This window comes from Fontibacter flavus, assembly GCF_042432905.1.
GTDB classification, from domain to species: domain Bacteria; phylum Bacteroidota; class Bacteroidia; order Cytophagales; family Cyclobacteriaceae; genus Fontibacter; species Fontibacter flavus.
In genome coordinates this window covers 115,344-228,735 of record NZ_JBHLWI010000004.1, presented here as the reverse complement: position 1 = coordinate 228,735, position 113,392 = coordinate 115,344, and the positions used below count along the sequence as shown (strand labels likewise).

General features: G+C 40.3%; 105 protein-coding genes, 1 rRNA gene and 2 pseudogenes (1 of these 108 running past the window's edge). 46 read left to right on the top strand and 62 right to left on the bottom strand.

Annotated features, from left to right (window positions below; translation table 11 throughout):
- From ACFFIP_RS02815 to ACFFIP_RS02795, 5 genes are all read right to left on the bottom strand, one after another.
- Positions 1-311 (bottom strand): 16S ribosomal RNA (locus ACFFIP_RS02815); the annotation flags it as partial.
- A gap of 438 nt (positions 312-749) precedes the next feature.
- Positions 750-1,355 (bottom strand): 3-keto-disaccharide hydrolase, encoded by a 606-nt coding sequence (locus tag ACFFIP_RS02810; protein ID WP_382386039.1) that lies wholly within the window; start codon positions 1,353-1,355, stop codon positions 750-752.
- Complete coding sequence (locus tag ACFFIP_RS02805; protein WP_382386038.1) at positions 1,352-2,107, bottom strand: 3-keto-disaccharide hydrolase; 756 nt, start codon at positions 2,105-2,107, stop codon at positions 1,352-1,354. Before ACFFIP_RS02805 ends, ACFFIP_RS02810 begins: the two co-directional genes overlap by 4 nt.
- Positions 2,108-2,109: 2 nt before the next feature.
- A complete protein-coding gene (locus ACFFIP_RS02800) occupies positions 2,110-3,459 on the bottom strand; it encodes a Gfo/Idh/MocA family oxidoreductase (RefSeq protein WP_382386037.1) in 1,350 nt (449 codons plus the stop codon).
- A gap of 103 nt (positions 3,460-3,562) precedes the next feature.
- Positions 3,563-4,345, bottom strand: a complete 783-nt coding sequence (locus ACFFIP_RS02795; RefSeq protein ID WP_382386036.1) for an ABC transporter substrate-binding protein — start codon at positions 4,343-4,345, stop codon at positions 3,563-3,565.
- A 305-nt stretch (positions 4,346-4,650) separates the two neighbouring features.
- Between ACFFIP_RS02795 and ACFFIP_RS02790 the strand changes: the two genes are divergently transcribed.
- From ACFFIP_RS02790 to ACFFIP_RS02780, 3 genes are all read left to right on the top strand, one after another.
- Positions 4,651-4,893 (top strand): hypothetical protein, encoded by a 243-nt coding sequence (locus tag ACFFIP_RS02790; protein WP_382386035.1) that lies wholly within the window; start codon positions 4,651-4,653, stop codon positions 4,891-4,893.
- An 81-nt stretch (positions 4,894-4,974) separates the two neighbouring features.
- Positions 4,975-5,244, top strand: a complete 270-nt coding sequence (locus ACFFIP_RS02785) for a hypothetical protein (protein ID WP_382386034.1) — start codon at positions 4,975-4,977, stop codon at positions 5,242-5,244.
- Positions 5,245-5,251: 7 nt separating this feature from the next.
- Positions 5,252-6,130, top strand: a complete 879-nt coding sequence (locus ACFFIP_RS02780; RefSeq protein ID WP_382386033.1) for a DUF4934 domain-containing protein — start codon at positions 5,252-5,254, stop codon at positions 6,128-6,130.
- A gap of 771 nt (positions 6,131-6,901) precedes the next feature.
- On the opposite strand, the gene ACFFIP_RS02775 is transcribed toward ACFFIP_RS02780, so the two are convergent.
- The gene (locus ACFFIP_RS02775) at positions 6,902-7,969 is read right to left on the bottom strand and encodes a M42 family metallopeptidase (protein ID WP_382386032.1); all 1,068 of its coding nucleotides are present in this window, start codon (positions 7,967-7,969) and stop codon (positions 6,902-6,904) included.
- A gap of 48 nt (positions 7,970-8,017) precedes the next feature.
- On the bottom strand, positions 8,018-9,601 hold the full coding sequence (locus ACFFIP_RS02770) for an acyl-CoA carboxylase subunit beta (RefSeq protein ID WP_382386031.1): 1,584 nt from the start codon (positions 9,599-9,601) through the stop codon (positions 8,018-8,020).
- Positions 9,602-9,766: 165 nt separating this feature from the next.
- Between ACFFIP_RS02770 and ACFFIP_RS02765 the strand changes: the two genes are divergently transcribed.
- The 4 genes from ACFFIP_RS02765 to ACFFIP_RS02750 all read left to right on the top strand — a co-directional run bounded on the left by ACFFIP_RS02765 (position 9,767) and on the right by ACFFIP_RS02750 (position 14,169).
- Complete coding sequence (locus ACFFIP_RS02765) at positions 9,767-10,723, top strand: Ppx/GppA phosphatase family protein (RefSeq protein ID WP_382386030.1); 957 nt, start codon at positions 9,767-9,769, stop codon at positions 10,721-10,723.
- Between the two features lie 36 nt (positions 10,724-10,759).
- Positions 10,760-11,833: an Ldh family oxidoreductase gene (locus tag ACFFIP_RS02760; protein ID WP_382386029.1), complete on the top strand. Its 1,074-nt coding sequence runs from the start codon at positions 10,760-10,762 to the stop codon at positions 11,831-11,833.
- Positions 11,834-11,977: 144 nt separating this feature from the next.
- A complete protein-coding gene (locus tag ACFFIP_RS02755) occupies positions 11,978-13,345 on the top strand; it encodes a Gfo/Idh/MocA family oxidoreductase (protein ID WP_382386028.1) in 1,368 nt (455 codons plus the stop codon).
- Positions 13,346-13,446: 101 nt separating this feature from the next.
- A complete protein-coding gene (locus tag ACFFIP_RS02750; protein WP_382386027.1) occupies positions 13,447-14,169 on the top strand; it encodes a DUF4397 domain-containing protein in 723 nt (240 codons plus the stop codon).
- Between the two features lie 36 nt (positions 14,170-14,205).
- Here ACFFIP_RS02750 and cysM read toward each other — a convergent pair whose 3' ends face one another.
- Genes cysM through ACFFIP_RS02730 form a run of 4 tightly spaced genes read right to left on the bottom strand, consistent with a single transcriptional unit; the run spans position 14,206 to position 16,749 of the window.
- Positions 14,206-15,084: a cysteine synthase CysM gene (gene cysM, locus ACFFIP_RS02745; RefSeq protein ID WP_382386026.1), complete on the bottom strand. Its 879-nt coding sequence runs from the start codon at positions 15,082-15,084 to the stop codon at positions 14,206-14,208.
- Positions 15,081-15,914: a serine O-acetyltransferase gene (locus tag ACFFIP_RS02740; protein WP_382386025.1), complete on the bottom strand. Its 834-nt coding sequence runs from the start codon at positions 15,912-15,914 to the stop codon at positions 15,081-15,083. Before ACFFIP_RS02740 ends, cysM begins: the two co-directional genes overlap by 4 nt.
- Positions 15,915-15,935: 21 nt before the next feature.
- On the bottom strand, positions 15,936-16,481 hold the full coding sequence (locus ACFFIP_RS02735; RefSeq protein ID WP_382386024.1) for a hypothetical protein: 546 nt from the start codon (positions 16,479-16,481) through the stop codon (positions 15,936-15,938).
- Positions 16,462-16,749 (bottom strand): FtsB family cell division protein, encoded by a 288-nt coding sequence (locus tag ACFFIP_RS02730; RefSeq protein WP_382386023.1) that lies wholly within the window; start codon positions 16,747-16,749, stop codon positions 16,462-16,464. The genes ACFFIP_RS02735 and ACFFIP_RS02730 overlap by 20 nt, the downstream gene beginning before the upstream one ends.
- A gap of 239 nt (positions 16,750-16,988) precedes the next feature.
- Between ACFFIP_RS02730 and ACFFIP_RS02725 the strand changes: the two genes are divergently transcribed.
- Entirely contained in the window at positions 16,989-19,772 is a 2,784-nt protein-coding gene (locus tag ACFFIP_RS02725) for a WD40/YVTN/BNR-like repeat-containing protein (protein WP_382386022.1), read from the top strand.
- 205 nt (positions 19,773-19,977) lie between these two features.
- Here ACFFIP_RS02725 and ACFFIP_RS02720 read toward each other — a convergent pair whose 3' ends face one another.
- From ACFFIP_RS02720 to ACFFIP_RS02665, 12 genes and pseudogenes are all read right to left on the bottom strand, one after another.
- Complete coding sequence (locus ACFFIP_RS02720) at positions 19,978-20,565, bottom strand: porin family protein (protein WP_382386021.1); 588 nt, start codon at positions 20,563-20,565, stop codon at positions 19,978-19,980.
- An 83-nt stretch (positions 20,566-20,648) separates the two neighbouring features.
- On the bottom strand, positions 20,649-21,026 hold the full coding sequence (locus tag ACFFIP_RS02715; protein ID WP_382386020.1) for a response regulator: 378 nt from the start codon (positions 21,024-21,026) through the stop codon (positions 20,649-20,651).
- 134 nt (positions 21,027-21,160) lie between these two features.
- Positions 21,161-22,548 (bottom strand): annotated as a pseudogene (locus ACFFIP_RS02710) (sodium-dependent transporter).
- A gap of 39 nt (positions 22,549-22,587) precedes the next feature.
- Positions 22,588-23,508 carry an SDR family oxidoreductase gene (locus tag ACFFIP_RS02705; RefSeq protein WP_382386019.1) on the bottom strand — a complete coding sequence of 307 codons (921 nt, stop codon included), beginning with the start codon at positions 23,506-23,508 and terminating at the stop codon, positions 22,588-22,590.
- Positions 23,505-24,347 (bottom strand): peptidylprolyl isomerase, encoded by an 843-nt coding sequence (locus ACFFIP_RS02700; protein WP_382386018.1) that lies wholly within the window; start codon positions 24,345-24,347, stop codon positions 23,505-23,507. The genes ACFFIP_RS02705 and ACFFIP_RS02700 overlap by 4 nt, the downstream gene beginning before the upstream one ends.
- Entirely contained in the window at positions 24,344-25,285 is a 942-nt protein-coding gene (hemC, locus tag ACFFIP_RS02695) for a hydroxymethylbilane synthase (protein ID WP_382386017.1), read from the bottom strand. Before hemC ends, ACFFIP_RS02700 begins: the two co-directional genes overlap by 4 nt.
- The gene (rimK, locus tag ACFFIP_RS02690) at positions 25,275-26,189 is read right to left on the bottom strand and encodes a 30S ribosomal protein S6--L-glutamate ligase (protein ID WP_382386016.1); all 915 of its coding nucleotides are present in this window, start codon (positions 26,187-26,189) and stop codon (positions 25,275-25,277) included. Before rimK ends, hemC begins: the two co-directional genes overlap by 11 nt.
- Positions 26,186-26,617 carry an ATP-dependent zinc protease family protein gene (locus ACFFIP_RS02685; protein ID WP_382386015.1) on the bottom strand — a complete coding sequence of 144 codons (432 nt, stop codon included), beginning with the start codon at positions 26,615-26,617 and terminating at the stop codon, positions 26,186-26,188. The genes rimK and ACFFIP_RS02685 overlap by 4 nt, the downstream gene beginning before the upstream one ends.
- The gene (locus ACFFIP_RS02680; protein ID WP_382386014.1) at positions 26,617-27,765 is read right to left on the bottom strand and encodes a DNA polymerase III subunit; all 1,149 of its coding nucleotides are present in this window, start codon (positions 27,763-27,765) and stop codon (positions 26,617-26,619) included. Before ACFFIP_RS02680 ends, ACFFIP_RS02685 begins: the two co-directional genes overlap by 1 nt.
- Before the next feature lie 6 nt (positions 27,766-27,771).
- On the bottom strand, positions 27,772-28,971 hold the full coding sequence (locus tag ACFFIP_RS02675; RefSeq protein ID WP_382386013.1) for a GlmU family protein: 1,200 nt from the start codon (positions 28,969-28,971) through the stop codon (positions 27,772-27,774).
- Positions 28,972-29,289: 318 nt separating this feature from the next.
- Positions 29,290-29,535 (bottom strand): type B 50S ribosomal protein L31, encoded by a 246-nt coding sequence (locus tag ACFFIP_RS02670; RefSeq protein WP_382386012.1) that lies wholly within the window; start codon positions 29,533-29,535, stop codon positions 29,290-29,292.
- 210 nt (positions 29,536-29,745) lie between these two features.
- Entirely contained in the window at positions 29,746-30,627 is an 882-nt protein-coding gene (locus ACFFIP_RS02665; protein WP_382386011.1) for a hypothetical protein, read from the bottom strand.
- A gap of 313 nt (positions 30,628-30,940) precedes the next feature.
- Between ACFFIP_RS02665 and ACFFIP_RS02660 the strand changes: the two genes are divergently transcribed.
- From ACFFIP_RS02660 to ACFFIP_RS02625, 8 genes are all read left to right on the top strand, one after another.
- Positions 30,941-31,555 carry an MFS transporter gene (locus tag ACFFIP_RS02660; protein WP_382386010.1) on the top strand — a complete coding sequence of 205 codons (615 nt, stop codon included), beginning with the start codon at positions 30,941-30,943 and terminating at the stop codon, positions 31,553-31,555.
- Complete coding sequence (locus tag ACFFIP_RS02655; protein WP_382386009.1) at positions 31,545-31,850, top strand: winged helix-turn-helix domain-containing protein; 306 nt, start codon at positions 31,545-31,547, stop codon at positions 31,848-31,850. Before ACFFIP_RS02660 ends, ACFFIP_RS02655 begins: the two co-directional genes overlap by 11 nt.
- A gap of 56 nt (positions 31,851-31,906) precedes the next feature.
- Complete coding sequence (locus ACFFIP_RS02650; RefSeq protein ID WP_382386008.1) at positions 31,907-32,224, top strand: hypothetical protein; 318 nt, start codon at positions 31,907-31,909, stop codon at positions 32,222-32,224.
- A gap of 48 nt (positions 32,225-32,272) precedes the next feature.
- Positions 32,273-33,517 carry a hypothetical protein gene (locus tag ACFFIP_RS02645; protein WP_382386007.1) on the top strand — a complete coding sequence of 415 codons (1,245 nt, stop codon included), beginning with the start codon at positions 32,273-32,275 and terminating at the stop codon, positions 33,515-33,517.
- 252 nt (positions 33,518-33,769) lie between these two features.
- The gene (locus ACFFIP_RS02640) at positions 33,770-35,455 is read left to right on the top strand and encodes a hypothetical protein (RefSeq protein WP_382386006.1); all 1,686 of its coding nucleotides are present in this window, start codon (positions 33,770-33,772) and stop codon (positions 35,453-35,455) included.
- A gap of 196 nt (positions 35,456-35,651) precedes the next feature.
- Positions 35,652-37,484 carry an ABC transporter ATP-binding protein gene (locus tag ACFFIP_RS02635; RefSeq protein ID WP_382386005.1) on the top strand — a complete coding sequence of 611 codons (1,833 nt, stop codon included), beginning with the start codon at positions 35,652-35,654 and terminating at the stop codon, positions 37,482-37,484.
- 33 nt (positions 37,485-37,517) lie between these two features.
- Positions 37,518-37,883, top strand: coding sequence for a hypothetical protein (locus ACFFIP_RS02630; RefSeq protein WP_382386004.1), 366 nt, complete (start codon positions 37,518-37,520; stop codon positions 37,881-37,883).
- Positions 37,884-37,962: 79 nt separating this feature from the next.
- Positions 37,963-39,501, top strand: a complete 1,539-nt coding sequence (locus ACFFIP_RS02625; RefSeq protein WP_382386003.1) for a YifB family Mg chelatase-like AAA ATPase — start codon at positions 37,963-37,965, stop codon at positions 39,499-39,501.
- 220 nt (positions 39,502-39,721) lie between these two features.
- On the opposite strand, the gene ACFFIP_RS02620 is transcribed toward ACFFIP_RS02625, so the two are convergent.
- The gene (locus ACFFIP_RS02620) at positions 39,722-40,822 is read right to left on the bottom strand and encodes a trans-sulfuration enzyme family protein (protein WP_382386002.1); all 1,101 of its coding nucleotides are present in this window, start codon (positions 40,820-40,822) and stop codon (positions 39,722-39,724) included.
- Between the two features lie 77 nt (positions 40,823-40,899).
- Positions 40,900-41,379 (bottom strand): DUF4293 domain-containing protein, encoded by a 480-nt coding sequence (locus tag ACFFIP_RS02615; protein ID WP_382386001.1) that lies wholly within the window; start codon positions 41,377-41,379, stop codon positions 40,900-40,902.
- Positions 41,380-41,484: 105 nt separating this feature from the next.
- Here ACFFIP_RS02615 and truA point away from each other — a divergent pair, with 105 nt between their 5' ends.
- The 7 genes from truA (at position 41,485) to ACFFIP_RS02580 (ending at position 48,024) form a co-directional block, all read left to right on the top strand.
- Positions 41,485-42,237, top strand: coding sequence for a tRNA pseudouridine(38-40) synthase TruA (gene truA, locus ACFFIP_RS02610; RefSeq protein ID WP_382386000.1), 753 nt, complete (start codon positions 41,485-41,487; stop codon positions 42,235-42,237).
- 12 nt (positions 42,238-42,249) lie between these two features.
- Entirely contained in the window at positions 42,250-44,022 is a 1,773-nt protein-coding gene (locus ACFFIP_RS02605; protein ID WP_382385999.1) for an ABC transporter ATP-binding protein, read from the top strand.
- A gap of 142 nt (positions 44,023-44,164) precedes the next feature.
- Positions 44,165-44,749 carry a hypothetical protein gene (locus tag ACFFIP_RS02600; RefSeq protein ID WP_382385998.1) on the top strand — a complete coding sequence of 195 codons (585 nt, stop codon included), beginning with the start codon at positions 44,165-44,167 and terminating at the stop codon, positions 44,747-44,749.
- 3 nt (positions 44,750-44,752) lie between these two features.
- Positions 44,753-45,280 (top strand): hypothetical protein, encoded by a 528-nt coding sequence (locus tag ACFFIP_RS02595; RefSeq protein WP_382385997.1) that lies wholly within the window; start codon positions 44,753-44,755, stop codon positions 45,278-45,280.
- A 104-nt stretch (positions 45,281-45,384) separates the two neighbouring features.
- Positions 45,385-45,906 carry a hypothetical protein gene (locus ACFFIP_RS02590; RefSeq protein WP_382385996.1) on the top strand — a complete coding sequence of 174 codons (522 nt, stop codon included), beginning with the start codon at positions 45,385-45,387 and terminating at the stop codon, positions 45,904-45,906.
- Between the two features lie 85 nt (positions 45,907-45,991).
- Entirely contained in the window at positions 45,992-47,017 is a 1,026-nt protein-coding gene (gene hemE, locus ACFFIP_RS02585; RefSeq protein ID WP_382385995.1) for a uroporphyrinogen decarboxylase, read from the top strand.
- Positions 47,018-47,268: 251 nt separating this feature from the next.
- Positions 47,269-48,024: a DUF6733 family protein gene (locus ACFFIP_RS02580; RefSeq protein ID WP_382385994.1), complete on the top strand. Its 756-nt coding sequence runs from the start codon at positions 47,269-47,271 to the stop codon at positions 48,022-48,024.
- A gap of 38 nt (positions 48,025-48,062) precedes the next feature.
- Here ACFFIP_RS02580 and ACFFIP_RS02575 read toward each other — a convergent pair whose 3' ends face one another.
- Both ACFFIP_RS02575 and ACFFIP_RS02570 read right to left on the bottom strand, forming a co-directional pair.
- On the bottom strand, positions 48,063-48,857 hold the full coding sequence (locus tag ACFFIP_RS02575) for an MOSC domain-containing protein (RefSeq protein ID WP_382385993.1): 795 nt from the start codon (positions 48,855-48,857) through the stop codon (positions 48,063-48,065).
- Between the two features lie 2 nt (positions 48,858-48,859).
- Positions 48,860-49,096, bottom strand: coding sequence for a hypothetical protein (locus tag ACFFIP_RS02570; RefSeq protein ID WP_382385992.1), 237 nt, complete (start codon positions 49,094-49,096; stop codon positions 48,860-48,862).
- Between the two features lie 235 nt (positions 49,097-49,331).
- Here ACFFIP_RS02570 and dnaK point away from each other — a divergent pair, with 235 nt between their 5' ends.
- Complete coding sequence (gene dnaK / locus ACFFIP_RS02565) at positions 49,332-51,251, top strand: molecular chaperone DnaK (protein WP_382385991.1); 1,920 nt, start codon at positions 49,332-49,334, stop codon at positions 51,249-51,251.
- A gap of 152 nt (positions 51,252-51,403) precedes the next feature.
- Positions 51,404-51,778, top strand: coding sequence for a co-chaperone GroES (locus ACFFIP_RS02560; protein WP_382385990.1), 375 nt, complete (start codon positions 51,404-51,406; stop codon positions 51,776-51,778).
- A 55-nt stretch (positions 51,779-51,833) separates the two neighbouring features.
- Here ACFFIP_RS02560 and ACFFIP_RS02555 read toward each other — a convergent pair.
- From ACFFIP_RS02555 to hemB, 4 genes and pseudogenes are all read right to left on the bottom strand, one after another.
- Positions 51,834-51,971 (bottom strand): annotated as a pseudogene (locus tag ACFFIP_RS02555) (porphobilinogen synthase); the annotation flags it as partial.
- Between the two features lie 545 nt (positions 51,972-52,516).
- Positions 52,517-53,182, bottom strand: a complete 666-nt coding sequence (locus tag ACFFIP_RS02550; RefSeq protein WP_382385989.1) for a hypothetical protein — start codon at positions 53,180-53,182, stop codon at positions 52,517-52,519.
- A 1-nt stretch (position 53,183) separates the two neighbouring features.
- Entirely contained in the window at positions 53,184-54,413 is a 1,230-nt protein-coding gene (locus ACFFIP_RS02545; protein ID WP_382385988.1) for a hypothetical protein, read from the bottom strand.
- Between the two features lie 294 nt (positions 54,414-54,707).
- Positions 54,708-55,682 carry a porphobilinogen synthase gene (gene hemB, locus ACFFIP_RS02540; protein ID WP_382385987.1) on the bottom strand — a complete coding sequence of 325 codons (975 nt, stop codon included), beginning with the start codon at positions 55,680-55,682 and terminating at the stop codon, positions 54,708-54,710.
- 256 nt (positions 55,683-55,938) lie between these two features.
- Here hemB and ACFFIP_RS02535 point away from each other — a divergent pair, with 256 nt between their 5' ends.
- Positions 55,939-56,667 carry a DUF2490 domain-containing protein gene (locus ACFFIP_RS02535; protein ID WP_382385986.1) on the top strand — a complete coding sequence of 243 codons (729 nt, stop codon included), beginning with the start codon at positions 55,939-55,941 and terminating at the stop codon, positions 56,665-56,667.
- Positions 56,668-56,755: 88 nt separating this feature from the next.
- Here the strand turns inward: ACFFIP_RS02535 and ACFFIP_RS02530 are convergent, their stop codons facing one another.
- The 3 genes from ACFFIP_RS02530 to rocD all read right to left on the bottom strand — a co-directional run bounded on the left by ACFFIP_RS02530 (position 56,756) and on the right by rocD (position 60,525).
- The gene (locus tag ACFFIP_RS02530) at positions 56,756-57,967 is read right to left on the bottom strand and encodes a porin (RefSeq protein WP_382385985.1); all 1,212 of its coding nucleotides are present in this window, start codon (positions 57,965-57,967) and stop codon (positions 56,756-56,758) included.
- Between the two features lie 295 nt (positions 57,968-58,262).
- Complete coding sequence (locus ACFFIP_RS02525) at positions 58,263-58,913, bottom strand: HAD family hydrolase (protein ID WP_382385984.1); 651 nt, start codon at positions 58,911-58,913, stop codon at positions 58,263-58,265.
- Between the two features lie 337 nt (positions 58,914-59,250).
- The gene (gene rocD, locus ACFFIP_RS02520) at positions 59,251-60,525 is read right to left on the bottom strand and encodes an ornithine--oxo-acid transaminase (protein WP_382385983.1); all 1,275 of its coding nucleotides are present in this window, start codon (positions 60,523-60,525) and stop codon (positions 59,251-59,253) included.
- A 75-nt stretch (positions 60,526-60,600) separates the two neighbouring features.
- On the opposite strand from rocD, the gene ACFFIP_RS02515 reads away from it, so the two are divergent.
- The 5 genes from ACFFIP_RS02515 (at position 60,601) to ftsY (ending at position 62,800) form a co-directional block, all read left to right on the top strand.
- Positions 60,601-60,759 carry a C1orf53 family protein gene (locus tag ACFFIP_RS02515; protein WP_382385982.1) on the top strand — a complete coding sequence of 53 codons (159 nt, stop codon included), beginning with the start codon at positions 60,601-60,603 and terminating at the stop codon, positions 60,757-60,759.
- Between the two features lie 332 nt (positions 60,760-61,091).
- Positions 61,092-61,334: a 50S ribosomal protein L28 gene (gene rpmB / locus ACFFIP_RS02510; protein WP_382385981.1), complete on the top strand. Its 243-nt coding sequence runs from the start codon at positions 61,092-61,094 to the stop codon at positions 61,332-61,334.
- Between the two features lie 36 nt (positions 61,335-61,370).
- Positions 61,371-61,553 carry a 50S ribosomal protein L33 gene (rpmG, locus tag ACFFIP_RS02505; protein ID WP_009185441.1) on the top strand — a complete coding sequence of 61 codons (183 nt, stop codon included), beginning with the start codon at positions 61,371-61,373 and terminating at the stop codon, positions 61,551-61,553.
- A gap of 46 nt (positions 61,554-61,599) precedes the next feature.
- Complete coding sequence (locus ACFFIP_RS02500; protein WP_014770900.1) at positions 61,600-61,752, top strand: DUF4295 domain-containing protein; 153 nt, start codon at positions 61,600-61,602, stop codon at positions 61,750-61,752.
- A 91-nt stretch (positions 61,753-61,843) separates the two neighbouring features.
- Complete coding sequence (ftsY, locus tag ACFFIP_RS02495; RefSeq protein ID WP_382385980.1) at positions 61,844-62,800, top strand: signal recognition particle-docking protein FtsY; 957 nt, start codon at positions 61,844-61,846, stop codon at positions 62,798-62,800.
- 78 nt (positions 62,801-62,878) lie between these two features.
- Here ftsY and ACFFIP_RS02490 read toward each other — a convergent pair whose 3' ends face one another.
- The 4 genes from ACFFIP_RS02490 to ACFFIP_RS02475 all read right to left on the bottom strand — a co-directional run bounded on the left by ACFFIP_RS02490 (position 62,879) and on the right by ACFFIP_RS02475 (position 67,388).
- Entirely contained in the window at positions 62,879-63,991 is a 1,113-nt protein-coding gene (locus ACFFIP_RS02490) for a DUF4221 family protein (protein WP_382385979.1), read from the bottom strand.
- A gap of 541 nt (positions 63,992-64,532) precedes the next feature.
- Positions 64,533-66,167, bottom strand: coding sequence for an L-glutamate gamma-semialdehyde dehydrogenase (gene pruA / locus ACFFIP_RS02485; protein WP_382385978.1), 1,635 nt, complete (start codon positions 66,165-66,167; stop codon positions 64,533-64,535).
- 132 nt (positions 66,168-66,299) lie between these two features.
- Entirely contained in the window at positions 66,300-66,995 is a 696-nt protein-coding gene (locus ACFFIP_RS02480; RefSeq protein WP_382385977.1) for a YjjG family noncanonical pyrimidine nucleotidase, read from the bottom strand.
- Between the two features lie 9 nt (positions 66,996-67,004).
- The gene (locus tag ACFFIP_RS02475) at positions 67,005-67,388 is read right to left on the bottom strand and encodes an ArsR/SmtB family transcription factor (protein WP_382385976.1); all 384 of its coding nucleotides are present in this window, start codon (positions 67,386-67,388) and stop codon (positions 67,005-67,007) included.
- Between the two features lie 187 nt (positions 67,389-67,575).
- On the opposite strand from ACFFIP_RS02475, the gene ACFFIP_RS02470 reads away from it, so the two are divergent.
- Positions 67,576-68,169 (top strand): carboxypeptidase-like regulatory domain-containing protein, encoded by a 594-nt coding sequence (locus ACFFIP_RS02470; protein ID WP_382385975.1) that lies wholly within the window; start codon positions 67,576-67,578, stop codon positions 68,167-68,169.
- Between the two features lie 69 nt (positions 68,170-68,238).
- Here ACFFIP_RS02470 and ACFFIP_RS02465 read toward each other — a convergent pair whose 3' ends face one another.
- Positions 68,239-69,648, bottom strand: coding sequence for an aminopeptidase P N-terminal domain-containing protein (locus tag ACFFIP_RS02465; protein ID WP_382385974.1), 1,410 nt, complete (start codon positions 69,646-69,648; stop codon positions 68,239-68,241).
- A gap of 216 nt (positions 69,649-69,864) precedes the next feature.
- Here ACFFIP_RS02465 and pafA point away from each other — a divergent pair, with 216 nt between their 5' ends.
- Positions 69,865-71,442 carry an alkaline phosphatase PafA gene (gene pafA / locus ACFFIP_RS02460; protein WP_382386045.1) on the top strand — a complete coding sequence of 526 codons (1,578 nt, stop codon included), beginning with the start codon at positions 69,865-69,867 and terminating at the stop codon, positions 71,440-71,442.
- A 54-nt stretch (positions 71,443-71,496) separates the two neighbouring features.
- Here the strand turns inward: pafA and ACFFIP_RS02455 are convergent, their stop codons facing one another.
- The 9 genes from ACFFIP_RS02455 to ACFFIP_RS02415 form a co-directional block, all read right to left on the bottom strand.
- Positions 71,497-72,660 (bottom strand): homogentisate 1,2-dioxygenase, encoded by a 1,164-nt coding sequence (locus ACFFIP_RS02455; protein ID WP_382385973.1) that lies wholly within the window; start codon positions 72,658-72,660, stop codon positions 71,497-71,499.
- 93 nt (positions 72,661-72,753) lie between these two features.
- Positions 72,754-74,631 (bottom strand): alpha-amylase family glycosyl hydrolase, encoded by a 1,878-nt coding sequence (locus ACFFIP_RS02450; protein WP_382385972.1) that lies wholly within the window; start codon positions 74,629-74,631, stop codon positions 72,754-72,756.
- A gap of 175 nt (positions 74,632-74,806) precedes the next feature.
- Entirely contained in the window at positions 74,807-76,096 is a 1,290-nt protein-coding gene (locus ACFFIP_RS02445) for a M20/M25/M40 family metallo-hydrolase (protein ID WP_382385971.1), read from the bottom strand.
- 108 nt (positions 76,097-76,204) lie between these two features.
- Entirely contained in the window at positions 76,205-76,858 is a 654-nt protein-coding gene (locus ACFFIP_RS02440) for a hypothetical protein (protein ID WP_382385970.1), read from the bottom strand.
- A 99-nt stretch (positions 76,859-76,957) separates the two neighbouring features.
- A complete protein-coding gene (locus tag ACFFIP_RS02435; RefSeq protein ID WP_382385969.1) occupies positions 76,958-77,725 on the bottom strand; it encodes an SDR family NAD(P)-dependent oxidoreductase in 768 nt (255 codons plus the stop codon).
- Complete coding sequence (locus tag ACFFIP_RS02430) at positions 77,726-78,370, bottom strand: acetoacetate decarboxylase family protein (RefSeq protein WP_382385968.1); 645 nt, start codon at positions 78,368-78,370, stop codon at positions 77,726-77,728.
- A complete protein-coding gene (locus ACFFIP_RS02425) occupies positions 78,367-78,810 on the bottom strand; it encodes a DinB family protein (protein WP_382385967.1) in 444 nt (147 codons plus the stop codon). The genes ACFFIP_RS02430 and ACFFIP_RS02425 overlap by 4 nt, the downstream gene beginning before the upstream one ends.
- A 37-nt stretch (positions 78,811-78,847) precedes the next feature.
- A complete protein-coding gene (locus ACFFIP_RS02420; protein ID WP_382385966.1) occupies positions 78,848-79,609 on the bottom strand; it encodes an SDR family NAD(P)-dependent oxidoreductase in 762 nt (253 codons plus the stop codon).
- A gap of 6 nt (positions 79,610-79,615) precedes the next feature.
- Positions 79,616-81,334 carry an IlvD/Edd family dehydratase gene (locus ACFFIP_RS02415; RefSeq protein ID WP_382385965.1) on the bottom strand — a complete coding sequence of 573 codons (1,719 nt, stop codon included), beginning with the start codon at positions 81,332-81,334 and terminating at the stop codon, positions 79,616-79,618.
- A gap of 266 nt (positions 81,335-81,600) precedes the next feature.
- On the opposite strand from ACFFIP_RS02415, the gene upp reads away from it, so the two are divergent.
- The 3 genes from upp to ACFFIP_RS02400 are packed head-to-tail and all read left to right on the top strand — an operon-like array spanning position 81,601 to position 83,633.
- Positions 81,601-82,251 carry a uracil phosphoribosyltransferase gene (gene upp, locus ACFFIP_RS02410; protein WP_382385964.1) on the top strand — a complete coding sequence of 217 codons (651 nt, stop codon included), beginning with the start codon at positions 81,601-81,603 and terminating at the stop codon, positions 82,249-82,251.
- 6 nt (positions 82,252-82,257) lie between these two features.
- Positions 82,258-83,184: a calcium/sodium antiporter gene (locus ACFFIP_RS02405; RefSeq protein ID WP_382386044.1), complete on the top strand. Its 927-nt coding sequence runs from the start codon at positions 82,258-82,260 to the stop codon at positions 83,182-83,184.
- Positions 83,184-83,633, top strand: coding sequence for a hypothetical protein (locus ACFFIP_RS02400; protein ID WP_382385963.1), 450 nt, complete (start codon positions 83,184-83,186; stop codon positions 83,631-83,633). Before ACFFIP_RS02405 ends, ACFFIP_RS02400 begins: the two co-directional genes overlap by 1 nt.
- Here ACFFIP_RS02400 and sdaAA read toward each other — a convergent pair.
- The 4 genes from sdaAA to ACFFIP_RS02380 form a co-directional block, all read right to left on the bottom strand.
- The gene (gene sdaAA / locus ACFFIP_RS02395; RefSeq protein ID WP_382385962.1) at positions 83,622-84,530 is read right to left on the bottom strand and encodes an L-serine ammonia-lyase, iron-sulfur-dependent, subunit alpha; all 909 of its coding nucleotides are present in this window, start codon (positions 84,528-84,530) and stop codon (positions 83,622-83,624) included. The genes ACFFIP_RS02400 and sdaAA overlap by 12 nt on opposite strands.
- Before the next feature lie 124 nt (positions 84,531-84,654).
- Entirely contained in the window at positions 84,655-85,614 is a 960-nt protein-coding gene (locus tag ACFFIP_RS02390; RefSeq protein ID WP_382385961.1) for an FKBP-type peptidyl-prolyl cis-trans isomerase, read from the bottom strand.
- Positions 85,615-85,616: 2 nt separating this feature from the next.
- The gene (locus ACFFIP_RS02385) at positions 85,617-86,972 is read right to left on the bottom strand and encodes a porin family protein (RefSeq protein WP_382385960.1); all 1,356 of its coding nucleotides are present in this window, start codon (positions 86,970-86,972) and stop codon (positions 85,617-85,619) included.
- Positions 86,953-87,501 carry an RNA polymerase sigma factor gene (locus ACFFIP_RS02380; protein ID WP_382385959.1) on the bottom strand — a complete coding sequence of 183 codons (549 nt, stop codon included), beginning with the start codon at positions 87,499-87,501 and terminating at the stop codon, positions 86,953-86,955. The genes ACFFIP_RS02385 and ACFFIP_RS02380 overlap by 20 nt, the downstream gene beginning before the upstream one ends.
- 204 nt (positions 87,502-87,705) lie before the next feature.
- On the opposite strand from ACFFIP_RS02380, the gene ACFFIP_RS02375 reads away from it, so the two are divergent.
- Positions 87,706-88,437 (top strand): Rossmann-fold NAD(P)-binding domain-containing protein, encoded by a 732-nt coding sequence (locus ACFFIP_RS02375; protein WP_382386043.1) that lies wholly within the window; start codon positions 87,706-87,708, stop codon positions 88,435-88,437.
- A 55-nt stretch (positions 88,438-88,492) separates the two neighbouring features.
- Positions 88,493-89,371, top strand: a complete 879-nt coding sequence (gene lipA, locus ACFFIP_RS02370; RefSeq protein WP_382385958.1) for a lipoyl synthase — start codon at positions 88,493-88,495, stop codon at positions 89,369-89,371.
- A gap of 49 nt (positions 89,372-89,420) precedes the next feature.
- Here the strand turns inward: lipA and ACFFIP_RS02365 are convergent, their stop codons facing one another.
- Positions 89,421-89,891 carry a Dps family protein gene (locus tag ACFFIP_RS02365; protein ID WP_382385957.1) on the bottom strand — a complete coding sequence of 157 codons (471 nt, stop codon included), beginning with the start codon at positions 89,889-89,891 and terminating at the stop codon, positions 89,421-89,423.
- A 143-nt stretch (positions 89,892-90,034) separates the two neighbouring features.
- On the opposite strand from ACFFIP_RS02365, the gene ACFFIP_RS02360 reads away from it, so the two are divergent.
- From ACFFIP_RS02360 to ACFFIP_RS02345, 4 genes are all read left to right on the top strand, one after another.
- The gene (locus tag ACFFIP_RS02360; RefSeq protein WP_382385956.1) at positions 90,035-91,273 is read left to right on the top strand and encodes a sensor histidine kinase; all 1,239 of its coding nucleotides are present in this window, start codon (positions 90,035-90,037) and stop codon (positions 91,271-91,273) included.
- Positions 91,274-91,382: 109 nt separating this feature from the next.
- The gene (locus tag ACFFIP_RS02355; RefSeq protein ID WP_382385955.1) at positions 91,383-92,963 is read left to right on the top strand and encodes a peptide chain release factor 3; all 1,581 of its coding nucleotides are present in this window, start codon (positions 91,383-91,385) and stop codon (positions 92,961-92,963) included.
- Between the two features lie 79 nt (positions 92,964-93,042).
- A complete protein-coding gene (locus tag ACFFIP_RS02350) occupies positions 93,043-93,777 on the top strand; it encodes an RluA family pseudouridine synthase (protein ID WP_382385954.1) in 735 nt (244 codons plus the stop codon).
- Positions 93,778-93,906: 129 nt separating this feature from the next.
- Positions 93,907-94,413: a phosphoglycerate mutase family protein gene (locus ACFFIP_RS02345; RefSeq protein ID WP_382385953.1), complete on the top strand. Its 507-nt coding sequence runs from the start codon at positions 93,907-93,909 to the stop codon at positions 94,411-94,413.
- 135 nt (positions 94,414-94,548) lie between these two features.
- Here the strand turns inward: ACFFIP_RS02345 and ACFFIP_RS02340 are convergent, their stop codons facing one another.
- Positions 94,549-95,313, bottom strand: a complete 765-nt coding sequence (locus ACFFIP_RS02340; protein ID WP_382385952.1) for a DeoR/GlpR family DNA-binding transcription regulator — start codon at positions 95,311-95,313, stop codon at positions 94,549-94,551.
- Between the two features lie 136 nt (positions 95,314-95,449).
- Between ACFFIP_RS02340 and ACFFIP_RS02335 the strand changes: the two genes are divergently transcribed.
- From ACFFIP_RS02335 to ACFFIP_RS02325, 3 genes are all read left to right on the top strand, one after another.
- Positions 95,450-97,012, top strand: coding sequence for a glycerol-3-phosphate dehydrogenase/oxidase (locus ACFFIP_RS02335; RefSeq protein WP_382385951.1), 1,563 nt, complete (start codon positions 95,450-95,452; stop codon positions 97,010-97,012).
- A 129-nt stretch (positions 97,013-97,141) separates the two neighbouring features.
- The gene (gene glpK, locus ACFFIP_RS02330; RefSeq protein ID WP_382385950.1) at positions 97,142-98,632 is read left to right on the top strand and encodes a glycerol kinase GlpK; all 1,491 of its coding nucleotides are present in this window, start codon (positions 97,142-97,144) and stop codon (positions 98,630-98,632) included.
- Positions 98,632-99,378: an MIP/aquaporin family protein gene (locus ACFFIP_RS02325; RefSeq protein WP_382385949.1), complete on the top strand. Its 747-nt coding sequence runs from the start codon at positions 98,632-98,634 to the stop codon at positions 99,376-99,378. The genes glpK and ACFFIP_RS02325 overlap by 1 nt, the downstream gene beginning before the upstream one ends.
- A 384-nt stretch (positions 99,379-99,762) precedes the next feature.
- Here ACFFIP_RS02325 and ACFFIP_RS02320 read toward each other — a convergent pair whose 3' ends face one another.
- On the bottom strand, positions 99,763-100,515 hold the full coding sequence (locus ACFFIP_RS02320) for a hypothetical protein (RefSeq protein WP_496384701.1): 753 nt from the start codon (positions 100,513-100,515) through the stop codon (positions 99,763-99,765).
- 271 nt (positions 100,516-100,786) lie between these two features.
- Entirely contained in the window at positions 100,787-101,023 is a 237-nt protein-coding gene (locus ACFFIP_RS02315; protein WP_382385947.1) for a hypothetical protein, read from the bottom strand.
- 142 nt (positions 101,024-101,165) lie between these two features.
- Here ACFFIP_RS02315 and ACFFIP_RS02310 point away from each other — a divergent pair, with 142 nt between their 5' ends.
- Positions 101,166-102,368 (top strand): NHL repeat-containing protein, encoded by a 1,203-nt coding sequence (locus tag ACFFIP_RS02310; protein ID WP_382385946.1) that lies wholly within the window; start codon positions 101,166-101,168, stop codon positions 102,366-102,368.
- Between the two features lie 207 nt (positions 102,369-102,575).
- Here the strand turns inward: ACFFIP_RS02310 and rsmG are convergent, their stop codons facing one another.
- From rsmG to ACFFIP_RS02280, 6 genes are all read right to left on the bottom strand, one after another.
- A complete protein-coding gene (gene rsmG, locus ACFFIP_RS02305) occupies positions 102,576-103,208 on the bottom strand; it encodes a 16S rRNA (guanine(527)-N(7))-methyltransferase RsmG (RefSeq protein ID WP_382385945.1) in 633 nt (210 codons plus the stop codon).
- A gap of 122 nt (positions 103,209-103,330) precedes the next feature.
- Positions 103,331-104,683, bottom strand: a complete 1,353-nt coding sequence (locus tag ACFFIP_RS02300; protein ID WP_382385944.1) for a vanadium-dependent haloperoxidase — start codon at positions 104,681-104,683, stop codon at positions 103,331-103,333.
- A gap of 173 nt (positions 104,684-104,856) precedes the next feature.
- Positions 104,857-108,129 carry a VCBS repeat-containing protein gene (locus tag ACFFIP_RS02295; protein ID WP_382385943.1) on the bottom strand — a complete coding sequence of 1,091 codons (3,273 nt, stop codon included), beginning with the start codon at positions 108,127-108,129 and terminating at the stop codon, positions 104,857-104,859.
- An 86-nt stretch (positions 108,130-108,215) separates the two neighbouring features.
- Entirely contained in the window at positions 108,216-111,542 is a 3,327-nt protein-coding gene (locus tag ACFFIP_RS02290; protein WP_382385942.1) for a VCBS repeat-containing protein, read from the bottom strand.
- On the bottom strand, positions 111,529-112,140 hold the full coding sequence (locus tag ACFFIP_RS02285; protein WP_382385941.1) for a hypothetical protein: 612 nt from the start codon (positions 112,138-112,140) through the stop codon (positions 111,529-111,531). Before ACFFIP_RS02285 ends, ACFFIP_RS02290 begins: the two co-directional genes overlap by 14 nt.
- On the bottom strand, positions 112,137-113,392 hold the 3' portion of the coding sequence (locus tag ACFFIP_RS02280; protein ID WP_382385940.1) for a VCBS repeat-containing protein. 1,945 nt of this gene lie beyond the right edge of the window; 1,256 of the gene's 3,201 nt are visible here — the last part of the coding sequence; the start codon falls outside the window, past its right edge; the stop codon is at positions 112,137-112,139. Before ACFFIP_RS02280 ends, ACFFIP_RS02285 begins: the two co-directional genes overlap by 4 nt.

The following is a 113,392-nucleotide window of genomic DNA, read 5'->3' as shown; positions in this document are numbered from 1 at the left end:
GTGGGGGACCTTCCTCTCAGAACCCCTAAGGATCGTCGCCTTGGTAGGCCGTTACCCTACCAACTAGCTAATCCTACGCATGCCCATCTTATACCGATAAATCTTTAACAAAAACATGATGCCATGTCTTCGTACCATGAGGTATTAATCCGGGTTTCCCCGGGCTATCCCTCAGTATAAGGTAGGTTGCATACGCGTTACGCACCCGTGCGCCACTCTCAACAATCCCGAAAGATCGTCTACCGTACGACTTGCATGTATTAGGCCTGCCGCTAGCGTTCATCCTGAGCCAGGATCAAACTCTCCATTGTAAAGTTTTTTCTGGCCAGCCATCACTGGCTGACCTTGATTCTGTATCTACAGGTTTTTTTTATTCCCACAGGTCTTAAGACCAATGGTTTCTTGTCGTTTCGTATCCATCACTTCAAAGAACTTTTACCGCCCCTTCAGACAGTATCGCTGACCCTAAGGCCATCATCTTTTTTTTCCGTTCCTTCCGAACAGGAGTGCAAAGGTAATAAGCTTTTTGCTTTTCGCAATAAAAACTTTGAAAAATATTTTCTCAGTTCGTTATTTTCAAGTTTGTTTTCCCCGTTTGGGATTGCAAAGGTGAGAAGGTTTTTCTAATTACCAAAATACGGATAAAAATAAATTTTATAATATGACTAAAATCACTGACTGTCAGTTTGAAATTTTATAAAAAAATATCCTGGCCATTGATCGGCCAGGATAAAGTCGCATCAAATAAATTATAAAGGTCGTAAGACAATATTTCTCCAGTAAACTTTAATTCCCCCACCATCGTGGATCTGAAGTAAAATACCTCCTTCTCCTTGACCAATTTTCTCATCAGTAAAATCAACCATCTCTACGCCGTTGAGATAAGACACCACCCTGTCTCCATTTACTATAATCTTCATCTTGTTCCAATCCCCATATTTCAGGGCACTGTCCTTTTCTTTATCTGGTTTGATCAACCATCCCCTACCATATGACTCATATATACCTCCAGTATCATGTCCTGGAGGGGCCACTTCAACCTGCCAGCCGGAAACTTTTGTCCCATCTACAGTAGATCTTATAAATACACCACTGTTTCCATCTGCTTCCTGCTTAAATTCCAAATCCACTTCAAAGTTTTTGTAGTGCTTATCAGTACCCAGATAACCATAATCCTTATCCGGCCCACTTTCCGAAACCAACAGACCGTCTTCCACATACCACTTCTCCGTTCCATATATAATCCATCCACTCAGATCCTTTCCGTTAAACAGAGAAATCTCATTATTCTGCTGACAAGAGAAAAGCGCTGCTGATATGCTCAGCGCAAAAGCAATAATCCATCTTTTTTTCATAGGGGTCTTATTTTAATGTTTTTAAACCAAGCTTCGCTGCCATGATCCTGAAGTGAAATCAATCCTCTTTTGGCAATAGCATAATCAGGAAAATCATCCCATTTACCGCTATTCCTTCTAGCTGTCCAATCCTCTGAATAAGGTACAAACTCCAAGGTCTTTTTTCCATTCAACCAATAGCTGGCACCATCATTTCTGAATATAATCTTAGAAACATTCCATTCTCCTGCTGACTTCACCACTCCTTCCACATCTCCAGGATACATCGCATAATCTGATGCAATAGATTGCCAGTCTTCAAGCGGACTTTCAAAACCAAGTTGGTCTATGACCTGATATTCAGGACCTGTCTCATAAGGAGCTTTATATTTTGGATCCTCTACTACATGATAAAAGACCCCGCTATTCCCTCCGGGGGCAATCTTCCAGGTAAATTCTAGCTCGAATTGCTCAAAGTCCATAGGGGCAAAGACGATATCTCCTCCGATATCCCCGCCTGTCCCCAAGGCTTTCAATGCTCCATCTTCAACGATCCAACCTTCAGGAAAATCTGTTCCATTAAAAGCCCTCCAACCGGCAGGATCCTCTCCATCAAACAATAACATCCAGCCTAATGCCTTCTCATCTTCAGTCAAGGAATTGTCGGGTAAAACAATTTCCTCCACTATCTCCTCTTCTACTTCAGTTTTTTCAGGACTACAGGACAAGATCAAAAAAGGCAAAGCCAATGCCCATGCTATTTTGTTTTTCATCCTCATATCAATTTCATGTTTACAGGATCCCAATTGATGAATTTATTTTGGAAATAACTATCGTTACACAATAAAGCTGGAGCAGCTGCACGGAACCCAAAAACAGGATCTTCAGCTACTGTACCTCCTGTCCTAATGGCCGTGAACCAGTTACCAAAATGATCATAATGAGCCCCCTTCCAATTTCTCTGTGCTGTGAACACCAATTCTTTTGGAGGTAAGATGGTGGCCCTAGTTTCGGTTTCACCTCTCAATCTTGCCTGTTCCTGTAAAAATGGATCATCTGAAGTCATTGTCTGATTCATCTTCACTACGACTTCCTCCCATTTTACATCCATAGATCCTTTTGTCCCGACAATTCTCAAATAGGTGGTTCCACTTGTACCATCCACAAAATTACATCTTAGAGACAAGTTGAAGCCCGAGTGCTGAGGAGTTTCAGGATAATCAAAAGTTCCCAATAACACATCCGGAACCTCTCTTCCATCTTTCCAATACCTCAATCCGCCCATTGCCGATATTTTGTTTGGACCAAGGGAATCGGTAATAAAATGTAAACTTGAAAACAAATGGACAAAAAGATCACCTGACATCCCTGTTCCATAATCCAAGTAATTTCTCCAACGGAAAAATCTCAATGGATCCCAATCTTTTTTATTGGTATTGGAAATATATTTTTTCCAATCAACAGTCTGCTCATTCCCATCTTTTGGGATCGCATATTGCCAGGCACCTTCAGGTGACATCCTCGCCCAAAAACCTTCCGCATAGACAATGTCCCCAATAGCACCCTCCGCTAACAGTTCTTTTGCTTTTTCATTTCCCAATGAAGATACCCCTTGACTACCCACAACCATCACTTTTCCTGACTTCTTCCAGGCATTGATGACATCCATTCCTTCTTTTACGGAGTGGACCATAGGCTTTTCACAATACACATGTTTGCCGGCATTGAGCGCATCTATACTGATCTGCTTATGCCAATGGTCAGAAGTGGCAATAATGACGGCATCAATATCCCTTCTTTTAAGAAGTTCTGTATGATCTTGGGTAACAAAAAGATGATTGCCCCAACGTTCCTTTGCTGAATCCAACCTGCCTTTATATAAATCACATACAGCTACCAATTCAACATTAGAATGCCTAAGCGCTGTATTGGTATCCTCAATACCCATAATCCCGGCACCTATTAAAGCTAATTTAATGGTCGAATCATTTGCAGGCGAGATTGGCTGATCTCTTTCTATTATATTTTTGGCTTTTGCTTCTCCACTGAGAGCAAGAGGACTTAAGGCGGCTACTGCCCCTGTCGCTCCAAGTTTTTTCAAGAAGTTCCTTCTTTGTTGCTTCATGGTATTTGGGGTATTTATAAATTTTTGAAGGCCAAAAGTTAATTAAAATTTTTAAAAAAGTCCGCTAGGATGATGTATAATTTTACAAACGGTCAGGATTTATTTAAGAGGTTAGCCTTAAGGCCAAATCCAAAAAATAAGCTCTGGCCAAAGATAATCTACTCCCATACCATGAAAACATCTCCCCATCTACTACCAGAACTCTAGTGTTCGGCAACAAGGATGAGAACTCTTTCACATGTTTCTCCTTAAAAGGATAGGGCTCTGAACTCAAAAATAAAAAATTAGGAGATAATGTCTTCAGTTCCTCTATTGTTATTTCTGGATAACGGGGTTTGGAAATCACGTTCTCAAAACCAGCCCTTCCCAGCATGTCATGGATGAAGGTTTGCGGCCCCACTCCCATCAAGGGATCTTTCCAGATCAGATACACAGCTGTCCCATTGCGTATGTTGACCAAAGCATCCATATCCTGCCTGATCTGCTGAATCAAAATAGCTGCTTTTTCAGCAGTCCCCGTTATGGCCCCTATACCCAACATCATCCCAAATGCATCCTCTAAGGTATAGATATCACTCATCCAAACAGGGTATTTTTCCGACAAGCGTTCAATGCCCTCCTGATAATTTTCCTCTTTGTTTCCGATAATCAAGTCTGGTTGCAGCGCATCTATCTTATCAAAATGAAAGTTTTTGGTTCCTCCTATGATTATCTTTTCTTTCTTCAGCCCTTTTGGATGTACACAGAATTTGGTAACACCTTTAACCCTATCCCTCAAACCCAAATCTACTAAAAGCTCAGTCTGCGATGGTACTAGAGAGACAATCAGCTTTGGTGGGAGGGGGAGGGAAATGCTACGATTGAGTTGGTCTATGAATTGGGGCATGGTGATTTGTTCATTGAATTCATGAAATTAAAAAATAATATGGACATTAATCTTGAAAGAAACTTGCATATTTTAAAAAAAATAAATATAAAATTATATTTTTTCTGTCATTAATTACTATAAAAATAATTTCAAAAAAAAGATTTTTGTTATTTCAAAATTATATATTGTTTTTCTTCATAGTACAGGTAATATTTTTTTAGTTTTTTATATTTCTCGATATAACGAATATTTTGTATTTTAACTTTTATGCTTTAATATTAGATATGTTTAATTCTTAACTAAAATTTTATGAAAAAAATTTAATGAAACTGACAGGATTGTTAGGTGTTTTCTATCTTGGTTTGTTCGCCATGGAACTATCTAGCACAAGTAGTGAGAAAGATTTTTTCTTTAGTAATACCTTTACCAAAGGTATCTCACAACAGCAACTTCCCGATGTTTGTGGACCATTGATGGGAAATTCTTCAGGAACGAGGTATTGCTGTGCTAATCAGGATGCTTCAGCATGTTATGCGGCAGTTTGTGGTGGGGGATCACAACAGTAACTTAATCAAAAATAGAAATGGGGAGTTTGATTATTTCAATCACATTCTCCCCATTATTTTTACTAAAATAAAACTTAATTTATGAAAAGATTTATAGTCCCATCTTTATGTCTATGCTTCATTTTGGCTTGTTCTAATCCTCCAAAGGAAAAAGTTGAATTCGATATTAAGACAATTCATCAAGAAACTCCTGCTGAAGAGTCCATTTTAAATCTTTCCGAAAAATACAATCTTCTTGAAATTATAAAACTTGAGTCGTCTGATACTTCTTTGGTGGATTATGTAAATAAGGTTCTTTTAGATCGTAATAGGGATGTAATTTTTATTAAAGGGGGGAAATACAGTTTTTAAATTTGATATGAGTGGAAATTTTTTATCGAAGCTATCAAAAGGAAAAGGAGGGCCTGATGAATTTGTGAATTTAACAGACGTTGTTTTATTGCCTGAACAAGAAAGAATCTGGATTTATGATTCAAATAAATCTAGGATATTTCAGTTTACATATGATTTAAATCTAGAAATTTCTTATACAATTGGTTATCAACTACTCGGGATAGAGCGTTTTAAGGAAGGAATTATAGGTACTCCTGGTTATGTAGAAATCTTAGATAATTTTTCACTGTTCTATCTCTCTGGAGAAAGTTTTGCTACTGGATATAAATTAACAAGCAAAAAGTTAGAGTTTAATCCAGAGAAATCTAGATATCTACACGTACTTAGGCATGACTTTTTCTCCCAATCACCAGAAGGTTTTAATTTTGTCAATTCGTTTAATGATACTATTTATAATATTAATGAAAATTTTTACGTAATCCCGAAATTCTACATTGATTTTGGAGATAAGAAGATTTTGGAAGAGGATCTTGTGGGTCAAGGATATTCTTCAATAGTTGAAGTTTTCCAACATATAAATTCCACGGAAAAATCATTTAATATTGGAAATATAGTTGAATTGAAAGACAATCTTTTGTTTAGATTTTTTAATCAAGGTCGTTCTTTTGTCTCAATTTATGATAAGTCAAAGAAGGAGTTAAAGTCAGGAAGAAAAATCTCATTTGAATATCAAAATCAACAAGTGACTTTTAATTTGGATGAAGAAATAACATTTGGTTCCGTAGGTAATAATAGTGCTTATATGATTATTCCAGCTGAATCAAGCGTTTTAGGAGAGTACCAGACCCTTTTTCAGGTGAAAGACGGTGATAACCCCATAATATTGCTTTTTGATGAAAAATAGAATCATATTCATTTTGATATTTTTAACCGGATGTACTTCTTCTAAAAGAGAAGTTGATCTTAATGTTGATTCAGAGGTCAAAACTTTGCGTGAACTAGTGAATCAGGACATGAATAAGAATCGTTTTTATGAAGTATTGGAACTCCCAGGATCAACTAAAATGAAAGATGGATTGATTTTGGTCCTACCTTCCAGTTCCTGTTTCAATTGTTTTGAAGAATTGAATGAATATCTAAAAGAATATTTTTCATCGAGATCTAAAAAGGGAATGTTAATATTTAGAAACAAAAAAATCGAAGAGAGGGAAATAAGATTTTCCATACAGAGTATTCTTTCTTTTGATCGGGTTGAAATCCTTGAAACTGATCTAGCTCCCTTTTTGAATCAGCACGAATTTTTTCCAATCCTCGGATTTTTCAGAGATGGGAAAATTTGTTGTTTGGAAGTATTTGACCAAGGAAATATGGAAAAACTTGATGCATATTTTCAATTTTTAAATTTCACAGATTGATTTTTTCGAATTTCAAATTGTTTTTGTTTTCTTAAACATACTTAAGATTTTTGAAATTAGTCATAAAATATCCGAAAACAGGCAACTTATCTTTTAAGTTCAAGTCGGTTGAGATGAAAACATTCCATTTCCAAAGAATTCCGCAGTGAATGTGGAATTAAGGATTATAAATTATGTATAACAAAACGTTCAAAATAACCCATACTTAATCAAAATCAAATATTAATTTTTTTAACTTTTTACTCATTTACGGATAACCATTATTTAATATATCTAAAATCAAACCCCGGGTCAAACTCCACCAAAAACTTATACATCAATTCAATCACATTATTGATATCTTCCTTACTGGCAGTTTCTACTGTGGTATGCATGTATTTCAAAGGCAGAGAAATCAAAGCGGAAGGAACCCCTTCGTTAGAATAGGCAAAAGCATCAGTATCAGTACCTGTACTTCGAGAGGCAGCAGCTCTTTGGAAAGGGATATCATTTTTCTTGGCCGAGGCGATGATCAGGTCCAACAATTTTTTATGCACCGCAGCTCCATAGGTAAGTACCGGACCTTTTCCTGCTGTCTGATCCCCACTGCTGATTTTGCTGTACATAGGAGCGGTGGTATCGTGACATACATCGGTGATGATGGCCACATTAGGTTTGATACGGGCCGCAATCATCTCTGCTCCCCTTAAGCCGATTTCTTCCTGTACGGCATTGACCACATACAAAGCAAATGGCAATATCACTCCAGCCCCTTTAATTTTTCTGGCTACTTCTGCGATCATATAACCTCCGATACGGTTATCCAAAGCCCTTCCTGAATAAAACTTACCATTCAACTCCTGTAGTTCATCTTTGAAGGTAATCACACAACCGACGTGGATGCCCAAAGCCTCCACTTCCTCTTTGTTTCTTGCGCCAACATCAATAAAGATATTATCCAAGGTAGGGGATTCTTCTTTCCCTTCTTTTCTTACATGAATCGCCGGCCATCCAAATACCCCTGGCACAATACCCTTATCAGTATGGATATTTACCCTCATGGATGGGGCTATCATATGGTCAGAACCACCGTTTCTCCTGACATAAATGTATCCGTCAGCATTGATGTAATTTACAAACCAGGAAATTTCATCCGCATGGGCTTCTATGACTACTTTGTAGGGATGTTCTGGATTGATCACCCCAACGGCAGTTCCGTAGTGATCGGTAAAATAGGTGTGAACAAAGGGTTTTACGTAATCCAGCCAAATCTGCTGACCGGATGCCTCAAATCCAGTTGGAGAAGGGTTGTTGAGGTATTTATATAGAAAATCCGTTGATTCTGACATTTTGGTATTGAAGTTTGAATTTGGAATTTGGATCTTGGAATTTGAAGTTTAAAGAGGAATATTCCCATGCTTCTTCCTAGGCAGTTTATCTACCTTATTTTCCAGCATTTTGTAGGCACGGATCAGTTTTTCGCGGGTTTCGGAAGGCATGATGACTTCATCCACAAAACCTCTGTGGGCTGCACGGTAAGGATTGGCAAACTTAGCAGTGTACTCATCAATTTTTTCCTGCAATTTCTCCTCCGGATTTTCAGCTTCGGCAATCTCTCTCTTAAAGATGATCTCGGCAGCACCTTTGGCACCCATCACGGCAATTTCAGCTGTTGGCCAAGCAAAGTTCAGATCGGCCCCAATATGCTTGGAGTTCATCACGTCGTATGCACCACCATAAGCCTTCCTTGTAATAACAGTTACCCTTGGCACAGTAGCTTCAGAGAAGGCATACAACAATTTGGCTCCATTGACGATTATACCATTCCACTCCTGATCGGTACCAGGCAAGAAACCTGGAACATCCACCAACACCAGCAAAGGAACATTGAAAGAATCACAAAAACGTACAAATCTGGCTGCTTTGATCGAGGCATGGTTATCCAGTACTCCTGCAAGAGATTGTGGCTGATTGCCTACTATGCCAATGCTTCTTCCTGCAAGGCGCGCAAAACCTACAACGATATTGTCTGCATAGTTTTTGTGTACTTCAAAGAAAGAACCTTCATCCACAATACCGTCAATCACCTCACGCATATCGTAGGGATGATTGGGATTGTCAGGAATGATATTATTTAGAATTTCCCTGGACTCATCATCCTTCATCTCATATTCATAGACAGGCGCCTCATCCTCACAGTTTTGAGGAACATAACTGAGCAGTTTCTTGATATGATTGATACATTCGAGTTCGTTGGCACAAGCAAAATGGGTTACGCCACTTTTAGTACTATGGGTGCTGGCTCCTCCTAATTCTTCTGCAGTAACAGTCTCTTGGGTAACGGTTTTGACCACATTTGGGCCTGTAACAAACATATAGGAAGTGTTTTCCACCATCAGGATAAAATCCGTAATGGCTGGGGAATAAACAGCCCCACCCGCAGATGGTCCCATGATAGCAGAAATCTGGGGCACCACACCGGATGCTAGGGTATTTCTATAGAAAATATCCGCATAACCACCCAAAGACACCACGCCTTCCTGGATACGGGCACCTCCGGAATCGTTCAATCCTATCACCGGAGCACCGTTTTTCATGGCCAAGTCCATGATTTTACAGATTTTTTCTGCATGGGTTTCTGAAAGTGAGCCACCAAAAACTGTAAAATCTTGGGAATACACATAAACCAACCTACCATTCACTTCACCATAACCTGTTATTACGCCGTCTCCAAGGTAATATTCTTTGTCAAGACCAAAATCCTTAGCTCTATGCATGACAAATTTGTCTATTTCCTGAAAAGTACCTTCATCAATCAAAAGATGAATACGTTCTCTTGCAGTTAGCTTTCCTTTTTTATGTTGAGCAGCAATCCTGTTTTCCCCACCACCCAAAAGTGCTTCCTCATTTTTCTTCTTCAGCAGTTCGATTTTTTCCTTATTGCTGGGCAGCGTGTAAACACCTTTTATATTGCTTTTCATATCTATCTAATCTTTTGGTTCGTCCAAATATAAAGAGGGGCGGTTTAGCTAGAAAATAAAACTTGATGAAGATGCCATAAAATCAAAACTCTGAGATTAAAAACAGAGTAGTCAATGCTTTTACGATAAACTTTCTATATTCGCACAACAAAAATTTAGCTTGGCATGGCTCCGAATAAAGCAGCAATTATTGACATGGGCACCAACACTTTTCATTTGTTGTTGGTTGAATTATATGAAGATAAGTTTGAGACTTTGTATAAGGAAAAAATTCCAGTTAAAATAGGACAAGGGGGAATTAGTCATAATACCATTCATCCCGAGGCACAAAAAAGAGCATTCCATACGCTTCAACATTTCAAGAACCTTATCGACGGCGAAGGAATTACTAAAATTTTTGCTTTTGCCACAAGTGCTGTCCGCAATGCTGACATCGGACATGAATTTGTTTCCAAAATCCAAGAACAATTCCATATTTCTGTCAATGTGATTGACGGTGATCAGGAAGCGCAAATGATATATGAAGGTATACGATTCAGTGGTTCACTTAGGGATGAAATCTGCCTAATGATGGACATTGGGGGTGGTTCGGTGGAATTTATCATTGGAAACCAACATGAGGCTTTATGGAAACGTAGTTTTGAAATAGGCGGACAACGGATGCTGGATTTATTTCACTACCATGACCCTATTTTAAGGGAAGAGGTCGAAAACCTTACCAGCTACCTTGAAGATAAGCTTCTGGAATTGGCTATGGCGATCAAAACTTTCAATCCAACCTGTTTGGTCGGATCTTCGGGAACTTTTGATACCCTTACAGACATTTATTTTGAGTCACTACATCAGAAAAAATCAAGAAGTCAACAGGTATTTCAACTTCCCAGAGCAGAATTTGAGGTAATTGCAGGAAAACTATTAACCTTGAATAAAGAGCAAAGACTTCAAATACCAGGTATGATTCCAATGAGAGTGGACATGATTGTTGTAGCGTCCTGTCTGATTGAATACATTCTGAAATTAATACCTGTAGAGACCCTGATCTGCTCTAACTACGCACTCAAAGAAGGTGCTATTGCCCAATTGATGGGAAAACATTCTCTTGCGGCTTTGCAAAGCAGGTAGACGACAAATAATTCACATTACTTATTGGACCATACCATGATTTTCTCCTACAACCAATTATTCGAATTCACAAAAGGAATTTTAATGCAGATTGGATGTCCTGAGAAGGATGCCCTTCTCGCTGCGGATGTACTGCTTTCTGCGGATCTTAGAGGAGTGGATTCACATGGTGTGGCCAGACTTTCCGGATATGTAAGACTCTGGGAAAAGGGAAGGATCAACCCTATCCCTCAGATAAAAATTGTCCATGAAACTCCTAGTACCGCAGTGGTGGACGGAGACGGTGGACTTGGCCTAGTGGTGGCTCCCTATGCGATGCAAGTAGCTATCGATAAGGCAAAAAATGCCGGAACTGGATGGGTTTCGGTAAAACATTCCAACCACTATGGCATTGCCGGTTACCATGCCATGATGGCTTTGGAACATGACATGATTGGCATCTCACTCACCAATGCCAGCCCACTGGTCAGCCCAACATTTTCAAAAGAACGACTTCTAGGAACAAATCCCATTTCTGTAGCTATACCGGCAGACAAACAACCTCCATTTGTTGCTGATATGGCAACCACTACAGCGGCAAACGGAAAATTGGAAATACTACAAAGAAAAAATCTAGACGCTCCATTAGGTTGGGTACAGGATAAAGAAGGACATCCAACCGCAGATTCCAATGGAGTCAAAAAAGGTGGTGCTTTACTTCCATTAGGAGGTGACCGGGAACACGGATCCCATAAAGGATATGCCCTTGGTGCAATCGTAGACATTTTTTCTGCTGTCTTGTCTGGCGCAAACTATGGACCATGGGTTCCACCATTTGTAGCATTTCTAGATCCTGATCCAAATCCGGTAGGAGAGGGTATCGGTCATTTCTTTGGAGCCATGAGAGTTGATGCTTTTAGACCTGCAGACGAATTCAAATCACACATGGACAATTGGATAGAAAGATTCAGAAAAGCCGAGACCACACCTGGTCATGAAAAAGTTATTATTCCAGGAGATCCAGAAAGAGAGCTCGAGGCAGAAAGAAAAAAATCAGGAATCCCTCTATTAGCTCCCGTTGTTGAAGACCTAAAAAACCTCGGCGAAAGGTTTGGGGTCTCCTTTTCATGATCAATTAGGAATTAAACCATAAAATCTTTCCGGAATTTTTCAAAGGCTATTATTATACCATCCATCAAAACAGATTTGATTGATTTTGACCTTTTTGTAAATTGTGAGGGATAATATTGTCAAAACCTATTAAACCCAAAAGCTATGACTCCCCCTTCCTTAAACAGGAGACAATTTCTAAAAGGCAGTAGCGCCACCCTGGCTTTAGCCAGTATGGGCCTGATGAGTATGGATTTCATCAAAACAGAGAAACCACTTCAAGTTGCCCTTATCGGTTCTGGCTGGTACGGCAAGAGCGACTTATTTAGACTTATGCAAATAACTGAATGCAATGTAGTCGCCCTCTGTGACGTAGATAGCAAAATACTGAAAGAAGCGGGAGAACTTGTCAAAAGCAGAAGCAAATCAGGCAAGACTCCTAAATTATATAAAGATTATCGAGAACTGCTCAAAAACCACCAGCTGGATATCACTGTCATAGGTTCACCTGATCATTGGCATGCACTGCAAGCGATCGCCGCTATCAAGGCTGGATCCCATGTTTATTTGCAAAAACCAATTTCTGTAGATGTCATAGAGGGAGAAGCCGTTTTGGCGGCTGCCAGAAAATATAACAAAATGGTGCAGGTAGGTGTGCAAAGAAGAAGTACCCCTCACTTGGTTGATGCCAAAAAGCAAATCCTGGAAAGCGGGAAATTGGGCAAAATCTCGCATGTGGAAATATGTTGTTACTACCATATGAGAGCTAATGGCAACCCACCAGAGCAAGATGTGCCAGATTTTTTGGATTATGAGATGTGGACAGGCCCTGCTCCGCTTAGACCTTACGATGGACTTCCCCATACCAGATGGTGGAGAACATTCATGGAATATGGCAATGGAATAACCGGAGATATGTGCGTGCACATGCTGGATTGTGTCCGGTGGTTATTGGGCTTGGGTTGGCCAAGAAAAATCACGGCGACAGGGGGCATATATGTTCAAAAAGAGGGAAAATCAAATATTGCAGATACACAAACAGCCATTTTTGAATTCGATGAATTGAATGTGGTTTGGCAGCACAGGACGTGGGGGAATCCTGTTGACCCTGAATATCCATGGGGATTCAAAATTTTTGGTGAAAAGGGAATGTTGGCCGGCAGTACTATGAAAGCAGAATACTTTCCAAATGGCGAAGGAGATAAAATCCTTTTCGATGTTTTATATGAAAGGGAACAATATCCAGAAGACCTTAAAGAAGACAGAATTGAACTGAATGCCGCTCCAGCAACAAGGAGACAAATGAAAAATCTGATTGAGTCCATCAATTCTGGTAAACTGCCTGTAGCGGATATTGAAGAGGGGCATATTTCTACCGCTTCCTGTATCCTTGCTAATATCGCCATGGATCTGGGCAGACCAGTAATCTATGACCCCAAACAAATGATCATAAAAAACGACCCTGAAGCTACCGCAAAATTGAGAAGGCCTTATCGAGGCCCTTGGGTGCATCCTGAACCTGATCAAGTATAAACTTAAATCCTCAACAAAAAATGTTGAGGATTTTTTTTGCCTTTTGTAGCACTTACCCTGAAAGAAACGTCTTTTTAATAGAATACTAAACCAACTATTTTATGAAAATCAACAGTAATCACATGATGGGATTCAGAATCTGGATAAGCTTATTGGCGTTGATCCCTCTTTTGACATTATTCTCCTGCTTGGATAATAATGATGAAGGTCCCGTCCCCGACACTGCCTTTGTCAGCATTTACCATGGTTCCCCTAACGCTCCTGAACTGGACATTTATACGGAATCCAGAAGGATCACCAATAGTCCTTTGGCTTACAGCCAATCATTTCCCTACAGTCAGTTTTTTGCTGCTGACAGAACGCTTAAATTCAATCCACACAATGCTTCCAATACCTTATTGGAAACTGAACATACTTTTGAAAAAGATAAAATTTACACCCTGTTTATTGTAAATGAAGTGGCTGATTTGGAAGTCTTACAAATAGAGGATAGCTGGGAAGACCCCGATGGAGACCATGCAATGGTTCGATTGGCACACTTATCTCCTGATGCAGGAGAACTCGAAGTGCTGATCAATGATGAATCACTGCCTTTCGGAAACAGTAATCCTTACCTTGAGGTGACAGAGTTTTTGAAAATGGAAAAAGCAAAAGTCAAAGTTACCGTAAAATCAAAAATCAGCGGTGAAAAGCTGGTCGAAGTCAATGAAATTGATTTGAGGGGGAATAGGGTTTACACACTTATGATCAGAGGCTTTGCTGATCCAAGCAAGGGGAACAATCAGCTCAGCGTTCAATTGATCACCAATTATATCAAGTTTTAATTTTTTTTAAGGGCGCAACATCAGCGCCCTTTTTTTTTACCCAAATAAGTCTGAAGAAAGATACCTATCTCCCCTATCACAGGTAATACAGACAATTAACCCCTCCTCAATTTCCTTAGATAATTCTATAGCTGCATGCAAAGCACCTCCGCTGCTCATCCCTGCCAAGATGCCTTCTTCTTTGGCCATTCTTCTGGTCATTTGGGTGGCTTCTGCCTGACTTACATCCATTATTCTGTCCACTTGAGCAGGATCAAATATTTTGGGTAAAAATTCAGGTGTCCATCTTCGAATACCTGGTATGTTAGAACCGTCAGTAGGCTGCGTGCCGACAATCTGAACATACCGATTTTGTTCCTTTAGGTATTTGGAAACTCCCATGATCGTACCTGTGGTACCCATTGCAGAAACGAAATGTGTTACCTGCCCTTGTGTATCTTTCCAAATTTCTGGCCCTGTGCTGTAATAATGGGCCATGTAATTATCAGGATTGGAGAATTGATCCAAAATAATATACCCCTCATTCTTAGCCATTTCATCTGCCAATTCCCTGGAATATTCAATTGTCTTTTCGGCAGGAGTTAATAACACATTAGCGCCATATGCCTCCATGGACAACACCCTTTCTCTGGTCGAATTATCCGGCATAATCAAGGTCATTTCCAAACCAAGGATATTGGCTACCATGGCAAGGGCAATACCTGTATTCCCGCTTGTCGCCTCCACTAATTTATCACCTGGTTTGATCTCTCCTCTTTCAAGAGCTTTTTTGATCATGTTATAGGCTGCCCTATCTTTAACACTTCCTCCCGGATTCTGACCTTCGAGTTTACAGAAAATTTTCACATTAGGATTGGTCGGGATACTTGCAAGCTCAACCAAAGGAGTATTGCCTATCAGATCAATTAATTTCATCCTTCGTTCTTTATAATGTACGTATCAGTTTGATCGGATTCAGGATTGTACATTTTTGCCTGGTAATAAATCTTACTCTTTGGAGGAATACTTTTCGTTAACCAAACATTGCCTCCTATGGTCGAATGTTCACCTATAAAAGTTTTGCCTCCTAATATAGTTGCCCCAGCATAGATCACCACAAAGTCTCCAATGGTGGGATGACGTTTTTTATCCGCATCTGATTTTTCTACGCTGAGAGCACCTAAGGTTACGCCCTGATAGATTTTCACACAATTACCAATGGTTGTCGTTTCACCAATGACTACACCTGTTCCGTGATCAATGCAAAAGCGCTCTCCTATAGTCGCTCCGGGGTGAATATCCACTCCGGTTTTACTATGTGCATATTCTGTAATCATCCTGGGTATCAAGTTCACTCCCAAAGTATGGAGTAAATTGGCCACTCTGTAAGCCACTACCGCATAAAAACCAGGATAGCATCTAATAATCTCTGTTTTGGACTTTGCCGCAGGATCTCCATCAAACATCGCCTGCACATCTTGTTGAAGTAGGTCATAAACTCTTTCCAAACCTTCAAAAAACTGATTGGCGATTTCAGCCCCTTCACCAGAATGCAAATGTTTGTTCCTGATCAGAATCCTGCTCAATTTATGTCTGATTTCTTCTATTTTCTCCCCTATCTGATCCTCTTCTTTTAACAACTCTGAAGCAAAATCCGGAAAAAGTAGGCCTAGAATGTTTTCAAAAAAAGTATGGACAACCTTTGGGGAAGGGCATTCAGGACAATCCTTGTGGGATTTGCTCAGTTTTTTGATCAATGAATCCATTTATATTACGGGTTTGAAAGACTACAGAACAAAACCCACTCGAATGACATAAGGTTCATTATAAGGAGACCTTCTGTTATCATGGATCAGGTTATACAAGAATGTAAAATTTGCTCCCCCTCGATTCCCAAATGGTGCAAAGTATCCTGCTCCTAGAAAAAACCCTGGCACCCAAGTCCTTTCAAACCTGTCTGTGTTTTGATTATATAGGTCAAAATTCAGACTCTCCAATTCTATATGTCCAAAAAAATTGGGAAAAACATTATACCTACCGAAAACCCTGCCACCGTACAAACTGCTGTTCCCTCCTATAAATCGTCTATCGTTAAAATATTGGTATGTCGCCCCAAGGCCACCTGACAGTTTATTGGTAACCATGGCTCCCACAAGTGGGGATACATCAATATAGGTGATTGTACCGAAAGACATGGCAAAATTACCACCGTAATATAGCCTGTCCTTCAATGGAGGCCTGTTCCCTTCATCTATTACCCTTTGTCCACAAACCTCATTCGCTACTATCAAAAAAAACAATCCTACTAAAAAACTATTCTTCAACCACAACATACAAATCCTCTGTTTTCTTTTTCATCAAATATCTTTCTCTGGCAAATTTCTCGAGCAATTCAGAATTGCTCATCAATTCTTCACGATCTTCCTGGATTTTTTGTTTTCGCTCCAAATAAAATTCTTTTTGTTTTTCAAGCTCCTTTACTTTGGAGCTTAATTTAAACTGGGAAACAATATCATTGGAATCAATCAGAATCATCCAGATGATGAAAAACATCGTGAAGACAAAGTAAAAATTTTTGGTGTATTTGAGATATTTGCCCATTTTTCAAAGTGATTGACTTAAACAAAGATATAAATTGAAACCAAATAATTCCACTTATCAGGATCTTATCTAACTGAATTCAATCCAATAACAAGAAGAATTACATTGATAATTATATTGAAAACCAAGTGCCTTTAGGAAATCACGATCTGCAATTGTAGAATTCTCCCACTTTCTATCAAAAAAGGAACCGGATTTTACCCGCGAATTTTTATATTCCTCCAAAATTGAGTCATGATATGCAAAATAAAATAACAAAAATCGGGTTTTGGGCCCTGGCCTTGATGCTGGGATTTCAAATTCCTAAAGGACAGTCCCAACAAATAAAGGCAACTTCCTCAAAAGCCATGCAAGAGGCAGTCCAACAGCACCAGCAAATGCGGAACAGCTCCACATTCAGAAATTATCCTGCGAGAAATATCGGTCCAACAAATATGAGCGGCCGGATAGTGGATATCGAAGTAAGCAAAGATTATAAAACCTATTATGTGGCTGCTGCCTCCGGGGGAGTATGGAAAACAACGGACAATGGCCAATCTTTTAAGCCTGTATTTGATCATTTAGGCTCTTTGGTGATTGGAGACATGGCAATTGCCCCTTCTGATGATAACATCATTTGGGTAGGTACTGGAGAGAATAATTCAAGCCGGTCAACCTATGCGGGCTCAGGTTTATACAAATCTACAGATGGTGGAAATAGCTGGCTATTTATGGGCCTCCCCTTTTCACAGCATATCGGACAAATCCAAATTCACCCTTCCAATCCGGATATTATATGGGTTGGATCAATGGGCTCTCTTTATTCCAAAAATGAAGAAAGGGGTCTTTACAAAACCATCGACGGTGGAAAAACATGGAGAAGAACCCTTTATGTTGATGACAATACCGGTGTGATTGACATCAAGATACATCCTAAAAATCCGGATTTACTTTTGGCGGCAACTTGGGAAAGATTCAGACAATCCCATGATTTTACTGGAAATGGAAAAGGATCAGCTATTTGGAGATCCGAGGATGGTGGAGATACTTGGAATAAAATAACAAACGGATTTCCTGCTGATGAATTTGTAGGTAGAATAGGTTTTGACTTTAGCCAAAGCAATCCAGATGTCGTGTATGCTTTACTGGATAATCAAAAGCCTATTGACAGGCCAATCAGACAAAGACAAAACACATCCGAAGAGCTTAATTTGGATAGTTTCAAAAAGATGACAGCTGAAGATGTCCTCAAAATGGATGATGAAATACTTGAAAAAATCCTTAGAAATAACAGATTCGCCTCAAAATACGAAGCCGGCAGTGTCAAGAAATTAATCAAAAACGGTAAAATCACACCTGTCCAAATTGCCAATTACCATGGGGATAACCAGGATGCCAATGCTAATCTAGTCAATACATCCATCATTGGAGCCGAAGTTTACAGGTCTGATGATACGGGCAAATCCTGGAAAAAAGTCAATGAATCCAATTTGGAAAGGCTATACAATTCATATGGTTATTATTTCGGAGAGGTCAGGGTAGGTACAGCATCGGAAGATGAATTGTTTTTGTTAGGTGTTCCTTTATTGGTTTCCCGGGATGGTGGAAAAACCTTTGCCAGAACAGATACCGTTGGCAATGTGCATTCCGACCATCAGTCTATGTGGATTAACCCAAATGATTCGAAACACATCCTTTTAGGCACTGATGGTGGACTTTATGTCTCTTATGGCAGTGGAGAAAAATGGGATCATCTAAATACGCAGTTAACGATTAGCCAGTTTTACTCTGTAATGGTAGACGAAAAAACACCTTATCATGTGTATGGAGGAATGCAGGACAACGGGGTTTGGTATGGAAAATCAACCAATAAACCAGAAGAGGCTTGGACTTCCCTGATGGGAGGAGATGGTATGGTAGTAGCTGTTGACACTAGAACAAATGATATTATATACACAGGTTTCCAGTTCGGCAACTATTTCAGGATCAATACTGCCACAGGAGAAAGAAAATTGATCACCCCATCTCATGATATCGGAAGCGCATCCAACCGCTGGAACTGGAGAACACCAGCCATTCTTAGCAAGCATAACCAAGACATTGTCTATATGGGCTCCCAATACGTCTACAGAAGTCTGGACAGAGGAGACACTTGGGAAACCATCTCCCCTGATCTGACCAAAAACCAAAAAAGCGGGAATGTACCTTTTGCTACATTGACTGTAATTGAAGAGTCTCCACTTGAATTCGGAACCCTATACGCCGGATCAGATGATGGTAATATCTGGATGACCCAAGATCATGGCAATAATTGGCAGGATATCAGTAAAGGCCTACCTCAAAATAGATGGGTAAGCAGCATCACCCCTTCCCAGCATCAGGAAGGTGTTGTCTATGTTACCTTAAATGGATATAGATTTGATGATTTTACACCATATATCTACAAAAGCAATGATTATGGCAAAACTTGGAACCCTATCTCCGGCAATTTACCGACCGAATCCATCAATATTATTAAGGAAGACCATCATTTTGCCAACCTTTTATTTGTCGGAACTGACCAAGGACTTTATATCTCTCAGGATGGCGGTTCAAGTTATGAATTGATGCAAGGAAACATCCCTAATGTTGCTATCTATGACTTGGCTGTTCAAAAAAGGGAAAATGATTTGGTGATCGGCTCACATGGCAGAAGTATTTACATTATGGATCTCAACCCTATATATGAAGTGTTGAGAAATCAAGGGCAGGTAATTAAAATACTAAGCGCATCTGAAATCAGGTTCAACCCTAGATGGGCAGCATGGTCCGAAGGGATAATCACAAAACCAACACAAAATATTCTGTTTTATTCCAATTCGGATGTAAACATCAAAATTGAAGTCCTGAATACTAAAGGCGAAAGTTTGAAATCTTGGGATGTTTTGGCAATAAAAGGCTACAACAGCACTTATTGGCAACATGAGAATCTTGGAAGAGGAAAATATCAGATCAACATTACAAGTGCTAATAATTCGGACAAAATGGACTTTGAGGTAAAATAGTGAAGTGTAAATAAATTAGGTTTAACATTCTTCTTACTGAAACCATTGTAGCGGGCGGATCTTCAAACTTTAGATTTCCCCGTTACAAAGGTTTCAATCTTAGAAAGAAAATCGAAATGAAGGGTGATTATTTGAAAAATTCCATAAAGGATATGAGAAGTAAGAACCACCTTTATCCATTCCTTAGTTTTATATTAAGGCTTTTTTAAAATAACCTAAACCCTGCTGAAAGTATCAGTTGGTTCTGCCGCTGATCAGTTTGAAAACCGATCACTGATTTTGAAATCTTGCTGAGAGAATTTTCATACTTCAAGTCCAAAATCAGATTACCGATATCCAGTCCAATTCCTGCCTGATATCCAAGTGAGGAAGACCGGTAATCCAGTTCAACGGCATTTTGAATTGCATCTTCTAATTTATAATCCAACAGTATAGAAGCCACTGGCCCTGCCTGTACCCTGAAAAATTTAGCGAGTTTAAAGCCAAACATCATTGGAATATCAAATCGATTAAAATTCACATCAAATACATCATCGCTTCCGGATGTGTTTTCAATAATCTGTCCTCCCGTTTGGGTGAAAAGAAATTCAGGCTGAACAAAAATGGAAGATCCTCCCATCCTGACAAAGGCACCTAAATGATATCCAAGCTTACTATCACCACTAGAGAAACCTTCTCCGTTTACGCTTACATTACCTTGAGAAACTCCCACTTTGGGGCCAACAGAAAAATCCTGCGCCATTAAAGAAGTGAAAGAAAATAGGATAAGAATCAGTAATAGGAGTTTTCTCATCAAACACTTGTTTTTAAATCCGACATTGTTCTATTCAATCAACGGAAAAGAACTATAAATATTGAATTCAATATGTCTTGATTTTAATTCAAGTCCATACTACCCGTGCCGAAATTTCTGGCAATGCTGTATAATTCAGAGAAATCCATTGGCTTAGGTAGTAACCTGTCAAAAGATATCGCACTGGTCCTTTTAAAATAATCTATGTCACCCGCTGTAAAACCAATAATTGGGATCTTACTGATATTGTCATGAAGTTTGATTTCAGCCAATAATTGGATTCCATCCATCAAAGGCATCATGATATCTGTAATAACTACATGAAAATCATGCTCCTTGGTTAATATATCCAATGCCTCTATCCCATTATTTGCGGTCAAAACGGTGTCATTTTCCTTTTCAAATACCTTTTTCAGGATTAGCCTATTGATTGCATCATCATCCACTACAAGGACCTTCATAAATTAATAGATTGGTATGAGGGCTAATGTACATAATTTTTTATATAAAATACATTTTTTAATGGTCATAAATAAAAAAAAGAGGCTGTCCCAAATTTGGGACAGCCTCTTTTTAAAATGATTTATAAAGATGATCAACCACCTTCCTGAGGCGTACCAAATACCCCTACCAGATCCAATAAGACCAAAGCAATGACTATAGGACAAACCCATTTGATAAAGAAAATCCAGGCCTTTCTTGCTCCTCCTTTGAATCCTGGAGCACCAAGAGCAAGTTCATTGGCAAAATCCCCAATTTTCTTGGCCCAACCTGTATAAAGTGCCAACATCAAACAGATGACCACTACTGCAAACGTTCCAAAGAGGAAGTCCATGATGGAGAAAAATCCTACCTGAGTATTACCCAAGAAATTTAGTGATATTGTATTGAATACATTGCCTTCAATGGAAGATAAAGCCGAAGGAATAGATAATGCCATGGCGGCAATACCGATTGTCCAGGCAGCTTTCTTTCTGCTCCACTTCTTCTCGTCAATGAAATAAGCAACAGGCACTTCCAACATAGAAATACTGGATGTCAAAGCGGCCACTAGCAATAATAGGAAGAACATTGCACCGATAAAATTCCCTCCAGGCATGGCATCAAAAACCAATGGAAGAACTTCAAATACCAAAGCTGGTCCACCTGCAGGATCTTTACCTGGAAGCAATGCAAACAACGCCGGAAAAACCATCAAACCACCCATCAAGGCTACCATACTATCCATACCTGCAATCCATCCAGAGGATTTTACTATGTTCCCGCTTTTTGGGAGGTATGATCCGAAGGTAATCATCAAGCCCCACCCTACAGACATGGAGAAGAAAGCCTGACCCAAACCTGTAAAATTACTTTTGTATTGATTTTGGAGAAATCAGGATACAAATAGTACTCGATACCTGCTCCGGCTCCTTCCAAGGTCACTGCTCTACCTGCAATAAAGATGATGATGATGAAAAGAATAGGCATCAAGAATTTTGCAGCCTTTTCAATCCCTCCTGATACACCACCAAGAACAACACCTATAGTCATTAGGATAAACAAAAAGCACAATGGCACCACATACATTGGCGTTTCCTGGAATTCTGCAAAATCAACTGGAATATTGATCAATTCTGTAAAAATGTAACCGATGGTCCAACCAGCAATAACAGAATAATAACTGAGTACGCAGAAACAGACCAAAATACAAAGTACACCAGCTATTTGCCAAAATTTATTACCTCCTGTTGCCTTGATCGCTCCAATAGGGTTTTTGCCTGACAACCTACCTAAGGCAATTTCATTCAGTAAAAGAGGTAGCCCAATTAAAAGGACACATATTGCATACACGAAAACAAAGGCCCCTCCACCATTTTCACCGGTTAAATATGGGAAACGCCATATATTACCAAGTCCTACTGCTGAACCGGCTGCTGCCATAATAAATCCCAAACTGGAACCCCATTGGCCCCTACCTTGAGTTTCTGAACTCATCGCCATAGTTTATCGATTAGTTGTGTTTTAATGAAAATTTAACATTTAAGAATCGGCTAATTTAATTTGTTTTGATAAAATACCAATTCCGTCCATAAAACTTTTAGGAGAATAACCGAGCTCTTTTTGTGCCTTTTCTATCAAGAATCCCGTTTTCAATGGACGCTTTGCAGGCTGTGTGAAAATATTCGAATCTACCTCTTTAATCAGGGACTTATCTAAGCCAAAATAGTCTGCTGTCATACATGCCATTTGGTATGGATTTAACAAGTCCTTTCCAGAAATATTATATATTCCTGTGGCTTCTTTTTCCATAATCAGAATACAGCCATCCGCCAAATCCTCCGCTAAAGTAGGAGTTCTCCACTGATCATTGACTGCTTGTACTGTCTTACCTGACTCTAAAGATTTCTTTACCCAAAGGATGATATTTGACCTGCTCATGTCCGATGCAATACCATACACTAATACCGTTCGTGCAATTGCCCACTTAATGGCAGATTCCTGAACGATTTTTTCAGACTCTAATTTTGTCTCTCCATAGTAATTGATAGGGTCAGGCGCTGCCGTTTCATCATAAGGACCTTCGTCTCCATTAAAAATGAAATCTGTCGATAAGTGAATCAAAAAAGTTTGATGTGCTTTACAAGCCTGAACCAGATTTCGTACTGCTTCCACATTTGCTCGTCTACAGCCAACTTTGTCTTTCTCACATTCGTCCACATTGGTCATAGCTGCTGTATGGATGACTACTTCCGGCTGGTGCAAAGCAAAAACCTCTTGTACTTGGTTTTTATCTGCCACATCCATTTCAATCCAAGTATATCCCGAAGTCCAATCATCCGGAAGTCGTGATTTCCCCTTTCCCGAAGCAATTACTTGATAGTCGGTTCTTTCAGCTAATTTTTGGACCAATTTCTGACCCAAAAGACCATTTGCCCCCGTAATGAGCACCTTTTTTATCATAAATCATTGTATTCATACCCAAATTCCTTGGTGATTTTGGATTTGGGTAAATGTTCAACTTTAATGGTCATCAATACAGGATTTATAGGCTTATCCCTTGCTCCTGTCTCTTCTGAAGCTATCCTTTCCATCACATCCAAACCCTTCACTACTTTCCCGAATACTGTATATTCCCCATCCAAATGAGGTGTTCCACCAATGGTAGTGTAGGCCTCAATCTGTTCTCTGCTAAATGGTTTATCTAAACTGATGCTGTAAAACTGTTCAAGATTCTTCTTTTCTTTCAACATCATCAGATTCAATGAATCGTACTTTCCCTCTTCATACAATCTGCTATATTCGTCTTTTAGCTTAAGGTTACTCCCCAATTGTATATATTGAAAAAACCTCTCGGATAATTGCTTCATATCCGTGGTAAGTTCATCCTTATCATAAATCTTGCCTTGGACTATGTAAAACTGAGAACCACTTGACCTTTTCTCAGGATTGATATTATTGCCCTGACGCGCAGCGGCAATCATCCCCTTACTGTGAAAATAGTCGGGCACAATCTCTGCTGGTACAGTTGGCCATTCATTTGGGGGCAATTGTTCTTTTGTAAAAACATCGCCTCCCTGAATCATGAAATTTTCAATTACTCTATGGAATTCCGTTGAATCAAACCTGCCTGCTTCTGCCAACTCAATGAAATTTCTTTTATGCTGTGGAGTTTCATCAAACAAAACAGCATACATATCTCCGTGCCTGGTCTGTATTTTAATGAGGTAATCTTTCTCAGATTTACAGGAAAACAAAACCAAAACTATCAAGGGCAAAGCCCAAATCTTTAATCGCTTCATTTTTTCAGTTCGGATTTGATGGATTTCAAAATTTTGTCACCACCACTCTCTAATACGAGCGTAGCAAGTTTTACCCCCAATTGTTCGGCTTCTTGGGGTGCTCCTGTTACCTGATGAACAATTCTCTCAGCACCGTCAAGGCTAACAATCCCACCTTTCAAGGTCAAATCATCTCCTTCCAAATCTGCCAATGCAAAAACAGGGATACTGCAACCACCTTCTAAAACTCGCAGATAACTCCTTTCTGCTAATAATCTGTATCCGGTAGGTACATGATGACAGGCATCTATAATCAAATGCCTAAGATTTGGATCTAAGTTGGCCGAGGACTCAATAGCTACACTTCCCTGCCCAACTGCCGGAGTAAACTCATCCAACGAAAGTTCATGTCTGATCAGTTCATCATAACCCATCCTATGTGCACCTGCATAAGCAAGCAAAAGCGCATCACATATACCGGACTCCATTTTGGCAATCCTGGTCTGCAAGTTGCCTCTAACCTCAACTGTTTTTACATGAGGATAAAAATGTTTTAAAGTAGACACCCTTCTAGTTGACGAAGTACCTAATACAATTGGCCTGGAAGCATCTTGGTAATCGATGTCCGAATGGTGGCTGAGAATAATATCGTTGACCTTTTCTCTTTCGGTAAATGCTATCAGTTCAAATCCTTCCGGTAAACTGGACTGCATATCTTTGGCACTGTGCACAGCAATGTCAATGGAGCCTGATGCCAATTGCTCTTCAAGTTCTTCCGTGAATACCCCCTTACTGCCTATTTTGGAAATGGAAACATCCAGAATCTTATCGCCTTTGGTTTCAATGATAACGATTTCTGAATTCTGCCCTTTTGCCTTCAATAAATCCGCAACGTGATAGGCTTGCCAAAGTGCCAACTTGCTTCCTCTGGTACCTATCCGGACTACCTTATTGTTCATTTTTTGATTTTCTTTTAGTCGATCTTTTGTTAACCGATTCTTCAATATATTTAACAATTTCTCCTGCAATATCTATTCCTGTAGCTTTCTCTATTCCCTCAAGCCCCGGACTGCTATTCACCTCCAAAATCAATGGCCCCCTTTCTGATTGCAACATATCAACACCTGCTATATCCAAACCTAATGCTTTTGCGGCACCAAGTGCTGCAGCCTTTTCTGCTCTTGACAGCCTGATTACAGTAGCCTTACCTCCACGATGAAGATTGGACCTGAATTCTCCCTCTGCCCCTTGCCTTTTCATGGCTCCCACAACTTTACCATTCACGACAAAGGCCCTTATATCTGCTCCTTTAGCTTCTTTGATAAATTCCTGAACAATTATCCTGGCTTTTAACCCATGAAAGGCTTCAATAACTGACTGACCCGCCTTCTTTGTCTCAGCCAAAACAACTCCCAAGCCCTGGGTTCCTTCCAACAATTTGATGATCAGTGGAGCACCGCCTACCCTTTCAATCAATGCTTTTTCTCCACCTTTGGAAAAATTGGTAAAAGCGGTTTTGGGCATACCCAAACCAGCTTTGGAAAGAATCTGAAGACTTCTGAGTTTGTCACGGCTACGGACAATCGCTTGTGAATCCACTGCAGAAAAAACCCCCATCAATTCAAATTGCCTCACAACAGCCGTTCCGTAAAAAGTAACGGATGCACCAATCCTGGGAATGATAGCATCTACCCCTAAAAGTTTTTCGCCTTTATATATAATATATGGACCTTCCTGCTCAATAATCAGGTCACAGGCTGAATGATCTACAACCAAAGCCTCATGGCCCGCTGCCTTGATCGCCTCAATCAATCTTCTTGTCGAGTATAGGTGGGAATTTCTGGATAATACCGCAATTTTCATTTTAATGATTTTTTTGACAAGTTGACTTCTTCTACATCCACTAAAAACCTACCTCTCAATAATTTCCTTCCCAATAGTATAGGATTTCTCATTCTTGACCTATCAGTCAGCGTAAATTCAGCTTCAAATTCTTCGCCAAACATAATTACTTTTGTACTTACTTTATACCTAACCTCCGCTTGACCGAAAGAATTCTTCACTTTTTTCTGGGTAAAACTCTCCGTCTTGATCAACTTTCCAGTGTATTTCTTGTCCTTTGGGTCCAAAACCTTGAAGTAAAGCACTTTCTTACCCTGCTCTTCCTTTTCTTCACAAAAATCACAATGAATGGAAGAAGTATATGCCCCAGTATCCACTTTACCGGTAACATTCTTTAGCCCCCACTCAGGAAGGGTTATCCTTTCTCTTCTGCCAATAATTTTCTTCATCAGCTTGCTGTTTGTAGTGGTTTCATGATCCTGGCAATCTTAAAAGAAAGATCTGTGTATAAAATCTTCACATTAGCATTCCTTTCTATATAATAATAGGCTTGGTTGAGCAACTCATATATTTTACTGAGCTTGTCTTCATCCAGTACATTGACCCCTAATTTGTGGATAAAATCCCTGTCCGAATCTGCACTTCGCATCAGATCGTACACCTTTGATTTATCCAGCATAACTTCCCTGATTACATTGATACCGCTCAAAAGCAGGGATTTTTGTGCTTCTTTATCTTTTGAGCTGAACAATTCAACAAAAGACATCATCTCATTCACCTGAATAGAATAACATGCCCTAAACCAATCCCTGATCAAGACCGTGTTTTCATCCTCTACCTGATCCACCATCCTGTAAGCTTCCCGCATATTGCCGTCAGCCAATGGCGCAATCTGAGTGGCTGCTTCTCTGGAGCACAGATCTTCATTGACCAGATGGGACATAATCTCCTCATCTGTGAAAGCCCTGATCATGATTTTTTGTGTTCTGGATAAAATGGTCGTCAACAACTGTTCTGGCTGAGAGGTAACTAACAAGAAAACTGTCTTCTGAGGAGGTTCTTCCAAGATTTTCAACAAAGAATTGGCAGAAGAAGAATTCATATATTCAGGCGCCCAAATCAACATGATTTTATATCCTCCCTCAAAGGACTTTAATGATAATGTTCTGATGATTTGTCTTGCTGCAGCCTTAGAAATATTCAGCTGCTTTTTTTCGAAATCATTTTGGTAAATCCAATCAGAAATATTCCCGTACGGTAAATTGATGGCAAATTCCCGAAAAGATCCTACAAAATCTATTTTCTTCTTATCTTCTTCTTCCTCTTTAGAATCCCCTGTCCCCGGCATTGGGAAGGCAAAATTCATGTCAGGATGAACCAATTTAGCCATCCTTTGACAGGAAGGACAAGTGCCACATGCATCATGGTCTTTCGCTTGTTCACAGTGCAGATAAGTAGCTAAGGCTAAAGCCATTTTTAAATTGGCAGAACCTTCAGGTCCATGAAACAATAAAGCATGGGCCAAATGGTTGTTCTTAACCGCCTGGATGATCTTTTCTTTGACTTCTTCAAGTCCGGGAATATTGGAAAACAGCATAAAAACCTAAGCTTCTTTGTCCCAAATACGGTAATGTCTGGTCAAATCAAAAACCTTTTGAATGATTTCTTTTTCCTGATCAGAATATTCCAATCCCCTCCTGTTCATCACAGCCTTTGCTGTCTCTTCAAATTTCCTGACCTGAAAAGTGGTAAAACCCGCAGCTCCTCCCCATGAAAAGGATGGTATAAAGTTCCTGGGGAAACCATCACCAAAAATGTTGGCTCCTACCCCCACAACGGTTCCGGTGTTGAACATGGTATTAATACCACATTTGGAATGGTCACCCATCATCAGACCGCAAAACTGCAGGCCGGTATTCGTGAATCCTCCTTTGGTATAATCCCAGATTTTAACTGGCGCATAATTGTTTTTAAGGTTTGAATTGTTGGAATCCGCTCCGATGTTACACCACTCACCTAACACAGCATTTCCCAGAAAGCCCTCATGCCCCTTATTGCTATATCCAAAAATAACAGCATTTGAAACTTCACCCCCAACTTTACAATGTGGCCCCACAGTAGTATCGCCACGCATTTTAGCACCCATGTTAATAGTCGAACCCTCACACAGCGCAAATGGCCCCCTGATTAAAGCTCCTTCCTGTATCTCTGTATTTCTGCCTATATAGATAGGGCCTCCTTCGGCATTCAAAACAGCAGCTTTGATTTTTGCCCCTTCCTCTATGAAAATTTCGGATTCATTATACAAAACAGTATGTACATCTTGACAGGCTTGTGACATTCTGCCCACAGTCAACAATTTGTAATCCTTTCGAAGTTCAGCACCGTTGAATTGGAATATATGCCAGGTTTTCTGGACAATCGTCAATTCACCCTCAAATTCCACCGCGGCTAAGGTTTTGGCCCTATCAGGCTGGAAGCTTGCTGGCTGATCGGCATAAAGCGCCAATAGTATATTTTGAAAATAGAGAGCCTGTCCCGTTTTCAATTGCTGTATGGCCTCCCAAAGTGCTGGATTTGGGCAGAGAGCCCCATTGACCAATAACGCTGGGCCATCTTTTTTAGAGAATTTGGCAGAAAGGTAATCCTGTGTGAGAAAGCCTGGTTTGATTCTACTGTATCTTTCCCATTTTTCGGAAATTTTAAGAATACCGATTCGTATATCTGCAACAGGTCTGGTAAAAGTAAAAGGCAATAATGCTCCCCTGATTGCGGGGTCATCAAATAAAATAAGATTGTCCATGACACAAAAATAAAAAAGTCTTCCGGAAAACAACTTCCGGAAGTCCTAACTCCTGTATAAGGATGTGAATTATTAAAGGGCAATATCCAGTTTTACTCGAAAACTAAATATTAAATCCTTTGGTTTTTTAGCTAAATTGGGACTATGAAAAAGGAGGAAGAACATAGTCTTCAAAACTTTTTACCTTTGGAGACCATCTGCCATCTCAATGTATCAAAGGCTTTGTGATGGTCCTGGATGATTTGTTTGGAGGATTTAAATAAAAAATCTCTCGGCTTTTCTAACCGAGAGATTAATATTGATAGAAATAAATTAAGATTATTTCTTTGCGTATCTTTTGTTGAATTTTTCAACACGACCCGCAGTATCCAACAACATTTTCTTACCAGTGTAGAAAGGGTGAGAGTTAGAAGAAACTTCAATTTTGTAAACCGGGTATTCTTTACCGTCTTCCCACTCGATAGTCTCACTAGTTTCGATAGTAGACTTAGTGATAAACTTATATTCACTTGAGGTATCGTAAAATACGACGTCTCTGTAGTTAGGATGAATGTCTTTTTTCATGGTATTGCTATTTATCTTTGATCGCTTTTTCCAAATGAGGCACAAAGTTATTTCTTTTTTGAAATGTTTCCAAAATTCTCCAAAAATTATTTGGATTGAAAGATTACTCTTTTAGATATATTCTCCAATTGATGGCTAAAATCAGTTTTAAATCAGTCATAACTCATCCTTAAAAAGCAAAAACCTCTCTTTTCATGACCACCAATATTCTCAATAACTTTGAAATTCATCCCCAAAATTATATTTCATCAATGCCTTCCGGGTGTGGTTCCTGGCAGCTCTTCTGACCAACCCACCGGAAATACCAATCCCAATATTGGCCAGTGTTAAGGGAAGCAACGTGTTGCTGGGAGTAGAAGACTGAATTTGAGGAGTCAGGACATCTCCTACAAATACCGCTGTTGACACCAAGCTTGCAACTCCCAGTACCGAACTCCAATTTTGGTTTCTTTGAGATTTCCGCATTAAATCAGCAAATTCAGGATAATCCAACATATATTGATTTAGCCTGTTTTTAGTCAAAAGATTCGGTCCATCGTAAATATCGATTTTTTCTCCAAGGTAATTATTGCGAAAATCCATAGTCAAGTAAGGCTTCGTAATATCATCTTGCCTGATGAGATAATTATGCTTGTTTATGAGTACGTTGATTTTTCTGACACCTTCTCTGTTCATAGCCCTGCCAACTCCTACACCTATCGCCCCCATAGTGGAAAAAATTAAATAATTTCGAATAATTTGATTATTCAGGTTATTTCTGTTGTCATAAAAGTATCCAAAAGCACCCAAAACCACTACCTGCCCTGCTAGTAATAACCCAGTACCGCTCATGGCTTTGGCATGTGTCTGCATAAAGTCATTGGCATTACCGGGCATAATCTCCATGTATGCCCGAACTTCTGAAGCACTGATCTTTTCCCCGACAATAAAATAAACCGGGTTGCCGAGAAAGTTTTCTTTTAAACTGATAACAGGATAGTCAGTATATCGATTTTCTGAAAAGTAATCAGACGCTTGACCAAGCACTTGCCCTATTTGAAAAAAACCAAAAAAGGCCAAAATGGGAACAAAAACTTTAAAAGTTATTTTCATGGCTATGAAATTTTGAAGCAACCAAATTAACATTTTAAACGAAATTATTAATACCCAAAACAGATAAATTAGAGGAAAATGCAATCTCCTTACAAATCTTTACACCAAAAAGACAGCGGCATTCCAAACGGGGCAAGGGTTTTATATTGGATCTAGAAAATCTATTCAGAGATTTTAGATAATTCAAGACATAAGATCTACCCGTTTTTGTTAAAAGAAGCTATATGTATTATGAAAACACAAAAAATAATTCAGCGAATAAATGCATTTATTAAAACTTTGAGTTTACTTTGTAATTCAAAGTACTTTTGAAATGAAAAACCCACAACAAGATTTAGCAGAAATCAAATCCATGATGGAGCGTAGTACACGGTACTTATCCCTAAGTGGATTAGCTGGTGTATTAGCAGGAATATATGCACTCGTCGGTAGCGCTTTGGCCTATTATTGGCTTTATTTTCCGAATTCGCCTGTAGGAAATAATCAAGCGTCCCATTTAGATAAAGTGGTTTTGACCAACTTGATTTTTACCGCAATCGGGGTACTGATACTTTCCATTGCCACAGCTTGGCTTTTGAGTCAAAAGAACCATAAGAAAACAGCAAGTCAACTCTGGACACCTGCAGGCAAACGATTTATGCAGGCCCTTTTTATTCCCGTTGTTATTGGTGGGCTATTTTGCTTTGCTTTAGTACATCAAGGATTTTACATTTTCATTACCTCGGCTACTTTGATTTTTTACGGTTTAGGCTTATTCAGCGCTTCTCATTTCACGCTTAGTGACATTAAATATCTAGGTTTTAGCCAGGCAGCATTGGGGATCATTGCTGCTTTTTTCCCGGAATTTGGATTGATTTTATGGGCCTTGGGATTTGGTTTACTCCATATTGTGTATGGAAGTGTGATGTACTATAAATATGACCAATAAAGTGAAGGGGATTTACGACAAAGCTTTTGAAAATGTCATCCGACTCAGGGTCATGTCCATTCTGATGGTCAATGAGCAATTTGACTTTAACTCCTTCAAGGAGCTCCTTGAAGTAACGGATGGCAATCTTGCTTCCCATCTTCGCTATCTGGAAAACCAAGATTATATTATTGTGGAAAAATCATTCTTAGGAAGAAAACCATTGACGAATTATTCGGCTACACCTATTGGAAAAAAAGCTTTCCAAGCGCATCTGGAATTCCTTGAAAACCTGATCAACGAAAATAAAAACTAAAAAATTTACTTATTCACTTTGTTTTGCAAAGTACTTTATATAAACCTAAAAGTAAAATGGCTATGAACCCTAATCCCCAACTCACAAAAAATCTGATCCAAGCATCTTTCATCGGCGCTGTCATTCCATTGATTTATATCCTCTTCATCATTGCTACTAAAGAAGATGTTTTTGAAAAATGGATGCTGATTCCTTTGCTCCTCATCCCTTTGGGAGGAGGATTAGGAGGTACTTTCTTTTACCTGATAGGCTTTAAATGGATTCCAGAAGGTAGAAAGAGATTATTGGCAATAATATTCGGCACCCTGATTTATTTCCTGTCTCTATGGTTAAGCGCTGTGATAGCATTCAACCTGACCGGCCATTGGAACTAAACCACATACTGTAATTTCTCTACCCAAAAACATTTATCCCCTAAAACCATGAAAAACAAAATCCTCGCCCACCTTGACAACCCAGGCCAACTTGAACGCCTATACCGGTCAAATTCTGCCTCCTTCAAAAAAGAATTCATCGCCCTTTATCCCTCCATTAAAGACAAACCATTTTCAGAATTTTGGATTGAACGCCTGAATCATGATACAGAAACGATCTCATGGGGCTCAAAAAAAGAATTATGGTTTATAGGATTTGCCTGTATTGTCGCTGGCCTCTTGGCTAAATTTCCAAGTATATTTTCTCTGAATGAAGAGTTCTATTACCCTCTAAATCTAGGATTGATTGTATTCCCATTGCTGATAGCTTTCTTTTCCTGGAAAAATAAATTATCCCTTAAAAACAAGACCATAATAGGAGTCATTATCGCTATTTCCGCTGTTTTTATCAATCTATGGCCTGGGGAGGCTGAAAGCGACACTTTAATTCTGGCCTGTATTCACCTCCCTCTTTTGCTTTGGGTAATACTTGGGGCTGCATTTACCGGAAACCAAATAAACAATCATCAAAAAAGATTGGATTTTCTTCGCTTCAATGGAGACTTGGTAGTCATGACAGCCATTCTTGCGATTTCAGGAATGCTCCTCTCAGGTATTACTATTGGACTTTTCGAACTCATTGGCTTAAAAATCGAGCAGTTTTACATGCAGAACGTGGTGATCTTCGGCTTACCTTCAATCCCAATTGTAGCTACTTTCCTCAATTACTCGAACCCACACTTGGTCAATAAGGTATCACCTATCATCGCTAAAATCTTCAGTCCCGTGGTTTTGCTTATGTTGATCATTTACCTCGGAGCCATTGCGTTTTCCGGCAAAAATCCATATACAGACAGGGAATTTCTCTTATTATTCAATTTACTTTTGATCGGTGTCATGGCGTTGATATTCTTTGCTGTTGCAGAATCCGTGCAAAAAGTAAAAACCAACTTTGGCATTTGGGTTCTCCTCTTACTCTCAATCGTCACGATTATTGTAAATGGCATTGCCTTATCAGCCATTATCTTCCGAATTTCAGAATGGGGTTTCACGCCAAATAGACTTGCGGTTCTGGGCAGCAATATCCTTATCTTGATCCATCTGTTAATGGTCACTTCCATACTTTTTAAAACAGTTCAGCAGAAATCAGATGTGAGCAATGTAGGTACAGTTATAGCTAAATATATCCCTATATATTTTATATGGACAGTTGTGGTGGTCTTCATTTTCCCCTTGATTTTCGGTTTCAATTAGTCCACAATTAAGTATAACCGGATTTCATAACTCAAAGACCCATACAAAGAATTGGAGGGCATTTCCTTCATCTTTGTATGGGTGTTTTTTTTGGAATTTTGAACTGACAACTAAAACAAGCATTAACCTAACTTGGACAGGGGTCCGTCAATTAGACTTTTGGCATTTGAAATGGACAAAGCAGATCGAACTGGAATATGTTTCATTTTCCTTGACTTTTTTTAGCTTTACGTTCCTGTAGCTTATTCTTTTATGAAAAAAATAATTCTTTTCTCCTTTGCCCTTTCGGCACTTTTCTCACAGCAGATTTTTGGACAGGGTGCCTATGTACCATTTAACAGAGATTATTATCACCTCATAGAGCGATATGAAATTTTGGATGGCAAAAATAATTCTACTTTCCATACCGGATTCAAACCATACAGAATAGACCAAGTGGGAGCTTTTTTGGATTCACTTTCTTATTCCGGCTTGCTAAAGTCAAAATCAGATAGATTTAATCTGGAATACCTGAGTAATGACAACTGGGAATTTGTAGGGCATCATACTGAAGATTCAGATCAACCTTTATTGAAAAAATTATACCGGAAGCCATCAGATTTTTTCCATTACCGTGACTCTATCATGGATATTCATGTCAATCCGGTCGTTTATTTAGCGGCAGGCAATGAGCCCGGTTTTGACAAATTTCGTCTGAGGAACAGTCGTGGCATTGAACTTAGAGGTAGTGTAGACCGAAAAGTGGCTTTTTATACTTACATGACCACCACACAGGTGATTTTCCCTTCCTGGATAAAAAACTACACGGAACAAAATGGAGCTGTTCCAGGAGAAGGTTTTTGGAAAAGGTATGAGGAAGAAGGCTATGGGTATTTTTCCGCTATGGGACATATCAGCTTCAACCTGACGAAAAATATCCAAGCACAGATCGGACATGATAGAAATTTTGTGGGAGAAGGTTACCGTTCAATGATCCTATCTGACTTTTCCAATCCCTATCTTTTTGCCAAATTCAATACTAAAATCTGGAAATTCAACTTAACAAATGTATGGGCCCAATTAAATGCCGACGTCATTTTTGATGGACAGGGCAGACCTACTGATGGTAGATATCCACAGAAATGGTTCTCTTTTCACCGCTTGGGGATGAATATTGGCAAGAAACTCAATATAGGTTTCTTTGAATCGGTCATGATGAACCAGTTCAACTGGAATTACCTCAATCCGATAATTTTCTACCGTTGGGTTGAGCACCAATTAGGTACTCCTGATAAAATCATGCTCGGTATGGATGCCAAGTGGAATTTCACGCCGGGTATGCAATTCTACGGACAGTTCGGATTAGACGAATTCGTTTTTGGAGAGTTTTTCGGAATTGATGGCAAACAGTCCAGCCGCAACAAATATGGCCTTCAGGCAGGATTTAAGTATATCAATGTCTTCAAAATCTCAAATCTGGATTTACAATTGGAATACAATCAAGCAAGACCTTATACCTATCAGGAAAAATTTGATTACCAATCCTACACCAACTACAGGACACCGTTGACCCATCCTCTGGGTGCGAATTTCAGGGAGGCAGTAGGCATCCTTAGGTATCAACCTACCCCAAGGCTTTTTGCCAACTTCACTGGTATTTTCCAGTTTTTCGGAGATGATCCTTCAGAAGATGTGAACTTTGGCAAAGATTTGCTCAAAAACCGGTTGAACCCGAATACAGGCATAGGGCTTTTTGGCAACCGAATCGGACAGGGCATCGAAAACAGAGTCGTAACGGGCAGTCTTAACCTGAGCTATATGATCAAACAGAACGTTTTTCTGGACCTTAGCCATACCTACAGAAGAAGAACTGCTCAGAATTTAAATGCACCAGATGTAAGTCAGTTTACCCAAGCTGGAATCAGAATCAATATGATCAGGAATGATTTCAATTTTTAATTCTATTTTGTGATCTGAAGTTTGAGCTTTAAGATTTGGAGTTTACTTTTTGAACCTTGGAGCTTGGATTTTAAAATTTGAAGTTTGGGACTTGAAGTTTTAATTTTGGAATTAGGGATTTCTGGGCCCTAAGCGCTCAGTTCTATATTTCATTTTTTAATTCCGTAACTTGCGGCAAAAATCTCTTTAATTCTTCATGAATACTTATCTAAGGATATTGTCCTATGCACGGCCATTCAGAAGGTATTTTCCAATTTATGTGGTTTATACGCTTCTGGCCATCATTTTTGGGCTCTTGAATTTCACTTTACTCAAGCCATTATTTGATGTGATTTTTGAGCAGGTGGAACCTGTAGATCTTTCCAAATACCTTGTAAAGCCGGATTTTTCCTTTTCTATAGATTATTTTCTGCACCTATTTAACCATTACTTTCTACAGATTTCAGAGACCTACGGGAAGTTTGGCACTCTGCTTTATGTCTGCATCATCATAGTTGTATCAGTCTTTCTTGCCAATTTGTTCACCTACTTATCTGGCGTAGTACTGGCCAAAGTAAGAGCTGAAATCATCAAAAAAATGCGACTGAACATCTTTGAGCAAGTCACCAATATGCACATTGGCTATTTTTCAAACGAACGTAAAGGTGACTTAATGTCCAAGATGACCAATGACATTCAGGAGGTAGAAAACAGTATTGTGCAGTCGCTCAGGGTGGTATTCAAAGAGCCGGTCACCATCTTGCTATATTTTGCAGTTTTATTTTTCATGTCAGTCAAACTGACCCTTTTCACAATCTTGATCATTCCTATATCAGGTGCAATTATTGGCGGGATCACCAAGAGATTGAAGAAAAAAGCAGTAGAAAGCCAGGAATCTCTGGGAAGAATAGTCAATATCCTAGATGAGACAATTGGAGGAATGAGGGTCATCAAAGCTTTTGGCGCCCAAAAATATATTCGTTCAAAATTTGATCAGGAAACCGATTTCTATTCTGATGTGAATGTCTCTATGGCCAGAAAAAATGAACTGGCTTCGCCTACATCCCAATTTCTTGGAGTATCAGTAGTAGCTGGAATTTTGGTTTATGGAGGATCCCTTGTACTGAGTAACAGCTCCGATCTAGGGGCATCAGATTTCATTACTTATATCATCATCTTCACACAAGTTCTCAACCCGGCCAAAGAAATATCTAGGGCTGCAAGTAGCATCCAAAGGGGTTTGGCCTCCGCTGAAAGGATATTTGAAGTTGTGGACACACCAAGTGCCATTCAAAATACTGAACATCCAATAGTAGTGGAGAGATTTGAGGAAGCTGTTCAATTTGACAGCGTTAATTTCAGCTATGAAAAAGATCAGGTCCTTAAAGATATTGATTTTACCCTGACCAAAGGTAAAACGATCGCCCTAGTAGGTCCATCAGGTGGCGGCAAGTCAACCATTGCAGATCTTGTTCCTAGGTTTTATGATCCTACTGAAGGTAAAATCACTTTGGACGGAAGGAACATCAAGGATATTGACCTCCTTAGCTTGAGAAAGTTGATGGGAATTGTCACACAGGAATCAATTCTTTTCAATGATACTGTGTATAACAATATCGCATTCGGATTGGAAGGAATCTCAGAAGAAGAGGTTACTCAGGCTGCTAAAATCGCCAATGCCCATGAATTCATCGTTCAACTGGAAAATGGCTATCATACCAATATAGGTGAGCGGGGTTCCAAACTATCAGGTGGGCAAAGACAACGTCTGAGTATAGCTCGGGCAGTTTTGAAAAACCCGCCTATTCTTATCCTAGACGAGGCTACTTCAGCCTTGGATTCCCAATCCGAAAAATTAGTACAGGATGCCTTGACAAACCTCATGACCAATCGGACCACACTTGTCATCGCACACCGTCTCAGCACTATTCAGCATGCAGACGAAATCTTGGTGATCAAAAAAGGAAAAATTGTCCAAAGAGGGACACATCAACAATTGATGGAGGAAGAAGGATTGTACCGGAATCTTTCTACCATGCAATCTGTTTAGTATATTAGTAGTCAATATTTAATCACCGACGTCATGAAACAATTCAATAAAATCACCCATTTACTCGTACTCTTATATTTCGGCATCAGTTTGGTATTTTTCCTGTCTTTCAATGGAATCAAGGGTATGTTGAATATCGAGGAACTGACTTCCTCATTGGTAGTCAACTTCCTTTTAATTGGTTTGGTCCTGTTTATTCTGGCTTGGATAACCAGCAATATGGTCAGCAATAATCTACTTAGTGAAGTTGAAAAAAAGGAAACAGAGAAAAAAGAACTCAAGGCAAGCTTGTATGACATGGAGCAAAGCATCAAACTGAAAAATCTGGAAAGAAAAATGGAGCAAAAGGAAGAAGAGAAAGAAAGCTCTGTCATCCGACCAAGACAAAATTTCAAATAGCAATCAAAATTAGTTCAAAATCATTATATTGGGAAACCGTTTAGGTTTCCTTTTTTTTAATGTATCCAAATTTTGAAAAATGGTAGCAAAAACTTTTGGAAGTGCGGTGTCAGGTGTAGATGCCAAACTCATTACAATTGAAGTAAACGTAGGGCAAGGAACAAGTTTTTTTATGGTAGGCCTTCCTGACAGTGCTGTTAAAGAAAGTCAGCAAAGGGTAGAGTCCGCATTAAAATACTTCGGATTTAGAATGCCCCGTCAAAAGGTGGTGATCAATTTAGCCCCTGCAGATATCCGCAAGGAAGGCTCATCATATGATCTCCCGATCGCATTAGGAATTCTCAAAGCCTCTGAACAGGTTTCTTTTCCTGAGTTGGAGAATTACATCATCATGGGTGAACTTTCCTTGGATGGGCAACTCAGACCTGTCAAAGGAGTATTACCCATCGCCATTGAAGCTAGAAAAAGAGGTTTTAAAGGTTTTATCCTTCCACAGGAAAATGCATCAGAAGCCTCTATTGTCAATAACATCGATATCATAGGGGTTCAAAACCTCCAAGAAGCAATCGGCTTTTTGGAAGGAGACATCTCGATCACACCAACTGTCACTGACACCCGAGATCTTTTTTTCAACTCTATGGAAAATTATGAATTTGACTTTGCTGACGTGCAAGGTCAGGAAAACATTAAAAGAGCCATGGAAATTGCAGCCGCAGGCGGACACAATGTCATCATGATAGGCCCTCCTGGAGCTGGAAAAACCATGCTTGCCAAAAGACTTCCTTCCATTCTTCCTCCACTTACCCTTCAGGAAGCATTGGAGACTACTAAAATTCATTCAGTTGCCGGGAAATTGGGGAGAAATGCTTCTCTGATTGCACAAAGACCTTTCAGGTCGCCACACCATACCATCAGTGATGTGGCATTGGTCGGGGGTGGAGGAAACCCGCAGCCAGGAGAAATTTCACTTTCGCACAATGGGGTACTGTTTTTAGATGAACTACCTGAATTCAAGAGAACAGTACTTGAAGTCATGAGACAGCCATTGGAAGAAAGACGGGTATCCATATCCCGAGCGAAGGTATCTGTAGATTATCCTGCAAACTTCATGTTGATCGCGAGTATGAACCCATGCCCATGTGGTTACTACAACCACCCCGAAAAAGAGTGTGTCTGCGGACCAGGAATAGTCCAACGCTATCTCAATAAAGTAAGTGGTCCATTGTTGGACCGAATAGACCTGCACGTAGAAGTAACCCCTGTCAAGTTTGATGAAATGACTTCGGTCAGAAAGTCAGAATCCAGTAAATCAATTCGCGACAGGGTGATTTTGGGAAGGGAGGTTCAGGTTGAAAGATTCAAAGACAACCCAGATATTTATTGCAACGCCATGATGCCTTCCCATATGGTTAAGGAAGTCTGCAAAATCAATGAAGCTGGAAAAGTACTCCTAAAGACGGCAATGGAAAGATTAGGACTTTCTGCAAGAGCTTATGATAGGATTCTGAAAGTGTCCAGAACAATAGCAGATCTTTCTCAATCTCCTGAAATTAAAGTGGAGCATTTAGCAGAAGCTATCCAATATAGGAGCTTAGACAGAGAAGGTTGGGCGGGTTAATTCCACCACGTGGATATATTTAAAAAATACAACCATTAAAAAAATAATTATATAAAAATTTCAGAAAGTGAAAAATGATTTCTTTATTTGTCTAGAACGAAATTGAAAACGGAAAAGCTGCTTTCATCACCCTAACTTTTTACAGTTAATTTCATCCCAAATAACAAGTTCTAAAGGCTGCCAAATGGCAGCCTTTGATTTTGAAATAAATCTTGATTTTTCAGGCTAATCCTTTCTCAAGGTCCTCCAATAAATCCTGAATATTTTCCAAACCAACCGAAACCCTGACTAAATTTGATGGTGTCTGTGAATCCGGCCCTTCCACTGCCGCCCTTCTTTCAATTAGGCTTTCTACTCCACCCAAACTTGTGGCATTGGTGAAAAATTTGAGCTTGGAAATAAGATGATCTGCCTTTTCTGCTCCACCGACTACTGTAAAGGACAACACACCACTGAAACCAGACATCTGTGAAGCAGCCACTTCGTACCCATCATGGGAAGGAAGACCAGGATAAAACACTTTTTCCACTTTCGGGTGGTTTTCCAAAAAAGTAGCCAATGCCATTGCATTTTGCTGGTGTGCCTTCATCCTGTAGGGCAAAGTTTTAATACTTCTGGTCAAAAAATAACAATCAAAGGGAGAAGGCACAGCTCCTCCCACATGCTGGACCATCTTGATTTTTTCCCAAAACTCACTTTTCTTTTTAGTCACCAAAGCGCCTCCCAACACATCACTATGCCCTCCCAGAAACTTTGTGGTACTATGCATGACCAAGTCCGCTCCCAAATCCAGTGGGTTTTGAAAAATAGGTGTGGCAAAAGTATTATCACAGGCCACGAGTAGCCCGGCATTTTTGGCTATTCTGACTACAGCCCTGATGTCGGTTACTTTCAAAAGTGGATTTGAAGGTGTTTCGATCCAGATCAATTTGGTGTTTTCACGGATAGCATCACTCACAGCCTGTAGGTCAGACATATCCACAAAACTGGTCTCGTGGATTCCCTTGAAGATTTCAACAAGTTGTTTTTTGATACCATGGTACATATCATCAGGAGCTATGATGTGACTTCCTGCAGGTAAAGCCTGATATACAGCCATTGCGGCAGCATTACCTGAAGAGAAAGCTGCTGCATCTTCCCCATTTTCCAATCTGGAAAGAACTTGTTCCAATGCCATCCTATTGGGGTTGTTGGCCCGGGTATAAATCAGCGAACCTTCATGATGCTCAAATGTGGTTGAAGTAGTGATGGGCTGTATGGCAGGTCTATTACTATCAGTTATGATTGTTCCTGCATGAATGGCAATGGTTTCTATTTTCATGGAAGCATTTGTTTGGTGCCTAAAGATAAAAAAAGCCGACAGGTCTTACTGTCGGCTTTTGTATAATTTGTGTTTCTTTATCGTATTCTGTCTACAGACCTGACGAGCATTTCATCTTTACGGATAAATCGGTTGGCCAATAAATTCATAAACATGCCACCTAATATTGCCCAAAAACCAACCACAAATGCACCACTCACAGTCGGATTGAACATCTCATTGGCTGAATGTGTAGTCCAGACGATCACGCCCACATTCACTACCATCACCAGGGAATTGATCATATTGATCATCATTTGTTTGGTCCTGTTTTTATATTGCAAGATGCTGAATACTGCCAGTCCTGCAGCTATTATGGCCAAAATCCCTATAAAAAGCTTTGAACTTGATTCCACTACATCTCCCGTTTCAATATCTGAGGTGCTCATATTCCATGCATTTAAGGTCATCATTTGGGTCTGCCCTGGGTTGACCTGATGCCAAATCGGAAAAGTCATCACCAAAATCATGGCCACAACTACCAAAAAGAGAAATACGGTTTGAATTCTTTGTATCATTGTTCTTGAATTTTCAACAAAGAAACAGGGTAAATTCTTGAAACGCAAGGTTTGGATAAACGGCCTTACAATTTTACTTACGAATACTATCTTTGTAACCACAAAATGGAAACCTACAGATACTTTCTAGAAATTGCATATAAAGGCAGTAATTACCATGGCTGGCAAATCCAGGTAAATGCCCATACCTTACAGGAAGAGATTGAAAAAAAACTCTCAATTCTTCTCGGAAGGCCTACAACAATCATGGGAAGTGGACGTACAGACACTGGCGTGCATGCAAGCCAACAGTTTCTACATTTTGACTCGGATACAGAATTGGATCAAACAACCTTCCTTAAAAAAATAAATGGTATTTTGCCTACGGATATCGCTGCTTATTCCTTAAGGAAGGTAAAACCAGATGCCCATACACGTTTTGATGCCATTTGGAGAAGTTATGTTTACAAAATCAGTTTGCGAAAAAACCCTTTTGAAGAAAATTCTGTTTGGTTTTTATTCAAGCAATTGGATGTTAAAAAAATGAATGAAGCAGCCAGATTGCTTCTCAACCATGAGGATTTCCAATGCTTCAGTAAGGTGCATACTGACGTCAACAACTTTAATTGCACCATAAAAGCTGCCTTTTGGGAACAAAAAGAGGATCAATTGTTATTTCATATAACTGCCAACCGTTTTTTGCGCGGTATGGTAAGGGCAATTGTAGGGACGCTTATTGAGGTAGGAACAGGAAAAATAAGCTTGGAGGGTTTTCTGGACATCTTGGACAGTAAGGACAGAAAGAAAGCTAAAGCATCCGCTCCTGCACAAGGTCTTTACCTTTGCAGCATCATTTACCCGGAAAATATATTCATTTAAACAATACATCTTTTGAGCCTGGAAAAAGAAAACGTCAGTAGTGGTGAGATTATCGACACCCAAGTACTTAAAAAGTTGTACCGTTTCGTACAGCCCTATAAGACGCAATTCTATTTTTTGGTTTTACTGACCATCGGCTTGGCATTATTGGCACCGACTAGACCCTATTTTATACAGGTTGGTATTGATGACTATGTTGCCACAGGAGATGGGCCAGGATTGATCAAAATCATCTACCTGCTGATCGGACTCTTGGTGCTACAGGCAATTGTCCAATTTTTGCATACCTACCTATCAGGCTGGATTGGCCAAGTAATCATCCGAGATATCAGGATCAAGCTATATAGGCATTTACTGAAAATGCGTCTGAAGTTTTTCGACAATACTCCTATAGGAAGGCTGGTAACACGAAATATCTCCGATATTGAAACACTCGCTGATGTGTTTTCAGAAGGTTTGGCTGCAATTATCGGAGACCTTTTGCAATTGGTGACCATTTTGGCTGTCATGTTCTATATTGACTGGAGACTTACACTTGTCAGTTTGTGTACTTTACCTCTTTTGATCATTTCGACCTATATTTTCAAAGAAAAAATCAAAGTAGCTTTCAATGAGGTGAGAAATGCTGTTTCAAACCTAAATTCATTTCTACAGGAACATATCACAGGGATGAACATCGTACAGATCTTCAACCGTGAAAAAAGAGAATACGACAAATTCGAAGAAATCAATAAAGAGCACAGAAAGGCACATGTGAAATCTGTACTCTATTATTCTATTTACTTCCCTGTAGCCGAAATTATTCAGGCCATAGGAATCGGTTTGGTGGTCTGGTATGGCGCTACAGGAGTATTTGATGCCGATATCAAAGTAGGTGTACTGATCTCCTTTATCATGTACCTACAGCTTTTCTTCCGTCCTATCCGAATGATTGCGGACAGGTACAACACCCTACAATTGGGGGTGGTTAGTTCTTCCAGAATCTTCAAGCTGTTGGAAAGTGATGAACAGATTCCAAACGAAGGCAGCTTCAAACCTGAAAAAATCAAAGGGAATATTGAACTGAACAATGTTTGGTTTGCCTATAATGACGAAGAATGGGTATTGAAAAACATCAACTTTGAAGTCAAGCATGGTGAAACTGTTGCCTTAGTTGGGGCAACAGGAGCCGGTAAATCATCTATCATCAACCTGATCAGCAGATTTTATGAGATCAACAAAGGCGAAATCAAAATTGACGGGACAGAAATCAGAGAATATGAATTGGATACTTTAAGAAAGCACATTGGCGTGGTTTTGCAGGATGTTTTCCTTTTCTCAGATACCATCTATTACAATATCACCTTAGGTAATCCCAATATTAGCAGAGAAGAAGTGATGCAAGCTGCCAAATTGGTAGGTGCAAAAAAATTCATCGAAAGACTTCCTGGTGGCCTTGATTATAATGTTATGGAGCGTGGAGCTACCCTTTCTGTAGGACAGCGGCAGCTGATTTCTTTCGTGAGGGCGATGGTCTATAATCCTGAAATCATCATTCTGGATGAGGCAACTTCCTCTGTGGATACCGAGACTGAGGAGATGATCCAAAAAGCAATTGAAAAAATGATGAAAGGGCGAACATCTATTGTAATCGCACACAGACTCTCCACCATCCAAAAGGCCAATAAAATCATTGTACTTCACCAAGGAGAAATCAAGGAAGTTGGCACACATGAATCTTTGCTGCAACTGGGTGGATATTATGCCCAGCTTCATCAGATGCAGTTAAAATCAATGGCAATTTAGATTGGTGCCAGCTTTGTTGATGAAGAGAGATTATCCTTATTTGATTACAACTACTTAATTTTTCCCAGTTTTCAATAAATTAATTACAACAGATTATAATTTTGTGTCGTTGAAAACACAGCATTAAACTAGACCAAAAGACGTGAAAAAATTTATTTTATTGATTATCGGATTTTTACCCATGCTTGCATCTGCACAGGAAGATGGCATTGGGTTAAGGTTTGGTGAACCATTTTCTATCACCTACAAGAAGTTTTTGGACGACAACATTGCCATAGAAGGCATGTTTGGTCGGGCAGGTGCAAACAGCGCCCAATATTATATCCGCTCCTTTGACAACAATAGGCCTAGCCCTAACTCTTTTTATGCAGGACACAGCACTACCAATATCTTCTCATTTAACCTTAGGGGAGTGTATCATGAGGATATCACCGATGCATTCAATATTAGTGAAGGATATTTGTTAGGTTATTTTGGATTAGGAGCACAGCTACGTACAGCCAAAGTGGATTATGCTTTCACAGACAGCTCTATTAGTAACAATACTGTTTTCAGGGAACGCAGACGGAATCTTGACTTTGGCCCCGAAATATTCGGTGGAACTGAATATTATTTTGACGAATTACCCATGAGTATATTTGGAGAAGTGGGTATGTTTATGGAGTTATTGGACAGATTTGGCCATATCAGACTTCAAGGAGCCATTGGCATAAGATACCTTTTCTAAGCAATGAAAAAAACTACCATTGGACTTGCACTGATGTTTATTATCGGCATGAGCCTGTACCTGTTTTATGCATTAGGGGGATTCAATCAAATAGAAATAACCCAAACAAACCTAGGCACTATTGAGTTAACCGGTAAAACCTACAGGGGCATTCCAGGAAATGAGTCTTTGAAGGAAACCTTCCTCATGATGGAAGAATTGCAGCGTAGCCATCCTGAAAGCAAACTTCACACGATCTATTTTGTCGAACCTGCAGGAAAACTGGACACCATGGAGGTTTTTGTAGGACTTGAAAGCAGTTGGGTTACTGACAAGACTGACTTGACAGAACTTCAGTTTGACGGTTCATCTGCCATAGTCGCAAATATACAGGCACATCGCTTCGTTATGCCCGGGCCTAATAGGGTGAAAAATGAAATTTTGGAATTTGCTGAAGAAAACAAACTTGCAGAACCGAAAATCTTCATAGATCAAATCATTGGGCCAGAAGCAGTTAAAGTAATTGCACTGGATCAAAACAGTATAAAATAAATTTTGGTACAATTTTAGTTTGATAAAATAAAAAGAAAGCAAACTTAACCTTGACTTTAAAAAACTCGTCATTATTGCTTCTGTTCACATTTAAATTTCGCGTTATGAAAAAACTATTCTCAATATTGCTCCTTGGAATGGCGATATTCTTCCAGGCTTGCGAAGGGCCAATGGGCCCAGAAGGACCTCAAGGCCCTCCAGGGTTGGATGGTGGACTTGAATACAGCTTGGTCATTGAAAGAACCATAGACTTTACTGCTGCTAACAATTATTTTAGGGACTTTCAATTTAACCAACCCATATTTGAAAGTGATGTGGTTTTAGTGTATATCGAATGGGACAACGCCAATGGTAGAAAAATATGGAGGTTACTCCCTCAAACTGTTTTCTTTGAAGAAGGGGCGCTACAGTATAACTTTGATTTTACTGATGTGGATTATGCGATTTTCCTGGAAACCACCTTTGATCCTTCTATTTTAGATAATAGTTGGACCAGGAATCAGACTTTCCGAATTGTAGTAGTACCTGGTGAATTCATCAATGGAAGAATTGACTATAGTAACTATGAAGGCGTCATGAAACTGATCGGCGCTGAAGAAAAAGATGTTGTCAAGATGAACGATTAGGAAATAACAAATCAGAGCCTCCAAATTTGGAGGCTTTTTTCTTGTCATTTCCTTAATTATCCCCATCCTCTTTTATCTTTGCGCCATGCAATTGAAAAATGACTTATTGATTAGAGCCGCCAAAGGGGAAAAAGTGGAAAGAACCCCGGTATGGTTGATGCGTCAAGCAGGGAGAATTCTTCCTGAATATAGAGCTGTAAGGGAAAGTGTCAGCGGATTCATAGAGTTGGCCCAGACACCGGAACTGGCTGCAGAAGTTACCATCCAACCAGTTGATATCCTAGGGGTGGATGCAGCCATAATTTTTTCAGATATCCTGGTCATCCCTGAAGCCATGGGCCTTCCCTATGAAATGGTAGAAAAAAGAGGCCCTTGGTTTCCTGTAACTGTCTCAACAGAAGCTGATCTTAAAAGTCTGAGGATCGCAGACGGGGTGGATGATCTCAGTTATGTGATCGAGGCCATCAAAATCACCAAAAAAGCATTGAACGGAAGGGTACCACTTATCGGGTTTGCCGGTGCACCATGGACCATATTTGCCTATATGATCGAAGGATCCGGAAGCAAAACATTTTCCAAGGCCAGAGCCATGTTGTATACACAACCTGAATTTTCGCATAAGCTTTTGCAGATGATCACAGATAGCACTATTAATTACCTGAAAGCACAGATCGGTGCTGGTGCTGATCTGATTCAGATCTTTGACAGTTGGGCGGGCATTTTGCCCCCAAATCATTATCAGGAATTCTCTCTTAAATATATTTCCCAGATCTGTGATGCCATAACAGAGGTTCCCAAAACCGTTTTTGCAAAGGGAGCATTCTTTGCCAGAAAAGAAATGGCAGATTTAAACTGCGAAACCATCGGACTGGACTGGAATATGGGCATCGCTGAATCCAAAGCCTTGATTGGACCTAATAAAACCCTCCAGGGAAATTTGGACCCCGCTGCCCTTTATGGCAATGCCAAAGAAGTGGAAACAGCTACCAAATTAATGATGGACCAGTTTAAGGGAAGCAGACACATTGCCAACTTAGGACATGGAGTGTATCCAGACATTGACCCTGAAAAGGTGAAAGTTTTTATCCAAACGGTAAAAAATTACCAATAAGTTTAAATACCATCAAAAAAGGCCATCCGGAAAACAGGATGGCCTTTTTTGTTTCTTATAAAACACTGAAAGCTTTTTGTGTTTTTGATAAAAAACAATAAGACATATTGAATTTTTATCTACAAAAAATCATTTTTATTTCATTTTTGAAAAATTTGGTTAATTTAGAAACTTGAAAACCATAATTTTACATATTTTTTGTAAAAACTGGTTTCCAATCAAACCTATTATTCACAAAACCTATTAAACAAATGAAAAACAAGTTTACCAAATTAGGCTATGGCCTAATGTTGACAGGGCTTTTATCCCTATCATCCATGACCACAAAAGTCTGGGCGCAAGAAGAAAACAAATTCAGTATGGACGTGACCCTGAATTCGGATGTGTTCTTTGGGTTTTACCCATTCTTTGCAGGATCTTATAGCATCAGCCCCAAAACCTCATTTACCTTCTATGGTATTCTTTGGTCCGGAGGCACTGGTGCGTCTTGGGGCAATTGGACTGAATTCGGTATCGGTATCAGCCGGGAAGTTTCAGAAGGAGTTACCGTAAGCCCACAAATCGGCCTACTGAACGGGAGTCTGACCTCAGGATTAGGGACTCCAGTGCTAGGGGAAGGAATTGTCCCCAATCTGACGATTGGTGTAGACAAAGAAAAACTGGAAAGTGAGATTTATGTGGGTTACTATTACGGGCTAAACCATGGCAATGCCACAACCCTGAACTTCCTACATTATTGGGCCAATGGCGGCATTAAATTGAGTCCCATGTTTTCAGCCGGACTACATTTGGAGCAACTGCGGTTTACAGGTGGCAGCGAAACAGAACCTGATGCTGCTTATGACTATTATTTAGCTTTGGGGCCTTATGTACAATTTGCAGATCCAAAAGGAGGTGCTTTTGCCAGATTCACCTCTGGTGCAGACTTAAGAAACCAAGCCAATGTGGACAAAAGCGAATACAGACAACCTTCTTTCTTCAAACTGACAGTTGGCTACAGCTTTTAAAAATAAAAATGGCCGGCTAAAAAACCGGCCATTTTTTTTCACAAAGGGGTAACAATGTCACCCACAGAAATTTTTTCTCCTTCTAGAAGCAGCATGTTTTGACCAAACATGACATTGTTATTAACTGTTCGATAAGTGGCCAATGTCCGCAAGGGCTCTTTACTTGTTTCTCCACTCTGCTGATCTACAGTAGTCATGACACATCGTGCGCATGGCTTGGTAACTTTGAATAATGCTTCCCCTATTTGCACTTTATCCCAGGAATCTTCTTCAAATGCTGCCCCTCCTTTAAACACCAAGTTGGGTCTGAACCTCTCCATAGTCACTGGATTGGACAATTTCCCGTTTAAATCATCCAGGGAGCTTTGTCCAATGACGAGGTAAGGCATACCATCTGCAAAACTGACAGACTCTCCATTCACCGCATATTTTGGCTTGAGTCGGCGGTAAGTCGTTTCCGGCATCTTAACCAGTCGGCATTTCATCCCAAGGAAACTACTGAACCAATCATCAAATTCCTTTCCAACAAGCTGGCCTATCACCTCATCCTCCCAAATACCCACTTGGATCATCTTATCAGATAGGGGACCGAAAGGAATCAACAGGTAATTGTTGCAATTATTTTTTTCCGACACTTTCAAACCTTCCTTCGTAATCTCAACTCCCAGAAGTGCCATCCTATGGATAGTTCTTTGACTTAAAAACATCCCATTTTCATCAACCAACATCCATCTTCGGTCATGCTCAAAACCTCTCTCTTCCAAATTGGCAGATTCCATCCTGATCCCTCCTAAGGATTTGACGGGGTAAACATAAATGTCCTGTAAATACATGATTAATTAAATTCCCTAAATTTTTCCGGAACTGAATAGGGCTTAAAGATAGAATAAATCTTTTGGAATGGATTTTCCTGCTCCAACTTAAAAATCTCAAAAGGGTGGGATATATGGTGGAGAAATGACTGGGATGACAGTCCTGAAGAAAAAGCAAATGCAGACAAGGCACAGACCACTGCCACCAAAGCCCATCGCCTTCTCTCTTTTCCCAACTTTATCCTTTGTCTTGACTCCATATGATAAAGATACAAAACAATAAAAAAAGGTTGCGCTAATGAAATGGAGAAATTGACCTTTTCACTGACAAGACACGAGGCTGTTTATGACAAAATTTTTAATTCACACACAAATCCCTGTCATTAAATCTGTCAATCTGACATTAAAAATCAGAATTATTCACTTGGCACAAGCCTTGTCAGAAAGGAAATGTAACTGAAACAGTAATCAATAACAGAAATTAAATATACAATCATGGGAAAAATCATAGGTATAGACTTGGGTACTACGAACTCTTGTGTTGCCGTAATGGAAGGTAATGAGCCAGTGGTGATCCAAAACTCAGAGGGAAGAAGAACCACGCCATCAATTGTGGCTTTCTTGGATAATGGAAACGGAGAGAGAAAAGTAGGAGATCCTGCAAAGCGTCAGGCCATCACCAACCCTGCCAATACCATTTCTTCCGTAAAAAGATTTATGGGTAAAAAATTCTCAGAGGTTTCCGAAGAGAAGAAACATGCTTCATACAAAGTAGAGCAAGGTCCGAATGATACTGTAGTGGTAAAAATCGGTGACAGGTCTTACACCCCTCAAGAATTGTCTGCAATGATCCTTCAAAAAATGAAGAGCACGGCAGAAGATTTCTTAGGCCAAACAGTAACCGAAGCGGTTATTACCGTTCCGGCTTATTTCAATGATGCAGAACGTCAGGCCACAAAAGAGGCAGGACAAATTGCAGGTTTGGAAGTAAAAAGAATCATCAATGAGCCAACTGCAGCTGCTTTGGCTTATGGTATGGATAAGAAAAACCAGGACATGAAAATCGCAGTGTATGACCTTGGTGGTGGTACCTTTGATATTTCTATCCTTGAACTGGGTGATGGCGTGTTTGAAGTAAAGTCGACCAACGGTGACGTACACCTAGGTGGTGATGACTTTGACCAGGTAATCATCAACTGGCTAGCCGATGAGTTTATGGCTGAGGAGTCTATGGACCTGAGAAAAGACCCCATGGCACTTCAGAGATTGAAGGAAGCTGCAGAAAAAGCAAAAATTGAATTATCCAGCTCTGCCTCTACAGAGATCAACCTGCCATATATCACCGCTACTCAAACCGGTCCAAAACACTTGGTGAGATCCTTGAGCAGGGCTAAGTTTGAGCAACTTTCAGAAGATTTGGTAAGAAGATCTATGGAGCCTTGTAAGAAGGCGCTTCAGGATGCAGGCATGAGCCCATCCGACATAGACGAGGTTATCTTGGTAGGTGGTTCTACAAGAATCCCTAAAATCCAGGAAGAAGTAGAAAAATTCTTCGGTAAAAAACCATCTAAAGGGGTAAACCCTGACGAAGTTGTGGCCATCGGTGCTGCGATCCAGGGTGGTGTATTGACAGGAGAGGTGAAAGATGTTCTTCTTTTGGACGTAACCCCTCTTTCTTTGGGTATCGAAACCATGGGCGGAGTATTCACCAAATTGATCGAAGCCAACACTACGATTCCCTCCAAAAAATCGGAAGTATTCTCCACCGCTGCTGACAACCAGCCAGCTGTAGATATCCACGTACTGCAAGGTGAAAGACCTTTGGCAAAGGACAACAGGTCAATCGGAAGGTTCCAGTTGAGCGACATTCCACCTGCACCAAGGGGCGTTCCTCAAATTGAAGTGACCTTCGATATTGATGCCAATGGTATCTTGAACGTTTCTGCTAAGGACAAAGGAACAGGTAAAGAGCAAAAAATCAAGATCGAAGCCTCTTCAGGGCTATCTCAGGATGATATCGAAAGAATGAAGCGTGAAGCCGAAGCAAACGCTGCTGCTGACAAAGCTGAGAAAGAGAAAATCGAAAAATTGAACCAGGCAGATAGCTTGATCTTCCAAACTGAAAAGCAATTGAAAGATTACGGGGATAAACTTTCCGATGGCAACAAAGCCAACATTTCCTCTGCTCTGGAAGGCTTGAAGAAAGTCCATGAAAGCAAAGACATTGCTGGAATTGATAGCGCAATGGAATCCTTGAACAAGGCTTGGGAAGCAGCTTCTCAGGAAATCTACAATGCTACCCAAGGTGGAAGTGCTCAACCAGGAGCTGATGCCGGTGCAGGAACAGGTGCAGGAAATGCAGGTGACGGCGTGTCAGATGTAGATTACGAAGAAGTGTCTGAAGACAAGAAGTAATATAAACTGAACCAAGAAAAGACGGCATCTATAAGCAATTATGGATGCCTCTTTTTTTAGAAGCGAGAGGCGAGAAGCAAGAGTTTAGACTTTGAAAATCTCTCGTTTTTCGCTTCTCGCCTCTAATCTCTCGCTTCTAAAAGTCTTATAAAATGAAATTGACTCCCGACAACAAACTGAAAAAACTGATCATCGTGGGAGACCGCGTGCTCATCAAATTGAGAAAAACAGACGAACGGACTTCCTCCGGACTGTACTTACCGCCAGGCGTACAGGAAAAAGAAAAGGTTCAGCAAGGCTTTATCATCAAAACCGGTCCAGGGTATCCAATTCCGGCTCCAGTGGAAGATGATGAACCTTGGAAGGACAGAGATGAAAACATCAAATATATTCCTTTACAGGCCAAAGAAGGTGATTTGGCAATATTTCTCCTGAACGGATCTTATGAGGTGATCTATGAAGGTGAAAAGTATTATATCGTTCCCCAACATTCTATTTTGATGCTGGAAAGGGAAGAAGAACTCTAATCGCTTGATGAGAATTCATAAAAAAACCGTCAGTTTTAAGAACTGACGGTTTTTTTTATTTCTGTAGCAGCGCAAACTCCTTCGCAAAATAACTCAATATCACATTCGCACCTGCACGCTTGATGCTGAGGAGACTTTCCAGCATGGCCCTTTCCCCATCTATCCAACCACGTTCAGCTGAAGGTTTAATGATTAAATTTATTTTTCTTTTTGTGCTTTTTATTTGTCTAGCTTCTAAACCTTGATGTCAATCCAATCAAAGACGGCTTCCTCAACCAAAAAGACTATCGAATCCCTTTCAATTATAGGGAGAAAAATATGATCTATGAATTTGTGAACATGAATAGAGTCTTCCCTCACCTTCGTAAATCCAACCTCGGTATCATCCTTTATAGCTTTTCTACAGGAAATCAATAGGCTGATTAGGAATAAGTAACTGAAAACTCTCATAACTATTGACATACCTTTTTTGCCTTAAGGAGTGGTCCCTTGATATGTGGTCATCAAAAAATCTTCAATACTTAATTGTTTGATGCAAGAAACTCCTTCTCTAAATGTCATTTTTTAACAATCTAAATAAAATGGCTTGAACAAACAATTATTTTAGTTATACTAGATTCAACTGCCTTAGTATTCAAATCCCAAAGGAACTTTGAGACTTGAATACTTCTAGACATCTTCAATTAGATAGAAGTTTTGCCATGCAATAGGTTTACACTTCTCTTCCTAATCAGCTTTTTAAAACATAGCTAATTCAATAGCAAAGCATTTATTCCACTCCCCATTTTGATTCTCGTATAATGCCGCCCAACTACTTCCCGAAACCATCTTACCAAATCCTGTCTCGTAAACGAGAAAAATAAATGCAAATCTGCCATCTTGAACAAATGCTGGCTTGGAAATATTTAAAAATGTCACTATCCTAAATTCAACATCGTCATTCTCTTCTTCAAAGTTAGAAATCGTATTATTCTGCAAATTAATCCGGTCTGAAAGACAAAAATCCTTGAAAATGTAAGATTGCTTAGCCTGTTTTCGAATTATCTGAAAATCCTCTTCAGAGAGGATTTTTTCAACCGGAAACCTGTCACTTTCCGTTAATCTGGTATTACTCTTCTGTAAATCAACAATGCCTGATAGTGTTCTGAGCTGATTTCCAAATTGCTCTTCGAAACCAGTGAATGAAGATTGATGGAGGTATACAGTATCTTCAAAATCATAATAGATAATTTGGAATTTCTTGTCAATCATTTGATTGATGAAATCGCATATATATTGGTCGTCTGGATATACTTCAGTAAGGTCAAGCTGATCCGAATTCTCTAAACCAGGGTTTTTATTATTGTCATTTTTGCATGAAATGAGCAATAGGGAAAGAATAGTTAGCAGTATTAGTTTTCTCATTTTATTCACAGGCTTTTTTTCCTTTTGGTTGCATGCCCTCAAATTCATTGCCACCAAGTTCAGCCATATACCTTCTATAAAGCCTTTGTTGCTCAGTAGATGACATTTTTTTGTAAACATCTGTCGTATGAAGCCCACCCCATGCCATGTCTTTGAAGAATTGAGCATCACTTAGGAGGCTGGTATAACCCAATGCTGATGCAAAATTCTTAAGTTCTTCCGCTATGTCATTTATAAACGCGCCTTCTACAAATAAATTATGATGAGCAGCATTGTAGTCTTCGTTTCCAGGAACATTGTATTTATCTATGTAAGCATTCAATAGCCCATTGAGGCTACGATCTGTTTGGGGGAAGTCTTGAATAAATAACAAATAGGCGTGAAGCATTTCATGCATTACCGTACGCGCCAGAGATAAATCTGTCGCTCCTGCATTGTTCTCTTCATGAATGTAAATCTTCGCAAAGTTGTTTTCTATTTTAGGATGAGTCCAGGCAGTTGCTGAATACTCGGTAGAATATTGTATTTTCACATTGAAATTCATTGATACAAGCAAACTATTGCCTTCAAACTTATCAAATATCTTTTTGAATTCTTCCTTCGTACTGCCTATAAGCGTATTGATTAACATTTGGTGACAATTTGTAAGCTCCTCAATATCAATTTCCTCCTCCTCTTCGGTCTCTAATCCATTTCCACCTACTCCACCATTTTGTCCATCATCCAAGCAAGCGTCTTGGCCATTTCCTTCGCAACTTGATCCGCAAGTTGTATGACTGTACTCTTCATAGCCATTACTATATACCCAATACCAGTCTATGCAATTTTCAAAATTGAAATTTGAAACATCTGTGTTTGATTGGAGAAAACGGTCTAAGGATCGCTCAACTGACAATCCGTTTGCTTGAAGACCATCGACAAGCCTAGAAGCAAAATCAGACCATAAATAGGTTACTTTGGGAGATTTTATGCCATTCAGAAAGCCCTCGATTAAAATATCTTCATTGATTAGCAGCAAGTTTTCCTCTTTGGTGGACATTTCTAAAACACCACCTCTAATCACTTGGCCCCTAGCATCAAATTCAAATACTATTCTGCGTAGATATTCATTTGCATAGGTTGCCTGTACTTTTCTATGGGCAGCTACTATTAAAATCTGCTCATCCGCTAGATACTTTGAACTTTCCCAATATGGATAAACTTCAAGTTCTGCCTGTATTCTTGCATACATGCTCCCTTGGGTTGTTTTTTCTTGATTATAGTAATCCTTTGACTTTGAAAGTGGGTCTGCCACCTCTAATTGTGAGGGAGTCTCAATTTCATTGAGCGTACAGGACCAAAATGAGATTAGCGCTAAAAAGATTAGACTAAATGATAGTAAATGTGTGTGTGTGTGGGGGGGGTAGTTTCATAGTGAAATTGGTTAGTTTCAAAGAAAAGGACTATAGTTGACAAAAAAAATACCCAATTTTGGGTATTTTTCAATAAAATATAAGCTGAAACTTTCCTTTGAAAAAAGAATCATTTACCTGTTCTTTTCCAACAAACCAAATTCCTTCGCAAAATAACTCAAAATCACATTCGCCCCGGCGCGCTTGATACTGAGTAGACTTTCCAGCATAGCCCGTTCTCCATCGATCCAGCCACGCTCGGCGGAAGCTTTGATCATGGCATATTCTCCACTGACATTGTAGGCGGCTATGGGTAGATTGGAGTTGTCTTTGAGTAAGCGGATAACATCCAAGTAGGCTAGGGCAGGCTTGACCATCAGAAAATCAGCACCTTCCTCCGTATCCAAATCTGCCTCAATCAAGGCCTCGTAATAATTGGCAGGATCCATTTGATAGGTTTTTTTATCTCCCATCTTCGGTGCAGAATCCAAGGCATCCCGGAAAGGGCCATAAAATGCAGAGGCATATTTTGCCGTGTAGGACATGATGGACACATCGGTGTAACCATGTTCATCCAGGACACTTCGAATGTAACCAACGCGGCCATCCATCATATCGGAAGGGCCTAAGATATCAGCCCCTGCCTGGGCTTGAGCCAAAGACATCTTACCTAAGATTTCGAGTGTCTCATCGTTCATTATTTTTCCATCCTGAACCAGACCATCGTGACCATCCGAACTGTAGGGATCCATCGCCACATCTGTCATCACCACTGCCTCTGGAAAGGTGGTTTTGATTTTTTGAATAGCTTTTAAGTAAAAAGTCTCAGGATTATAACTCTCAGTTGCAAATTTATCTTTCTTACTCTCTGGATAAGCTGGAAAAATATCAAAAGCCATAATCCCCAGTTTCATACAATCTTCTATTTCCTGAAGCATGAGGTCTAGGGACAACCTGTAAATCCCAGGCATAGAAGCCACTTCAACTTTTTGATTGATCCCATCAATTAGGAACATCGGGAATATAAAATCCTTAACGGAAAGCCTGGTTTCCTCCACCATGTTGCGGATGCCTTGCGATTTCCTGTTTCTTCTAGGTCTTCTGAGCATGTCAGTTTTGTTTTTTGGTCACACAAAGTTAACTATAATTAGCTACAGGAAAATTCCAAAAAAGAATAATAAATACCTTTCGTTCCCCCTATTCGATCATAAAGCCAACCAATCATCCTGTAAATTTTCCTTTCGATAAAAAATAAAATAGCATATACCCTCAATGTAACTTTTGTCACATTCTAATTTTTGATTAAAAAAATAAATTAGGTATCGCCCAATCCCAAATGCACAGAATTTTAATGAGGTTATGAACATGAAAAAAAGCTTGACCATCCTACTCTTATTGTTTACTTCAAGTGTCTTGACAGGAACAGTTTTTGGCCAACAAGACTTTCAAAAATGGCTGACATACAATAACCAAACAAAAATTTCGGATAAATGGGGAGTTACTTTTGATCTCAATCACCGCACCAAAGGCACTACCTTATTTTACCCAAGTCTGGTGGCTGCCAGAGCTGGGTTCAGTTATTTCACACCCAAAAATATTTCATTGAGCGCCGGCTATGCATGGTTTGGAACCTATTTGGAAAAAGGCGAACCAATTTTATTAGATGAAAACAGAATTTGGCAACAACTACAGGTAAACCGTAATTATTCGAAAATTCATTTAACACATCGCTTTAGAGCCGAGCAGCGATTTATTGAAGTTATGCCGGAATTTAAAACAAAAACATATTCTTACGATACTTTCAACCGACTTAGGTATGCCTTACAGCTTCAGGGACCGATCTTCGAAAATCTGAAGGGAATTCAGTGGTATACAGCAAATGAAATCATGTTCAATGCAGGTAATTTTTCAAAAGGTAGCCTTTTTAATCAAAACAGAACATTGGCCGGCCTAATCTTATCCGCTGGCAAACAGGTTGACCTTTCGATCACCTACCAGATGATTTACCAGCATTTCCCACAGACCCAAAACAATGAATTCATCAACTCCGGGAGGTTTACCATTCTTCACAAAATGGATTTTAGCTCCAGGTAAAAATTTAACTTAACAGTGAATACCAAAAAAAACAGGTCTCCAATGGGACCTGCTTTCACACAATATAAACTAAACGTTATTTATTTTTTTAGAAATTCACCTGGGCCTGTAACCTCAGCAAACTTCCTTTTTGTCTATTATCAGGGTTAAGAGAGTTTTCAAAGGTTCTATCTGAAATGGTGTACATCGCTACCAATTCAAAAGCCTTATGCGGCTGCCATTCAATGCCTATCTCGAGTTCGTTTACCCTATGTCTGGTTGCATCCAACTCATGCTTTTTACCTCCTTTATAATAATGGTACCTAGTAAAAGGTATGAAAATATCCTTTTGGGCTTTTAGCATATAAGTGGCCATCACATACCCACCTCTAATAGGTGCATCTTTTACAGTGTTTGTTTCCGGATCATATTCAGGACCACGGCCCCAATTGAACTCGGCCTGAAGACCAAATGGCTGGGGGTATATAATCAGAGATGGACCATACCTATATTCCTCAAATTCGGTTTGGGTAAAATCTGTCTGGGGATTTCTATTGATTACAAACTTTCCTGTATAAGCCTGAAAAGAGGTTTCAATGATCTGTCCAGAGTTCAATTCCCAAGGCCAGGTCGCTCTTGACACTAAGTGAAAAGACTTGTTTTTTTCAGGCGCATTGGCCGTCTGACCGTTGTAAAGTCCTATGCCCAAGACCCCATAATCACCAGAACCCTTTAATCCGGAAGACACCAAACTACTGAATCTCTTCCTGATCTCGATTGGTGCATAATAGAACATTACCCCAATATCCCGTTCGTTAGCCACAGCAGAATTAAGCCCATCATGACGATCTAAAGGAATCCTATTCTGTGATGATTGAAGGTTTTCAAAACCAAAAGGCACCTTAGACTGACCAATTCGCAATCTGAATTCCTGTTTAGCGTCTAACCCCAAATCAAAATAGGCATCCCTGATTTGAGCGAAATTATTTCCCCCCGATGCGAAATCAGGCTGTATGTACATATACACCCTTTCATGGATCTGTCCATAGAATATCATCCGTATCCTTCGAAAGAAGAAACCTCCTCCTTCACCTCCCCAAGATTTATCACATTGATCACACTTCAGGTCAGGATTTGTTTCAAACAAACCATTATACCTCAACTGCGCATAACCCCGAAGTTGAATGGTCTCATACCAGCTCTTTTTAACTTGTTTTTTTTCCTCTACGGTATATAGAGAATCTTCATCAACGTCCCTTGCAAAAACGTCGACAAATGCCAGCACCAATACAGTGAAGGCTAAAGCGAATTTTATCCGCATGTCAGAAATATTTTTTTAAGTATTGGATACTTATTGTACAGCGATGCAAAGTTGCGGCGTCAATATTTCTTTATGATGTCTTAACTGTTATCAATTTGTTAATCGACATATCAACAAAGGGTAAGAATTGGAGTTTCCGGACAATCAACGCATTGAAAAACTTGATAAAGTCTTCAAAATTTTAAATTTTTAAATATTAAGCTAATGTTAAGTCATGACTTAATATTAAAAAATCCTTAAAATAATGTTAAGCAAAATCATTGGGGGAACCCTGATTTTTTTTGAAATTAGTTCTCTAAAGCAAGCTTAATATTCTATTCACATCCAATCCGATATAGTCATTAATATAGTAATCACAAACCGGCAATTCTTCTTTCGAATGTGAAGACAACACTCCTACTACCTTCATTCCAGCATTCTTGGCTGCTGTAACTCCCGAAAAAGAATCTTCAAACACGATACAGAAATCTGGCTCCACCTCAAGATTATAAGAGGATTTCAGGTATACCTCAGGGTCAGGCTTATGCTTGGTCACATGTTCGCTTGCGAGGATGGATTCCATCCTATCAATTAAACTCAACGTTCCTGCTATCAATTCCAGATTAGCCAATGGAGCAGAAGTAGCTACACCAGTTTTAAGTCCTTCCTTCTTAAGGGAATCAAAAAACTCCATAAAACCTGATATCGGATTAACCTGTTCTTTATAAATTTCACGGAACAAACTTTCTTTCTCAAACTCCAAATCCAATAACTCCTGCCCTTCAATTTTTCTTCCCAAAAAATGGCTTAGAATATAGGAATTATTCTTCCCATACATGTGAAGTGCAAACTCTTCCTCTGTTGGGAAAAGATTCCTTTTAGCAAAAAACTCTTTAAAGGCGATGGAATGAAAGGGATTGGTATGACATATCACCCCATCCATATCGAAAATAATGGCTTTGCTCATGTGTTAACAGGTTTGACGGCCCAAAGGTAAAAAAACCAGAATAGGCTTTAAAAAATTATCCTCATTAAAATAAAAATTAAAAAACCCTTCAAGCTTTTCATTCACTTGAAGGGTTTTTGAAACATGAATCATACTAGTATTCCTGTTTCATGAATATTTGGAACTTTGCCAGTAGCTTATTCCCAAGGCTATATTACGTAGTAAACTCCAAATCTTTGCCTTCTTCGGACTTCCGTCATCGGTCCTGCCTACTGGAAAGTAAGCTTCTATTCCAAAATCAAAGGATTATTCGTCTACTGACAGAATAGCACATAATCAGAATCTGTTTAATCTACTTCTACTTTTCAAACTCCCTCACCACCTTTTCAATGATATCACAGCAATCATGCAGTTGTTCTTCTGTCATCACCAAAGGTGGGGCAAAACGGATGATATTACCATGTGTTGGTTTGGCCAATAGCCCGTTATCTTTTAATGCCACGCACATATCCCAAGCAGTGCTGCTGTCCGGTGAATCATTGACCACTATAGCATTTAGCAAACCTTTTCCTCTTACCAATTTTAGAATGCTGTATTTTTCGACCAAAACCTGCATGCGCTCACGGAAGATTTTACCTAATTTCCTGGCATTTTGGGCCAGTTTTTCATCTCTAACTACCTCCAATGCAGTCATGGCCACTTTTGCTCCCAGGGGATTGCCACCGAAAGTAGATCCGTGGGTTCCCGGCTTGATAACATCCATGATATAGTTATCTGCCAAAACAGCAGAAACTGGATAAAAGCCTCCAGAAATGGCTTTGCCTAAAATCAACAGGTCAGGTTTCACATAGGTAGACTGTCTTTCACAATGTCCTTCGCAGGAACAATTACCACAGACTGCCAATAATGAGCCTGTCCTGGCTATTCCCGTCTGAATCTCATCCGCAATGAAAAGCACATTTTTGGACTTACAAGCTTCCGCTGCCAATTGGATAAAATCCTCTGCCGGTGTATATACGCCAGCCTCACCTTGAATTGGTTCTACCAAAAACGCCACTACATTTTCATCTTTCAAAGCAGTCTTCAATGCTTCGATGTCATTATAGGGAATACTGACAAAACCCGTCATATATGGGCCGAAATTCTTCCTTGCATTCGCATCAGATGAAAATGAAATAATTGTAGAGGTCCTTCCGTGGAAGTTGTTTTCGGCTACAACAATCTTCGCCATACCTTCTGCTACTCCTTTTTTCTCATAGCCCCATTTTCTGGCAATTTTGATGGCAGTTTCCACACCCTCGGCACCTGTATTCATAGGAAGCACCTTATCAAAGCCGAAATATTCAGTAATATATTTCTCAAAGGGCCCTAGCACATCATTATAAAATGCCCTTGAAGTCAAGGTCAAAGTTCCAGCTTGTTCGATCAAAGCCTCTTTGATCCTTGGATGACAATGACCTTGGTTTACAGCAGAATAAGCTGAAAGAAAATCATAGTATTTTTTACCTTCTACATCCCACAAAAAAACGCCCTCTCCCCTGGACAGCACAACAGGCAAGGGATGGTAATTATGTGCTCCATATTTGTCTTCCAATTCAATGGCCTGTTTGCTTGAGTTTATTGTTTCCATCATAAAATTTGTATTTTTGCTGCCCGTCAAGGACAAATTCAACTTTGACAAATATAATAAAAGCCATTAGGATAAAGAATGAATTCCAAAAAGAAGCCGGCAATGCCCATGAAGCTAATTCCTGGAGATTATTACATGAATGAAAAGGGCTTAATGGTATTTACCGCACAATATCACTCAAGAAGAGGGTATTGCTGCGGAAGTGGATGCAAACATTGTCCTTATAAGGAAAAGTGAATTAGTTGGACAGGGATTAATTGATTAGTGATTAGTTAATTGGTAATTGGTATTTTGGGTTTTGGGTTTTGGGTTTTGGGTTTTGGGTTTTGGGTTTATTGGCATTGCCCCGTCATAATTTCTCTTCAGCAATCCGACTTCACACTTCCGAAATTATTTTTCTTGATTCTAACCTCTCGCTTCACGCTTCTAATCTATCGCCTCTCCCACCATCCCACACATTTTTAAAACTTTACGGAATATTTTTGAAGTGTACTTTTGGTAATTCAGCTAAAAGTCCGATATTTGCAGACTCAATTGAAAAAACGTCTCTAATAATACGATAATATATCATGGCAAAAGTTTGTGACATCACCGGTAAAAGGCCTCGAGTAGGTAATAATGTATCGCACGCGAACAACAAGACCAAGCGTAAGTTTTATCCTAACTTACACAAGAAAAACTTCTACATTCCTGAGGAAGATGCTTGGATCACGTTGAAAGTTTGTACCAAAGCTTTGAGAACTATCAATAAGAAAGGTGTTAGCGCCGTATTGAAAGATGCTCAGGATAAAGGTATGATCATCATTAAATAATCAAGAATAGGTTTACCCATTTAAAAATACAGAGCGATGGCTAAGAAAGGTAACAGAGTTCAGGTAGTATTGGAATGCACAGAGCACAAAAATTCAGGTGTTGCTGGAACATCCAGATACATCACTACCAAAAACCGTAAAAATACGACTGAGAGATTGGAGTTGAAAAAATACAACCCTATCTTGAAGAAAGTTACGGTACATAAAGAAATTAAATAATTTAGGATCATTGTTGCGCCAAGCGGCATTAAAACCCTTTTAAGATATGGCTAAGAAAGTAGTAGCAACCCTTAAGAAAGAAGGTGGTGTCACATATGCAAAGGTTATCAAGGCTGTGAAGTCTGAAAAAACCGGTGCTTATACCTTCAGAGAAGAAATGGTTCCAACCACAATGGTTCAGGATACCTTGAAAAAATAATTGCCTTACATCGTAATGCAACAAAAGTCCCTTCAGGCAAAAGCTATGAAGGGACTTTTTCATTATATTCGGGTTCTAAATAAAAAACACTATGGGAATTTTCGGTTTCTTTTCAAAGGAAAAAAAGGAAAGCCTGGACCAAGGCCTTCAAAAATCCAGCGAAAATATTTTTTCAAAACTCAGTAAAGCTGTCGTAGGGAAATCCAAAGTCGATGAGGAAATTCTGGATGAACTGGAAGAAATCCTCATCACCTCCGATGTTGGGGTAGAAACTACCATCAAGGTTATCAGAAGAATAGAAGACAGGGTAGCCAAAGATAAATACCTGAATACAGCCGAATTGGATGTCATCCTAAGGGAAGAGATCGCAGGACTGTTAGAAGAAAATCAAAGCGCTGACCTTTCAGATTTCGATTTGCCTGCCGATAAAAAACCCTATGTTATCATGGTTGTGGGTGTGAATGGTGTCGGTAAAACTACCACGATCGGAAAATTAGCCTACCAATTCAAACAGGCTGGTAAGTCTGTTGTATTGGGTGCCGCAGATACCTTCCGTGCTGCTGCTGTTGACCAATTGATCCTATGGGGAGAGCGTGTTGGCGTACCAGTAATCTCACACGGCATGAACACTGACCCCGCTTCTGTAGCTTTTGATGCCGTTAAGCATGGAGTAGAAACAAATGCCGATGTGGTAATAGTAGATACAGCTGGACGCTTGCATACCAAGGTTAACCTCATGAACGAGCTCAGTAAGATAAAGAGGGTCATGCAAAAATTCATTGATGATGCCCCACATGAAATCCTGCTTGTTCTGGACGGTTCCACAGGACAGAATGCATTCGTACAGGCCAAAGAATTTACCAAAGCTACAGACATCACTGCACTTGCTATCACCAAATTGGATGGCACAGCCAAAGGCGGAGTAGTTATTGGCATATCTGACCAATTCAAGATTCCTGTAAAATATATCGGAGTAGGCGAAAAAATGACGGACCTACAGGTCTTTAACAGAAAGGAATTTGTAGACTCCTTGTTCAAAAAGAAATAAGCAACATCACCATAAATGAAAAAGCCGGCCCAAAAAGGTCGGCTTTTTTAATGTTGTCGGTCAACATAAAGATCGCAACTATTTCAAGTCAATTTTGACTCTTACGTATTCCTCCACGTCATCGGAAGAAGGATTAGCCAATTTAAAATAGTACCCCTTTGGCGTAGAAAATCCGCTGGATTCAATCTGCCTATTGTGAAAAAACAATTCCCCTACCGTCTCAAAATCGAGGTTATGAAGGATAAAACTGCTTTTGTTATCAATGTCTTTATTTTCAAGAACTTTGGTAGCGATGTCCACATACCTGAACAACAATTGGGAATTAGGATCAAAAAATACCCACTTGTACCTGCTTGTCTCCATACTGGGAGAAAATACAATGTATTCTCCCTGCTGTTCTGTTTTACCTTTCTGAAAAATCAACGAGGCTGAACTTTTGGAAGGCACCCACTTAGAACTTCCCCTATCAATCACCAATAAAGAATCCGTTACGGGAAAACTCACCACTTGAAGTTGTTGGTCACTAAGAAAAGTATGGGAGTAAATACCTAACTCGGGATCATCATAATGCTCTCTGTAAATATCAGGATAAGTAAATGGCATAGGTTCGGCAGATCTTTTTGTCAAATCATACTTCCATACCCAGTTCTTATAGTTCATATTTGGTTCTTTCAACAAATAGGGAACATCTGCCAAAATCAGTTCTTTCTTTTCCTTATCATAACTCAACTTGTTGCCGTTGACCATACTGAAATTAACCGCCAATCTTTCTTCTGGTACTTCAGGCAAAGGAAACTTATCCAAAACTTTCCCATTAAAGTCAGCATGAACAAGTTGTTTTTGGTCTGAAATGAAAAAAACACCATCCTCTATGATGAGATATCCCGAAATGAAAGAGCCTATCCCATCCGGTCCTTCTCTCTCAAAAATCACTTTATTGATCAATTTCCCAGATTCATAATCATATTGATACAATCTGAAACGAGCATATCCAATCAAATATGGCTTACCATCCTGCTCCAAATAGGTGAAATCCAAAGGAAGACTCCTGGTCAAAGAATCTTTTTCTAAATACAGGGTATCTACGATGTAATCGCTAAGATCAGCAGATACAAAAGTGCGCTCCTTTTTGGAGTCTTTACATGAAAACAAAAGGGTCAAGCCAAACAAAATAAATAAGTTACGCATCATAAATAATATGGGTTAAATGGACTCAATGATTTCTAACATCTTTTTCAATGATACCACCTTGGTATCTGCATTTATTGGGAAATAGTCATTCCCTCTATACACCAAATACCTCTGAGTAGCTTTAACATCTTCGCTGCCTAGCATGAAGTTAGCTATCTCTAGATTTTAAATTTGCAAGGTAAAACAAGCATTATCCTTGTAAATTTAAAGTCGCACTTTAAAATTGCATGGATAAGCAGCCGATTCCTAAGGAAATGGCTGTTCAAGAAAAACTCCTAAAAGAGCCAGTACGAGTCTTCGAAAATCAGTCGAAAGTAAAAAAAATAGACCTCCAAACCGACAGGGTTCAGAGGTCTATCTTGTAAATATAATTCAAGTTGCATGGAGCGACGAACAATTACGATTTCTCATTTTATGGGATTTCCCGAAATCCGATCGAGTCTTGATTCTTGCCTCTTGTTTCTTGGCTCTAGTAGATTTATCGCCCAGGCACGGTGAATCAAGTCTAATCTCTCGCTTCTCGCCTCTGGCAGTCTCCTAATCAGTCCTCTCCCAAGAAAGGATACCTATAATCCACAGGAGATACAAAGGTTTCTTTGATCGTTCTTGGAGAAACCCAGCGCAACAAGTTGATCATAGAGCCAGCCTTATCATTGGTACCGGATGCCCTGGCCCCACCGAATGGCTGCTGTCCTACCACTGCACCGGTTGGCTTATCGTTGATATAGAAGTTACCCGCCGCATTTCTCAATTTCTTGGTCGCCAATTCCACTGCATAACGATCCTGAGAGAAGACAGCTCCTGTCAAAGCATAAGGTGAGGTCTGATCGACCAACTCCAGGGCTTCTTCATAATGGTCTTCATGGTAAACATAAATCGTCAAAACAGGTCCGAAAATCTCTTCCTGCATGGTCACATACATCGGATCCTTTGTCACAATGACCGTTGGCTCGATAAAATAGCCTTTTGACTTGTCAAAATTCCCTCCTGCGACGATTTCCACACCTTCAGCCTTCTTGGCATTGTCAATATACTTGGAAATCTTATCAAAGGCTTTCTCATCGATCACTGCATTGATAAAATTGGTAAAATCTTCCGTACCTCCCATTTTCATAGAAGCCAGGTCTTCCAAAAGATATTTCTTCACATCATCCCAAAGGTTAGATGGAATATAGGCCCTCGAAGCAGCGGAGCATTTTTGTCCTTGGAATTCAAATGCACCTCTTGAAAGACCAACGGCCACAGCCTTAGGATTTGCAGATTTATGGGCAATGACAAAATCTTTACCACCCGTTTCACCTACAATTCTTGGATAGGTCTTGTACTTGTAAATATTCTCTCCAATGGTCTTCCATATGTGTTGGAAAACGCCAGTGGAGCCTGTGAAATGAATACCCGCAAAATCTGGATGATTGAAGATCACATTTCCTGCGGTAGGACCATCTACATACACCAAGTTGATGACACCATCAGGCACACCTGCTTCTTTAAAAACTTCCATCAATACGTTGGCTGAATAAATCTGCGTGTAGGCAGGTTTCCATACTACCGTATTGCCCATCATGGCAGCAGAAGTAGGCAGATTGCCTGCAATAGCTGTAAAATTGAACGGTGTCAAGGCGAAAATGAAACCTTCTAAAGGTCTTTGCTCGACCCTATTCCATACGCCATTACCTGATACAGGCGGTTGCTGAGAATAAATCTCCGCCATATATTTCACATTGAATCTCATAAAATCAATGATTTCACAGGCAGCATCAATTTCTGCTTGAAAAGCGTTTTTTGACTGACCCAACATGGTAGCAGCATTGATCTTGGCTCTGTAAGGCCCTGCCAAAAGGTCTGCAGCCTTAAGGAATATGGCGGCTCTTTGCTCCCATTCCATATTTTCCCAGGCATATTTCGCCCCTAAAGCAGCGTTGATAGCCTGCTCTACGTGAGAAGCATCGCCTTCATGGAAATATCCTAAAATATGCTGATGGTCATGAGGAGGAGACATGGGTTTCTTAATGCCAGTTCTTACCTCTTCAGATCCGATATACATAGGCACGTCTACTTGTTGTGCTCTCAGTTCTTTCAATTTCGCCTGAAGTTCTTTTCTTTCAGGTGAGCCTGGAGCATAACTTTTTACGGGTTCATTGTGCGGAGTAGGCACATTGAAAAATCCTTTTAACATATCTATTTGAGTTTATAGTTTCTGATAAGACAAATATAAGGACAAGGGCTTGGAAAACCCGATGTTTTTTGATTTCAAGGGTGCTTATGAGGATTTGCGGTTTTGCCGGTCTTGGTATGGAAAATTTCTCTTTTACAGAAATTTTTCTAACTCCTTCAAATGCTTGATGGTATAGGTGGGCTGATGTTCAATTCCCTTTTCATGAGGATCAAAATAGACATTATCTATATTGGCCCTGATGGCACCAAGAATATCAGAATTCGGATTGTCTCCTATCATCATGGTTTCAGAGTTTTTAATACCCAGTTTATCCATGGCAAAATGGAAAATTCTTGGATCTGGCTTTTTATGACCTGTAGTCTCTGAGGTCACCACCAAGTCAAAATACGGGGTCAATCCAGAAGCTTCCATTTTTTTGGACTGACTTTCATTAAATCCATTGGAAATAATATGAAGGCCATATTTTGGTTTTAAATACTCCAAAATCTCAAAAGTATAGGGCAGGACATGAGGCTTAGAGGAAGTTCTATGCATAAAGTCTTCTTCCAAAGCTTTGGGAACAGCATTTATATCTGCTCCTGCATTTTCAAAGACAAGCTTAAATCTCTTTTCCCTGAGAGAATTTTTGTCAATTTTACCCACATCATACAATGCCCATAGTTTGAAATTAACATTGTAAAAAGAAGTAATGAATGCAGAAGCATCCTTAATCCCAATATTTTCCAATTGGTAAATCTGATGGATCTCTGATAATGATTCCTGGACATTTCTATCATAATCCCAAAGGGTATGATCCAGGTCAAAGAATAGGTGTTGGTAAGTTTTCAAGCCTGTAGTTTATTTTCTGTACGGGTTATTCTCAATCTTATTGATGGCAAGTTCTCTATTGGAGCGCAATATGTTATAAACCTCCTGATCCCGGATGAGGTTCATATCTTTTTGGATAAACTTGAAGATTTGCTGAATAATTTCCTGCGCTTCATCAAGGATATAATAAAAAATCCACTGATCTACCCTCCTGCTACCTACCAGACCTGCATTTTTGAGATAAGACAGGTGCCTACTGGTCTTGGTTTGGGTAAAGTCCAGAATATGCTCCAAATCTGAAATAGAGAGCTCCTTATTTTGAAGCAAAAGATGTAAAATACGGACTCTAGACTCCTCTGAAAGCGCCTTAAAAATCCGCATGCCATAGCTCAAACTTATATTTTTGAGTCTCATTTAGTATTTTTAACGAATAAAAGCAGCCTGAAATTAAGCAAATGATGCCAAAATAGGCTAATATTATACCGAAATTAGAAATTCTTCTTGAACTGAAAGCCCTGCAGGCTGTTTATATATAAAAGTGATAAAATTGAGTTTAAAAAATCTACATATCGCCTTTTCCATTTTTTTCATCCTGACATTTATGGGATCAATGGAAGTTTTCGCGCAAGATAAAGAAAGAAAAGTCTTGCAAATATCCGGTATCGTACTCAATGCCGACAGTACGGATGCAGTTCCCGGGGTCAATATCTATGTACCCAAAAAAGGAAGGGGTACCACATCAGGAAGATACGGCTATTTCTCAATGCCTGTACTGGAAGGAGATTCTGTGGTTTTCAGCTTTATTGGCTTGAAAAGACAAACCTTTAAAGTGCCTGAAAACTCAACCGGCGATATCAGCTTGATCGTCACCATGCAGGTGGATGAAATCGCTCTGGCTGAAATTGAAGTCATGCCTTTTCCTTCTGAAGATGAATTTAAAAGACAGGTTCTGGCCATGAATTATGAAGCACCAATGGCTATCGATACCAGAGGCAATATGAGTCCGGAAACCCTCCTGCGCTATGCTGAGCAAATGCCGGCTTCAGGCAATGAAAACTGGCGTTATTTCCAACAAGGACGTGTCATGCAGATTCAGGATAGATATGGCCCAAGGCCATTTACTTTGCTAGATCCATTTGCCTGGTCAAGATTCATCCAATCCATCAAAAGAGGAGACCTGAAAAAGAGAGACTGATCATTTAAGCAATAAAAAACGCTCCAAATCGTACATTTTGGAGCGTTTTTTATTGCAATCCTTTAAATATTATTTACTCAATCCAAGTTTTTGCAAAACTCCTTCCTCCTTCATAACTGCCTCTATATCGGCTACAGTTTTAGGAACAAATGCACTCAGATTTTCATGTCCTTCTTCTGTAATCAAAATATTGTCTTCAATTCTGACTCCGATTTTCCACCATTTAGGATCCACATTACTTCCCTCAGGTATATAAATTCCAGGTTCAACAGTCAGTACCATCCCAGGCTTCAGCTGTCCATATGCCCCTCTATCATGCACATCAAGACCCAAATGATGCCCAATACCATGTGGAAAATAGGGATGTCTTTCCCCAGGCTGCACAAGCCCTAAGGCAACCAAGCCTTCATCAATCACTTTTCTTGCGGCACGGTCAATTTCCCTGAAATCATTACCCGGCTGACAAGCTGCAATTCCGGCTTCCAGAGCCTGCAGAACAATCTCATAAATTGCCCTTTCCTCTGGAGAGAAAGTGCCCTTTACAGGAACTGTCCTGGTAATATCGCCTGAATACCCCCTATATTCAGCTCCAATATCCATTAAAACCAAGCCATCCTGAAGGTTGGTCTGATGGTTTTCTACATAATGCAAAATGGTGGAATTGTTACCTGCTCCGACAATAGAAGTATACCCCACTTCCTCAGCACCCATTGCTTTATGCACGAATTCATGCACACCCTGAATAGCCCTTTCGGACACTCCCGGCTTTATGGATTTAAAGGATTCGATATGGGCTACCCCTGATATTTCAACTGCTCTTTTCAAGATACCCATTTCCTCAGGAGTTTTGACAACCCTCAACGTGTTCATCAACTGATTAAGGTTTGGTGTACTTGGCGCTTCATTTCTCAGATTTATCCCTTTTAATGCAGTTACCATTTCTTTCAAAGGGGCATTATATGCTCCTCCTTCTATATCGCCCATATTGAAGCTAAGAATCGGATGGGCAGAAGAGAGATCCACCTTTGGATTTTTCAGGAAATCAGTATGGAGATATACATGTTCGAAACCCAATTTTTCTTTGACCCCCTCAACACCTAACCTTTCTCCATCCCACTGCTCTTTCCTTGGATCCCTCGGCTGTACATACATGATTTCACCAACAGACTTTCCGTCAATAGTTTGTGGGTTTTTAAATATAATCAATGCTGCATTGGGTTCTCTAAATCCAGTGAGATAGTAAAAATCAGAATTGGGACGATACATATATTCGGTATCGTTTGACCGGTTTTTCATTGGATTGTTAAAAAATACTGCCACGCTGTTTTCAGGCATGATTTCACGTAAGGCATCTCTTCTCTGCCGATGAAATTCAGGACTCAGACCATCTTGAAAATAAGATTGGGCATAAGCATTTGAATCCAGGGTTGCAAAAAAGGCCATTGACAAGGAGAAAATGAATTGAAACGTTTTTTTCATGGTCACTTAATGATTATTCCAATTGGAAATATACAATGTCTTTATAGAATCACCAACCATCTAACTAAACTATGGATTAACACCTTCAGGTTATCATTTAACAAATTCTTCAAATACCTACCAGTGGTATTCCCTATATTTGTCCAAACAAAAAATAATTAATCAATGAACAGATTTATTTTCATTTGTTTCCTCATCGTAATTTCCATCCCTTCGATGGCCCAAAATAAAAAGCCTGAAAAACCAAAACTGGTTGTGGGAATTCTGGTAGATCAAATGCGCCAGGAGTATTTTTACAAGTATCAGGATAGATACACCGAGGGAGGTTTCAAAAGATTAATGAAAGAGGGCTTTATGATGAAAAATGCCCATTATAATTATATCCCAACCTATACTGGTCCGGGTCATGCTTCTGTTTATACAGGAGCAACACCAGCCACACACGGTATAATCGCCAATAACTGGTATGTCAGAAACCTGGGAAGGATGATCTATTGTGCAGAAGATAGCACTGTAAATGCTGTAGGAGGAACTGCTGAAAACGGTAAAATTTCCCCTAGAAACATGTACTCCACCACTATCTCTGATGAATTGAGATTTGCCAGTAACAAACGCTCAAAAGTAGTGGGAATTGCGATAAAAGACCGTGGCGCTTCGCTTCCGGCAGGCCACCTAGGTGATGCCTATTGGTTTGATAGTAAGACAGGAGAATTTATGACCTCCACGTATTATCACGAAACATTACCAAAATGGGTAGCTGATTTCAATAAAAAAGGATTACCTAAAAAGTATCTTTCCAAAAAATGGGAAACCCTCTTTCCTGTTAAGACCTATACACAAAGCATCAGTGACAACAACGATTTTGAGGGGCCTTTCATAGGAATGGAAACAACTTCTTTTCCACATGATTTGCCTGCTTTGATGGAAAATAATGATGGATATGGACTAATTTCCACCACTCCCTTTGGTAATAGCCTAACTTTGGACATGGCTTATGCCGCCATTGAAGGGGAAAAATTGGGTAAAAGAGGAGAAACTGACCTGCTTGCTGTCAGCTTTTCATCACCGGATTATATTGGACATAGGTTTGGACCAACTTCAGTTGAAGTAGAAGACAATTATTTAAGGTTGGACAGGGATTTGGAAAAATTCTTCAACTATCTGGATAAGGAATATGGCAAAGATGGTTACTTGATCTTTCTAACTGCAGACCATGCTGTTGCTGATATTGTAGATTACATGTTGAGTGAAAATGTGCCTGCAGGAAATTTCAATACCCGATACATCCTTACCCAAATGAGAGGGTTTTCAAACATCAATTATGGAGAAGGCAATTGGATTCTCAATTTCTCCAATGAACAAGTATTCATTAACCATGAGCTCGCCAAAGAGAAGGGGCTTGAAGTGGAAAAAATTCAAAGGGAACTTGCTGAATTTTTATTAAGGTTCAATGGTATTAAAGAAGTGTACACCGCTACTGATATGAGGAGGATGGAATATCTGAATGGAAAAAAACACCTGCTCCAAATGGGGTATAACCACAAAGCTTCCGGAGATTTGTTGTTGATCCTTGAACCCGCTTGGCTAAGCAGTTCTTACCGCGGCACGACTCATGGCACAGGCTACACCTATGACACGCATGTGCCTATTGTATTTATGGGCTGGAAAGTGCCTTCAGGTGAAAGTTCCAGGTATGTTACCATCACGGATATAGCACCAACCCTTTCCATGATGCTGAATATCAGGCTTCCTAATGGCGCAACAGGTCAGCCGATTCTTGAAGTGTTACAATAAAAATAAACTTATAAAAAAGAATGGCCTTCGGATTTTTCCGAAGGCCATTCTTTTTTATTCTGTCCAACTCATGGGATAATTAGGATCTACAAACTCCAGTCCTTGTGTGGTGACAAAAAGCGGCTTGAAAGTATCCAGCATAACAGCATATTCCTCAGTAGCTTTTGCTCCAATTGACTTTTCTACGGTGCCAGGGTGCGGGCCGTGTGGTAAGCCTCCCACGTGCATGGTAAATGAACCCCTATCTATTCCCTTACGGCTCATAAACTCCCCTTCTGCATAATATAGCACCTCATCAGAGTCTATATTGCTATGGTTATAAGGTGCAGGGATAGCCAATGGGTGGTAATCAAATAATCTCGGCACAAAAGAACAGATCACAAATCCCCATGCCTGAAAGGTTTGATGCACTGGCGGTGGCTGGTGGATACGCCCTGTAATGGGTTCGAAATCATAAATAGACATCGCATAAGGATATAGGAATCCGTCCCATCCTATGATATCCAAGGGACTATGGCCATACGTGTAAGGGTGAAGCATGCCTCCCTTTTTGATCTGAACCAAGTATTCACCTTTATCAGATTCTGTTAACAGTTCGCCTGGGGGGCGGATATCTCTTTCACAATAGGGAGAATGTTCGAGCAACTGTCCCAACTCATTTCTGTATCGCTTGACAGTTTCAATTGGACCTTTGGATTCTATTACCAATAACCTTAGCGGGCCTTCTTCTTTCCACTCAAAGCGATAAATCGTAGTCCTCGGAATCACGATATAGTCGCCTTTCTTGACTTCCAATTTGCCAAATTGGGAATACATCACGCCCTCTCCATCATGCACATATATCAACTCATCTCCATCGGCATTTTTGAAGTAATATTCCATTTTTCGCTGCTCAGGGGAACAAATGCCCATCATGACATCATTGTTCATCATGAGCATCTTACGGGCACTGAGGTAATCTTTTCCCGTGGTACTTACACCTGATGTTTTCAAATGCGTCTGCAACAATCCATATTCTTTGGCCGGCTCCCAATCATATTTGACCGGCTTACCGATCGATTTAACATTGTTGGGGTTATGAATATGGTAGAGGTTCGAATAGATACCGGAAAAGCCCTTCGAACTGACTAACTCCTCTTTATAAAGGCTACCATCTGGCTGTCTAAACTGTATATGTCTTTTGGGAGGTATTTTCCCCAATCTGAAATAATATGCCATCTTTGAAGTATTTGGGTTTATATGTTGTACAAATTTAATGAAAATGCTTTGCTTCCCTGAATTTTCCCGTGCGACTTTCAGCGAAACGCCTGTCTAAAACTCCAAGATCCAACTTTCAAGTGGTTTTAAATCAACCCTAACGCTTGCCCTGTCAGGCTGGACTTTTAATACTGGCTTCACATTACCGTATAATTTCTCCTTCAATTGGACTTCTCCTTCCTCCAACCCCCAAGCCTCAACAAGTGATGGGGGTAAAGCAAGTTCAAACCCGAAGCTTTGATCTGCATCAAAATTGGTAACCACAATGACTCTTTGCTTGTTTGACCACCTTACAAATGAAAAAACCCTGTCATTGTACCACTCCGTATGCTGACGGTTGTGGGTATGGATTTCCTGATATGCCCCGGCCATCGCCGAACTGCTGATGACAAAATTCATCAATCTTTGGTAAAAGTCTCTTAGTTGCTTTTCTTCTTTAGTCAATAGCCCTCCATCAAATTTCCCCCCATTCATCCACCTTTGATGATGCGGCACACCAATGTAATCAAAAATGGATGTTCTGCTGGACTTTCCAAATCCTGCATCTTCAGCCCCCGGCTCTCCTACTTCCTGACCAAAATAAAGCATCATCGGCCCCTGATCAATGGTGGCGGAAACTACAGCTGCAGGCTTGCCTTTTTGGGCATTTCCAGCAAACTCTGGACTGGCAATCCTTTGTTCATCATGATTCTCCAAGAAATGGAGCATATGCCTATTGATATCTGCCAAGCCACTTTGAATTGGAATGATATGATCTGCTGAGCCTTTTCCCTGCATGATGTTTTTTAGTGTATCATACAACTCAACTTTGTCATACAGGTAATCCATTTTCCCCAAATGTATGTAGTCGCGGTAAGCTTTGGGATTATATATTTCCGCAAGTAAAAATGCATCAGGGTTTTCCATTTTAATGGCTGCATTCATGTATGACCAAAACTCCACCGGAACCATCTCCGCCATATCATACCGGAAGCCATCCACTCCTTTTTTGATCCAGAATAAGGCAATATCCCTAAACTTTTTCCAAGAATCAGGCACTTCCTTATCCTGCCAATATTGATAATGTTCCCTAAAGTCTTTTTGACTATACCCCTCCGGCAACTCTGGAAAATCCTTTGTCCCATCGGGTTTTACTCCATAATTGATTTTTACTGTTTCATACCAGTCATAAAAATGCGGCTGGGATTCACGGGAACCATTTCCCGTCCACTTGGCAGGAACTTCCTCAAACTTCCCATCCGAAAGTGGGTGTGTTTCACCGCCAAGGGGTTTGTAACCACCTAATGGTTCGGGCACTTTAAATCCTTTCTCGGGTATATAGTAAAAGTTGTTGTCCCTTTTATATTCCACCGAAGTATCATCATCAGCCCCAAAATCTTTTACTCCCTTAGGATTATTTTTACCCTCATATCTCCTTGCAATATGATTGGGTACGATATCGATTACTACCTTTATCCCATTTCTGTGAGTGCGGGCAATCAAGGCCTCAAATTCATCCATCCTCTTAGCAGGGTCTTCTGCCAAATCAGGATTTACCTGATAATAGTCTTTCACAGCGTAAGGCGAGCCCGCCCGACCTTTGACCACATCAGGGTCATCATTACTGATTCCATAAGTCGTATAATCACGGATCACTGCATGATGGGGGACTCCAGTATACCAAATATGTGTCACTCCGAGACTCTTTATCTCGGAAAGTGCTTTGTCAGTAAAATCATTAAACTTACCTACACCATTATCTTCAATTGTTCCCCAGGGTTTGTTTGTAGTATTCGTATTACCAAAAAGTCTGGTAAACACCTGATAGACGACAATTTTTTGTGGTTCAGACATTTCTGTTGGGGCAGTTTTGTTTGGTTCTGTTTGACTACATCCGTTAGCTGCTAAAATCATTGAAGAAAACAATGCAGCCTTGAGCAAGTTGTTTTTCATTTGACTAAAATAAGAAATAGAATTTATTAACCTCCAGGGAAAAACAGGTAATTATAAAAAGGAACCAAACAGCTTGCATTTTTGTCGGAAAGATTTAAAAACCCAATTATATTGTGCGGGTTGGTTCGATCAAATGCTGTTCAGCCTTGTATCCAAAACTGAACAGCTCATTGAATCACATGTCAAAAAGCCTATAAACAAACAATGCACTCCTTTTCAACAAATCGGGATACTGCTTCATATTGATGGTTTCTGCAGGAGAATGAGCACCTGTACCAGATGCTCCTAATCCATCGATGCAGTCTAAATATTCAGCCACATATGAGATATCTCCAGCACCTCTGGAAACTGGATCACCTGCTTTAACTTCACCAAACCCCATATCCATGCTCACCTTACTCAGGATATCTACCAAAGCCATATTTCCTTCGGTAGGAGGCATTGACGGGATGCCATCTTCAAAATTTATTTCCGCAGTGGTACCATTGAGGTTTTGGGCCACTATCTGCCTCATTTTTTCTCTGGCTGCCTCTTTTTGAGGTTCTCCTAAGAACCTCAAATCACCCGTTACAAATGCTTCTCTTGAAACAATATTGGTTTTGCCCAAAGCAGAACCTTCACCGGTAATTTCGTCATAAGCAATATCAGACCCTCCGATGATCTGTCCCGGATTGAAAGTCAGGTACTGTTCACCTGCCAATTCTTCCCTAAACTGATTCAAAATCCTTGCTGCTTCATAAATCGCACCATATCCAACCGATTCTCTGAAAACGCCTGAGGAATGTACTTGCCTTCCAGAAGTTTTCAACGTCCAACTGCTTGCCCCTCTCCTTGCAATCGTCGCAATATTAAATCCCTGGGCGGTCTCATACCCTAAAGCATAATCATGTTGTTTGGCGCGCTCCACAAAATCCAATCGACTGACCCAACTTGGATTGCCTGCATTCTCCTCATCGCCCGGAAAATACACTGTTACTGTCCGGTCTTCCAAGAGTCCCAATTCATGCATCGCCTTCAAAGTAGCAAAAATCATGACATTCCCACCTTTCATATCATTAACTCCCTGTCCTTTGGCTGTATTTTCATCTACCATGGTAAAGGGATAAAAAGGCATATCTTTCTCAAAAACCGTATCCAAATGCCCGATAAAAAAAAGCTTTTTGCCCTTATTCCCTTTTTTGGACGCCACAAAATGCCCTGCTCTTCTCAATGAATCCGGGAGGTTTATCCATTCGGTCTCAAATCCTATTTTGGTAAACTCTCTTTCAAATACCCTTCCTACTTCCCTTACCCCTTCTAGGTTAAAAGTTCCTGAATTGATATTGACCGTTTCTTCCAAAAGAGCTACCGTTTCCTGGTAATTCTTGTCGATAATTTCCACCAACTTTTTTTCAACCTCTGTCAGGTTCTGTGAATAAATATTTGCAGACCATAAAAAGGCAAAAACAAATAAAAATTTTTTCATAATACTTTAGTTATTGTGTTTCTGTGTTTAGAATAATGAATTGGTTTTTGAAATGTCTTCAGCCTTCTTGAAATTTTATCGCCATATCTCAATGAATACCCAATTCTTTCACTGCACCTCAATCCCGGTAAACCAAATAAAAGTTACACCCTCATCATTTTTATGTTCCGTGGCAAATTTCACACCTTTAAATTCTTTTTCATTCTCCCAGGTGATAGGTCTGCCTTCCACCCCATTCCCTCTTCTGAATACCCATTCTTTGATCATAAATTTTTCATCTAAGTACAGATCGTAGGCATCCCCCGGTGTGTATCCATCTGCATCATTATATATGATAGTGAGTTGTGTGCATTTGTCTCCTGAAATTGGAGCAGTGGCATCTTCCATCACCACATAGGTGTACCCTGTATCCCATACCAATTGAAAAGGAAACATCAACCAGTACTTATCATTGATAAAGCCACCATCAATCTTTGGCAATTCCTCTTTAGGTAAATCAAGGCTATAGGTAAAACTTGTATCTGCATCGGCAAATAAAACAGTTCTTTCCTTGATGTTCCATTTCCAGTCGCGCGAACGAACAATCTCTGGGTTGACCTGCACATTCCATGTATAAGCTATGGAGGTCAATTTGTCAAAATTGTCGAATCCATAGGCCTTTGCAACTTTCATTGGAAGACTGTCTTCTGCTTCTTCGCTTTTACAAGAGAGAAAGGAGACAAACACCATCGCCAAAAGGATAAACTTAATATTCTTCATCATAATTAGTTTGGTCAAATTCACAAGAGAAGCAATTTAAGGCTTTTCATCAAAAGATCTTATGGCTTTATCTTGAATTTCTAAAATTTAATTTCAGCCTCTTTATTTCCCTTTCCAAGCCCTCAGCTTTCTTCTTTCTATTGAAAAATAAATAGGCTTAAAGATCGGTAAAATGCGGTTTAACAGCATGACAATTCTGAAAATGCGGGATGGATAAATCCGTCTTTTACCTGAATTCACCCCATCAATTATACGCGCGACGACTGAAGCCACTGACTGAATGGGCAAAGCTTTAGGCACATTTATGCCTGCATGATTAAAAAAAGCTGTATCTGTAGATCCTGGATAGACTGTAGTCAACCAGTCGACCCCACCTTCGCTCCTGATGGTTTCGGCAAATTGATGTAAAGCAGCCTTAGATGCAGCATATCCTGCATAACCGGGAACAGGCCAATAAGACATGGCTGAGGCTGTGACCACCAATCGGAAGGGTTCCTGCTGATGTTGTTGAAGCCACTGAGCTATCAGCATTGGCGCCAGGGTGTTGACTTTCATCATTCTCTCCAAATCATCCAATCCGAAATTTTCCCAAGGTCCATATTCAGCAAAACCAGCATTTGCAAAAAAAATATCCACACTTCCCCAATTGTCTCCTATCCATACAAACAAGTTGTCTAGATCATCTTTTCTACTCAAGTCCAGGCATAAGTTGTCAAGTAGTCCATAACTCGTCTTCAATTGATTTAGTCCATGACTATTGAGATCAACCGCCAAGATAGAATTATCAAATTTCAGAAGTTGGTTGACAAGTTCCTTTCCGATACCAGAAGCCGCTCCGGTGACTACTATTTTTTTACCTGAAATTTTCATTTATTCAGGATCAGGGAAATGCATGGTAAATGGATTGACTTTGAAACACATAAGAGGTTTAAACTTCCCTATGTTGGGAAAATGATCTTGGTCAACTTTCAACGATTCAATTTTTGCCAGTTTAGCCCAACCTGAGCCCGAAGGATTGGTCAGGTAAACTTTCCCTTCCAACTCTTGGTGCAATTTGATAGGCATAATTTTGGTGCTCGCCGGAAATGCAATACCACTGGTTTTGATCCTGCAAAATAGAATGGGATCATCCTCAGGACCAATCCCAATGGTTTCTGTGGCACCATTTTTTTGCCAGATTATGGGGACGGTTTCTTTGGGAATACCCCAATTATGTCTTCCATTCATCGTACTGGTTACAGAATCCACAAAGATTCTGGTAATGGATTGCCTTCCGTGTGGTTTAAATTTTCCAGGTATGATCAATAGCTCCTTGTAAGGACCCACAGGAGATTCATGATAATTGACCAGCATCACAAACCCCAGTCCTCCCTTAAAATTCCCCTTCTGGCTTTCAGTTAAAAACCCATTGACCTCCACCCAATCTTTGTTGAATTTATAGACTAATATCACTCCTTCCCCCTTCAAAGTCCAAGGAGAGGGAAACTGCCGAATCGATTCTTGTGTACTGCTCATCTTTTGTAGATGATATAATCAGTAGCCACCGGTTCAATCCCTTCTTCCCTTAACTGGGCAATGACCTGACCACGATGATAAGTGCTATGGTTGATGATATGAAATAAAATTTCCTGAACAGTATTTTGATAGGTATCCCCTTTTGTATTGGTGTAGGTAATTGAGGCTGATAAGGGATGGTTATGGATGATCTTCAGGGATTGCTCCAATAGTTCCTTGTTGAATTCTCCCATATTTCCAATTTGATGAATGTCCCAAACACCATACAAAGGTTGTTCATTTTCTATTCGCTTAACCCAAACATGATGGGCATTTAGGGTATGGCTAATCGCAGTTATCGTTTTGCCTGCAATTTTCTGTTCATTTTTCTCCAGGAGCAAGATCACAGCATCATTGCTTCTATAGGTGTATTGGAATAGGTCCGTGAAGAATGCTTTCATAGCGTATCGTTTAAGTTGAAAAGAAAGTTAGGTCATGTCAATAAGGCGAGGGACTGATGCTAGTCCAACCCCCATCGATGATCAGGTTTTGTCCTGTAATATGTCTGGCTTCTTCCGAGACAAGAAATACAGCCGCATTAGCCACATCCTTCACAGATGCCGGCCTTCCCATAGGAGTGATATTGGACCAAGTTTTTTCATAATCTTTATCTAAAGCTGTCCGGTTGGTCAATGTGGCACCGGGAGCAATTGTATTGACATTGATGTTAAATTCGGACAATTCAATCACCAGGTTTTTGGCAAGCATTTCAATTCCAGCTTTGCTCATCGCATAGGCAGCAAGGTTTTTATGTGCCTGATGGGCAGTCACGGATGAGGTAAATAAAAGGGAACCTCCATACGGCTGATCTTTCATCAGCAGTGCTGATGCCTGAGCCAAAAAGAAAGTACCGGCCATGTTTACCCGCATCACTTCCATAAAATCACTTGGTTCATATTCCCAAAAATCCCCAAACAAGGTAATCCCAGCATTGGCAATGGCAATATCCAAGTGGCCAAATTCCCTTTCTGCCAAGCTGACCATTTCAGCGATAAAATCAATATCCCCTGAGTCTCCTGATATCCCTAGTACTTTGCCTTTTGCTTTTTTCAATACTTCTTCCACCGCCTCATCTGTCAGACTCTTTTCGATATCATTCAAAATAATATGATGGGATTTTTCCGCCAATAATTTGGCGATTTCAAGTCCAATCCCTTGACCTGCACCTGTGATCAAGGCAACTTTTTGATGATTTTTCATAGTGTTTTAATGTGAATCTCTTTTGACCACTGGCCCTGATGATCCTTTAAGGAAATCAAAATCAACTCCTTCGTGGGCCTGGGTCACATTTTGAATAAATAAATTGACATAACCGCGATCATATCCCAGATCAATTGATGTAAAAACAGACCTTCTGGATTCCAATTCCTCCTCAGATACCTCCAACATCAAAGTCCTATTGGGCACATCTAAACTGATCCAGTCTCCATTTTGCACCAGGGCAAGATTCCCTCCTACCGCTGATTCTGGTGAAACATGCAAAACGACCGTTCCAAACCCTGTTCCACTCATTCTTCCATCTGAAATCCTTACCATATCCGATACACCCTGCGCCAAAATCTTGGCAGGAAGTGCCATATTTCCTACCTCAGGCATACCAGGATAACCTTTTGGACCCACATTCTTCAATACTAAAATGGAATCAGGCGTCACCTCCAGGCCGGGATCATCTATTCTTTTCTTGTAGTCATCAATATCTTTAAAAACCACTGCTTTACCTCTATGCTGCAGTAGTGCAGGAGTAGCAGCTGAAGGCTTCAAAACAGCCCCATTGGGACATAAGTTACCTTTGAGAACCGCAATGCCTGATTCCTGTTTGAATGGTTTTTCCAAGGTCCCTATCACCTCTCTATTGAAACATTCAGCTTTTTCAATATTTTCTCCGATGGTCTTCCCATTAACCGTAATGGCATCTAAATGAAGCTTCTGATTTAATTCTTTCATCAGGGCAGGAAGTCCTCCTGCATAGAATAAATCCTCAAAAAAATGTTCTCCAGAAGGCTGAATATTGGCCAGTAAGGGAATCCCTGCAGAAAACTTGTCAAAGTCTTCAATATCCAACTCAACTCCCATTCTTCCTGCTATGGCCAATAAATGAATAATGAAATTGGTAGATCCACCTATAGCCGCATTGACCATAATGGCGTTTTCAAAAGCCTTCCTGTTCAGAATGTCACTCATCTTGAGGTCTTCATTGACCATCTCCACTATCCTCATGCCAGCCATATGTGCCAAGGCCTTTCTCCTTGAATCTGCAGCAGGTATTGAAGCATTATCCGGCATTCCCAATCCGAGTGATTCCACCATCGCTGCCATCGTAGAGGCTGTACCCATCGGCGCACAATGTCCTCTAGACCTTGACATGGCCGCCTCCACTGCTACAAAGTCCTCCTCAGAAAGCTCTCCCTTTTTATATTGCTCGGCAAATCTCCACAAATCCGAGGTGCCGATTTTTTTACCTTTAAACCAGCCTGCCAACATTGGGCCTCCTGAAACAACAAGCGTAGGCAAATTAACGCTTGCAGCCCCCATCACTAAAGAAGGAGTTGTTTTATCACAACCACAGAGCAAAATCACCCCGTCCATGGGATTGGCCCGAATGCTTTCCTCCACATCCATACTTGCCAGGTTCCTGAAGAGCATGGCTGTTGGCTTGATGGAACATTCCCCTAAAGACATGACAGGAAATTCCAAAGGAAAACCACCGGCTTCCCAGATGCCTCTTTTTACTGCTTCAGCCAATTCACGAAAATGGGCATTACATGGAGTCAATTCTGAATACGTGTTACAGATGCCAATAACAGGTTTTTCACCTTCAAACAAATGGTGCGGAAATCCCTGGTTTTTCATCCATGATCTATAAATGAAGCCGTCTTTTCCCTTACGGCCATACCACTCTTGACTTCTTAACTTTTTGTCTTCCATAATATAGGTTCAATTGGGTTTGATTTGCGATTAGAATTTAAGAAAAGTTTTTGGGGATTGGTCCATACTTAAAAGAAAAAAGAATGATGCAATTTCAGTTTTATATTATCAGCACTCACAAGCCCTTATTGAATTTATTTTTACATTTGATGTCTGATAAGCGAATAATTGGATTAATTGGTAGAAAGGAAAAAACCAAGCTCGGCTCTCCTACATTTTAATCCAACGAGTTCAAAGATTCCAATTGGTCTAAAATCCATTTTACCATGTTTATACTTGATCATCAAAATAGCATAGTACATCAATTCATGACAGAAATAAGGGATGTTCAAGTCCAAAAAGACAGGTTGAGATTCAGAAGGAACTTTGAAAGACTGGGAGAAATCATGGCATATGAAATCTCGAAGGATCTGGGCTATCGCGCTATAGAAATACAAACACCACTACAAAAAACCACTGCTAGAGTACTCAATGAAAAACCTGTACTCATCAGTGTTATGCGGGCAGCTATTCCCTTTTATCAAGGTTTTCTAAATTATTTTGACCAAGCGGACAGTGGTTTTGTGGGGGCTTATAGAAAAGAAGAAAAAGAAGGTGATCAGGAAATTGAAATAGAATTCCTATATCAGGCAGCACCCAATCTGGAAGGGAGGGAAGTTATTCTCGTGGACCCAATGCTGGCTACAGGAAAATCTTTTGTTAAAACAGTGGAAAATCTCCTGAGAAATGGGAAACCGAAAATGCTTCATCTCGTCTGTCTTATTGCAGCGCCGGAAGGTGTCGAATACCTTAAACAAAATCTCAAGCTCCCGTACAAACTTTGGGTTGGCGCTCTAGATGAGAAACTCAACGAGAAATTTTACATAGTGCCCGGATTGGGCGATGCTGGAGATCTTTGCTTCGGTGACAAAATTTAAAAAATGATGGTTTACTTATTATTGATATTAGGATTGGTCATCCTTTTGGCCGGAGGAAAATTTTTGGTGGATGGTGCTTCTGCTTTGGCTGCAAAATTTGGATTAAGTGCTGGCCTGATAGGGTTGACTGTAGTGGCTTTTGGCACCTCAGCTCCGGAGCTCTTGGTCAGTATCAATGCCGCAATCAAAGGAAACAGCGATATCGCTCTCGGTAATGTTATCGGTTCCAATATCTCCAACATTTCATTGGTATTGGGTATCAGTGCCATCGTATACCCAATTTCTATATACAAATCAGTTTTAAAAACAGATTACCTTGCCACATTACTCAGTGCAATTTTGTTTTACCTTTTAGCTTATAATGGCTTGATTTCCAAAATAGAAGGCTTAATTTTATTTGTTTTGTTGATTGGGCTGAATATTTATTTTTTCAAGAAATTAAAAGTTGCTGAGGAAGATATCAATGAGGATGTTGTCAAATTGAAAGAACAATCCCTTGTCAAATCAGGGGGTCTACTACTTTTAGGTATAGCCGGCTTATATTTTGGATCGGACATGTTGGTAGACAGCGCAGTCGAGATTTCGAAAATGTTTGGGGTAAGCGAAAGGATAATCGGTGTCACTGTCATTGCCATTGGCACTAGCCTTCCCGAGCTGGTCACTTCCATTATCGCTGCCCTGAAAAAAGAAACAGATATTGCCATTGGGAATATTCTGGGAAGTAATATCATGAACATACTTGCCATCATCGGTATCACTTCATTGATCAGTCCGATCAATGTTTCAGAGGTTTTCATCAAACAGGACTTCCTTTGGATGCTAGGGTTGACTGCCCTGCTCTTTCCGATTCTAAGATCGCGGCTGATCATTAGCAGGTTGGAAGGCGCCTTGCTGCTTGCTGTCTATGGTGCGTATCTCTTTATGATTTTATAATGTCCTATTTTATCAAGTTTTTCAGCATTTGGTTCGCAAGCCAATTTAAATTTATCGCAGGACCCGTGTTAGGTTCAGCTGCAGACTTCAGTTTACTTGAAATAATAGCCGTATCTGTAGGCGGGATGATGACCTCTGTTGTATTTGTCAGCTATTTGGGAGACTGGTTCAAGTCACTTTTCAGCTTAAAGATTACCCCAAAAAAATTCTCCAAAAGAAGCAGAAGAGTTGTTAGAACATGGCAGAAATTTGGGGCTCCAGGAGTCGCTGCCCTCACCCCAATATTTTTGACCCCAATAGGAGGCACCATCATTATGACAGCTTTTAATGTCGATAAAAGAAAAGTTTTCCTTTATATGCTCATCAGTGCACTTGTTTGGGCAACAATTTTTGGTGCCTCTATCAATTGGCTTTTATCAATCCCTTTTTTCGACAATTTACTCCGGTAAGATTTCATCAGGCAAAATCTCAATATCCTGAATCAAAACCCTTTTGGCAATTTCCTGCCCAGTCAGTGTGGCTGCTAGCCCACCCATGGCTGTTTCTTTATACCTGCTCTCCATGCTGGAGCCAATTTCCCCCATTGCTTCCACACACTCATCCACAGGAATAACAGCACTAACATTTGCCAGGGCTATTTGGGCTGAGCTGTTGGCAATAGCTGCGGCACTTGCATTGCGGACTACACAGGGAATTTCTACCAGACCAGCAACGGGATCACAGACCAATCCCAACATACACTGTATGGTGATTGCCACAGCATTGAATACTTGATCAAAATCACCTCCTAAACAATGTACAATTGCACCCGAAGCCATCGCGGCCGCAGAACCTGTTTCCGCTTGACATCCACCTACAGCACCCGCCAAACTTGCTTTTTCTTCTATAATCAATGCAATACCTGCCCCTACCAGTAATCCTTCTAAAATCTTCCGATCCGACAAACCATGTATTTCCTGTAGGGTGTACAATGTACCTGGCAAAATCCCTGAAGCTCCAGCAGTAGGTGCCGCCACTACTCTGCCCATACAGGAGTTGACCTCTTTTGCTGCCAAAGCTCTGGATATCAACTTCTGAAATTCAGGAGAGAGAACGGAAACAGGATGTCTATACACCTTTTTTGCGCCATTGTTGATCATGCCGGACCTTGATGACATGTCTTCATTCAGCCCTGTTTCCACCGCTTCTTTCATGACTGTGTAGGCTTTCTGTAGCCCTTCCCAAATATCTTCCTCTAACTTTCCTTTTTGGATAATCTCATACTCGATCACCGAATCAAAAATGCTGATGTTCTTCTGTTGACAATAGGCCTTCCAGCCTGCAAAACTTTCAAAAAGATAACTCATACGCTCATTTGGGTTTAATTTCGATGCAATTTGGCAAAAACAAAATCATGAAACAAAAAGAAGAAGGGTATAAAAAAACCCTACAAATTGCTTTGTAGGGTCAGAAGATCTTCATCTAGAGCTCCTATTGACGAACATTCACCACTTTGGTTTTAAAATAAACCGGTTCAAACGGCCTAGCTGATGTTACAATGTATGATTTGTTAAATAAATCCCTCCTTATCTGGAAAGGAAATACCTGTGTGGGAGTACCAAATGCCAAATGGGAAGGCGAGATCACCTCTAGTTCTGAATTTCTAGAAAGTCCCTTAAATGACAAATTAAGAAATTTTAAATTTGAAGCCCCTCCTAGTGATATCTGAAATGGATTGGTAGCATCAGTAGCCTGGGCCAAGGTCTGTGTTTCTCCTAATTGGAAAAGCTGATAAGTAAAACTCACCACATTCCCGTCAGTCGCCACAGGTTGTCCCTCATCACCGGAACTAATGGTTTTTACAAACAATCCTTCTTCAGTCTTTTCAAAACCTGTCAAATTATTTGCTTCCAAATAATCCAAGATCATCTGCTCTTCCATGTCTTTGATCTCCTCTTCAGAATAGGTAGCTACAAATTTCACCTTGATCTCAAGATTGGAATTGGGCAGGATAAGATTCTGAAAACTGTACTCCTGATACGCCAGATAAGAAGGCACAAACAGCGTAAAAGTCTCTCCTTCTTTTGCCAAGCCTGCCGCAAAATTCATAGCCCTTGGCACCAACCCACCCTCACTATGGGCAAAAATTCTTGGCGCCTTCGATTCGTCCAAATAGCTGTCAATTAACTGGCCGTCCAAGGTTTTGATTTCATAATAAAGGCCCACTATATCATTATTGACAATTTGGTTTCCGGTATCATTACTGATATCTTTTCTGTAATAATAGCCTAGTGGGGTTTCAATGGCATTGATATTATTCCTCTCCAAGAAGCTGACCAAAAAGGCATCATCCCTTTCAATCGCTTTTTCCAGATCTGACTCTATTTCCGACATACATGCACCAAAAGCCATCAATACCATAATGGCCATAAGCCCCAAAACTTTACGCATACTTATTTTTGTTTTTTTAATTGAAAATTCATTCTAAGATTGATCCCACCAATGGAAAACTGCTGACCTGCAAAGGTCTGGGAACCAAGAGATGTTTTGTAAAACGGCTCAATATAAATAAATGTCCCATTGCTGAGATTATGTTCATATCCAAAAGCAAAATTAATCAATTGCCCAATTTCAGCCCCGTCAGTTCCTTGATCTGGCCTTACTGTTTCAGTAAAAGACTGAACCATATTTTGAGCTCCAACAAATCCAGCTGTAGCAATATTCGCCGAACTGTAGGTGTAAATATTCCTTTGATTTAGATAAAACATATTGGACAAACCTGAGACCAGGTACAGCCCAGAAGATTTATTTTCCAAAACCCTATACTTAAGGTTCAAGGGTACCTCAAGCTGACCAAACCTTAACTCACTGCTTGCATTGATCAAATTGGTGCTCATGGTAGCCAACCGCATCCCATCACCGGTCTCCACATCCATGGCAGTACCTAGATATTGCCCGTTAGGATTGATGTTTTGACTGGCATAGGCTAAACCAATATCCAATTTCAGACGCTTTGAAAATGAAAATTCAGACATTATTCCGCCACCGAGATTCATGACCTGATTGGAATTGGAAATGGTCTGTGGAGCAATCAACAATCCCAACTTCACAGGATTTTGATCTGCTTTCCCCTCATCTTCATCCGTTATGGATTTCTCACTGTCTCCTAGCCATTTTTGAACCACCTCCAAGGCCTTTTTCTCTTCTTCAAGTCTTATGTCAGCAATTAGGGGTACAACTTTATCTACTTGCTGCTCAACTAATGGAGAATTTCCTGCTATATCAGTCCTATCTTTTTGCGGATCTGTAAGTGCAAGTCCAGAACTGAATACTTCTTCAGCAATTACCTCCGCATTCACTTCATTTTTTGCGGGCAGGATTGACTTAGCCTCTTTTGGGGAGACCTCACCTAAATCCTTTTTTGGCAATAAATTTGACTGGAACTGATCAGGCATATTTCCCTCAGGTGATATATTTGCAATATTAGGCTCCTTTCTCCCTAAAATATTGCTGATACCTTCATCTTTTGACCCCATCCTGGATTGGTTTCTTTCTTCCACTTTTGGAGCTAGACCTGCAACATCTTGATTCTCTTTAAACCAATCGGAATTATAGAACAAGATTGAAAGTGTCATCAAAGAGACTAAAGATGCGGCCCATAACATCCACGGCGACTTTGCCAATCCCTTTTTAGGACGGAAATAGGCAGAGGATAGCTTTTCCCATTCTTTGGGATCATAGACTTCCTCGTGATGTTCAAAGGAGTCCCTGATCTTTTCGACCAGCTTTTTATCGAATTGCTCCTTCATTTTTAATATGGTTTATTTCAATTACCTTTTCTCTCAACTTCTGCTTTGCTCTTGCCAGGTAGGTTCGGGAAGTACTTGCCGGAATCCCCAACTGCTCAGCTATTTCATTATGGGAGTAACCTTCGATCTCATACATATTGAACACCATTCTCAAAATTTCAGGAAGGCCTCGCATGAGGGATAAAATGTCTTCTTTGGAAAGTTGACCGATAATTTCTGGTTCACAACTTTCCGCATCTGCCTTTTCTATATCAATAAAGGCATAATGCTTAACATTCTTTCTGTAATAATCTATGGATGTATTGACCAATATTCTCCTAAACCAGCCTTTGAAAGAATTTCCCTCCTCGTGGCCGGAAATCTTATCAAATACCTTCATGAAACTGTCATTGACAATTTCACAAGCTTCATCTCTGGAATTGGAATACCTCAATGCAATACTCATAGCATAGCCATAAAAATGCTTATAAAGCATTTCAAAAGACTTTCTATCGCCATTTTTTGCTTTTTGGATGAGGTCTTGTTCCAAAGATGCCAGGTTGCTTATAATTAATCTTAATGATAAGACGAAACACTTACAATAAGTGCTACAATATCTTTCAAAAATTATTTGAAAAGTTTAACCCTCCACGGATTTACAATTTCCGGACTTTTTATAGTAGGGATAAACTCTTACTTTTAATTTTGGTTTAGTAACTTATAGGCGAAAATAGCGTTAATTTCCTGAGCAATGATGATGAAAGCATTAAAATACCTACTGACTCTTTTTTTGAGCATTCTCAGTCTCACACTTTTCGCGCAAAGGGAAGATGCGGGAGATTATGAATATGATAGGGAAGTCCTATTTGGAATCAACAAAAATACAAACGGAGGACTGATCGGAGGCTTTAGCCTCAAAATAGGTTCCAGGATTGACGATTCCAATTTTCAGTTTTTCGGCTTGGATCTGGCCAATGTGAAAAACCCCAAAGAAGTTAGATACACTACTAATTTTGGCAATTCCTACATTTTTGGAAAATCCAATTACCTCTACGCCATACGACCATATTATGGAAGGGAAATCATCCTATTTAAAAAAGCTCCCCAACAAGGTGTACAGGTTTCCCTTCTAGGAGCAGTTGGACCATCCCTGGGTTTAATATCCCCTTATATTATCGAATATGTGGTCAATAGGGTTGAGACGGTCAGAGAGCAATACAATCCGGAAATCCACCAAAGTACTGGCAATATTCTTGGCCCAGGACGGATTTTTGAAGGACTGGGCAACTCAGAGATGGCTTTTGGAGGTAATGCCAAAGCTGCGGTAAATTTTGAATTCGGCGTATTTAAATCAAATGTGACAGGCTTGGAACTTGGATATCAATTGGAGGGTTTTACAAAAGAAATCCCTTTGATGCCCACTGTTGAAAACAGACAGGTTTTCCAATCAGTTTATTTTACCTTTTTCTATGGTTTCCGCAAATAGATTGGGTTTATTGACATCAAGGGAGTAATTTCGCAACGGATTAATTCAAAAGAAGATGATTGAACTACCAGTAATATCCGAAGAGGCAACCAAAAGGAAAAAACCGGATTGGTTGAGGGTGAAGTTGCCAGTAGGTAAAGAATATGCCAAAGTCAGAAAATTAGTAGATGAACATAAACTGCACACCATCTGCGAAAGTGGAAATTGCCCTAATATGGGGGAATGCTGGGGCGCAGGAACTGCTACTTTTATGATCTTGGGCAATGTCTGTACTAGATCCTGTTCATTTTGTGCCGTAGCCACTGGAAGGCCGCCTGAATATGATACAGACGAACCTAGAAGAGTAGCCGAGGCCATTCAGCTTATGGGGGTTAAACATGCCGTGATCACTTCTGTGAACAGGGATGAACTCAAAGATCGCGGGGCTGAAATATGGTACCAAACTGTGGTAGAAACGAAAAAATTATCTCCACAGACCACTATTGAAACGCTTATCCCGGATGTTAAAAGTAATTGGGATGCACTATACCGAATGATCTCAGGCGGACAGGAAGTAGTTTCCCACAATATGGAAACTGTGGAAAGCCTCTATAGAAGGGTTAGGCCCCAAGCAAAATACTCCAGGTCATTGGAGCAAATCAAGTTAACCAAGGAGTACGGCAAGCGTACAAAAACAGGTATCATGCTTGGTTTGGGAGAAACCAAAGAGGAGGTATACAAAGCCATGGACGATTTGGCAGCTAACGGATGTGACATTTTGACATTAGGACAGTATTTGCAGCCTACCAAAATGCATATTGAAGTTGCGGAATTTATCCACCCGGATTTGTTTGCCCACTACAGGGAAGAGGGCCTCAAGAGAGGAATTAAATATGTCGAGTCCGGACCATTGGTGAGATCATCTTACCACGCCGAAAGACACGTAAATGTATAAAAAAAGAGGATGGCTGGACCATCCTCTTTTTTTATACATTTCGAAACTTTTATCTTAAATATGCAGAAAGCATCCAAACGGTTTTCTCTTTTGCTGTGATGTATTCACTCATCAAAGCCACAGTACCTTCATCTCCCTGCTCAGAAGCTGCTTCCAAAGCAGATCTTTCGAGTTTCAACAAGGTGTTGAGGTTATCTCTAACGGTTTCTACCATTTTTTTGGAATCTTCTACGTGTTTAGCTTCCTTGATTTCAGCGTGATCGATGTATTCCTGAAAAGAAGAATAAGGCCTAGCCCCTAAGGTAAGTATCCTTTCAGCAGTTTCATCAATCCCTAGATTTGCCTCATTATACAATTCTTCGAATTTTGCATGAAGCTCAAAGAAATTCGGCCCACTCACATTCCAATGGAAATTCCTCAAGTTTTGATAATAAATCTCATAATTGGCCAAAAGGCTGTTCAATTTTTCGACCAACACTTTGCTGTCTTTTATTTTTAATCCTATATCGTTTGTGCTCATAATCTTTATATTTATGGTTTATTATACTATAAAGATAACAAAAATGAGGCCACTGACCTATAAAAACTATTTTTGTCAGATTGATAATATCTATCATCAAAAGTAGTTGTCTATATGGTTCAGTAACTACTTATGTTTAAAGGATGAAGAACAAACTTCAGGATTTTGCCACGCTAGATTTATATCAAAATAAAAGCCGGATCAAATGGCTTGTGATCATCTGTTCTGTGATCATCAGTTTCGGCTCAATCATCTATACCAATAAATTGGTGGAAGAATTAAGGGAAAGGGAGAAAAGACAAATAGAGCTTCTGGCAAAAGCCTGGGAGTACGCCTCTATTTACGCGGAAAACCTGACTTTTATCAACCAGGAAATCATTCAGCAAAACACCTCGATTCCTGTAATTGTGGTGGATGCCCAGAATAATCCAATAGAATACCGGAATATCGGTTTCAGGAAAAACGTCACAGAAGAAGAAAAAAACAAGCTTCTTCAAAAAGAGCTGGTAAAAATGAAAGCTCAATATGAACCGATTCCCACAGAAGATGCCTTGGTTTATTACAGAAATTCAGAACTTCTGACATCCTTACGGTTTTATCCATACGTACAACTATCCGTTATCCTTGTCTTTGGCGTTTTGGCATACGCTGTCTTTAACCAATCCAAGGTGGCCGAGCAAAACAGGGTATGGGCGGGCCTGACCAAAGAAACTGCCCACCAATTGGGTACACCTATTGCCTCCCTGATGGCATGGATTGATTATTTGAAAAACTCACCCGTCTGGGAAGAAAACAAGGAAGTCATTCAGGAAATGGATAAGGATGTAGTGAAATTACGCATGGTCACCGAGCGCTTCAGTTCTATAGGAAGTAAACCCTCCATTCAACTTGAAAATGTCTTTTCTGTCATTGATGAAGCCATCAATTACCTAAGACCGAGAATTTCTTCCAAAGTGGATATCAAAATCAATGGATATGCTAACAATATAGAGGCCCTGATCAACAGGCCTCTCTTTGAATGGGTGATTGAAAACATTTGTAAAAATGCAGTAGATGCGATGAAAGGCCAAGGAGCAATCTCGATTGATATCGTCAAAGAAAGTGAAAAGTTTGTATTCGTAGATATCACAGATACAGGCAAAGGAATGGACAAAGGCATGTACAACAAAGTTTTCAATCCGGGGTTTACGACTAGGCAAAGAGGCTGGGGACTTGGCCTAACACTGGCGAAAAGGATCATAGAAGGCTATCATAAAGGAAAAATTTTTGTAAAACAGTCGGAACTGGGTAAAGGAACCACTTTCAGAATTGTCCTTCAGGGTAGTAAAGATGGTATTTCCGGATTCAAGAGAGAAGATTTCCTCCATCAGGAAATCGTTTAGCCTATTCTTTCCTTTGAACCCTAATCAGAGTTGAAAAGATAAAAACTTTTATACCTTGAAATTAAAACCGTACCTTTGCACCCTGAAAAATAGAGAATCAGGAGTTTAGATGAGTTTGACCAAGGAAATACAGAAAAGAAGAACCTTTGCCATCATTGCCCACCCGGATGCTGGTAAAACCACTTTGACAGAAAAACTGCTTCTTTTCGGAGGAGCCATTCAGACTGCTGGTGCAGTAAAATCCAACAAAATCGACACGGCTACCAAATCTGACTGGATGGAAATTGAGAAACAAAGAGGTATCTCAGTAGCCACTTCCGTGATGGGATTTGAATATCAAGGGATAAAGATCAACCTACTGGATACTCCCGGTCACCAGGACTTTGCGGAAGACACCTACCGTACCCTGACGGCAGTGGATTCTGTGATCATGGTAATTGATTGTGTAAAAGGGGTCGAAATCCAGACAGAAAAACTCATGGAGGTATGTCGGATGAGAAATACACCTGTAATCTGTTTTATCAATAAACTTGACCGGGAAGGTAGAGACCCTTATGAACTTTTAGATGAAGTTGAGGAAAAACTCAACATTCAGGTCAGACCGCTTTCCTGGCCCATAGGCATGGGAAAAAGCTTCAAAGGGGTTTACAACCTTTATGACAAAAAATTAAATCTTTTTACCCCGAGTCAACGCAAACTCAGTGATGACAGGACAACCATTGAAAATCTTGAGGACAGCAAGCTAGATGACCTAATCGGGCCAAATGGCGCTGCACAATTGAGGGAAGATGTGGAACTGATCGAAGGTGTCTATCCTGATTTTGACACTAAAGAATACCTCGAGGGTAAAGTTGCTCCTGTTTTCTTCGGTTCAGCAGTCAATAACTTCGGCGTCAATGAAATGTTGGACACTTTCATCAGAATAGCTCCTGCTCCCAAAAGCAGGATGACCGAAGACAGGGAAGTAAAGCCGGATGAACCCAAGTTCTCAGGATTCGTTTTCAAGATCCACGCCAACATGGATCCTAACCATAGAAATAGAATTGCTTTTCTTAGAATCTGTTCCGGAAAATTTGAAAGAAATAAAGCCTACAACCATGTCCGTGGACCTAAACCGCTGAGGTTTTCGAATGTCACCCAATTTATGGCCCAGGATAGGGAAATTGTGGACGAGGCATACCCTGGTGATATCGTAGGTCTTTATGATACAGGAAACCTGAAAATCGGGGACACCTTGACCGATGGGGAAAATATGACCTTCAAAGGAATACCGAGCTTCTCCCCTGAAATCTTCAAAGAAGTCATCAACAAAGACGCCATGAAAACCAAGCAATTGGAAAAAGGCCTAAAGCAGTTGATGGAGGAAGGTGTTGCCCAGTATTTTACCTATGAAATGGGTAACAGGAGAGTTGTCGGCACTGTCGGTCAGCTTCAATTTGAAGTGATCCAGTTCAGATTGAAAAACGAATACAATGCTTCTGTGGAGTTTGCGCCTATGAATCTATATAAAGCTTGTTGGATCAGCAGCAAGGACAAAAAGCAATTGGATGAGTTCGTCAGGTCCAAAAACCGCCATATTGCCCATGACAAAGATGGAAAGCTTGTATTCATGGCCGAATCTAAATCCTGGTTGCAGATGGTTCAGGACAATTATCCGGAAATAGAATTCCATTTTACTTCAGAATTTTAATATTCAAGACAAAAGAAGAACCTATCCCTTCATGACTCATACAATGAAGGGATAGGTTTTTTGATTATATTTAAACCTTATGAGAAAGAAACCTTTCACCGTAGTCTATGAAGACAACCATCTTTTGGTGGTCAATAAAGCCGCAGGCGTCCTGGTTCAGGGAGACAAAACCGGAGATAAAACATTGATAGATTATTGCAAGGAATACATTGCTGAAAAATACAATAAGCCCGGAGCTGTTTTCCTTCACCCTGTACATAGATTGGACAGACCGGTAAGTGGATTGGTTGTTTTTGCCAGGACATCCAAGGGTCTGGAGCGTATGATGGAAATATTCAGGAAACGTGACATCCATAAAGTCTACTGGGCTATCGTCAAAAACAGACCCAAAGAAGAAAGTGGCAAATTGACACACTATTTGGTGAAAGACGAAAAGAAAAACATTGTTACGGCCTACGACGAGGAGGTTCCTGGTTCGCAAAAAGCGGAACTTAACTACAAGCGACTGGGCAAACTGAATGACCATTGGTTGCTGGAAGTAAGACCAGTTTCAGGCAGACCTCATCAGATCAGGGTTCAGCTGGCTTCCATGGACTGTCCAATCAGAGGAGATGTCAAATATGGATTCCATAAACCCAATCCTGATGGCAACATCAATCTGCATGCCTTCCATTTGGTTTTTGTACACCCAATCAAAAAAGAAAAATTATACTTACGGGCAGCACTTCCTGAAGAACCTTTCTGGGAACAATACCTCGAATTCGAACCTGTTAAGGCCAAAGACCAACATTTGGACAATACTTTTAGTGGCTAAAAAAGGGAAGTGGGATTTCCAAATGCAGATTTCGAAAGGTTGAGCTTCGAAAAAAAGCTGACATAAGGAAAACAACCTGAAAGGCCTCTTTTGTTGTAATTGAATAGATATCAGTATAAAAATAAACTCATGAAAAATCTGCTTTTAATCTTCATTGCATTGACATTTTTTGTCGCATGTTCCCAAAAACAGGAACCCAAAACCATTTATTTGGTCCGCCATGCCGAAAAGCAATTGGTAGGAGATGACCCGGAACTAAATGTAGCCGGAACAGTCAGGGCAAAAAAACTGGCTCAGATCTTAGCAGATCAAGAAATAGCGCATGTATTCAGTACTGATTTCATCAGGACTAAAGCCACTGTGCAACCCCTGGTAGAAGCGCAAACCGGATTAAAAATAGAAATCTACGATGTCAAAAAACATGATGACTTAGTGAAAGAACTCCGCCAAAGAAAAGGCAATGCAGTAGTGGTAGGCCATAGCAACACCATTCATCATGTGGCCAACTATTTTGTACAGGAAGGAGAAAAATTCCCGGAACTAGAAGATATAGAGTACAATTTTATTTTTGTGGTCACCTTGGAAAAAGATGGTAGCTCCAAAGTGGAAAGGAAGATTTTCAGGGATTTCAATTAGTAAATTCGTGATCAAGTGGCTGGGTAAATTAGGATCATTGGTTGAGTTTCGAATTTTATGCTTTCGAAATCCCTCTTCCAACTTTTAAGGTTCTTTCCTCTTACTTATATTTTTTTTCTTTCTATAGGCTAATTCTTAACCTACGACCCTCACCTCAATACCCATCTCTTCAAGCTTTTCCCTGTAAAGTTCAGGAATGCCTGCGTCGGTAATGATCATATCTATGTCTTCAAGGTTACAGATTTTACCGAAACCTTTCTTGCCAAATTTACTGGAATCGGCAAGAACAATGGTCTTCTGAACCCCTCGCATCATTTGGGCATTAAGATGGGCTTCCATCATGTGTGAGGTGGTCAGGCCATAATCCAAACTGATGCCATCAGCACTCAAAAAAAGCTTGGAGCAGGCAAACTGCTGAAGCATTTCTTCTGCATAATGCCCTACTACAGAACTACTGCTTTTTCTGACCACTCCCCCCAATTGCACAATTTCAATTTCTTTGGTATCTATTAGGGCCAGGGTCACGTTCATGGCTGCTGTCAAAACTGTCAGTTTCTTACCTTTAGGAATAGCCTGAGCGAATGAAACCACCGTTGTGCCCGATCCGATAATGATCGCATCCTCCTCCTCTATCAATTTCACTGCTTCTAAAGCAATTTTTGTCTTTTCCTCGACCTTTACCAGTTTTTTTTCATTGACAGAGCGGTCATTGACATATGGTGATACTGAGGTGGCAGAACCATGGGATCTGAACAACAATCCTTTTTCTTCCAGGATTTTAAGATCCTTACGCACAGTTACAACTGTAACATCCAGCTCTTTGCTCAATTCTGCAACGCTCACAAAGCCATTTCTATTCAATTCATCTAGGATATATTTATGCCTCTCCGCGATGGTCATAGCAGTTTTCTTTTTTTCTAAAATTAGTAAAAAAGCCTACAAAAAGAAATTAATGCAAACAATTCAAGCTGATTTAATTTCTTTTTATTTCTTTTATTTTCTTTTTTTGTTACTTTTGAATCAAATAGGAAAGAAAATGGATAGAAACAGGAACTTGGAAGCCATCAAGGAGAAAGGGAAAGTTTGGGACATTGCTGTCATTGGAGGTGGAGCCTCAGGTCTTGGAGTGGCTTTGGATGCACTCTCACGTGGTCTATCCGTCGTTTTGGTGGAGAAGGCAGATTTTGCCAAAGGGACATCGAGCAGAAGTACTAAATTGGTGCACGGTGGCGTCCGGTACTTGGCCCAAGGTGATATTATGCTTGTCTTTGAAGCATTAAAAGAAAGGGGAAGGTTATTGCAGAATGCACCGCACCTTACCTACAACCAACCTTTTATCATTCCTATTTATTCATTTTTTGACCGATTACAATACAGTATCGGCTTAAAGATTTATGACTGGATGGCGGGCAAATTAAGACTTGGCAAGTCAAGATTTATATCACGTGCAGAAACTATCCATAGACTTCCCAAAATCAAACAGAATGGACTAAAAGGTGGCGTGGTGTATCATGACGGACAATTTGACGATGCACGGCTAGCACTAAGTGTAGCCCAAACCTGTGATGAAATGGGTGGCTGCATGTTGAACTACATCAGGGTAACAGACCTGATCAAAGATGAAACCGGTAAAATAGCAGGCATCAGAGTACGTGATGAACTGGATAAAAAAAAATACAGTATACGAGCAAAAATGGTCGTCAATGCAACTGGCGTATTTGCTGACAAAATCCTACAAATGGATAAGCCAGACGCACCAAAAAGCATACAGCCCTCCCAAGGCATTCACTTGGTACTTGATCAAAGCTTTTTGGGTGGTAAAGATGCCCTTATGATTCCCAAAACTACAGATGGACGTGTATTATTTGCTGTTCCCTGGTTGGATAAACTGGTTGTAGGTACAACAGATACCTTAAGGGAAAAAGCCAAATTAGAACCGGAAGCACTAAGCAAAGAAATTGATTTTATTTTGGAAACTGCCAAAGCTTACCTGACAAAAGCCCCTACTAGAAAGGATGTTTTATCAGTTTTCGCTGGATTAAGGCCCTTGGCGGCACCAAAAGAAGGCAGCACCAAAACAAAAGAAATCTCCCGTTCCCATAAAGTGATTGTCTCGGAAAGCAAGCTGGTGTCCATCACAGGCGGGAAATGGACCACCTTCCGCAAAATGGGAGAAGATACAGTAGAACAATTTTCAAAGGTTACCACCCAAAGCCTTTCGCCTTCCACCTCTGCCCAAATACGTTACCATGGATCCACAGATAAACCTGAAAAAGGACACTGGAAAGGCTACGGTGCTGATGCGTACTTTATCCAAAAGTTGATAACAGACAATCCTGAATTAGGTAAGTTACTCCATCCGGACTATCCTTATACACATGCTGAAGTCATCTGGAGTACCCGCCACGAAATGGCCATGAAAGTGGAAGACATCCTCAGTAGGAGAATGAGGGTATTACTCTTGGATGCAGAGGCCGCATTGGAAATGGCCCCTACGGTAGCAGCCCTGATGGCCCAAGAACTGGGAAAAGATGAAAAATGGATTGAAAATGAACTACAAGATTTCGAAAAATTGGCAAATAAGTATATCTTGAAATAGATGGAAATTTGCCCTCAGCGAATTACTTAGAAATATGCATTAAACCAATATTTCAATTGTATTTCTACAATATTTAAACATTAGAACCAACAACCCAATTAACTGATCCCTAAATTAACCACTAAGCCAATGTCCCAGTATATTCTGTCCCTAGATCAGGGAACTACCAGTTCGAGAGCCATAGTATTTGACAAAGCTGGAAAGATCGTTTCTGTTGCCCAAAAAGATTTTAAGCAGCATTTTCCCAAATCGGGATGGGTAGAACATGACCCGCAGGAAATCTGGTCAAGCCAGTCATCGGTCATGATCCAAGCATTGGCAAATGAAGGCATCAAAGCTTCTGAAATAGCAGCCATTGGGATTACCAATCAAAGGGAAACCACAGTGGTATGGGACAGAAAGACCGGTAAATCCATCTACAACGCCATCGTGTGGCAAGACAGAAGGACTGCTGCCTATTGTGATGAACTTAAGACAAAGGGGAAGGCTGAAATAATCGCCACCAAAACAGGCCTGATCCTGGATGCTTATTTTTCAGCTACCAAAATCAAATGGATTCTGGACAATGTGGCCGGCGCCAGAGAAAAAGCTGAAAAAGGAGAACTGGCATTTGGCACCATCGATACCTGGCTGATTTGGAAATTAACAGCCGGAAAAACACATGCTACCGATATCAGCAATGCCAGCCGGACCATGATTTATAATATCCATGAAGAACAATGGGATGAGGAACTATTGGCACTCTTTGATATCCCAAAGTCCCTGCTTCCTGAAGTTAAGGAAAGTTCCGAAATCATGGGGGAAACTGCCGGGGATATCCTCTCCCACAAAATCCCTATTGCCGGTGTTGCAGGCGATCAGCAGGCTGCACTTTTTGGCCAGCTTTGCACGCAATCAGGTATGGCTAAGACCACTTATGGCACCGGTTGCTTTTTGGTCATGAACACAGGAGACAAACCTGTTCAGTCCAACAATAAATTGCTCACAACAGTAGCCTGGAAAGTCAATGGAAAGATCAATTATGCCTTGGAAGGCTCTGTTTTCATTGGTGGAGCGGCTATTCAATGGCTACGGGACGGAATTGAGTTCTTCGGACATGCCAAGGAAAGTGAGGAGTTGGCCATCAGCTTAGAAGACAATGATGGGGTATATTTTGTACCCGCATTGGCGGGATTAGGTGCACCACACTGGGATCAAAATGCCAGGGGAGCATTCTTTGGAATTACAAGAGGTACCACCATTGCACATATGACCCGGGCAGCCCTAGAGGCCATTGCCTATCAGGTCTACGATGTGATCAAAGCCATGGAAAAAGACAGCGGCCTTCCCACCAAAGAACTGAGAGTAGATGGAGGGGCTACTGCCAATAATTTCCTCATGCAGTTCCAGGCAGATATTTTGGAATGTAAAATCCAACGCCCGAAAATCATTGAAACCACAGCGCTGGGAGCAGCGTTTTTAGCCGGATTGGCCGTAGGGTTTTGGAAAGATGAGGCAGAGTTAAAAACCCTTTGGGAATCAGACCGCAGCTTTGAACCAAAAATGGATAAAGCAAAAGCGGAGAAATTTTTACATTTTTGGCATAAAGCAGTAGAACGTTCTAAAAACTGGGTAGAATAATGGATCAATTTATAGCAGAATTTGTAGGCACCTCTCTTCTCTTGGCCGTAGGTTCCGGAGTAGTTGCCAATGTAGTCCTCAATCAGACCAAAGGAAATGGCAGTGGCTGGATGGTCATTACCACCGCTTGGGCATTAGGGGTATTTATTGGAGTAGTGGTCGCCGGACCATACAGTGGGGCTCATCTTAACCCTGCTGTCAGCATAGGGCTGGCCATCGCAGGTGATTTTGCCTGGGCATTGGTTCCAAAATATATTCTGGCTCAGATATTAGGAGCCATGTTCGGTTCGGGTATTGCCTGGCTGATGTATAAGGACCACTTCGACATCACCGATGATCCAGGAATGAAATTTGCCCCATTTGGCACTGTTCCTGCTATCCGAAACCTACCCTCCAACCTATTTTCGGAGATCATAGGCACTTCGGTTTTAATCATTGTAATCCTCTATTCCACCGAACCCACCATTCAGGATGGAAATGACACACCCATCGGCCTTGGTTCATTGGGTGCACTGCCTGTTGCCTTCTTAGTCTGGGTCATCGGTTTGGCATTAGGCGGTACTACCGGTTATGCCATCAATCCTGCCAGGGATTTCGGGCCTAGACTCATGCACCAATTCTTACCTATCAAAGGAAAAGGCAGCAGTGACTGGGCTTACAGCTGGGTACCAATTGCGGGACCAATTCTTGGTGCCGCGATTGCAGCAGGGATTTACTTGTTGTTGGGAGTTGGAGGAATGGTTTGAAAGGGAGATTTCTGAAGGCGGATTTCGGAAGTGGATTGATTGAAATTGGGAAGACAGTTTTATTGGACCAGTAATTTAATGCCGTGAAGAAAGATTAATCTCACAAATCAGGAATGCCAAAGGAAATCTTGAATAGGTCCAGGGTGGATATTTTCAAGTAACAGAAAGCAATCAGGAGGAACATTAAAACCTTAATTTGCAGAAGAGATCCCCTCATACATCAATTCTAAATATCATCAAATTCATACCGATCAAAAACTAGTTCATCTTCATTCTCTTCATACGCATGTTGATTGAACAAATAATAGGCATCACCAAACTGAAAAGACTGGTAGAATGTATTTTCGTGTCCAATAAAATCCTTCTTAGATAAAAAATTAAAGTCTAAATCAAATTTGTAAATGGAAAAATCCGGAAAAAGCCTGATCCATTTCCATGTACTACTTCCAGTAAATACCCTTCAGCAAATTCATAGATTTTCCAAATTTTTGGAAGACTCTCCCCATAACGCTTAATTTCCCAAAGAACATCATTTGATACAGTCTCTAATTGGGCTGCATCAATCGGGAAATGCTCTGGATTTTTCCAATCAGGAAGATCCAAAACTATGCTTTCTTGGAGCAAACCGTCTTTTGAAAATACGGATAACTCATTTTTATTTGAAAACCCTGTTATAAATGCGTTTTTACTTTTCGAATAAATACCAAAAGGGCCTGTGGTCATATGGTCATTCCCCCATGTATTTGCAATATTTTCTTTTGGCAAAGGAGCAAAAAGCTCCATGTCATGAGTGCTATCGATTTTTAGCACACTTTGTAAAGGTCTTTTATAAGTCCCGGACTTTGGATGATCTGGATAGAAACCAATAAAAAAGGAATCCTCATCTTTATGGAAAAGTCTATTACCCTCAGAATTATACATATATGCAAAACCCAAATCTGCATCAATGGGCAATTTTAGTGTTGTTTCAATTAGACCACTGGAATTAACACTCAAGATTTGACCTGAAGGTCCATTGATAAGGTAGACTTTATCCTCAATGACATGGGGAACTGTAAAAAATAAATTATTAAAACCCTCTGGACCATCGTCTTCAATGGTTACTTCAAGAATTGGCTTATTTGATGATACATCCAATATGTTAAGGTTTCCAGTTATAGTGTTGAACTTCACCAAACAAAAATTCCCTTTAAATATTCCTACGCCTATTTTAGTATAAAGAAAAGTCTCTGTGTCAGATAGCAGTATAGTAAGATTATCTACTGGAGAAAATTTTTCAAAAGCCTCCTTATTTTGATTACAGGAAGAAAAAAAAACTGTTACCAATATAGAGGTCAAAATTATGCCTATTCTCATGTTCGTGCGAAAATATAGGCCAAACCTTCCAGTTTGGCCTGTTTAAAATTGATTAGAAAGTCATCATATTACCACTACAAACTGGGTGAGAACCCATAACATTATGATAACAAACATCTCCAGCAAATGAACCAATACATTTCCCAGTATTTTTATTAGGATCTGATGAAACAGTACAAACATTTCTCCCCGGTAATTCAAGCGAAGCATCGGCAGCTACACGATTTACTCCTGCATATGAGACAAAGAAAAGCAATACGATCAAACTTTTTTTAATTAAATTTTTCATTTTTTTAATATTTTAGGTTTATGAATAAGTTATGGCCTTAACTTAGAACTATATAGCGTATTGAAACTAATAATAATAAACAATACTTAGTCAATATATTTCTATTTGAAGTCTAATAAAATCACATACTAATTATTAATAAATGAAAATATACCTATACTTTTTTTCTCTTCTTATAGTACTTATTTTGAAGGGTTGCACCAGCAATCAGAAAGAATCCAGCACTTTAGCTAATGATGGATATGAAATTATCGCTACTGACAGCATCACCGTAAATAATATACTGGCTTCTTTATTCCTCTTTCAAAACGCCAATGAGAATCATCTTTTCTTCAGAGATGCTGCGGCATCCAAAGTCTATGTGTTTGACCAGAAAGGAAATCCACTACATGAATGGACGAAGGAAGGTGATGTGCCCGGGGCATTCAGCATGATCGTAGATAACATTTCATTGACGACCGAAGGAAATATTGTGGTTGCGGACAAACTTTTTGGGTTAAGGGTCTTTTCTCCCAATGGAGATCTAGTGATTCAGGAAAGGGTTTACCAGCCTCAAATGAGCATTCATGCCGGAGTAGATATCTTCAGGAAAAATCAGGTTATCCAAAAAAATGGCAAAACCTATCTGCTCCATCATTTAGACCTGATGGATGAAGTGCAGGAAGTGGGAACTGAGTTTTTCGAAAAGCGAAGAAATTTGCTGATGACGGATCTTGAAAGCAGAGAAACAAAGAAGTTTATCTCCTTTCCAGATGGGAGTAAATTCTTATCTGGAAAAGCCTTTCCTTTTGAAGATTTCAGACCCCTCTTTTTTTATGATGAGCAGGAAGAAAAATTATACCTCATATTCCAAAATGAACCCATTCTCTATACCTATTCCTGGAAAGGGGAAGAACCCGTCTTGGAGTCAAGTCAAGGACTTGATTTGGAAGGATTTCATGAAAATGAAGGTTTGGAATATGCCCAGGTACGCTATGGCATCCTTAGCGCCAATCAGTTGGATATCCCTTTCCCATCAGCTATTGAAAGTCTGGAAAAGATAGGGAATATGCTTTTGATTCACTACAAACCAGGCCCTTCAAATTCCGAACTGAGTGACTGGGAAAAAGTGAATAAAAATGAAGCAGATGAATCATTGACCAAAGCAGTTATGGAAAAGGCAAAAGAGCGTGCCGTAGCTCTCATCGATGGAAAAGTATTTCATGTTTCCCGACCTCCTATGCTATACGACAGTTACCGGGTGATCGGTAACGAAATCTGGTGGATGAAGCCAGGAAGTAAAGACAAAGAAGATGAGGATTTTACAGTCTTTCGGGGAGTTGTACAGCCCAAAAATTTACCCTGATTATATTCAGGCGAAAGTTAATCCCACTAAAGACTACACCCTCCAAAGACAAAAAAACGCGGATTGCAAATCCGCTGTATCCCTTCACGAAATTACAAATTTCGAGAAGCCCTTTCCGAAATCCTCCTTCTGTACTCCGAAATTCTTAACTCTTGGTTCTTGTCTCTTGTTTCTAGATTCTAGCATCTCGCTTCTCGCCTCTAAGCATCACCTTTTCCCCTCCCAAGGCACAAACACCACCTTTTTGGTATCAAAAAACTCCTCCTTGAAATAATCATCCAAATGATAGGTCACATAACTCACTTGTCTTTCTTCCATTTCCTCATCCACATCCCCACCTTTAAGCAGTAGGATACCGTTTGGAAATTCATTGAAGTCCTCTTTTTTAAATTTCCCTTTGACCCAGGGATAAAAATTGGCAAATCTGGTCACTGCCCTGCTGATCACAAAATCATATTTCCTGACCAATTCTTCTGCTCGGACCTGCTGGGCCTCCACATTGGATAATTTCAAAGCCTTGGCCACTTCCTTCACTACAGTGATTTTTTTTCCGATAGAATCCACCAAATGAAAATGAGTGTCTGGAAATAATATAGCCAGAGGTATCCCAGGAAAGCCTCCACCGGTACCTATATCCAAAACCTTGGTACCAGGTTGAAACTCCATCACCTTTGCAATCCCCAAGGAATGCAGCACATGTCTTTCATAAAAATGCTCCATATCCTTCCTACTGATGACATTGATTTTTTCATTCCACTCCTCATAAAGAGGTTTGAGTCGGGAAAATTTTTCTTTTTGGTCTTCCGTCAGGTTGGGAAAATACTTGAGGATAATGTCCATGGCTGTTTGTTGATTTGCTGCAAAAATAAGGAATTAAATGAAAAGACCCGCCTGGTTTATCTCCGGCAGGTCCATATTATCATGCCCTCAGGTCATGGGAAGTATCATGAGATATGGATTCCCTATTCCTCCAGCTTGGCTAGTTTTTGGGATTTGGTTTCAATTTTTTCATTCATATAAGACGCCAATCCTTTTCCTTTGGTAGAACCGTTGACAATTGCCGGCATATAATGAATCCCACCATACAACCTGCTGATAGCAGCTTCATCGGCAGCTTCCCTGAAAGAGTTGAACTCCCTGATAGGAAGGCCATAGGCGACTTCAGTGGAGTCATAAATATAAAAGGATTCACCAAACAATTTGGTGAGTACTTCGGCAGCAGCATTAGAGGCTACGCTATGCCCACTTGTGTATTCAGGGAAGGGTGGGGTCTGAAGCAAAGGCAACCAATCCTCGTCAATGTACTTGTTGATATAGGTTTCGGGTCTGATCAAAATACTCCTGTACTTTTCATCCCAACAAGCTATAAAGGCATCAAACAAAGCTATACTGGTATAAGCCAATGTTTCAGCGGTACCTTTCCAATCCTGCTTGGCAGCTTTGGAAGCAATTGACGCAATACCCATCCAATGGCCTCCGGGAGTGATCTTTTTCTCTGCAAACATGACATGCCCCTTCACATTGACTTTATAGGGATTACAATCCCAAAAAAATGCGATATCTTTTTGCTCTTTCGTTAGATTCTTGATTACATTAAATACTTCCTCTGCCTCTTTGTAAAACTGGCTTGTTGGATCCGTAGAAAAAGCGGTAGGCGGATCGGATTTAAACTGATCGGCAGTCTCCATCACGAATGGCCTGATTTTATTCCAATGCGGCTCGATGCCCTCCATATAGGCCGGAGGTGTGGGCTGCCAGGTATAGGCATCACTTTTTACAGTATATTTTTCAAATGATCTGCTTTCATGGTAATTGTCTTTTTTGGAGTAAGCTATGACATGGTCTGCTACCTGCTCACCAAAAGCAACTGAACTTTCAAAAACTTTTTTGGGAACACCTTTTTCCCTAATTTCTTTATACGCATTTTCTTTATGATCTCGAACAAGCTGTTCTGAGAAAATCATGGCTGTCCCCACCTTATAATATGCTGCCAAAGCTGCCAAAGGATAGTAAATTTCTTCCTGGGATTCAAAATTTACTTTCTCAAAACCGTTCAACTGTCCCATCAAAGACCTGTAACCAGGATCTGCCAATGCGGCAACCTCATAAGCAGCAATAGCAGGATACGCATAAATCCTACTGGCCACAGGTGGTGAAAAAATATCATGGATGATCACATCGGTCAACTTGAGCTGGGCCGCAATCAGGTAATCACCCTCAGTAATTACATTTTGATAATCTGTTTTTTCCTGACATCCAACACCAAGGGAAACAACCAACATGGCCAGGATAATTCTTTGTATTCTCTTTTTCATCTTTGCTTTTGTCCAAGCTTATTTTTCCAAATTTAACCAATCTGTATTGTCTATCAAAATTGACAAAGAAGGGTTTTGTCAACATCAAATCTAAAAAATATTATGTAAATTCAAATTTCTGAAAACGCTCTAAAAAACTGATTTTTAGCAGTAAATCAACCCAAAATAGCCGCTCAGTCAATTATTTCCATTACTACAGCCGGTCCATTATTTTTCAAGGCAATCAAATGTAATTTTCCTTTAATCTCAATTTTAGCCACTTTTCTGAATTCTCCCCAGTATGCCGAGGCATTTAGGCCCAAAGGAATATGAACCCATTCCTTATTTTGTCTTTTCAACAACACCATTGGAGATGCCCCTGCTTTACCAAGATCATTCCTGAAACCATAAAAATTCCCCACACCAAGCAGGTATTGTGATCCTCCCGATGTAAAATCCACAAAATCCCTTAACGGGCTAAATTGCGCTTCGACTGGAAAAGGAAGAAGAACTTGTGCTGAATTATCGAAAGAAATAGAACCGGATCTCAACTCTTTCACCGCAACTTTCCTAGCTGCCTCCAGCTGGGACTTTTCCAAAAGTTCCTGCGGCGATTTCAATCCGGCATAACTTTTATAGGTATCGTGCTTCCTTTTTATTCCCGGAATCTGTTTGATCAGATCATCCCTACTGCCAAATGGCACAAGTTTATCTCCCATGTAATGAAATAACAAAGGATCTTCCTGACCATTCCCGTCAAAATCCCCATGATAAAGCCATAATGGTTTCTCAAGGCTGGCTTTCAATTTTGAGTTCAAACCAAGATTTCCCAAAACCAATTGCCTATCTTCCATTTTACCACCACTTACTACATGCATCGCATAATACCATCCCGCTGGTGCTAAATCCTGAAGACGCTCAAACTGACCAGAAGCATTTAAAGTATAGACCTGAACGCCCATCCACTCCCCAGTCAGCAACAGCTCTTTGTGCCCATTTCCTGTAATATCTTCCCAATTGGCCTTTTGCACCATACCTGGCCTCAAATCCTCCCCAAAATATTGATGGGTTACATCTCTAAATCTCCCTTTGCCATCATTCATCAATAAGTGCGAACCTGAAGATGCACCATAATTCCCTATCACTACCGATGCCCCTACAAAAATATCCGGGAATCCATCTCCATTGACATCATGAACAGCAACAGTCGATGTGTTTTCACCTAATGGAGGTAAGGAATTCATCGAAAACAGTAAATTGCCTTTCCCATCATTCAGGTAAATCCTATCAAAATTGAAAACTTCCCTTGGACCATAAGCATTCCCCCCACTCCCAACATAAAGATCCAAATGACCATCTCCATTGAAATCTTCAAAAACAGCCACCACGTCTTCGGCTGTTTTCATTTGTTCAAAAATAGGATTATCAGCTTTCACAAAACTTCCTTCAAGCTGCTGCAAAAACAAGGCCCCTGCCTGTCCTTTGGCCCCTCCCAGATAAAGGTCTTCCAAACCATCTCCATTGATATCCCCAACCGCTAAGGCAGGGCCTTCCGAACCGTATCTTCTTGGCATCAGGTATTCTCTTCTGAACTCATCAATCCCATCATCTTCCTCATGCTTCCAGTTAAGCCCTAATTCAGCTATCTTAAGCACTTCAGTTTTTACCTGAATTGGCCATTGAAATTGTTGCCCGCTGCCCTTAGCCAAAATAGCTTTCTCTCCCAGGATAATTCCTTCGAATTTCTCCAGTTCCCTGGCCGACCATGCCACAATTACGGAATCAATTTTTTCGGTCTTACCCAATCCAAAAGTCAAAGTAGTAGCGCTTCCGGATTGAAAACCCCGAGAAGTGCTTAAAGTCTGAAAAAACTTTTCCTGACCAACAAATACCCATACCTGAGCACCAATGCCAAACTGATTATACAGATCACCTTTCAGGTCAAATTGGACAAACTGATGCCCCAATTTTTCTGAAGCATCGTTCCTGTAAACAAAAGCCTCTTGATCCGTATTGTTGATCACCAGGTCCAAGTCACCGTCATTGTCAAGATCAGCGTATGCCGATCCGTTGGAATAAGACAGCTGATCCAACCCCCAAACTTTGGACACTTCCTTAAACTGAAGCGCGCCTCCATTTTGGAAGGTATAATTGGCCAGTTTCACCGTAGGCAACATGTCCACCTGCTGTTGTTGAACTTCTTTTTGGGAAAGACCCGGAGTGGGTTCTTGACTGTATTGGATGAAATCCAAGTCATTGGGTCTCTTGACTATGCCATTCGTGATATGGATATCCTTGAAACCATCATTGTCCATGTCAAAAATCAATGGCGACCAACTCCAATCTGTAGCAAAGGTACCTGTCAACAAGCCTATCTCACTAAACTTACCATCACCACGGTTGAGCTGCAAGTGATTTCTCACATATTGATCTCCATAACCTAGCCTTTTCTTCACATCATATACCTCCTGCTTATCCTCTCCGACTGATTTCATCCAGATTTCAGGATCTTCGGGTAACATGTCCGTGGTGAAAATATCGGGCAATCCATCATTGTTGATATCAGCCAGGTCATTACCCATGCTGTAGCGGCTGGTGTTTGCTATAAAATCTTTCAAAGATTCGACAAAAGTTCCATCTCCCTGATTGATATACAGGTAGTCATCTTCCGTGAAATCATTGGACACATAAATATCCATCCAACCATCTCCATTGACATCTGCTATCCCTACTCCTAATCCAAAACCCAAACTACTGGACAAAATCCCCGCTTCTTCGGTCACCTCTACCATCCTGCTTTCTCCTTCTACCCGTAAATTCTTGAACAACTTGTCTCCTCCTTTTTCGTCCTGATTGTTGAATTTGGTGTCAGCATGGGAAAATACCTCAGGCTTTTTGATGGAATGATTGAGCAGGTACATATCTAAATCTCCATCCTGATCATAATCGAAGAATACCGCATGGGTAGAAAAACCCACAAAATCCAACCCGTATGCTGATGCCATTTCTGTAAATGTCAGGTCTCCATTGTTGATATAAAGCCTATTTTGACCTTGTATCCCTTTATAATCTCCAACCTGACAGACATAAATATCCAAAAACCCATCTCCATTCACATCTGCCATGGTCACACCAGTGGACCAACCACCCTCTCCTGTTACAGCAGCCTTTTGGGTAATATCTTCAAACCGGAAATCACCTTTGTTGAGATAAAGCTTGTTCTCTCCCTGATTGGAAGTGAAATAAATATCCACCAATCCATCATTATTGATATCCCCTACCGCTACACCACCTCCATTATAGAAATACAGGTATTCTAGGATATTCATATCTGCTGTAGAAACAAGGTCATTTCTAAAGTCAATGCCTGTTTCATCTGAAGACATTAATTCGAACAACCTATCCTCCTGTTTTTTTGAACAGGAAATAAGCAACAACAAAAAGAAAAAGGTGTAAACTCTGTTCATTGAAAATCTTATTCAAAGCACTTCGAATCTCTATCTGAGACATTTTGGAAGTGACTTTTGGGCATTAGTTAAATTCCTTCGAAGTATTAAAAACTCCAAAACTCTATGGCATCATCATTCTTTACCACCATCAACATCCTCTCACCTCTGATTTCGAGAACATGCAAATCCCTGATGTCTCCGTGCAACTGAAGTCCATGTTCACGATTTGGAATATAATCAAAACTGCCATCACCTTTGCCCAACAACACCTCTCCATAACTTCCATCATATTGCCCAACTTCAGGTTTGGCCCCCTTCAGGTTACCGGCCATCAGGATATCCTGTATCCCATCGTCATTGACATCTGTCACCAATACGCTGTACATCCAACTTCTTTGCGCCATTCTCGGAAGAGGGAGAATTTCATAATTACCAGCCCCCTTATTCATCATCACAGAAGATGAAAAATAATTCACTTCCTGCATCATGGCATTTTTGAGTTCCTGAGGAGTGAAAATATCCTCTAAGAATTTATCATTGTAAGCACTGTATTTCAGGAAACGCTTTTTGATCGAAGGTACCTGCATCTCCAATTGATGCTTGAGGGTGAAGGGGATATGACGCCCTCCCTGCTTTTGGGCAAAAAGGTGTTCAACGGAACCGTTTTGATCGTAATCATTCACAAACATCCTGATCAGATTTTCTTCCGATGTCTTAAACCTGGTATTCAGACCATGATTACCTAGCACAAAATCCAACCTACCATCTCCATTGAAATCCCCAACAGCAATACTTTGGTACCATCCCTTATATTTGGCCATGTCTGGCATCTCAATTCTTTCCAGCTGAGTACCTGTTTGCCTGAAAAATGTCGGCGCCATCCACTCTCCCACCAAAATCAGGTCTTCTTTGCCATCTCCATCATAATCCACCACGGCAGCATCAGTGACCATCCCTATTTCTTTCAGTTCAGGAGCAAACTCTGCTGTCCCGTCTTTAAAGCTCCCCTTGCCATCCGAAATCAAGATTTGGCTACTTGGATTCACGCCGTAGAGAAAGGGAACAACCCTAGAACCCACCAATACATCCATGATGCCATCTTGGTTTGCATCTATCAATCCAACAACAGCCGTGCTGTTTTTGAAGGCATTCAATCCCGAATCCAGAGATTTGGTGAAGTTACCTTTCCCATCATTCAGGTATAACCTGTCCGAAAGATCCAAAGCTCCAAAACCGGATTCATTTCCTCCTGAAGCCACATACAAATCCAAATACCCATCTCCATTAAAATCATGAAAAATCCCATGTGTATCTTCTGAAAACCTATCTTCTACAAATGCCTCTTGCTGGGATTTTCTGAATTTCCCATTCAGTTGTTGTAAGAACAATTGGCCAGGAAAACCCTTCGCTCCTCCGAGGAACACATCTTCCAAACTATCCCCATTCACATCTCCCCAAACAGCTTTAGGCCCTTCAGTGGACAACATATGATAGGTCAACCTGTCACGGTCAAAATCCACCACCTGATTCTCCTGATGCTTAAAATCCAGAATTTCATCCGCTCTTAATTTCTTAAAAATCTGATCCTGGGGTTCATTAAAAAACCTGAATTCATCCGATGGTTCTTCCGCATCTTCCCACGAAAGGGTAATCGTCTGATTAGTCTCAAGCTCATGTACCAAAGTAATCTTCCCATCCGGCCATCTTACCTGAAGCACATCGATCTTGGAAATATTGCCCAAACCAAAATTCAACCTTGGATCCACAGAAGACTGGAAGCCCCTGTTTGGCATATTTTCCTGATAGAAAGACTGATCTCCAGCCAACACCCTTATCTGTGTCCCAACAGCTGCTGTATTTCCTGGTTTTCCTTTTAGCACTACCTTCAAAAAATGATGGTCAGGATAAAACTCCATTGACTTGTTCTTATACATCAACACTTCATTGTTGACATTGTTAATCACCAGATCCAAAGCCCCATCATTATCCAAATCCCCATAGGCAGAGCCGTTGGAATGGATAGGATTCCCCATTCCCCATTCGTGTATTACATTTTCAAAAACCAGATCTCCCTTGTTTTTGAAAGCATAATTGGATACAGGTGTAATGGGCATGGGGTCAATCAGTTTTCTATAATCAACACCCTCCTGGGAAATAATGCTCCTCTTGGTCTCATCATTGTCAATAAAATTGAGGTAATCCAGATCGGTCAGGTCCTGATAGATCCCATTGGCCACGAAGATGTCTTTATGCCCATCATTATCCATATCAAACATCAGTGCCGCCCAGCTCCAATCCGTAGCCTCTACATTGGCCAAGCGGCCCATATCAGTGAAAGTCCCATCCCCATTATTGACATGGAGCATGTTTCGGGTGTACTGATAATGATAGCCATGCTGTACATTAAACTGAAATTTATCCCAGCTCTCAAATGTAGTAATCTGCTTCAAGCGCTCTGACTGCTCAGGCAACATCTCGGTGACAAAAATATCGAGGTAACCGTCATTGTTGATATCCGCAATATCTGCCCCCATGGATGCCGCTGAAGTCGACCTCATATAATCTGTCAGTCTTTCGGAAAAAGTACCGTCCTGATTGTTGATGTAAAGGTAATCCCTTTCAAAAAAATCATTGGAAATGAAAATATCCATCCAACCGTCCCGGTTAACGTCACCTATGGTAATACCCAAACCAAAACCTATCACTGAGCCATAAATCCCAGCTTCTTCAGACACATCTGTAAATTTGTCCCCATCATTCCTGAACAACTTATCCCCTCCGACCGGGTCCCTTCTAGGCCTTTCGTTTTGCATTTTATTGAAACTGCCTATGGCTTGATAGCTATTATTCAGCAAGTAAACATCCAGGTCGCCATCATTGTCATAATCAAAAAATACGGCATGGGTGGAAAATCCCTGGTCAGCCAAGCCATAGGCCTCCGCCATTTCTGTAAAAGATCCATCACCATTGTTGATAAATAATTCATTTTGTTTGTTGTCACCTTTGATATCGCCGGAGTTACAGACATAAATATCCAGCAAGCCATCTCCATTGACATCGGCCATAGCTACCCCTGTACTCCAAGCCCTTGTTCCAGCGACTCCCGCCTCAGTGGTGACATCCCTGAATTTGAAATTACCTTCGTTGAGGTACAGCTTATTCTCTCCCATATTGGCTGTCAGGTACATGTCCAAAAGGCCATCGTTGTTCACATCTCCTAAGGCAACGCCTCCCCCATTGTAATAATTCCTATAGGTGAAAATGTTGAACTTTTCGTCAAATTCCAGATCATTCCTAAAGGTTACTCCTGAATAAGACGATCCTATTTGTTCAAACAAAGTATCCTTTGGGCTTTTATCCTCTGACTTGCATGAGAAAAACAACCCTAATCCTGCTGCCAGTAAAACAAAATCACGATTAAGCTTCCTCATCCTTTTTATTCATTTCGGCAATATCCTTGACCCTTAGATCCAATATTTCCACCCTTACTGATTTCAAATCTTTTTTAAATATCCGGATCAACCTGTTCCCGTCAATTTTAACCATAGCTTTTACTGTTTTGCTCTTATTACTGACTTCAAAAAAACCTTCACCAAACCAGCCTTCCAGAAATGCCACCACGTCCTCCATCAATTTCTCATTTCCAAATTCTTCGTTTCCGGGAAACCATCCCCCATAAACAAATTCCATGGGCATAAAATAAAGCTTATTCTCCTCAAAAGATGGGTAAAAAAACATATTGGTGTCCTTTCCCGATGGCATTGCCGGTTTATACTGTACCTGAAGCACATGGGCACCATTGGTTAAAATCCCTTTTTTATTATGCTCCCAACAGGTCGCAAAAAACTCCTTTCTCCCCATCCCAAAACGAAGATCCAGAAATAAGTCCTCCACTACCTTCCCGGATTTCAACTCCCTTTCTTTGATGATGTCGTATTCTGTTTTGGGCTGACAACCTGCCCAAATCAATCCAACTGCAATCAAAAGCAACACTCTGATCATATGAATCATAAACTCCTTTTCTTTCATTTTATAAAATCCATAATTTTCAAGGTATCATTGTTTTTACCTACCAAAAACCTCAAGCCCTGAGAAGTTTGATAGGGCTGTATATCCCTGATTTCGCCACGGATGAAAAATCCGGACCGAGATGCAGGCACAAACTCCAATTCCCCCATACTCCCCCTTTTCAAATGCCATCCGTAACTACCAAGATTGATCCCCAATTCTGGCTTAATCTTCCTTTGATTTCCGCCAAACAAAAGGTGAAAATCGCCATGATCATCCATAAATGAATGAATGGCATAAACAGGACTGCTTTGAACTTCTTTGGGTAATGGTGTTTTAACAAATTTACCATTTCCATTATTGATAAAAAGACTTGTCTCCAAAGTATGTACCTCAAGCTGCATACTTCTATCCAATATTTCTTTACTGAACAAATCTTCCATCCTCTTGTCCTTATAATCATCGTATTTGATCAATTGCTTACGCAAACCTGGCAATTGTTTCAATAAGGTGGATTTCAAAACCAAGGGATAACTATGTTCCCCTTCGTACATGGTCAAAATCTGCTCCACGCTGCCATTCTGATCAAAATCATTGACAAAAAGCCTCAACGGACGGTCTATCTGGGCCTTTATCCTGCTGTTTAAACCCATATTACCCAATAAGATATCCAATCTTCCATCTCCATTGATATCCGCTACATGAACGGTATTCCATAACCCACTGCTAGATGCAAAACCAAAAGCTTCGGAAACATCCACATAACTTGCCCCTGACCTTTTGAATACCATTATAGGCATCCATTCACCAATAATCAATATTTCCTCTTCTCCATCATCATCCAAGTCACCAATCCAGGCATCTTTGGTCATTCCCAATTGCCTAAATGATTCCGGCAACCCGGTTGATTTATCCACGAATATTCCATCTCCTTTGTTTTCCAAAAGCACAACTCCCCCCGGAACCCCATAGGCAAAAGGAACAGTCCTCGTGCCTACCAAAAGATCCAAGTTCCCGTCTTTATTATAGTCAAAAGCCCTGACAAACGAGGAGCTCTCAAACCGCAGTGGCAGACTTTCTGAAGATAATTTAAAATTCCCATTACCATCATTCAAATAAAGTCTGTCCTGATAATTGGGGTTTTTATTGCTGAATTCCAAGCTTCCACTCAATACATAAAGGTCCAGATGACCATCTCCATCGGCATCAAAGAAAAGCCCTCCAACATCCTCAGGCAATTGCTCTGCCTCAAATTTTTGATGAATACTAAATT

Excerpts from the sequence above, each read along its gene's own strand:
- ACFFIP_RS02765 (WP_382386030.1), top strand. The coding sequence starts at position 9,767 with ATGGCTCCGAATAAAGCAGCAATTATTGACATGGGCACCAACACTTTT.
- glpK (WP_382385950.1), top strand. The coding sequence starts at position 97,142 with ATGTCCCAGTATATTCTGTCCCTAGATCAGGGAACTACCAGTTCGAGA.
- ACFFIP_RS02810 (WP_382386039.1), bottom strand. The coding sequence starts at position 1,355 with ATGAAAAAAAGATGGATTATTGCTTTTGCGCTGAGCATATCAGCAGCG.
- dnaK (WP_382385991.1), top strand. The coding sequence starts at position 49,332 with ATGGGAAAAATCATAGGTATAGACTTGGGTACTACGAACTCTTGTGTT.
- ACFFIP_RS02635 (WP_382386005.1), top strand. The coding sequence starts at position 35,652 with ATGAATACTTATCTAAGGATATTGTCCTATGCACGGCCATTCAGAAGG.
- ACFFIP_RS02545 (WP_382385988.1), bottom strand. The coding sequence starts at position 54,413 with ATGTATGCAAGAATACAGGCAGAACTTGAAGTTTATCCATATTGGGAA.
- ACFFIP_RS02570 (WP_382385992.1), bottom strand. The coding sequence starts at position 49,096 with ATGGAGTCAAGACAAAGGATAAAGTTGGGAAAAGAGAGAAGGCGATGG.
- ACFFIP_RS02700 (WP_382386018.1), bottom strand. The coding sequence starts at position 24,347 with ATGAAGCGATTAAAGATTTGGGCTTTGCCCTTGATAGTTTTGGTTTTG.
- ACFFIP_RS02400 (WP_382385963.1), top strand. The coding sequence starts at position 83,184 with ATGTCCTATTTTATCAAGTTTTTCAGCATTTGGTTCGCAAGCCAATTT.
- ACFFIP_RS02595 (WP_382385997.1), top strand. The coding sequence starts at position 44,753 with ATGAAAAAAACTACCATTGGACTTGCACTGATGTTTATTATCGGCATG.
- ACFFIP_RS02440 (WP_382385970.1), bottom strand. The coding sequence starts at position 76,858 with ATGATGAAGAATATTAAGTTTATCCTTTTGGCGATGGTGTTTGTCTCC.
- ACFFIP_RS02430 (WP_382385968.1), bottom strand. The coding sequence starts at position 78,370 with ATGAGCAGTACACAAGAATCGATTCGGCAGTTTCCCTCTCCTTGGACT.
- ACFFIP_RS02475 (WP_382385976.1), bottom strand. The coding sequence starts at position 67,388 with ATGAGACTCAAAAATATAAGTTTGAGCTATGGCATGCGGATTTTTAAG.
- ACFFIP_RS02655 (WP_382386009.1), top strand. The coding sequence starts at position 31,545 with ATGACCAATAAAGTGAAGGGGATTTACGACAAAGCTTTTGAAAATGTC.
- ACFFIP_RS02350 (WP_382385954.1), top strand. The coding sequence starts at position 93,043 with ATGAGAAAGAAACCTTTCACCGTAGTCTATGAAGACAACCATCTTTTG.
- ACFFIP_RS02665 (WP_382386011.1), bottom strand. The coding sequence starts at position 30,627 with ATGAAAATAACTTTTAAAGTTTTTGTTCCCATTTTGGCCTTTTTTGGT.
- rpmB (WP_382385981.1), top strand. The coding sequence starts at position 61,092 with ATGGCAAAAGTTTGTGACATCACCGGTAAAAGGCCTCGAGTAGGTAAT.
- ACFFIP_RS02360 (WP_382385956.1), top strand. The coding sequence starts at position 90,035 with ATGAAGAACAAACTTCAGGATTTTGCCACGCTAGATTTATATCAAAAT.
- ACFFIP_RS02800 (WP_382386037.1), bottom strand. The coding sequence starts at position 3,459 with ATGAAGCAACAAAGAAGGAACTTCTTGAAAAAACTTGGAGCGACAGGG.
- ACFFIP_RS02295 (WP_382385943.1), bottom strand. The coding sequence starts at position 108,129 with ATGAACAGAGTTTACACCTTTTTCTTTTTGTTGTTGCTTATTTCCTGT.
- ACFFIP_RS02390 (WP_382385961.1), bottom strand. The coding sequence starts at position 85,614 with ATGCGTAAAGTTTTGGGGCTTATGGCCATTATGGTATTGATGGCTTTT.
- ACFFIP_RS02650 (WP_382386008.1), top strand. The coding sequence starts at position 31,907 with ATGGCTATGAACCCTAATCCCCAACTCACAAAAAATCTGATCCAAGCA.
- ACFFIP_RS02455 (WP_382385973.1), bottom strand. The coding sequence starts at position 72,660 with ATGGCATATTATTTCAGATTGGGGAAAATACCTCCCAAAAGACATATA.
- ACFFIP_RS02580 (WP_382385994.1), top strand. The coding sequence starts at position 47,269 with ATGAAAAACAAGTTTACCAAATTAGGCTATGGCCTAATGTTGACAGGG.
- ACFFIP_RS02755 (WP_382386028.1), top strand. The coding sequence starts at position 11,978 with ATGACTCCCCCTTCCTTAAACAGGAGACAATTTCTAAAAGGCAGTAGC.
- ACFFIP_RS02450 (WP_382385972.1), bottom strand. The coding sequence starts at position 74,631 with ATGAAAAACAACTTGCTCAAGGCTGCATTGTTTTCTTCAATGATTTTA.
- ACFFIP_RS02525 (WP_382385984.1), bottom strand. The coding sequence starts at position 58,913 with ATGAGCAAAGCCATTATTTTCGATATGGATGGGGTGATATGTCATACC.
- rimK (WP_382386016.1), bottom strand. The coding sequence starts at position 26,189 with ATGAAAATTGCGGTATTATCCAGAAATTCCCACCTATACTCGACAAGA.
- ACFFIP_RS02785 (WP_382386034.1), top strand. The coding sequence starts at position 4,975 with ATGAAAAGATTTATAGTCCCATCTTTATGTCTATGCTTCATTTTGGCT.
- ACFFIP_RS02725 (WP_382386022.1), top strand. The coding sequence starts at position 16,989 with ATGCAAAATAAAATAACAAAAATCGGGTTTTGGGCCCTGGCCTTGATG.
- ACFFIP_RS02335 (WP_382385951.1), top strand. The coding sequence starts at position 95,450 with ATGGATAGAAACAGGAACTTGGAAGCCATCAAGGAGAAAGGGAAAGTT.
- ACFFIP_RS02615 (WP_382386001.1), bottom strand. The coding sequence starts at position 41,379 with ATGATACAAAGAATTCAAACCGTATTTCTCTTTTTGGTAGTTGTGGCC.
- ACFFIP_RS02660 (WP_382386010.1), top strand. The coding sequence starts at position 30,941 with ATGAAAAACCCACAACAAGATTTAGCAGAAATCAAATCCATGATGGAG.
- ACFFIP_RS02340 (WP_382385952.1), bottom strand. The coding sequence starts at position 95,313 with ATGACCATCGCGGAGAGGCATAAATATATCCTAGATGAATTGAATAGA.
- ACFFIP_RS02535 (WP_382385986.1), top strand. The coding sequence starts at position 55,939 with ATGAAAAAAAGCTTGACCATCCTACTCTTATTGTTTACTTCAAGTGTC.
- ACFFIP_RS02630 (WP_382386004.1), top strand. The coding sequence starts at position 37,518 with ATGAAACAATTCAATAAAATCACCCATTTACTCGTACTCTTATATTTC.
- ACFFIP_RS02375 (WP_382386043.1), top strand. The coding sequence starts at position 87,706 with ATGATGAAAGCATTAAAATACCTACTGACTCTTTTTTTGAGCATTCTC.
- truA (WP_382386000.1), top strand. The coding sequence starts at position 41,485 with ATGGAAACCTACAGATACTTTCTAGAAATTGCATATAAAGGCAGTAAT.
- ACFFIP_RS02325 (WP_382385949.1), top strand. The coding sequence starts at position 98,632 with ATGGATCAATTTATAGCAGAATTTGTAGGCACCTCTCTTCTCTTGGCC.
- ACFFIP_RS02550 (WP_382385989.1), bottom strand. The coding sequence starts at position 53,182 with ATGAGAAAACTAATACTGCTAACTATTCTTTCCCTATTGCTCATTTCA.
- ACFFIP_RS02345 (WP_382385953.1), top strand. The coding sequence starts at position 93,907 with ATGAAAAATCTGCTTTTAATCTTCATTGCATTGACATTTTTTGTCGCA.
- ACFFIP_RS02500 (WP_014770900.1), top strand. The coding sequence starts at position 61,600 with ATGGCTAAGAAAGTAGTAGCAACCCTTAAGAAAGAAGGTGGTGTCACA.
- ACFFIP_RS02315 (WP_382385947.1), bottom strand. The coding sequence starts at position 101,023 with ATGAAAAATTTAATTAAAAAAAGTTTGATCGTATTGCTTTTCTTTGTC.
- ACFFIP_RS02680 (WP_382386014.1), bottom strand. The coding sequence starts at position 27,765 with ATGCTGTTTTCCAATATTCCCGGACTTGAAGAAGTCAAAGAAAAGATC.
- ACFFIP_RS02515 (WP_382385982.1), top strand. The coding sequence starts at position 60,601 with ATGAATTCCAAAAAGAAGCCGGCAATGCCCATGAAGCTAATTCCTGGA.
- ACFFIP_RS02720 (WP_382386021.1), bottom strand. The coding sequence starts at position 20,565 with ATGAGAAAACTCCTATTACTGATTCTTATCCTATTTTCTTTCACTTCT.
- ACFFIP_RS02285 (WP_382385941.1), bottom strand. The coding sequence starts at position 112,140 with ATGAAAGAAAAGGAGTTTATGATTCATATGATCAGAGTGTTGCTTTTG.
- ACFFIP_RS02645 (WP_382386007.1), top strand. The coding sequence starts at position 32,273 with ATGAAAAACAAAATCCTCGCCCACCTTGACAACCCAGGCCAACTTGAA.
- ACFFIP_RS02415 (WP_382385965.1), bottom strand. The coding sequence starts at position 81,334 with ATGGAAGACAAAAAGTTAAGAAGTCAAGAGTGGTATGGCCGTAAGGGA.
- ACFFIP_RS02420 (WP_382385966.1), bottom strand. The coding sequence starts at position 79,609 with ATGAAAAATCATCAAAAAGTTGCCTTGATCACAGGTGCAGGTCAAGGG.
- ACFFIP_RS02735 (WP_382386024.1), bottom strand. The coding sequence starts at position 16,481 with ATGTTGTGGTTGAAGAATAGTTTTTTAGTAGGATTGTTTTTTTTGATA.
- ACFFIP_RS02290 (WP_382385942.1), bottom strand. The coding sequence starts at position 111,542 with ATGAGGAAGCTTAATCGTGATTTTGTTTTACTGGCAGCAGGATTAGGG.
- rpmG (WP_009185441.1), top strand. The coding sequence starts at position 61,371 with ATGGCTAAGAAAGGTAACAGAGTTCAGGTAGTATTGGAATGCACAGAG.
- ACFFIP_RS02465 (WP_382385974.1), bottom strand. The coding sequence starts at position 69,648 with ATGAAAAAAACGTTTCAATTCATTTTCTCCTTGTCAATGGCCTTTTTT.
- ACFFIP_RS02790 (WP_382386035.1), top strand. The coding sequence starts at position 4,651 with ATGAAACTGACAGGATTGTTAGGTGTTTTCTATCTTGGTTTGTTCGCC.
- ACFFIP_RS02730 (WP_382386023.1), bottom strand. The coding sequence starts at position 16,749 with ATGGGCAAATATCTCAAATACACCAAAAATTTTTACTTTGTCTTCACG.
- ACFFIP_RS02715 (WP_382386020.1), bottom strand. The coding sequence starts at position 21,026 with ATGAAGGTCCTTGTAGTGGATGATGATGCAATCAATAGGCTAATCCTG.
- upp (WP_382385964.1), top strand. The coding sequence starts at position 81,601 with ATGTTTATACTTGATCATCAAAATAGCATAGTACATCAATTCATGACA.
- ACFFIP_RS02750 (WP_382386027.1), top strand. The coding sequence starts at position 13,447 with ATGAAAATCAACAGTAATCACATGATGGGATTCAGAATCTGGATAAGC.
- ACFFIP_RS02575 (WP_382385993.1), bottom strand. The coding sequence starts at position 48,857 with ATGTATTTACAGGACATTTATGTTTACCCCGTCAAATCCTTAGGAGGG.
- cysM (WP_382386026.1), bottom strand. The coding sequence starts at position 15,084 with ATGAAATTAATTGATCTGATAGGCAATACTCCTTTGGTTGAGCTTGCA.
- ACFFIP_RS02770 (WP_382386031.1), bottom strand. The coding sequence starts at position 9,601 with ATGAAAAGCAATATAAAAGGTGTTTACACGCTGCCCAGCAATAAGGAA.
- pafA (WP_382386045.1), top strand. The coding sequence starts at position 69,865 with ATGGCCCAAAATAAAAAGCCTGAAAAACCAAAACTGGTTGTGGGAATT.
- ACFFIP_RS02760 (WP_382386029.1), top strand. The coding sequence starts at position 10,760 with ATGATTTTCTCCTACAACCAATTATTCGAATTCACAAAAGGAATTTTA.
- ACFFIP_RS02675 (WP_382386013.1), bottom strand. The coding sequence starts at position 28,971 with ATGGACAATCTTATTTTATTTGATGACCCCGCAATCAGGGGAGCATTA.
- ACFFIP_RS02685 (WP_382386015.1), bottom strand. The coding sequence starts at position 26,617 with ATGAAGAAAATTATTGGCAGAAGAGAAAGGATAACCCTTCCTGAGTGG.
- hemB (WP_382385987.1), bottom strand. The coding sequence starts at position 55,682 with ATGCTCAGAAGACCTAGAAGAAACAGGAAATCGCAAGGCATCCGCAAC.
- ACFFIP_RS02405 (WP_382386044.1), top strand. The coding sequence starts at position 82,258 with ATGGTTTACTTATTATTGATATTAGGATTGGTCATCCTTTTGGCCGGA.
- ACFFIP_RS02640 (WP_382386006.1), top strand. The coding sequence starts at position 33,770 with ATGAAAAAAATAATTCTTTTCTCCTTTGCCCTTTCGGCACTTTTCTCA.
- ACFFIP_RS02560 (WP_382385990.1), top strand. The coding sequence starts at position 51,404 with ATGAAATTGACTCCCGACAACAAACTGAAAAAACTGATCATCGTGGGA.
- ACFFIP_RS02445 (WP_382385971.1), bottom strand. The coding sequence starts at position 76,096 with ATGAAAAAATTTTTATTTGTTTTTGCCTTTTTATGGTCTGCAAATATT.
- ACFFIP_RS02795 (WP_382386036.1), bottom strand. The coding sequence starts at position 4,345 with ATGCCCCAATTCATAGACCAACTCAATCGTAGCATTTCCCTCCCCCTC.
- ACFFIP_RS02705 (WP_382386019.1), bottom strand. The coding sequence starts at position 23,508 with ATGATAAAAAAGGTGCTCATTACGGGGGCAAATGGTCTTTTGGGTCAG.
- ACFFIP_RS02490 (WP_382385979.1), bottom strand. The coding sequence starts at position 63,991 with ATGATGCGTAACTTATTTATTTTGTTTGGCTTGACCCTTTTGTTTTCA.
- ACFFIP_RS02805 (WP_382386038.1), bottom strand. The coding sequence starts at position 2,107 with ATGAAAAACAAAATAGCATGGGCATTGGCTTTGCCTTTTTTGATCTTG.
- ACFFIP_RS02365 (WP_382385957.1), bottom strand. The coding sequence starts at position 89,891 with ATGAGCACAAACGATATAGGATTAAAAATAAAAGACAGCAAAGTGTTG.
- ACFFIP_RS02470 (WP_382385975.1), top strand. The coding sequence starts at position 67,576 with ATGGGATCAATGGAAGTTTTCGCGCAAGATAAAGAAAGAAAAGTCTTG.
- hemC (WP_382386017.1), bottom strand. The coding sequence starts at position 25,285 with ATGAACAATAAGGTAGTCCGGATAGGTACCAGAGGAAGCAAGTTGGCA.
- ACFFIP_RS02590 (WP_382385996.1), top strand. The coding sequence starts at position 45,385 with ATGAAAAAACTATTCTCAATATTGCTCCTTGGAATGGCGATATTCTTC.
- pruA (WP_382385978.1), bottom strand. The coding sequence starts at position 66,167 with ATGTTAAAAGGATTTTTCAATGTGCCTACTCCGCACAATGAACCCGTA.
- ACFFIP_RS02310 (WP_382385946.1), top strand. The coding sequence starts at position 101,166 with ATGAAAATATACCTATACTTTTTTTCTCTTCTTATAGTACTTATTTTG.
- rocD (WP_382385983.1), bottom strand. The coding sequence starts at position 60,525 with ATGATGGAAACAATAAACTCAAGCAAACAGGCCATTGAATTGGAAGAC.
- lipA (WP_382385958.1), top strand. The coding sequence starts at position 88,493 with ATGATTGAACTACCAGTAATATCCGAAGAGGCAACCAAAAGGAAAAAA.
- hemE (WP_382385995.1), top strand. The coding sequence starts at position 45,992 with ATGCAATTGAAAAATGACTTATTGATTAGAGCCGCCAAAGGGGAAAAA.
- ACFFIP_RS02355 (WP_382385955.1), top strand. The coding sequence starts at position 91,383 with ATGAGTTTGACCAAGGAAATACAGAAAAGAAGAACCTTTGCCATCATT.
- sdaAA (WP_382385962.1), bottom strand. The coding sequence starts at position 84,530 with ATGAGTTATCTTTTTGAAAGTTTTGCAGGCTGGAAGGCCTATTGTCAA.
- ACFFIP_RS02620 (WP_382386002.1), bottom strand. The coding sequence starts at position 40,822 with ATGAAAATAGAAACCATTGCCATTCATGCAGGAACAATCATAACTGAT.
- ACFFIP_RS02775 (WP_382386032.1), bottom strand. The coding sequence starts at position 7,969 with ATGTCAGAATCAACGGATTTTCTATATAAATACCTCAACAACCCTTCT.
- ACFFIP_RS02740 (WP_382386025.1), bottom strand. The coding sequence starts at position 15,914 with ATGGATTCATTGATCAAAAAACTGAGCAAATCCCACAAGGATTGTCCT.
- ACFFIP_RS02425 (WP_382385967.1), bottom strand. The coding sequence starts at position 78,810 with ATGAAAGCATTCTTCACGGACCTATTCCAATACACCTATAGAAGCAAT.
- ACFFIP_RS02625 (WP_382386003.1), top strand. The coding sequence starts at position 37,963 with ATGGTAGCAAAAACTTTTGGAAGTGCGGTGTCAGGTGTAGATGCCAAA.
- ACFFIP_RS02300 (WP_382385944.1), bottom strand. The coding sequence starts at position 104,683 with ATGAAAAAGAGAATACAAAGAATTATCCTGGCCATGTTGGTTGTTTCC.
- rsmG (WP_382385945.1), bottom strand. The coding sequence starts at position 103,208 with ATGGACATTATCCTCAAGTATTTTCCCAACCTGACGGAAGACCAAAAA.
- ACFFIP_RS02385 (WP_382385960.1), bottom strand. The coding sequence starts at position 86,972 with ATGAAGGAGCAATTCGATAAAAAGCTGGTCGAAAAGATCAGGGACTCC.
- ACFFIP_RS02670 (WP_382386012.1), bottom strand. The coding sequence starts at position 29,535 with ATGAAAAAAGACATTCATCCTAACTACAGAGACGTCGTATTTTACGAT.
- ACFFIP_RS02530 (WP_382385985.1), bottom strand. The coding sequence starts at position 57,967 with ATGCGGATAAAATTCGCTTTAGCCTTCACTGTATTGGTGCTGGCATTT.
- ACFFIP_RS02435 (WP_382385969.1), bottom strand. The coding sequence starts at position 77,725 with ATGAAAATTTCAGGTAAAAAAATAGTAGTCACCGGAGCGGCTTCTGGT.
- ftsY (WP_382385980.1), top strand. The coding sequence starts at position 61,844 with ATGGGAATTTTCGGTTTCTTTTCAAAGGAAAAAAAGGAAAGCCTGGAC.
- ACFFIP_RS02780 (WP_382386033.1), top strand. The coding sequence starts at position 5,252 with ATGAGTGGAAATTTTTTATCGAAGCTATCAAAAGGAAAAGGAGGGCCT.